The 115,343-nt window shown below is 62.0% G+C and carries 70 protein-coding genes and 1 tRNA gene (1 of these 71 only partly in view); 35 read left to right on the top strand and 36 right to left on the bottom strand.

The window, feature by feature from the left end; all coding sequences use genetic code 11:
* Positions 1 to 78 precede the first annotated feature (78 nt).
* The 11 genes from QCE83_RS33625 to QCE83_RS33675 all read right to left on the bottom strand — a co-directional run bounded on the left by QCE83_RS33625 (position 79) and on the right by QCE83_RS33675 (position 17,995).
* A complete protein-coding gene (locus QCE83_RS33625) occupies positions 79 to 1,785 on the bottom strand; it encodes a hypothetical protein (protein ID WP_309821059.1) in 1,707 nt (568 codons plus the stop codon).
* A 17-nt stretch (positions 1,786 to 1,802) separates the two neighbouring features.
* Positions 1,803 to 2,630, bottom strand: a complete 828-nt coding sequence (locus QCE83_RS33630) for a hypothetical protein (protein WP_309821060.1) — start codon at positions 2,628 to 2,630, stop codon at positions 1,803 to 1,805.
* A gap of 488 nt (positions 2,631 to 3,118) precedes the next feature.
* On the bottom strand, positions 3,119 to 4,348 hold the full coding sequence (locus tag QCE83_RS33635; protein WP_309821061.1) for a Wadjet anti-phage system protein JetD domain-containing protein: 1,230 nt from the start codon (positions 4,346 to 4,348) through the stop codon (positions 3,119 to 3,121).
* Positions 4,323 to 7,679: an SbcC/MukB-like Walker B domain-containing protein gene (locus tag QCE83_RS33640; protein ID WP_309821062.1), complete on the bottom strand. Its 3,357-nt coding sequence runs from the start codon at positions 7,677 to 7,679 to the stop codon at positions 4,323 to 4,325. The genes QCE83_RS33635 and QCE83_RS33640 overlap by 26 nt, the downstream gene beginning before the upstream one ends.
* Complete coding sequence (locus QCE83_RS33645; protein WP_309821063.1) at positions 7,676 to 8,422, bottom strand: DUF4194 domain-containing protein; 747 nt, start codon at positions 8,420 to 8,422, stop codon at positions 7,676 to 7,678. The genes QCE83_RS33640 and QCE83_RS33645 overlap by 4 nt, the downstream gene beginning before the upstream one ends.
* Positions 8,406 to 9,869, bottom strand: a complete 1,464-nt coding sequence (locus QCE83_RS33650) for a DUF3375 domain-containing protein (RefSeq protein ID WP_309821064.1) — start codon at positions 9,867 to 9,869, stop codon at positions 8,406 to 8,408. Before QCE83_RS33650 ends, QCE83_RS33645 begins: the two co-directional genes overlap by 17 nt.
* A 1,469-nt stretch (positions 9,870 to 11,338) precedes the next feature.
* Positions 11,339 to 11,415, bottom strand: a tRNA-Ile gene (locus QCE83_RS33655).
* 146 nt (positions 11,416 to 11,561) lie between these two features.
* Positions 11,562 to 13,628, bottom strand: a complete 2,067-nt coding sequence (gene rpoD, locus QCE83_RS33660; RefSeq protein ID WP_309821065.1) for an RNA polymerase sigma factor RpoD — start codon at positions 13,626 to 13,628, stop codon at positions 11,562 to 11,564.
* Positions 13,629 to 14,096: 468 nt separating this feature from the next.
* On the bottom strand, positions 14,097 to 15,974 hold the full coding sequence (gene dnaG, locus QCE83_RS33665; protein ID WP_309821066.1) for a DNA primase: 1,878 nt from the start codon (positions 15,972 to 15,974) through the stop codon (positions 14,097 to 14,099).
* Positions 15,975 to 15,992: 18 nt separating this feature from the next.
* Positions 15,993 to 16,439: a GatB/YqeY domain-containing protein gene (locus tag QCE83_RS33670; RefSeq protein ID WP_309821067.1), complete on the bottom strand. Its 447-nt coding sequence runs from the start codon at positions 16,437 to 16,439 to the stop codon at positions 15,993 to 15,995.
* 329 nt (positions 16,440 to 16,768) lie between these two features.
* On the bottom strand, positions 16,769 to 17,995 hold the full coding sequence (locus QCE83_RS33675) for an NAD(P)/FAD-dependent oxidoreductase (protein ID WP_309821068.1): 1,227 nt from the start codon (positions 17,993 to 17,995) through the stop codon (positions 16,769 to 16,771).
* A gap of 100 nt (positions 17,996 to 18,095) precedes the next feature.
* Here QCE83_RS33675 and tsaD point away from each other — a divergent pair, with 100 nt between their 5' ends.
* Entirely contained in the window at positions 18,096 to 19,124 is a 1,029-nt protein-coding gene (gene tsaD / locus QCE83_RS33680) for a tRNA (adenosine(37)-N6)-threonylcarbamoyltransferase complex transferase subunit TsaD (RefSeq protein WP_309821069.1), read from the top strand.
* Positions 19,125 to 19,130: 6 nt separating this feature from the next.
* On the opposite strand, the gene QCE83_RS33685 is transcribed toward tsaD, so the two are convergent.
* Both QCE83_RS33685 and QCE83_RS33690 read right to left on the bottom strand, forming a co-directional pair.
* Positions 19,131 to 19,757: a glutathione S-transferase N-terminal domain-containing protein gene (locus tag QCE83_RS33685; RefSeq protein WP_309821070.1), complete on the bottom strand. Its 627-nt coding sequence runs from the start codon at positions 19,755 to 19,757 to the stop codon at positions 19,131 to 19,133.
* Between the two features lie 36 nt (positions 19,758 to 19,793).
* Entirely contained in the window at positions 19,794 to 21,035 is a 1,242-nt protein-coding gene (locus tag QCE83_RS33690; protein ID WP_309821071.1) for an MFS transporter, read from the bottom strand.
* 103 nt (positions 21,036 to 21,138) lie between these two features.
* Here QCE83_RS33690 and QCE83_RS33695 point away from each other — a divergent pair, with 103 nt between their 5' ends.
* A complete protein-coding gene (locus QCE83_RS33695) occupies positions 21,139 to 22,056 on the top strand; it encodes a LysR substrate-binding domain-containing protein (RefSeq protein WP_309821072.1) in 918 nt (305 codons plus the stop codon).
* Positions 22,057 to 22,106: 50 nt separating this feature from the next.
* Here QCE83_RS33695 and folE2 read toward each other — a convergent pair whose 3' ends face one another.
* The 4 genes from folE2 to QCE83_RS33715 form a co-directional block, all read right to left on the bottom strand.
* Positions 22,107 to 22,913, bottom strand: coding sequence for a GTP cyclohydrolase FolE2 (folE2, locus tag QCE83_RS33700; RefSeq protein ID WP_309821073.1), 807 nt, complete (start codon positions 22,911 to 22,913; stop codon positions 22,107 to 22,109).
* 148 nt (positions 22,914 to 23,061) lie between these two features.
* Entirely contained in the window at positions 23,062 to 24,978 is a 1,917-nt protein-coding gene (dxs, locus tag QCE83_RS33705) for a 1-deoxy-D-xylulose-5-phosphate synthase (protein WP_309821074.1), read from the bottom strand.
* A 95-nt stretch (positions 24,979 to 25,073) separates the two neighbouring features.
* Positions 25,074 to 25,961, bottom strand: coding sequence for a farnesyl diphosphate synthase (locus QCE83_RS33710; protein ID WP_309821075.1), 888 nt, complete (start codon positions 25,959 to 25,961; stop codon positions 25,074 to 25,076).
* Positions 25,958 to 26,296 carry an exodeoxyribonuclease VII small subunit gene (locus QCE83_RS33715; RefSeq protein ID WP_309821076.1) on the bottom strand — a complete coding sequence of 113 codons (339 nt, stop codon included), beginning with the start codon at positions 26,294 to 26,296 and terminating at the stop codon, positions 25,958 to 25,960. Before QCE83_RS33715 ends, QCE83_RS33710 begins: the two co-directional genes overlap by 4 nt.
* Positions 26,297 to 26,608: 312 nt before the next feature.
* Here QCE83_RS33715 and QCE83_RS33720 point away from each other — a divergent pair, with 312 nt between their 5' ends.
* Positions 26,609 to 27,715 carry an aromatic ring-hydroxylating dioxygenase subunit alpha gene (locus tag QCE83_RS33720; protein WP_309821077.1) on the top strand — a complete coding sequence of 369 codons (1,107 nt, stop codon included), beginning with the start codon at positions 26,609 to 26,611 and terminating at the stop codon, positions 27,713 to 27,715.
* 102 nt (positions 27,716 to 27,817) lie between these two features.
* On the opposite strand, the gene QCE83_RS33725 is transcribed toward QCE83_RS33720, so the two are convergent.
* Positions 27,818 to 28,078, bottom strand: coding sequence for a PepSY domain-containing protein (locus QCE83_RS33725; protein ID WP_309821078.1), 261 nt, complete (start codon positions 28,076 to 28,078; stop codon positions 27,818 to 27,820).
* 137 nt (positions 28,079 to 28,215) lie between these two features.
* Here QCE83_RS33725 and QCE83_RS33730 point away from each other — a divergent pair, with 137 nt between their 5' ends.
* Positions 28,216 to 29,085, top strand: coding sequence for a sulfurtransferase (locus tag QCE83_RS33730; protein ID WP_309821079.1), 870 nt, complete (start codon positions 28,216 to 28,218; stop codon positions 29,083 to 29,085).
* A gap of 6 nt (positions 29,086 to 29,091) precedes the next feature.
* Here QCE83_RS33730 and QCE83_RS33735 read toward each other — a convergent pair whose 3' ends face one another.
* From QCE83_RS33735 to polA, 3 genes are all read right to left on the bottom strand, one after another.
* Positions 29,092 to 29,967, bottom strand: coding sequence for a dienelactone hydrolase family protein (locus tag QCE83_RS33735; protein ID WP_309821080.1), 876 nt, complete (start codon positions 29,965 to 29,967; stop codon positions 29,092 to 29,094).
* Between the two features lie 208 nt (positions 29,968 to 30,175).
* On the bottom strand, positions 30,176 to 31,546 hold the full coding sequence (locus tag QCE83_RS33740; RefSeq protein ID WP_309821081.1) for an NAD(P)/FAD-dependent oxidoreductase: 1,371 nt from the start codon (positions 31,544 to 31,546) through the stop codon (positions 30,176 to 30,178).
* A 200-nt stretch (positions 31,547 to 31,746) separates the two neighbouring features.
* The gene (polA, locus tag QCE83_RS33745) at positions 31,747 to 34,485 is read right to left on the bottom strand and encodes a DNA polymerase I (RefSeq protein WP_309821082.1); all 2,739 of its coding nucleotides are present in this window, start codon (positions 34,483 to 34,485) and stop codon (positions 31,747 to 31,749) included.
* Position 34,486: 1 nt separating this feature from the next.
* On the opposite strand from polA, the gene QCE83_RS33750 reads away from it, so the two are divergent.
* Both QCE83_RS33750 and QCE83_RS33755 read left to right on the top strand, forming a co-directional pair.
* The gene (locus tag QCE83_RS33750) at positions 34,487 to 35,236 is read left to right on the top strand and encodes a TIGR00730 family Rossman fold protein (protein ID WP_309821083.1); all 750 of its coding nucleotides are present in this window, start codon (positions 34,487 to 34,489) and stop codon (positions 35,234 to 35,236) included.
* Positions 35,237 to 35,559: 323 nt separating this feature from the next.
* Positions 35,560 to 37,002, top strand: a complete 1,443-nt coding sequence (locus tag QCE83_RS33755; RefSeq protein WP_309821084.1) for a hypothetical protein — start codon at positions 35,560 to 35,562, stop codon at positions 37,000 to 37,002.
* Between the two features lie 48 nt (positions 37,003 to 37,050).
* Here QCE83_RS33755 and QCE83_RS33760 read toward each other — a convergent pair whose 3' ends face one another.
* Entirely contained in the window at positions 37,051 to 38,577 is a 1,527-nt protein-coding gene (locus QCE83_RS33760; RefSeq protein ID WP_309821085.1) for an AMP nucleosidase, read from the bottom strand.
* 217 nt (positions 38,578 to 38,794) lie between these two features.
* Between QCE83_RS33760 and QCE83_RS33765 the strand changes: the two genes are divergently transcribed.
* The 3 genes from QCE83_RS33765 to QCE83_RS33775 all read left to right on the top strand — a co-directional run bounded on the left by QCE83_RS33765 (position 38,795) and on the right by QCE83_RS33775 (position 41,134).
* Complete coding sequence (locus QCE83_RS33765; protein WP_309821086.1) at positions 38,795 to 39,205, top strand: hypothetical protein; 411 nt, start codon at positions 38,795 to 38,797, stop codon at positions 39,203 to 39,205.
* 127 nt (positions 39,206 to 39,332) lie between these two features.
* On the top strand, positions 39,333 to 40,304 hold the full coding sequence (locus QCE83_RS33770) for a homoserine kinase (protein WP_309821087.1): 972 nt from the start codon (positions 39,333 to 39,335) through the stop codon (positions 40,302 to 40,304).
* An 8-nt stretch (positions 40,305 to 40,312) separates the two neighbouring features.
* Positions 40,313 to 41,134, top strand: coding sequence for a BPSS1780 family membrane protein (locus tag QCE83_RS33775; RefSeq protein WP_309821088.1), 822 nt, complete (start codon positions 40,313 to 40,315; stop codon positions 41,132 to 41,134).
* A 111-nt stretch (positions 41,135 to 41,245) separates the two neighbouring features.
* Here QCE83_RS33775 and QCE83_RS33780 read toward each other — a convergent pair whose 3' ends face one another.
* Together QCE83_RS33780 and QCE83_RS33785 are read right to left on the bottom strand one after the other, a co-directional pair.
* Positions 41,246 to 41,419 (bottom strand): DUF3563 family protein, encoded by a 174-nt coding sequence (locus QCE83_RS33780; RefSeq protein WP_309821089.1) that lies wholly within the window; start codon positions 41,417 to 41,419, stop codon positions 41,246 to 41,248.
* Positions 41,420 to 41,548: 129 nt separating this feature from the next.
* The gene (locus tag QCE83_RS33785; protein ID WP_309821090.1) at positions 41,549 to 42,721 is read right to left on the bottom strand and encodes a PHB depolymerase family esterase; all 1,173 of its coding nucleotides are present in this window, start codon (positions 42,719 to 42,721) and stop codon (positions 41,549 to 41,551) included.
* A 321-nt stretch (positions 42,722 to 43,042) separates the two neighbouring features.
* On the opposite strand from QCE83_RS33785, the gene QCE83_RS33790 reads away from it, so the two are divergent.
* Complete coding sequence (locus QCE83_RS33790) at positions 43,043 to 43,729, top strand: phosphatase PAP2 family protein (RefSeq protein WP_309821091.1); 687 nt, start codon at positions 43,043 to 43,045, stop codon at positions 43,727 to 43,729.
* Between the two features lie 21 nt (positions 43,730 to 43,750).
* Here the strand turns inward: QCE83_RS33790 and QCE83_RS33795 are convergent, their stop codons facing one another.
* Positions 43,751 to 44,575: a TOBE domain-containing protein gene (locus QCE83_RS33795; RefSeq protein WP_309821092.1), complete on the bottom strand. Its 825-nt coding sequence runs from the start codon at positions 44,573 to 44,575 to the stop codon at positions 43,751 to 43,753.
* A gap of 56 nt (positions 44,576 to 44,631) precedes the next feature.
* A complete protein-coding gene (locus QCE83_RS33800) occupies positions 44,632 to 46,116 on the bottom strand; it encodes a CHAD domain-containing protein (RefSeq protein ID WP_309821093.1) in 1,485 nt (494 codons plus the stop codon).
* A gap of 197 nt (positions 46,117 to 46,313) precedes the next feature.
* On the opposite strand from QCE83_RS33800, the gene QCE83_RS33805 reads away from it, so the two are divergent.
* Together QCE83_RS33805 and QCE83_RS33810 are read left to right on the top strand one after the other, a co-directional pair.
* Positions 46,314 to 47,900, top strand: a complete 1,587-nt coding sequence (locus QCE83_RS33805) for an inorganic phosphate transporter (protein WP_309821094.1) — start codon at positions 46,314 to 46,316, stop codon at positions 47,898 to 47,900.
* Between the two features lie 321 nt (positions 47,901 to 48,221).
* Positions 48,222 to 48,380: a DUF3309 family protein gene (locus tag QCE83_RS33810; RefSeq protein WP_086971801.1), complete on the top strand. Its 159-nt coding sequence runs from the start codon at positions 48,222 to 48,224 to the stop codon at positions 48,378 to 48,380.
* Positions 48,381 to 48,484: 104 nt separating this feature from the next.
* On the opposite strand, the gene QCE83_RS33815 is transcribed toward QCE83_RS33810, so the two are convergent.
* Positions 48,485 to 48,793, bottom strand: coding sequence for a hypothetical protein (locus QCE83_RS33815; RefSeq protein ID WP_309821095.1), 309 nt, complete (start codon positions 48,791 to 48,793; stop codon positions 48,485 to 48,487).
* Complete coding sequence (locus QCE83_RS33820) at positions 48,790 to 49,035, bottom strand: hypothetical protein (RefSeq protein ID WP_309821096.1); 246 nt, start codon at positions 49,033 to 49,035, stop codon at positions 48,790 to 48,792. The genes QCE83_RS33815 and QCE83_RS33820 overlap by 4 nt, the downstream gene beginning before the upstream one ends.
* 275 nt (positions 49,036 to 49,310) lie before the next feature.
* Here QCE83_RS33820 and QCE83_RS33825 point away from each other — a divergent pair, with 275 nt between their 5' ends.
* The 3 genes from QCE83_RS33825 (at position 49,311) to QCE83_RS33835 (ending at position 50,845) form a co-directional block, all read left to right on the top strand.
* Entirely contained in the window at positions 49,311 to 49,583 is a 273-nt protein-coding gene (locus QCE83_RS33825; protein ID WP_309821097.1) for a DUF2866 domain-containing protein, read from the top strand.
* A gap of 93 nt (positions 49,584 to 49,676) precedes the next feature.
* Complete coding sequence (locus QCE83_RS33830; protein WP_309821098.1) at positions 49,677 to 50,114, top strand: MbcA/ParS/Xre antitoxin family protein; 438 nt, start codon at positions 49,677 to 49,679, stop codon at positions 50,112 to 50,114.
* A complete protein-coding gene (locus QCE83_RS33835) occupies positions 50,114 to 50,845 on the top strand; it encodes an RES family NAD+ phosphorylase (RefSeq protein WP_309821099.1) in 732 nt (243 codons plus the stop codon). Before QCE83_RS33830 ends, QCE83_RS33835 begins: the two co-directional genes overlap by 1 nt.
* Positions 50,846 to 50,867: 22 nt before the next feature.
* Here the strand turns inward: QCE83_RS33835 and QCE83_RS33840 are convergent, their stop codons facing one another.
* Entirely contained in the window at positions 50,868 to 52,229 is a 1,362-nt protein-coding gene (locus QCE83_RS33840; protein ID WP_309821100.1) for a DNA topoisomerase IB, read from the bottom strand.
* A gap of 41 nt (positions 52,230 to 52,270) precedes the next feature.
* On the bottom strand, positions 52,271 to 53,008 hold the full coding sequence (locus QCE83_RS33845; protein WP_309821101.1) for a metallophosphoesterase: 738 nt from the start codon (positions 53,006 to 53,008) through the stop codon (positions 52,271 to 52,273).
* A gap of 158 nt (positions 53,009 to 53,166) precedes the next feature.
* Here QCE83_RS33845 and QCE83_RS33850 point away from each other — a divergent pair, with 158 nt between their 5' ends.
* The 5 genes from QCE83_RS33850 to glgB all read left to right on the top strand — a co-directional run bounded on the left by QCE83_RS33850 (position 53,167) and on the right by glgB (position 65,338).
* On the top strand, positions 53,167 to 53,838 hold the full coding sequence (locus QCE83_RS33850) for a DUF1345 domain-containing protein (protein WP_309821102.1): 672 nt from the start codon (positions 53,167 to 53,169) through the stop codon (positions 53,836 to 53,838).
* A 326-nt stretch (positions 53,839 to 54,164) separates the two neighbouring features.
* A complete protein-coding gene (glgA, locus tag QCE83_RS33855; protein WP_309821103.1) occupies positions 54,165 to 55,841 on the top strand; it encodes a glycogen synthase GlgA in 1,677 nt (558 codons plus the stop codon).
* Between the two features lie 386 nt (positions 55,842 to 56,227).
* A complete protein-coding gene (locus tag QCE83_RS33860; protein ID WP_309821104.1) occupies positions 56,228 to 59,632 on the top strand; it encodes a maltotransferase domain-containing protein in 3,405 nt (1,134 codons plus the stop codon).
* A 95-nt stretch (positions 59,633 to 59,727) separates the two neighbouring features.
* Complete coding sequence (treS, locus tag QCE83_RS33865) at positions 59,728 to 63,126, top strand: maltose alpha-D-glucosyltransferase (RefSeq protein WP_404986121.1); 3,399 nt, start codon at positions 59,728 to 59,730, stop codon at positions 63,124 to 63,126.
* Entirely contained in the window at positions 63,113 to 65,338 is a 2,226-nt protein-coding gene (gene glgB / locus QCE83_RS33870) for a 1,4-alpha-glucan branching protein GlgB (RefSeq protein ID WP_309821105.1), read from the top strand. Before treS ends, glgB begins: the two co-directional genes overlap by 14 nt.
* Before the next feature lie 71 nt (positions 65,339 to 65,409).
* Here glgB and QCE83_RS33875 read toward each other — a convergent pair whose 3' ends face one another.
* Positions 65,410 to 66,801, bottom strand: coding sequence for a hypothetical protein (locus QCE83_RS33875; protein WP_309821106.1), 1,392 nt, complete (start codon positions 66,799 to 66,801; stop codon positions 65,410 to 65,412).
* A 286-nt stretch (positions 66,802 to 67,087) separates the two neighbouring features.
* Entirely contained in the window at positions 67,088 to 68,221 is a 1,134-nt protein-coding gene (locus QCE83_RS33880) for a hypothetical protein (RefSeq protein WP_309821107.1), read from the bottom strand.
* Between the two features lie 524 nt (positions 68,222 to 68,745).
* Between QCE83_RS33880 and glgX the strand changes: the two genes are divergently transcribed.
* The 4 genes from glgX to treY all read left to right on the top strand — a co-directional run bounded on the left by glgX (position 68,746) and on the right by treY (position 78,115).
* Complete coding sequence (gene glgX, locus QCE83_RS33885; RefSeq protein ID WP_309821108.1) at positions 68,746 to 70,971, top strand: glycogen debranching protein GlgX; 2,226 nt, start codon at positions 68,746 to 68,748, stop codon at positions 70,969 to 70,971.
* A 76-nt stretch (positions 70,972 to 71,047) separates the two neighbouring features.
* A complete protein-coding gene (gene treZ / locus QCE83_RS33890) occupies positions 71,048 to 72,967 on the top strand; it encodes a malto-oligosyltrehalose trehalohydrolase (RefSeq protein WP_309821109.1) in 1,920 nt (639 codons plus the stop codon).
* Complete coding sequence (gene malQ, locus QCE83_RS33895; RefSeq protein WP_309821110.1) at positions 72,964 to 75,120, top strand: 4-alpha-glucanotransferase; 2,157 nt, start codon at positions 72,964 to 72,966, stop codon at positions 75,118 to 75,120. Before treZ ends, malQ begins: the two co-directional genes overlap by 4 nt.
* A gap of 52 nt (positions 75,121 to 75,172) precedes the next feature.
* On the top strand, positions 75,173 to 78,115 hold the full coding sequence (gene treY, locus QCE83_RS33900; RefSeq protein ID WP_309821111.1) for a malto-oligosyltrehalose synthase: 2,943 nt from the start codon (positions 75,173 to 75,175) through the stop codon (positions 78,113 to 78,115).
* 46 nt (positions 78,116 to 78,161) lie between these two features.
* On the opposite strand, the gene QCE83_RS33905 is transcribed toward treY, so the two are convergent.
* The 4 genes from QCE83_RS33905 to QCE83_RS33920 form a co-directional block, all read right to left on the bottom strand.
* Positions 78,162 to 87,440 carry a hypothetical protein gene (locus tag QCE83_RS33905; protein ID WP_309821112.1) on the bottom strand — a complete coding sequence of 3,093 codons (9,279 nt, stop codon included), beginning with the start codon at positions 87,438 to 87,440 and terminating at the stop codon, positions 78,162 to 78,164.
* A 436-nt stretch (positions 87,441 to 87,876) separates the two neighbouring features.
* Entirely contained in the window at positions 87,877 to 97,143 is a 9,267-nt protein-coding gene (locus QCE83_RS33910) for a hypothetical protein (RefSeq protein WP_309821113.1), read from the bottom strand.
* Between the two features lie 399 nt (positions 97,144 to 97,542).
* Positions 97,543 to 98,904: a hemolysin family protein gene (locus QCE83_RS33915; protein WP_309821114.1), complete on the bottom strand. Its 1,362-nt coding sequence runs from the start codon at positions 98,902 to 98,904 to the stop codon at positions 97,543 to 97,545.
* A gap of 61 nt (positions 98,905 to 98,965) precedes the next feature.
* The gene (locus tag QCE83_RS33920; protein WP_309821115.1) at positions 98,966 to 100,084 is read right to left on the bottom strand and encodes a HAMP domain-containing sensor histidine kinase; all 1,119 of its coding nucleotides are present in this window, start codon (positions 100,082 to 100,084) and stop codon (positions 98,966 to 98,968) included.
* Positions 100,085 to 100,792: 708 nt separating this feature from the next.
* Here QCE83_RS33920 and QCE83_RS33925 point away from each other — a divergent pair.
* From QCE83_RS33925 to QCE83_RS33975, 11 genes are all read left to right on the top strand, one after another.
* A complete protein-coding gene (locus QCE83_RS33925; RefSeq protein WP_309821116.1) occupies positions 100,793 to 101,878 on the top strand; it encodes a glycosyltransferase family 2 protein in 1,086 nt (361 codons plus the stop codon).
* Between the two features lie 26 nt (positions 101,879 to 101,904).
* Positions 101,905 to 103,395, top strand: a complete 1,491-nt coding sequence (locus QCE83_RS33930) for a N,N-dimethylformamidase beta subunit family domain-containing protein (protein ID WP_309821117.1) — start codon at positions 101,905 to 101,907, stop codon at positions 103,393 to 103,395.
* 423 nt (positions 103,396 to 103,818) lie between these two features.
* Positions 103,819 to 105,090 (top strand): flippase, encoded by a 1,272-nt coding sequence (locus QCE83_RS33935; protein WP_309821221.1) that lies wholly within the window; start codon positions 103,819 to 103,821, stop codon positions 105,088 to 105,090.
* Between the two features lie 307 nt (positions 105,091 to 105,397).
* A complete protein-coding gene (locus tag QCE83_RS33940; RefSeq protein WP_309821118.1) occupies positions 105,398 to 105,559 on the top strand; it encodes a hypothetical protein in 162 nt (53 codons plus the stop codon).
* A gap of 581 nt (positions 105,560 to 106,140) precedes the next feature.
* Positions 106,141 to 107,295: a glycosyltransferase gene (locus QCE83_RS33945; RefSeq protein WP_309821119.1), complete on the top strand. Its 1,155-nt coding sequence runs from the start codon at positions 106,141 to 106,143 to the stop codon at positions 107,293 to 107,295.
* A 10-nt stretch (positions 107,296 to 107,305) separates the two neighbouring features.
* On the top strand, positions 107,306 to 108,388 hold the full coding sequence (locus QCE83_RS33950) for a glycosyltransferase family 1 protein (protein ID WP_309821120.1): 1,083 nt from the start codon (positions 107,306 to 107,308) through the stop codon (positions 108,386 to 108,388).
* A gap of 32 nt (positions 108,389 to 108,420) precedes the next feature.
* Positions 108,421 to 109,614: a glycosyltransferase gene (locus tag QCE83_RS33955; RefSeq protein WP_309821121.1), complete on the top strand. Its 1,194-nt coding sequence runs from the start codon at positions 108,421 to 108,423 to the stop codon at positions 109,612 to 109,614.
* Positions 109,615 to 109,704: 90 nt separating this feature from the next.
* On the top strand, positions 109,705 to 110,742 hold the full coding sequence (locus tag QCE83_RS33960; RefSeq protein ID WP_309821122.1) for a glycosyl hydrolase: 1,038 nt from the start codon (positions 109,705 to 109,707) through the stop codon (positions 110,740 to 110,742).
* A 498-nt stretch (positions 110,743 to 111,240) separates the two neighbouring features.
* Positions 111,241 to 113,592 carry a polysaccharide biosynthesis tyrosine autokinase gene (locus QCE83_RS33965; protein WP_309821123.1) on the top strand — a complete coding sequence of 784 codons (2,352 nt, stop codon included), beginning with the start codon at positions 111,241 to 111,243 and terminating at the stop codon, positions 113,590 to 113,592.
* A gap of 101 nt (positions 113,593 to 113,693) precedes the next feature.
* Positions 113,694 to 114,167 carry a hypothetical protein gene (locus QCE83_RS33970; RefSeq protein ID WP_309821124.1) on the top strand — a complete coding sequence of 158 codons (474 nt, stop codon included), beginning with the start codon at positions 113,694 to 113,696 and terminating at the stop codon, positions 114,165 to 114,167.
* A 10-nt stretch (positions 114,168 to 114,177) separates the two neighbouring features.
* A protein-coding gene (locus QCE83_RS33975; protein ID WP_309821125.1) for a hypothetical protein crosses the window boundary here: on the top strand, positions 114,178 to 115,343 show its 5' portion. Its footprint extends 247 nt past the window's final position; the window shows 1,166 of its 1,413 coding nt (coding positions 1–1,166); its start codon is at positions 114,178 to 114,180; its stop codon lies beyond the right edge, outside the window.

Genomic DNA, 115,343 nt, shown 5'->3' on the forward strand with positions numbered 1-115,343 from the left:
AAACTAGCGAGGAAATCTACAATCGAAACCGCGCAACGCCCGACCTTGCCGAATCGGTCACGATCCCGAAATCGGCGGTCACGTTCGCCGAAATACGCACCCGGGAACACGATTGCGCAGCCGCCATTTCCCCGGCTGTGCCGGGAACCGGCGGATCGCCGTCAATGCGTGACTGAGGTGGGTCTCGCTAAATGACTCCAGAATCGGCGCGTAGAGGTTCTTGGTCGCCTCGATGAGTAACCTGATATCGTCCGTGACTTCCGCGTCGCGGGCGATCTCCCTGATTTCGCCGAACGTTTTCCGAAGAGCGACGAGGCCGCTTCTCAGATCGGCGAGATTCGGGCTGTCGCCGAGCGCCTCCGCGCGTTCGCGGAGGCGTCGCCGAAGTTCGCCGACGCGTTCCGCGAGCAGCTTGTCTTCGGGACGCGTAACATCGGTTCTGTCGACATGCGACAGCATGAGCGGCAAGCGCGCAACGATCTCCGTGCCGATGCCGTGTATGTCCTCGATGATCCCTTTGATCGCCTCGACATCCTGGGCCACGTCCGAGAGCAGCGTGTTGACCGTGGCCTGCCATGAGTCTTCTATCTTCATTTGGCCCAGCAAGCCTTGCAGGACCCTCTCCACGCCGAAACATGGCGCGCACCCCAACGCGTGCCAGACGACCGCCGCGCCGGCGCGCGCGATTACCTTGAAATTGGCCAAGGGCATGAGCGCGACTTGAACGCTCGCAAGAGCGGAATCTGCACGAGTCGCTTCGATGAAGCCCTTGAACAGTTCACGAGCCAGCGCCGTATCGACGAAGCCATTCATCCACTCGTCTGGTGACACTCCTCCGAGCGCGAGAAGCTCACGCATTTCGGCGCTCCGTATCAGGCTCAGGAGCCATTGCGCCCGCGCGGGTAACGCGTTGCCTTGCGGACCCGCGCACATCTTTTGCAGCAGCACCGAGCCTGTTCGCACCATGCTCCGCGTTTCCGGCGGCACATGCTTCAGCAAGCCTTCGATCCGTTCCGGGTCCTGCAATGCATGCGCGAGCCAGCCGAGTTGTTCGGGGACGCTTGCGTCCGCCGGATACGCGGGAAGATTCGAGGGTTCGAATTGCTCAGCGACATTCGAGAGCAGTCGCGCCAATTCCAACACAGGCTGAAGGAACTGTGGAAGCCACGCCGCCGGCCCGCCTTCCCTCAACAACGCTTGCAGGAATTCGGCGAAGCTGCCGTGTTCGTGCACGCTGAGCAGAGCGCCGAGTTGTCCCGTCAGCATCTGGCAGGAGCGCAAGGCTTGGCTCACGCCGGCCCGCGCGTTTTCGGGCAGCACGCGAGCCAGGCCGGGATCGCGCACCGCGCGTTCGAATTGCGTGATGGTGCGCTCGATCAACCTGACACGCGCTTCTGCCGATGCACCGTCGCCACCCTTCCACACTGCGAGCAGACCATCCAGCAGGTCCAAGATGACCCTGAGAGGCACGCGCGCGACTTCGGGCAGCAGCCGGCCCGATTGACTTTTGATGAGACTCAACGATGCGCCAAGCTTCGCGGTCAATGTGCCGGCGCTGATGTGAATCTCGTGAAACGCACCATAGAGACGCTCGCCTGTCTGATAGAACTCCATCAACACGTTGGACGTGTCGATGACGATCAATACGGGTTCCGGTATGTGGCTTCTCAACGGCGCGCCTGCCGGGCCGCCGAGGAAGCCGACCAGCCCCGCAAGCCGGTGATGGAGCGCGCCCGCTGCGCTGGGTTGGTCGGCGGAACCCTCGCCGCCGAGGCGATTGCTCACCACCAGGTAGGCCTCGCTCAGAGCCCGGCAATAGGTGGTGAACGTGGTGAGCCGTCGAAGAATGCAAGGCCAGCTCTCTCATCGTCGCCGAGCAGCGTAATCAGCGCTTGAGCCAGACCCGTGAGATTACCCGTCCGCTCAAGGATGGCGCGGGCATCGTCCATACGCCGCATGCATGCTTGCAGTGTTGCCAAGGATCGCAGCGCAGCGCGCATCGATGCATGCAAGGTCTCCGGCAAGCGGCCTGGCTGCAGGTCGACCAGATGACGGGCCTGCGCGAGCCTGTCGTCCACCGAAAGGCTCTCGTTCGTCAGCGTGGGCTCAAGACTTCGAGTGAGGACATCAATGGCCGAGTAGCTGGCAAGTCCTCGCTTGAGCCAGTCGATGGTTGATCGAGCGATGTCGCGCATGTCCTCCGGCAACCCCGCGCTGCATCGATCGAAAAGCGAGAGCCAGGCGATCACGTCTTCGAGCCAGGATGCATGGGGCCGCTCGTCACTTCGCGTCGTTCGATACAGACTGTCCGCCGCGCGCCAGAGTGTCAGGGCATCGGCCAGTTGCGCGGCGGCGCGGGTGGCTTGCGGCCGGTATGCATCAGGAAGGTAGGCGACGTAGGTTGGCAGCAACTCGCCGAGCTGCAAGAGCGTGGTGAGCCAGTCTTCGCGGCGCGTATAGATGGGCTGGAGATCGCGAAAGGCCGTTTCGCCGGCACAGCACTGTTGAACGACATCGTGGCTGAAGCGCAAGGCGATACGCGCGACCAGGTCCTGGACGGTCCGGATGAAGATGTCGCCTGCGGGGGCGGAGGAGGCGGAGCCTCGGGGCGCGTCATCCTGATCCGGCATTGGATCGTGTTCAAGCGTCCAGGGCGACGCCCCACCGCACATGCGGAAGCGGCGGGTAAAACCAATGATTCAGGCTTCGGACGCCACGTCGCATCGCTGAGGACGCGCGCTGGATTGACCTGTCGATTTCCGACTTGGCCGGCATAGTCAATGTCCCCGATGCTACGCGCACGAATCCGCCAGGTTTGAATCAGGACATTAATCCACAAAGCACGAGCATCGCGTTGAAAACACATGAGGTTTTAATGAATCTTCAGGAAAACCGGATGGACGAATTTTCGTCCGGATGCCTTAGCGTTTGCTTGAATTGAAATGGCATGGAGTCTAAGAGGGGATTCTTGTGGCGACGCGAACGAGCAGTGGATCGTTAAACATAGCCAGCCCGATGAATGGATCATAATCTGGTCGCAATCCTGGAGTGTCCACGCTACTGCTCACTACCGCACGGCGCGCAGCGCATAAGCGCGGTAAGGCATTCAATCTTCGAACTACCGCGGCACCGCGGTAGATCCATGTGATTCATCCGTCGGTGCGTGGCCGAAGCCAAGGTCCACGACACGCCCTAACGCTGCCAACGCCTCCTTCCAGTTCAAGCGTTCTTGCTCAAGTCGCACGCGCTGCCCCCAAGTATTGCTCCTGAGATGGCCATACACCCGCCGTTCGTCTGTGGTCAGCGTCAATAGAGGCACGTCCGGGCATTGCGATAGCTCCTGGCCCCAGAGAGATTCATGCGAAAGCAGTGTCGCCTCGTCCATCAGTACAGAACGCAAATGCGGCACTACTCTGCGAGCCCGGTCCAGGATCGCGAACCCATGAGTGTCAATGTCACCCCAGTAAGCGACCACCGCAGCTTGTATCCACGGCAAGGCGCCCAATACGCCAACTGCATTTCCAAGACGCATGACAACGACCGCATCAGGGATGTCCGGAAATGCCAAACCTGTCTCAAGGTTCTCAACGATGAACACTGTTCTGGGCGATATGGGCAATCCGGCAAGCTCGACGGCAGGCGCTTCGATATCGCAAAGTCCCGCTACCTGCGCTCGAAGCGACGGGCATAATAATCGGATGCGAACCCGATGAGCGGGTTTGCGCAGGCCGCACAATGTGTGGAAATCAATGTCCTCGCTGCTGACTCCTCTGATCGCCCGAAGTAGACCGGCAATCAGACCCATTCGCTTCTCCAGCCATTTCGTGTCCAGCCCTTCTACCGGAATCTGGCGCAGATACAGGTTCGATTGCGGATTCGACTCGACCCATGCCAGAAATGACATCAACCGGTCGAAGTCCTCGTCCGTGTAGTCCGCCAGAATATCGAACCTTGATGCCAGCGCGTTCCCATACGCCAGCGACGACCAGCGATCCAACATGAGCCGGATGCGTCCTGCAGCGGTCGTCCAACGCCTGGATTGCCCCACAGCAGCAGCCACCTGTTGCGCATCAGCAAGACTCAAGGTAACCGGCAACATATGCTTTCCAAGCCGGACGAACTGGCGCGCTTCGAAGGCAACTTCCCCTGGCCCTGTCCTGCCCTGCCACGCGCTTGCCCAGCTTCGAACCGCGGTCGGATCCTCGGCAATGTCCTTTTCCGTCGGCGTGCCCAGCGAGACAATCAGAGGCCAGCTCCCACCACCGGAAAGCCAGGTCTGATGCTGATTGTTGAAGCGGCGCACGAGGAAGTCTTGCGCCGCCTCAGGAGATAGAAGCTTCTTCGGCATGACGCACATCCGGGGAAAGTTTCAAACGCTGTGTCTCGTCGTCATACTCGATTGGAATAACGGCGGACGTCTTCCGATCCTTGATATGGACGAAGCACGCCCCGCCAATGAATGGCTCCAGCGTCATCACCGACTTCAACGGCGTGGCCACGATCATCTGAAACCCGAAGGTCTTGAAGATATTCATCGCCATCGCGGTAAACTCGGCATCCGCCTTGTCGAACGCTTCGTCGAGCACCACCGTGGAGTAGCCAGGGAGTGCCCGGTCCTGGCCGCCAAGCTGGTAACGAAGAGCGGCAGCGAGGCAAGTCGCGGCCAGCTTCTGACGCTGACCGCCCGACTTGCCAGCGCCGCTGCGATAGACCTCCACCTCGATTTCATCCTCGTCCAGCTCGCGTGCGACGAACTCGACGTGCTGCCTGACGTCGAGCACCAGGCTGCGCCAGTTCTTGTCTACGGTTTCCTGACTTGCGAGACGTTTGACCAGGGCCGCCAGCTCCTTGAAGCGCTCCTCGGCCAAGTCGCGGTCGTTCGAAAACGAATGGCTGAGCGACTCTCTCAGGCTCGCTCGGAAGAGCCGGATGTCCTCCAACGATTTATCCGTCGTGTCGATGACAAGATGGGTCCCCGGGTTGAATGGCGCCGTCCGCAAGCTCTCGTTGACCAACTCCATGCGCGCCCGAATGGCCGATCGCTCTTCGTCAAGCTTGGTCACCAACAGCGTGAGGTTCTGGTCACTTTGCTCGCGCAACAAGCTGAAGAATCGGTCCTCATACGCTGGAAGGTTGTCGTCTTCCAAACGTTTGAGCTTCGCCAGGTAATCGTCCGCGCTGGCAAGCGTGGCATCGAGACCGGCAGCCACCGCCGGCCAGAGCCGGTTGAATTCTGCAAAACGCTGCACGATGGAGTTCTTTAATTCGGTGAGACGGGTATCCAGCGCGCGCAGTTCGCCGCTGAGACCCCGATCCACCAGACCGGTCACCTGGTCCACGTTCTCAAGGGTCAATGCCTTGCCCGTGGCAGCGTACCGCACGGAGATTTCGTCGGCGAACGCCGGGGGTTTATCTATGGTGGGCCACAAGCGCGTGAGGTCGGCAAGCTTGCTGTTCAGCTGATCGATATCCCTGGCAATGCCCTTGCCCTTTGCATCCTCTTCGTTCCTCTTGCTGACAGCTGTCGCGTGGACGCCCTCCTGAGCCTTGATCCGGTCGTCCAGAATCGCGAGGTCGGGGCGTGCGTCCCGCTCCAACTTTAGCCGCTCCGTCAGATCGTCGATACGAGTCAGGAGGGAACCAACATCGACATCACTCCAGGTCAGATTCGACAGGTTCTGGCAGTGCAGCAGTTGTTTCTGCTGGAACTCTTCTTCCTCTCCAATCTTGTCCAGTGCCGCTTGCAGTTCAGAGATGCGTCGACCCAGTTCGGACGCCTTTTCCTTGTACAGATTCAGCTTGTCCTTGTTATCGAAACCCAGTACCCACTGACTGCGATCATTGAACGAGTGACGGTCGTTTTTCTCGTGCCGCATGGCGTTATGCTTCACCTGCCCCTCGCGGGTAACGGCTCGATGCGCATGGCGCAATGCCTGCAAGGTGTCGGCGCACTCGAGGTCGAAGGAGTGCTTCAACTCTTCCCTGACCCAGTCGCCAAAGATCCCCGATGCCAGATTCAGCTTGCGCACCATCGAGTTGGCGCTCAGCGGGCGACCTGGAGGCTGCGGGATGATCCGAAAATACACCAGTCGCTCGCCGATGTTGCGCTCGTTCAGATAGGCCGAGACCACTGAATAGTGCTTCTCGTCGACGAGGATGGAACGAGCGAACCCACCTAGCACACGCTCAATGGCGCCGCGCCATTCAGCAGCGTCCGGCCGCACCTCGACCAATTCGCCAACGAAGGGGAGTTTTTCTTCCGGTATGGAGAGGTCACAGGTCATGCGCTCCCGCAGGTCCACGAGCCGAGCCGGCAGATTCGATTTTTGCCGTTCGAGTGCCTGGATTTCAGCCACGGCCTTGCTGAACTCCTCGCTAGCCATTCGATGCTGCGTCTTCAACTGGTCTTTCCGGTCATCAACTTCCTTCTTCAGGTCACGAGCCTTCAGCACCCGCTGCCTGGCTGAATCTACACGCTGAACGAACCCCACGACACCGTCAGGCATCGCCCATCCCATGACCTTGCAGGCTGCCGCCGCCTGGTCTCGCTTGGCGATCCGCACGGGTTTTTCCACCTCGGCCGCCTTGATCTCGTCTTCAAGCCGAACGAGGACACCCGCATCCATGTTGATCTTCTGACGCTGGAGGTCTGTCAGCTTGATGAATTCGTCGTCCACACGCCGCGCGAGAAGGAGGCCTTCCTGCCGAGTGCCCTCCTTTTCAACCTCCAACTCTGCAATGCGCTCCTCCATAAGCAGCCTGCGGCGATGCTCGCGGTACGGGTCGATCACAGCCTGGATGGCCTGCAATCCGTTGCGTTCGTTGTTGTCACGATCAAGTGCCATGTGCTCGTCGCGCGCTGGCTTGAGCGTCTGGATCTGCTTGCGGGCAGCCACCACCTCCTGATGTGCTTCATTGAGTTCGCCGAACTCGGTAACGAGACTGGCTGCAATGCTGAAGGTTTCAGGTTCATCCAGCATGAAGTCGCGCAGGAACGCATTGAGGTCGCCCAGATTCTTTGCGGACTGCGTCTTGTGTAAAAGCCGGAGCGCGCGCTCATTGTCGATACCGAGCAGACGACGAAAACGCTCCTGATAAGCACTGAATTCCGGGTGAACCTTTGCATCCACCAGGTCATGCTTGAAACGTCGAACATCAAACTCGTGCTTCGCAAAAAACTCCAGCTCCTGAATATGGAACTCTCGTTCGAGTGTCAGGAATACGCGCTTCGCGTCTCCCGGCGCCGTGGAATTCCCCTTGACCCACAGAACCTGTGCAAGCACGACGACACGTCCCTGTTCGTTGCGATAGGTCTCCGCAATGGCAGACCAGGTGGTGCCGTTACGCAGATACTGCGAGACGTACTCTCCACTGTCCCCGGTCTGCTGCGCCCAAGCGCCGCGGAGATAGGTCATGACGTTGCGGTCACGGCCGTGTCGTTCGGCTTCGCGCGCGGCAACATTGAAGTCGATCCACTTCGGCGGAGTCATCAGGGCCGCATGCGCGTCGAGCACGGTCGACTTGCCGGAGCCGGATGGGCCTACGAAGAGGTAGCCTTGCGCTGGAATAGAAAAATCGAAGACGTTGCAGAATGTGCCCCAGTTGAAGATCTGGATGCGCGTCAGGCGAAATTGCTCATTCCCGCCATCCAGCAACAGCGCTTGTCCGGCAGTGTTCACAGTCCGTCCTCCTCATCAGTGTCATCCTCGATAGCCGCTTCATCGCTTGCAGCATTGTCTGGCTCACCGGTGGTCGGCATTGACAGAGCCAGTTGCCCATAGGTTCGCGTGAGCTGCAGAATGTCTTCGGCCGAGAACAGCAGCTTCAACGTGGGCGAAACCTCGTAGCGTTCGTCGGAATTGCGAATGCGCTGGAGCAAGCTCAGCTTTTTCGCCTTGTCCACGGCGTTCATGATCTGCCGGCCAAACTTCGCATGGTCCGGGTTATGGTCGCGCTCGAAAACGCCAAGGTGCTCCTGCATGTCCGCCAGCGAAACCGCAGTGCGCTCGCCTTGAGCATCGGCCTGCGTGAGACGCTGACGCAGGAACAGGAGCAATGCGGTCTCGAGAAAGGTGAGCGAGGCCTTTCGCAAAAGGATGGGAACTTCGAGTTCCTCTGATGTCACCTGTCGGGTGAATGCCACCTGCTGCTCGTGGTCGATGACGACTTCAAGAAATAACTCGTGAAGCCGGGACCGAACAATCGCTTCGTCTCGCAGCAAGATCGGCCAGAGCCTCGACTGCCGCCGTGCATCGATCGAAGGGCCGAGCAGCAACTGCACCATGACGTGACGAGTGTCGATCGGTAGCGAACCGGTATCGCAGAGGAAGGTAGCGTCATCCATGCCTTCCGCCGCTCCAGCTTCGTCGTCGTTGAGGGCCGGGTTTGCCGCCGCGTTGCTTTCTTCAGTCGACAAGTTCAAGATAACGCTCCTTGATAAAGTAAATAGCGGGTATCCGTGCGCGGCGATGTGCGGCAAGCTCAACCTGCCACTCGACGATTTCAGAACCCTCGGTGACCTCGCCATGCCTGGCGCCAAGTGCGACGTAGCCGACGACGCTCCCCAATCCCTGTTCGGCTGGGAACTCCATCAGCACCTGGCCGATGGTGGCTTGGGACTGATGATCGAGGACCGAACGCACATGCTGCTTCAATGTGCGGAAGTCGATTTCTGACTGTCGGACAAGCTCATTGACCGTCTCCAGGTCGAGTTCGGAGGCTTCTGCATCCAGCATCGAGGAGTCGGTGACTCTGTGTGCGGGGTCGTATGGCAACCACTGGGACACGGAGCGAATGCGGCTGCTCGACTGCATCAGTTCGAAGCCGATCTGCTCGTTGGGGCGAACCATGTTTTTGGCTGCAAGCGCCGCCTGCGTCGCTTCCTTGAGCAATCCATGCAAACGCCGATGCTCCAGGAACTCCCGACTCTGGACGAAGCTCTTGAGACTACGGGCAAAGTTCTGAAGTACGTCATGCACGCTGCGACCTTCGTTCAGGAGCGTGCCAGTCAGGCCGAGCAGGAACTTGCGTTCATGCGACTCGAGGTCGCGTGCGAAGGAGCGGCTTGTCACGTCATCGAGAGACTCGCGCAAGGTCGCGGCCTGCTCGATGTCCGTGAGCAACCCCCAAAAGGCGTTGAACGTGCGCCCGGCATCACTCTCTCCGATGAGGTCGACGCCTGCGAATAGCTGCTCGAGAACGTCCCCGCGGCTGCCTTCGTTTTCCATGAGACTTTGTCGTAGTCCTCGGTTGAGCCGCTCGAACTCGTCGCGTACATGCCTGAAGTCCGACGCGAGTTCCTGAGCCAAAGCGAGAACCTCGCGAGCTCGCTCGAGGGCGCGGTCGTTCGGCAGTGTCGTGACTCCACTTCGCTGGACTTCTGTGATCGCCCGGTCGATCCGGTCGCGCTCCGCATGCAATGCGGCCAATCGAGCAGAAGGGCTGCTATTTGTCTCGTCGGCAAGTCGCGATAGCTGATGGATTACCACCGACAGCCGACTCTCGGTGGCGGTAGTTCGCGGTTGGAGCAGCCCGGTGACAAAGCGCAGCGCCGTCAGTGTGCCGGCAGAGAGCTCGTACTCTTCCTCAGGTGCACCGGCGGGAAACCTCCGGGTGAGCCAACCTTGGTTGAGCCACTCGGCGACGTAGGCTTGTGGAGTCTGCGGAAGGTCTTCTCCTGCCGAGCGCAGCGAGTCGATATCCCGGCCCAAGCGCTCATGCAGAACAGAACTCGGGAGCGTCTTCTCGGTCTCTGCAAACAGGGATTGCAGCATGGCAATGACAGCCGGCGCCTTCGTGGCAGCCAGCAAGCGCCACAACGGCTGTTCGCGTAAATTGCGGAGCGCGGCGGCAGCACGCAACGCCCTCATGGCATCCTCGCTACTGCCGGTTCACGACTGCCACGCATGCAGACGTTCCCGTAAGCTTGCGACCTGTCACGAACTGCCTCACGGCGCGCGTGATCGAAAATGGGTGAATCCTTCGCCATTGCTCAATGCTCCAATCCGGTTAAACATCCGTGTGGCGTCCAGCGCGAGACTCCAATGCCGGACCTTTCGCGGGCCGCGTTGCTATCCGGCCTCAGATACCGCTTCGGGAAGCTCTTGTCCAGTCGTAGAGTCAATGCGGCGTCCGATCACCCTTGCGTATCCATCAGCTCCATTCATTACGAAGCTTCCTTGCCCAGGACAGCGCCTTGCGATGTCGTCGAAAAACGGACCGATCGCGCTGGAGGGACGCGTCGCCCTTTCGCGACTGGCCCACGAAACTCGGGTTGTGAAACGCCCGCCATGGCGCTTCCGGACTTGCGGTGCAAATAAATTGCCGCGCTGATGATGGCGATCACTGCGTTCCGATCCACCTCTCCCGCGGAATGGCCGCAATTAGCGCGAGCAGTCCAATGACTGCTGCGCTCATGACTCGACTGGACCCGGCTTTCCTCGGTCTAGCCATGTTGCTTTCCACTCGTGACGACTCAAATAAAGTTATTGCACTTCGCCCGATTGAAGGTCATGCCCAAGTTCATTTTCTGGCACGCACCATTCGCGCAAATTTACCGCAACGCAGGTCAAATTCACGGCCAATAAGAACTGACGTTCAATGACTCGTTTTAGATTTTAACGGTTGATTATCAAAAACGTTCACGTCAGGAGCATTGGAGTCCAGGTTGTCACATTTTCTATAAAAATTTGTTTTTGTTTTAGGCGGTGTTTTCATGGTCAATACCGCCCGGACACAAACTTCGTAGAGTGCAGGCTCCCGCCTCCGTTACCGTCCGGTTTATCTTGAGGATACGCAGAGGACCCACTACCCACGCCGGGTTATCGACATCTTTATTTGAAGCGGTTCGATCTTACTTCGTCGGTCACCCTCCTTCACGCCGCCGACCCAATCCGCGGTCCAAGAAGAGTCTTATTACCCGATAGGAAATATCCGTAACGAAAATACAACCGATACCACCCTTGATATTGACAAAGCAGGGCAAGAAGAGATTTGCCGCTGAATACCGACAAGACCAGATAACTGTCTTTTGTCAGGACTTTAGTTGTCTTCTCGCGTTTCCAGGTTCGTCGACCGTGTAGCGACGGCCCGAAAATGACCGACAACCGAAAAGCCTTGATAAGTCGATCAGGCGGATTTGCATTACTGGAGAAATCGCAGCGCCCTTGAGACTTATCTTGGGCATGCGCGGCGAGAAATAATAGTGGATGGCGCCGCAAACCGCGCGATGTCCTGTTCAGCGAATCTCGCATTCACGTGATCGACTAAACCACGCCAATCGAGGTGGCCATGTCATGCTTGACCGCGCAGCCGCCTGTGGGACGCGCGTCAGAAAGACTGGTGGGCCGGGTGGGATTCGAACCCACTATCGGTCGATTATGAGTCGACAGCTTATACCAATTAAGCTTCCGGCCCCTGGCGCTACTGGCCTTCAAACGCGACGGGCAAAAAGAAAGCGCCGCGATCGGCGCTTTCCTGACTTCTGAACCGTGCGCTGGGCGTTTCCGAAGGCTAGCGAGTTTGCCTCACTACGCCTCTCAATACAAGCCCGCCGTGCCCGTTCAATTGCCTTCGAGGAACGACTTCAGCTTGTCCGAGCGGCTCGGATGACGCAGCTTGCGCAGCGCCTTCGCCTCGATCTGACGGATGCGCTCGCGCGTCACGTCGAACTGCTTGCCGACCTCTTCCAGCGTGTGATCCGTGCTCATTTCGATACCGAAACGCATGCGCAGCACTTTCGCCTCACGCGGCGTCAGCGAATCGAGCACGTCCTTCACGACATCGCGCATCGAGGCATGCAGCGCGGCGTCCGACGGCGCCACCGTGTTCGTATCCTCGATGAAGTCGCCGAGATGGGAATCATCGTCGTCGCCGATCGGCGTTTCCATGGAGATCGGTTCCTTCGCGATCTTCATGATCTTGCGGATCTTGTCCTCCGGCATTTCCATCTTCTCGGCGAGCGTTGCCGGATCCGGCTCGAGACCGGTTTCCTGCAGGATCTGCCGCGAGATGCGGTTCATCTTGTTGATCGTTTCGATCATGTGAACCGGAATGCGGATGGTGCGCGCCTGGTCCGCGATGGACCGCGTAATGGCCTGCCGGATCCACCACGTGGCATAAGTCGAAAACTTGTAGCCGCGACGGTATTCGAACTTGTCCACCGCCTTCATCAGGCCGATGTTGCCTTCCTGGATGAGATCGAGGAACTGCAAACCACGGTTCGTGTACTTCTTCGCGATGGAAATCACGAGGCGCAGATTGGCCTCGGTCATCTCGCGCTTCGCCTGACGCGCCTTCAATTCGCCCGCCGCCATCTGGCGGTTGGTTTCCTTAAGATCCTTCAGCGGCAACACGACACGCGCCTGCAAGTCCAGCAGACGCTGCTGCTGCTCGCGGATGGCGGGAATGTTCCGCTCCAGCACGGCGCTGTAGTCATGCCCTTCGGCAACTACTTTCTCGGACCAGTCGAGATCCGTCTCGCTGCCCGGGAAGCGCGTGATGAACTCGGCGCGCGGCATGCCGCACTTGTCCACGACCGTATGGAGGATCTGCCGTTCGACTTGGCGGACTTCATCGACCTGCGCGCGCAGCGTGTCGCACAGGCGCTCGACGGTGCGCGCCGTGAAGCGGATATTCATCAACTCGGTCTGGATGGCTTCCTGCGCCTTCAAATACGCCTTGGACTTGTAGCCTTCCTTCTCGTAGGCGCGGCGCATCTTGTCGAACCATTCGCTGATGAGGGCGAACTTCTCGAGCGACTGGAGCTTCAGGGCTTCGAGCTGGGCAGCGTTGGCGCTGGCCTGCGCGGCGCCGTCGTCCTCTTCTTCCTCTTCCTCGTCGCCGTCCTTCTCTTCCTCGGCTTCCTCGTCTTCCGATTCGATCGCCTCGGCTTCCTGTTCGGAAAAGCCGTCCGTGTCCTGGGCATTCGGATCGATCAGGCCGTCGACGAGTTCATCGACGCGAATCTCTTCGTTCTGCACGCGCTCGGCCATGGCCAGGATGTCGGCGATGGTCGTCGGGCAGGCGGAGATCGCCATGACCATGTGCTTGAGGCCGTCCTCGATGCGCTTCGCAATCTCGATTTCGCCTTCGCGCGTCAGCAGTTCGACGGTGCCCATTTCGCGCATGTACATGCGGACCGGGTCGGTCGTGCGGCCGAATTCGGAATCGACGGTGGAAAGCGCGACTTCGGCTTCTTCCTCGACTTCGTCGTCGGAAGAGGCATTCGGCGCGTTGTCGTTCAGGAGCAGCGTTTCGGCGTCGGGCGCTTGTTCGTACACCGCCACGCCCATGTCATTGAACGTGCTGATGATGCCTTCGATCGCCTCGGTTTCCGTGAAGTTGTCCGGAAGGTGATCGTTGATCTCGCCATAGGTGAGGAAGCCGCGCTCCTTGCCGAGCTTGATGAGCGCGCGCAGCTTGCCGCGCCGCTCCTCGAGTTCCTCGACCGTGCCCGGCGCGCTCGACGAGAACGCATCCTTCAGAAGTGCCTTCTCCTTCGCGCGGCGATCGCGAGCCCTGGCCTTTTCGACCTTCGCCGCGGGAGCGGCGGCGCCAGACTCTGCGTTTTGCATTGCGTCGTCTTCGACGGATACATCGTTCAGCTTTTTCGTCATGGAGTTCGCCATACCGGCTTTAGTCTCGACTCGCGGCTGCTGGACAACAGCCGATGGAACCGTGAATACCCAATATGCGCACGCTGCTTCGTCCTGCGTGCCCTGCCCGGGGCGCTACCGCCGATCCGACAAGAATGAACCGCCTGTCTCGCCTACCCGCAATAGCAACCGCTTCCCTTCCACCCGTCTGTACGCCGGCGTGCGTTTCAGTCTGTTTCGTATGATTTATGCGGCCCGCGCCACGCAAATCGCCGAACTTCACAACAGATGCCGCCGTGAAACCGCCCGGTCAGCTAGCGCCGGCGTGTGCTCCGCATGCCCTGTGCTGCTTTCGTGGCCCGCAAAAAGCCGCTCAGATGCCCCTTCAAATGCCCTTTTTCAACCACTCCGCCGATGTTGCGCCGTGGACGTAAAACAACAGTCCGACGACACAAGCAGTTGACAAAAAGCACTTCCATTTGAACTTTTAATTATAGCATTTCACTTTCCGCCATCAGGGCTGGCAACACGCCCGGCCTTGATCTGCGCGACCCGTGCCGACAGGTCCGAAAACTCCGCCACTTCTTCCGCCGAAAGGTTGGCCTGCCGCGCCAGTTGATCCAGCCGCGCGCGATAGCTGTCATGCCTCAGCTTCACGACCGTGGCCTGCAGCTCTTCGGCAAGCAGACGCTTCTGTTCCTCGACCCGCTGCGCCGCATCCTCGTCGGATGGATCGCGCAACAGCAAATCGCGAACGTTTTCATCATAGGCGAGAATTTCCTGAAAGATATCTTCGTACGTGGGCGCATTTGCTGCATTTCTCAAGACGTCCGAGAGCATCTGGAACTCGGCTTCACCACCCAGTTCACGTGCATGCCCGATCACCTCGCTGAACAACTCGCCGTGTTCGGTCATGGTGACCAGCGTGCGCTCGGCTTCCTGATCGAGCGCCACGCCGATTCCCGGATACATCACCAGGTTCCGTAACGCCCGCTGTTCCTGGCCGGTCACCCGGCGGCGCTCGCTCTTCGGCACGTTCGCGCGGGCCACGGCGGCCGCGCGCGAATCGATGTCGCACAGCGCGGCGATCTCCGTGAACGGCGTGCTCAGCCGGTCCGCCAGCATGTGCAGGATCTGCACGCGCAACGCGTTCGCGGGCAAGGCCTGAAGCAGCGGCTTGGCGTCGAACAGCGCTTTCGCGCGGCCTTCCGGCTGCTCCAGTTCCTTGTCGTTCAGCACCTCGTTCAGCAGGAACTGCGACAGCGGCATCGCGCGATCGACCTGTTCGCCGAAACCATCCGTGCCGAACTCGCGAACATAACTATCCGGGTCGTGCTCCTTCGGCAGGAACAGGAACTTGATCGTGCGGTTGTCCGCCGCGTGCGGCAGCGCCGCTTCCAGCGCGCGACGCGCGGCGCGGCGCCCTGCCGAATCGCCGTCGAAACTGAACACCACCGTGTCCGTCTGGCGAAACAGTTTTTGTACGTGAACCGGCGTGCACGCGGTGCCGAGCGTCGCGACCGCGTTGGCAAAGCCAAGCTGCGCCAGCGCGACGACATCCATATACCCTTCGACGACCAGCACGTAGCCCAGTTCACGCACCGCGAGCCGCGCCTCGAACAATCCGTACAGCTCGCTGCCCTTGCTGAAGAGCGGCGTCTCGGGCGAGTTCAGGTACTTGGGCTCGCCGCCGTCGAGCACGCGCCCGCCGAAGCCGATCACGTTGCCCTTCACATTGCGGATCGGGAACATCACGCGTTCGCGGAAGCGGTCGTAGCGGCGCGCCTGCCCTTGCGCATCGGTCTTCTCGCTGACGATCACGAGGCCCGCTTCCACCAGGTTCTCATCCCGATAATCGGTAAACGCGGTTTCGAGGTTCTGCCATCCATCCGGCGCATAACCGAGCCCGAAGCGCGCGGCCACTTCACCCGTCAGCCCGCGTTTTTTGAGATAGGCAATGGCATTCGGCGCGCCCCGCAACTGCTTGCGATAGAAATCGCAGGCGGTCTGCATGACGTCGGTGAGCGCGACGCTGACCGCCCGGCTCGGCGCACTCTCGCCGCCTGACCCGCCGCCGCGAAACGACGGCTCTTGCGGCACGGTCAGTCCGGCGCCTTGTGCAAGATCCTTGACGGCTTCCGGGAAAGTCAGGCCGGTGTGTTCCATCAGGAAGCCGATTGCCGTGCCGTGCGCGCCGCAGCCGAAGCAGTGATAGAACTGCTTGGTCGGGCTGACCGTGAACGACGGGCTCTTCTCGTTATGGAACGGACAGAGGCCCATGAAGTTCGCGCCGCCCTTCTTCAACTGGACGTAGCGGCCCACCACGTCGACGATATCGACGCGGTTGAGCAGGTCTTGCAGGAAAGCGTGAGGAATCACCGGGCAGTCGGCAGCTGATTACTTGGCGAGTGCCGCCTTCACCTGTGCCGAAACGGCCGTCATGTCGGCCTTGCCGGCGAGCTTCGGCTTCAGCACGCCCATCACCTTGCCCATGTCCTGCGGACCGGCCGCGCCGCTCGCCGCGATGGCGGCCTGCACTTCGGCGGCGATGGCGTCGGCGGAAAGCTGCTCCGGCATGTACGCGGACAGGATGGCGAGTTCCGCCTTTTCCTTGTCGGCGAGATCGGTGCGGCCCGCGCCTTCGAACTGGCTGATGGAATCCTTGCGCTGCTTGATCATCTTGTCGATGACGGCCGTGATGGCGGCGTCGTCGAGTGTGACGCGATCGTCGACTTCACGCTGCTTGATTGCCGCCAGCAGCAGCCGAATCGTGCCGAGGCGCTCGGTTTCGCGCGCGCGCATGGCAGTCTTCATGTCGTCGTTGATCTGGTCCTTGAGGCTCATCGTTCACCCGGTGCAATTGCGATAAATGGCGATAACTGGATTCCGGCTGGCCCGGCGGTGGCGTGATCGTGAAAGCAAAAACCCGCTTGGGAACGCATCCTCAAGCGGGACTTTTCTGCGGGCCATTCCGGGCCGCGGCAAGGCGTGCCACAACGACGCTCCCGCGTGCCAGCCAGAGCGGAGGGCTTCCTCCGATGACCGGTTGAGTATAGCAAACGGGTTCGCGTTTCGAGACTCGCCAAAACCCCCGTTCCGGAAGGATTGACCGATTTTCGGAGTGCTCTGCTGGCCGGGCTTCGGGTGCTTGCCGGTTGCTTGCCGGTTGCTCTTCAGCCGCCCGTCGCCACGCCGCGCGCGTGCTCCGCCGCCGCCTTGCCCGCCGCGACGCCCGAGGCCCACGCCCACTGGAAGTTATAGCCGCCGAGCCAGCCGGTCACATCGACCACTTCGCCGATGAAGTACAACCCGGCAACCCGCGCGCTCATCATCGTCGCCGACGACAGCTCGCGCGTATTCACGCCGCCGCGCGTCACTTCCGCCTTGCGATAGCCCTCGGTGCCGCTCGGCGTCAGCGTCCAGTTCGACAGTGATGCGCCGAGCGCGCGCAGCGTGCGGTCGGGGAGATCGGCGAGACGGGCATCGAGGGCGACCTTGTGCGCCGCGAGCCACGCCTGCGCGAGGCGCGCGGGCACATGCGCGGCCAGCAGCGTGCCGATCTGCTTCTTCGAGCTCGCCTTGGCCTCGAGCAGCATCGCGGTGGCGTCGATGCCGGGCAGCAGGTCGATCTCGACCGGCTCGGACGTATTCCAGTAACTCGACACCTGCAGCACGCCCGGCCCGGACACGCCGCGATGCGTGAGCAGCAGGTCTTCGTCGAACTCGCCGCGCGTCTTGCCCTTGCCCGCGCCGATGCGCACCGGCAGCGACAGCCCCGATAGCGCCGCGAACGGCTCCCAGTCGGTCGATGTGAAGGTGAGCGGCACGAGCGCCGGCCGGGTGTCGACGAGCGTGTGGCCGAACTGTTTCGCCACCCGGTAGCCGAAGTCCGTCGCGCCGATCTTCGGTATCGAGAGCCCGCCCGTCGCGATCACGAGCGCCGCCGCGCCGAGCGCGCCCGCGTTCGTGTCCAGCGTGAAGCGCGCGCCGTCGTGGCGAATCTCGTGGACCGTCACGGGCCGCCGCCAGGTCACGCCGCCCGCGTCGCACTCGCGCTTGAGCATGTCGATGATCGTTTCGCTGGAGTCGTCGCAGAACAGCTGGCCCTTGTGCTTCTCGTGCCATTTCACGCGGTGCTGCTTGAGCAAGGCGAGAAAGTCGCGCGGCGTGTAGCGGGCCAGCGCGGAGCGGCAGAAGTGCGGATTCTCCGAGAGAAAGTTGGCCGGCTGCGCGTGGCTGTTGGTGAAGTTGCAGCGCCCGCCGCCGGAGATGCGGATTTTTTCGGCGAGACGCGCGGCGTGATCGATCAGCACGACGCGGCGCCCGGACTGGGCGGCCACGGCCGCGCACATCATGCCGGCCGCGCCCGCGCCGATGACGGCGATATCGAAGGATTCCATGGCGCGCATTTTAACCGCTGCACCGGGACGGCTCGGGGCCACGGAACGCGCACGGGCCGCCGCTGCTATACTTTTTTGTTCCCTCCGAAGTCTCACTCCCATGCTCGTTCTCGGCATCGAAAGCTCCTGCGACGAAACCGGCCTCGCCCTCTACGACACCGAACGCGGCCTGCTATCGCACGCCCTTCATTCGCAGATCGCGATGCATCGCGATTACGGCGGCGTCGTGCCGGAACTGGCGTCGCGCGATCACATCCGGCGGGCGCTCCCGCTGCTTGAGGAGGTGCTGGAGCAATCGGGCGCGGCGCGCGGCGACATCGACGCCATCGCGTTCACGCAAGGCCCGGGGCTCGCGGGCGCGCTGCTGGTGGGCGCGAGCGTCGCCAATGCGCTCGCGATGGCGTGGGACAAGCCGACTGTCGGCATTCACCATCTGGAAGGGCATCTGCTGTCGCCGCTGCTGGTGGCGGAGCCGCCGCCGTTTCCGTTCGTCGCGCTGCTGGTCTCGGGCGGACACACGCAGTTGATGCGCGTGACCGATGTCGGCGTCTACGAAACCCTCGGTGAAACGCTCGACGATGCCGCCGGCGAAGCCTTCGACAAGACCGCCAAGCTGCTCGGCCTCGGTTATCCCGGCGGCCCGGAAGTCTCGCGGCTGGCCGAATTCGGCACGCCGGGCGCGGTGGTGCTGCCGCGTCCGATGCTCCATTCGGGCGACCTCGACTTCAGCTTCAGCGGGCTCAAGACAGCCGTGCTGACGCAGAGCCGCAAGCTCGGCGCCAATGTGTGCGAACAGGGCAAGGCGGATCTGGCGCGCGGTTTCGTCGATGCCGCCGTCGACGTGCTGGTCGCCAAGTCGCTCGCGGCGCTGAAGCAGACCGGCCTCAAGCGGCTGGTAGTGGCGGGCGGCGTCGGCGCGAACCGGCAACTGCGCGAAGCGTTGTCGGCGGCGGCGAAGAAGCGCCGCTTCGACGTCCATTACCCCGACCTCTCGCTCTGCACCGACAACGGCGCGATGATCGCGCTCGCGGGCGCTTTGCGCCTGTCGCGCTGGCCGGAGCAGGCCGTGCGCGACTACGCGTTCACGGTGAAGCCGCGCTGGGACTTGTCCTCGCTGGCGCGCGCCTGATCCGGCTTATCTCGGCGGGTTGAACGGCTGCACGATCGACGCAAAGGCCGGCAGCATCTCGCACCGGTCGCTGTGAGCGATCAGCGCAGGCCATCGGGTCGACGCGAAAATCTCCGGATGCGCCTCGCGCGCGAAGCGCAGCGCGCAGGCCACGGTAATATCCGCGTGGCCGATGGCATCGCCGAACCAGAACGCCGCCGGACGCGCGGCGCGATCCGTTTCCAGCGCATTCAGCACGCGCTCGACCTGACCCATGCAGCGGTCGAGCCAGGTCTGCGACCGCTCCTTGTGCAGCACGCGCTCATAGACCAGCGCGACGGCCTTGTCGGCCAGACCGGTGGCCAGCGCGCAGATCTTGAGCGCGTGACGCCGTTCCGGCCCCTCCGCCGCGATCAGCGCGTGCGCCGCGCCGGCCTGCTCGTCGAGGTAGTCGAGGATCATCGCGCTTTCGATCAGCACGTCGCCGGAATCGAGCACCAAGGTCGGCACGCGGATCAGCGGATTGAACGGCGCGATCTTGTCGGCATCGCCGAAGACGGACCACGGACGATGCTCGTACGGCATGCCATAGAGACTCGCCGCGATGGCGACGCGCCGCACGAACGGGGAATCGTATTGGCCGATCAGGATCAAGATGCGCTCCGCTAGTGTCTTTGTCGGACGGCCAGTTTAAGCGCGTGCGGGCTTCGGAAACAACGGCCACGCGAGCGACGCGCACACGCCCGCCGCCAGCCAGACCAGCGGCCAGGAGCCCAGCGCGAGCACGTGCGGAATGGCAAGCGGCGTCAGGAAGAAGCCGACGAACACCGCCGTGTTCGCCATGCCGAGCGCGGTCCCGGCGCGCGCGGTGCCTGCGAGCGTCGCGAGTTCGGTATAGGCCACGCCGTGCCATGCGGACACGCATACGCCCGCCAGGATCAGCATCGCGGCCAGCAAAACGGGCACATGGACCGCGCCAAGCGCCGTCGCGAGACCCAGCACGGCAAACGACGCACAAGCGACAACCGTGGACATCTTCAGGTAAGCGCGGCGATTGCCGTGGCGGTCCGTATGCCGACCGCTCCAGACGCGCATCCCGATGGCGCCGAGTTGCAGCGCGCCCATCGTCACGCTGATTGCGGTCACGCCGAAACGCGCGGCGTCGTGCAGGAAAATCGTCGCGAAACTCAGCACCGCGAATTGCGCCACGCACAGCACGCCGATGCCGAGCACCACGCGCCACACCTGCACATCGCGCAAGGGCGTGCCTTGCGCCGGCCGGACCTTGCCCGGCGCCGGCTTGTGCTGCGCGAGCGGCGATTCATGAAGCCAGCGCCACGCGAACACGCCCGACAAGAGGCACATCGCGGCGAGCACGCCGAAGACGGCCGAGAACCCGTGCGTCGACGCCAGCCACGGCAGCAACGCCGCCCCGATGCCGCCGCCGAGCGGCACAGCGGTCTGGCGAATGCTCATGGCCAGGCCGCGTTCGCCTTCGCCGAACCACGCCATCACCGCGCGCCCGCTCGAACCGTTCACGCTGCCCCCGAGCAGCCCGAGGCCGCACATCGCCGCGACGAGCCACGCAAAACTCGCCGTGGCGGGCGTGGCGAAGATGGCCATCGCGATGAGCGCCGCGGCGGTCGTCAGCAGGCCGATCAGCAGCACCGGCCGATCGCCCCAGCGGTCCGTCAGCACGCCCCACGGCAGTTCGGACAACGCGACGCCCAGTCCCAGCGCGCCCAGCACCACGCCCAACTGGCCATTGCTGAGGTGATACGCCGAGCGGACCCAGACGGCGGTCGTCGGAAAGCCGGTCGCCGCCGCCGACACGCTCGCGTTCGCCGCGACGCCCACGCCCAGCACCTTCCAGCGATGCCGGCTGTCGAGCGCGGGCGACCTGATCGAGTTCGAAACCCAGGAAATATCCATGACGCAGTCCGGATGAAGTTTGACTGCGACCAGTCTGAAGGCTTAGGATCATCCTGAAAATCGCAAAGTTTTTCACCATCCATTCAGATAAACAGGATGATCCATGGGCCAGACGACTTTCGACCTCGCCGTGCTGCGCAGTTTCGTCGCCGGCATGGATCTGGGGAGTTTTGCGAGGGCGGCGGATCGTGTCGGCCGCTCGACGTCGGCGGTGAGCGCGCAGATCCGCAAGCTCGAAGAACAGGCCGGCACGCCATTGTTTCGCAAGGCGGGCCGCGGGCTGGCGCTCACGGACGCCGGCGAAGTGATGCTCAACTACGCGCGGCGTCTCGTCGAACTGAACGATGAAGCGGCTGTCGCGGTGCGCGGCGTCGATCTGGAAGGCTGGATCCGGCTCGGGCTGCAGGAAGATTTCGGCGAAGTGGTGTTGCCCGACGTACTCGGACGTTTCGCGCGCGCGCATCCGAAAGTGCGCATCGAGGCGCGTGTCGCACGAAATACCGAACTGCTGGAGCGCATCGACGGCGCGCAGCTCGATCTTGCGCTCGTCTGGGGCGCGGCAGGCGTCAGCGACGAGAGCCAGGCGGCCAATCTGCCGCAAGCGATCGCCGCCCCGCCGATGCGCTGGATCGCGTCATCGAGCGTGCCATGGCATTTCGACCTCGACGAACCGCTGCCGCTGATCGCCTTCGACCGGCCGTGCCTGTTCCACAGCGCGGCCGCCGCGGCGCTCGACCGCGCCGGCATCCGCTGGCGCGTGGCGTTCACGAGCCCGAGCCTGTCGGGATTGTGGGCGGCTGCCGCAGCCGGACTGGGCGTGACGGTGCGCACAAGCTACGGCCTGCCCGCGACCGTCCGTCCCCTCGACGCCGACGAAGGCGGCTTGCCCGCGCTGCCGTCCATTCCGCTGGCGCTGCATCGCGCGTCGGGCGTCGGCTCGCCGCTGGTCGAGCGGCTGGCCTCGCTGGTGGTGGAATCGGTGCGGGAAGCGCATGTTTCGTCGGAAACCGCGTTCGCATAAGCAAAGAGCCGGTACGAAGACCGGCTCTCTTGGCGAAGATGCGCGAACAATCAGGCGTCGCGGCGCTTGTCCCGCTCGATCACCGCATACGCGCTGTGGTTGTGGATCGACTCGAAGTTCTCGGCTTCGAGCGTGTACGCGACGATGCGTTCATCCGCGTTCAGCCGCGTGGCGACATCGCGCACGAGGTCTTCGACGAACTTCGGATTCTCGTACGCCCGCTCGGTGACGAACTTCTCGTCGGGCCGCTTGAGCAGTCCCCACAGTTCGCACGATGCCTCTTCCTCAGCGATGCGGATCAGTTCTTCCACCTCCACTTCGCCCGCCAGTTCGGCCGTAATGGTCACGTGCGAACGCTGGTTGTGCGCGCCGTATTGCGAGATCTTCTTCGAGCACGGGCACAGGCTCGTCACGGGCACGAGCACTTTCATCGACAGGCGGGTTTCGCCGTCGCGCCGTTCGGCGATGTACGTCACCTCGTAGTCGAGCAGGCTCTGCACGCCGGACACGGGCGCGGTCTTCATCACGAAGACCGGCAGGCTTACTTCGATACGTCCCGAATGCGCTTCGAGCCGGGTCAGCATGTCGGCGAGCAGTGCGCGCAGCGCGGCCTGGTCGAGCGGCTCGCGATTGTCTTCGAGCAGCGCGACGAAGCGCGACATGTGCGTGCCCTTCTGGTCGGCGGGCAGGTGCACGTCGAGATTCCACACGCCGACGCTCGGCTGCACGCCGTTCGCCGTACGCACCGACAACGGATGCCGCACGCCCGTCCCGCCGCCGCGCTGCAGGCCGCTCTGACGCGTGTCCGGCGTGCCCGGGACGTCCGGCATCACGAAGGCGGGATTCATCTGGTTCATTTCTTATGTCCTTATGCGCCGCGCGTCATGACGACGCGGGCGGTTCAATGCTTGAAGCGCACACGGCGCGGATTGGAGCCCGCGCCGTGTGTGAGGCGAATCATCTTGAGTCATTCCCTACGGCGCGCCCCGAGCGCGCCGTACCGTATCAGGCCACGCGCTTGGTCAGCTTGCCTGCCTGCTCGCTCTCGACGGCGTCGAGAAAGCGTTCGCGAATCGAGCGCGCGATGCCGGCCGCGTCGAGGCCCACGCTCGCGAGCAGCTTCGCGGGATCGCCGTGATCGATGAACACGTCCGGCAGACCGAGCTGCAGCACCGGCTTCAGCACGCCGCCTGCAAGCAGCGCTTCCACGCAGGCCGAGCCCGCGCCGCCCATGATCGTGCCTTCCTCAATGGTGACGATGGCATCGTGCGTGGCGGCGAGTTCGCGCAGCAGGTCGGCGTCGACCGGCTTCACGAAGCGCATGTTCGCGACGGTGAGATCGAGTTCCCCGGCCGCGGCCAGCGACGGCGCGACCATCGTGCCGAACGCGCAGATGGCAATGCGCTTGCCTGAGCCGAGCTTCTGCGACGACTCGCGGCGAATCTCGCCCTTGCCCACCGGCAGCGCGGTCATCTGCTTGACGGTCGCGACACCGGCGCCCGCGCCGCGCGGATAACGCACGGCCGTCGGGTTGGATTGCTGCAACGCCGTGTAGAGCATCTGGCGGCATTCGTTCTCGTCCGATGCCGCCATCACCGTCATGTTCGGGATGCAGCGCAGGAACGCGAGGTCATAGTTGCCCGCGTGCGTGGCGCCGTCCGCCCCGACGAGGCCCGCGCGGTCGATGGCGAACACGACCGGCAGGTTCTGCAGCGCGACGTCGTGGATCAGCTGGTCGTACGCGCGTTGCAGGAAGGTCGAGTAGATCGCGACGACCGGCTTCATGCCGTCCGCCGCGAGACCGCCCGCGAACGTCACCGCATGCTGCTCGGCAATGCCGACGTCAAAGTAACGCTCCGGGAAACGCTGTTCGAACTCGACCATGCCCGAGCCTTCGCGCATCGCCGGCGTGATGCCGACCACGCGCGAGTCCTGCGCAGCGGCGTCGCACAGCCATTCGCCGAACACCTGCGTGTAGGTTTTCTTCGAAGGCGCCGTCGACGGCTTGATGCCTTCAGCCGGATTGAACTTGCCCGGGCCGTGATAGAGCACCGGATCGGCTTCGGCGAGCTTGTAGCCCTGGCCTTTCTTCGTCACCACGTGCAGGAATTGCGGACCACGCAGCTCCTTGATGTTCTGCAGTGTGGGGACCAGCGAATCGAGGTCGTGACCGTCGATCGGGCCGATGTAGTTGAAGCCGAATTCCTCGAACAGCGTGGCCGGCACGATCATGCCCTTCGCGTGTTCTTCGAGCTTGCGCGCGAGGTCCAGCATGGGCGGCGCGGCGCGCAGCACGCGCTCGACGCCCGCGCGCGCGGCAGCATAGAAACGCCCCGACATCAGACGCGCGAGATGGCGATTCAGCGCGCCGACCGGCGGCGAGATCGACATGTCGTTGTCGTTGAGGATGACGAGCAGCGGCAGGTCGTCGGCGACGCCCGCGTTGTTCATCGCCTCGAAGGCCATGCCGGCGGTCATCGCGCCGTCGCCGATCACGGCAATGGAATAGCGGTTGTCGCCCTGCAGCTTGTTCGCGACCGCCATGCCGAGCGCCGCCGAAATCGACGTACTCGAATGCGCGGTGCCGAAGGTGTCGTACTCGGACTCGGAGCGGCGCGGAAAGCCGGAGATGCCGCCCAGCTGGCGGAGCCCGGACATCCGGTCGCGGCGGCCGGTGAGGATCTTGTGCGGATAGGTCTGATGGCCGACATCCCAGACGATGCGGTCAGCAGGGGTATCGAACACATAGTGCAGCGCGATCGTCAGCTCGACAGTGCCCAGATTGGACGACAGATGCCCGCCCGTCTGCGAGACGCTGTCGAGCACATAGGCTCGCAGCTCGTCGGCTAGCGGTTGCAGTTGGCGTCGATCGAGGGCACGCAAATCGGCCGGATCGTCGATGGATTTCAGCAGGTCGTACATCGTCGTCCCATTTTAGGAAAACTGGCGTGATTCGTTCAGCGCAATGCGTCCGGACTGGACCGCTCGCGCCGTGGGGTTCGTCACGCGTTCAACAATCAATTCACCCGGTTCACGACCAGGTCTGCAAGCTCGGCCAGCCGCTGGCCGCGCGGGCCGAACGGCTGGATGGCGCCGTGCGCGTCGCGGCCCAGTTGCGCCGCGAGTTCGCGCGACGCGTCGAGACCGATGATCGACACGTAAGTGGGTTTGTCATGCTGCGCGTCCTTGCCCGCCGTCTTGCCGAGCGTGGCGGAGTCGGCGGTGACATCGAGGATGTCGTCGATCACCTGGAACGCCAGGCCGACCGCGGCGGCGTATTGATCCAGCGCCGCGAGCGCCTCCGCGTCGGGCGTTGCGCCCGCCAGCGCGCCCATGCGCACCGACGCGCGCAACAACGCGCCTGTCTTCTTGCGATGCATGGTCTCGAGCTCGGGCCGCGAGAGCTTGCGCCCGACGCTTTCGAGGTCGATGGCCTGCCCGCCCGCCATGCCGAGCGAACCGCTCGCGACCGCCAGCTCGCGCACGAGCGCGGCCTGCTGGGTATCGTTCAGACCGTTGCCGGCTGCGGTCAGCGCAACGAAGGCCTGCGATTGCAGCGCGTCGCCGACGAGCAATGCCGTCGCTTCGTCATATTGGATATGTACCGTGGGCTTGCCGCGACGCAACGCGTCGTCATCCATGGCGGGCATGTCGTCATGCACCAGCGAATACACGTGAATCATTTCGAGCGCCGCGCTGGCCGCTTCCACCGCCGGCGCGCTCGCGCCCGTCAGCTCGCCGGCCGCATGGACCAGCAGCGGGCGCACGCGCTTGCCGCCGCCGAGCACGGCATAGCGCATGGCTTCGTGCAGACGCGCAGGCGCGACATCGGTACCCGGCAGAGTGTGCTCCAGCGCTGTCTCGACGCGGTCGAGCGTGGCACGCATCCATTGTTCGAAGGTCATAGGTCGTCGTCCCCGTTGTCTTTCGTTGCACCCTGGGTGGCGCGCTGTACCTCGGCGGGCAGCGGCTTGAGCGTCTCGCCATCGAGGACGCGTACCTGCTGCTCGACTTTTTCGAGCTGTTGTTGGCAAAACCCTACAAGCGCGGCGCCGCGACGGTACGCCGCAAGCGACTCCTCGAGACTCAGCGCGCCCTCTTCCATGCGCGCCACAAGCAATTCGAGTTCGCCCAGCGCCGCTTCGTAATTCTCCGGAAGCCGCGCGGCGTCCGCGCCGGGCGCTTCGGCGCCGCTCGCGCCGGTGACCTCACCTGTGTCCTGAACAGCGGTTTTCGCCATGAATCGTGGATGTGCAGTTTAATTTTTGGAGCCAAGTCGCACATTCTACGGCAAAAGACAAAATTTCGACCCGCATCCGGGCTCTCCGGAACTGCTAACAGTGCATTGCCGCATCGTTCGTGAATTTGCCGGCGGAATGCGAAACGCATCTGCCCGCCACGCGATTGCGCGGAACTCCCGACACAATTTATACCCAAATCAAGACCTTAAGCTCCCCAAGGAGGGGGATTTCGGTATAATCGCGGGCTCCCTAAATCGAATCTATCGATGGTTGGGTTGTTCACTGCTTTCACGTTTTCATCGGGAGTGGGAATGTCCAATCTGAGCAATGCATTGCAGCTCAAGGCTGTTCATAGCCAGCTGCCAGTCACGGCTTACTTTGACGAAGCGCTTCTTACGCGCGAACTCGACATACTTTTCAAGCAGGGTCCACGCTATATCGGGCACGAACTCATGGTGCCGGAAGCGGGAAACTATTTCGCGCTTCCGGGTGAAGGCGAAGGGCGCGTGCTCGTTCGTAATCAGCAGAACAATATCGAATTGCTGTCGAATGTGTGCCGCCATCGCCAGGCCATCATGCTGAATGGCCGCGGCAGCGCGGACAACATCGTCTGCCCGCTGCACCGCTGGACCTATGACCTCGACGGTCAGCTGCTCGGCGCGCCGCATTTCGCGGACAAGCCCTGCCTCAACCTCGGCAAGACCCCGCTGCAAAACTGGCAGGGGCTGCTGTTCGAATCGGAGGGCCGCAACGTCGCCGCGGATCTCGCGAGGCTTGGGACCGCCCGGCATTTCAACTTCTCGAATTTCATGTTCGATCACGTTGAAGTGCATGAGTGCAACTACAACTGGAAGAGCTTCATCGAGGTCTATCTCGAGGACTATCACGTCGCGCCGTTCCATCCGGGACTCGGCAGCTTCGTGTCGTGCGACAACCTCGAATGGGAATTCGGCGACTGGTACAGCGTCCAGACGGTCGGCGTCCACAAGAATCTCGAGAAGCCGGGCAGCCCGACGTATCGCAAGTGGCACGACGAAGTCCTGCGCTTCCGCAACGGCACGCCGCCCGAATTCGGCGCGATCTGGATGGTGTATTACCCCGGTCTGATGATCGAGTGGTATCCGCACGTGCTGGTCGTGTCGTGGCTGATCCCGGAGGGCACGCAGAAGACGCGGAACATCGTCGAGTTCTATTACCCCGAGGAAATCGCGTTGTTCGAACGCGAGTTCATCGAGGCCGAGCGCGCCGCCTACATGGAAACCGCGCGCGAGGACGACGAGATCGCCGAACGCATGGACGCCGGCCGCCGCGCGCTGATGTCGCGCGGAGAGAACCAGGTCGGTCCGTACCAGAGCCCGATGGAATCCGGCATGCAGCACTTCCACGAGTTCCTGCGGCATCAGCTCGGGACGATCTGAACGTCGCGACGCAAGCTTCAGAATGACGAATGGCCCGATCGGCGCAAGCTGGTCGGGCCATTTGCTTTCTGCGCGGGCTAAGGGCAGCCGCGCGGTCTGGCTTCAGTGCTTCGGTTCGCTCTTCGTGATAACACCCGAATGGGGATCGACGTGCAGTTCGTAGATCCGTCCGCCCTTGGTGGCCTCGCCTTCCCAATGACCGTCATCGGCCTTCAGATAGGCGTTGGCATAGCCCTGTTGGCTCAGCTTCTGAATGGCCTTGCCCTTCGGCATCCAGTCCGCGCCGGGGGTATCGGCAAACGCGGTGTGAGCGGCCAGTACGGTCGCCGTCGCCAGCAGGACCCGCAGTTTGGTTGTTTTCATTGAAGCCTCCGTCGTATGAATACCGGACGCAGCCGCAAGATTCGCGCCGCTTTGTCCCTGGACCGGTGACGATCCACCCCTCATGTGTTTAGACTGACATCTCCCCTCGCCCAACGAGCGTCGCTCCAGGAGCCGTCATGCAGCACACCCACTACACCACGCTCATCTCCGCCGCGAATCTCGCCGACCGGCTCGCGGCCGCGCCCGGCAGCGTGCTGGTCTTCGACTGCCGCTTCGACCTCGCCGCGCCCGAAGCAGGCGCGGCCGCCTACGCCGCCGGCCACATTCCCGGCGCGCATTACCTGCATCTCGATAGCGATCTGTCCGGCGCGAAAACCGGCTCGAACGGACGGCACCCGTTGCCCGAGCGCGCCGCGCTCGTCGAAAAACTGGCGAGCTTCGGACTCGACGAAGGACGCCAGGTCGTCGCCTATGACGCGCAGGGCGGCATGTACGCGGCGCGTCTCTGGTGGCTGCTGCGCTGGCTGGGACATGATTCCGTCGCGCTGCTCGACGGCGGGCTGAACGCCTGGGAGGCCGCCGGCCAGCCGCTGGAGACCGCCGTGCCGGCGCGCACGCAGGGTACGTTCAAGGCGGCAGCGCCGCTGCAGGTGACCATCGACGCCGCCGCGATCGAGCGCAGCATCGGCACGCGCGATCACCTGCTGATCGATGCCCGCGCCGCCGACCGCTATCGCGGCGAAAACGAAACGCTCGATCCCGTCGGGGGCCACATTCCGGGCGCGCTGAATCACTTCTTCAAGGACAACCTGAACGCGGACGGCCGCTTCAAGACCGCGCACGACCTGCGCGAGGCCTTCGGCACGCTGATCGGCGCGACCTCGCCCGACCGCATCGTGCTGCAATGCGGTTCGGGCGTGACGGCGTGCCACAACGCCATTGCGATGGAGATCGCCGGGCTGCACGGCGCCGCGCTCTATCCCGGCTCGTGGAGCGAGTGGAGCGCCGATCCGGGCAGGCCCGTCGCGACCGGCGCGAAGCCCTGAGACGCCTTAGCGGACGCCGTGCTCGCGGAACCACGCGAGCGCGCGCTTCCAGGCGTCTTCCGCGTCCGCCTTGCGATAGCTCGGCCGGTAATCGGCAAAGAACGCGTGCGGGGCGTCGTCGTACACGACGAATTGCGAATTGCGGGCGGGCGGCGGATCGTTGGCGAGCGCCTGCTTCATCTGCTCGATGGTGTCCTGCGGAATGCTCTGGTCCTGCCGGCCATACAGCCCGAGCACCGGCACCTTGAGCCCGCTGGCGAGATCGAGCGGATTGCTCGGCGTGTTCTCCGTCTTGTTGCCGACGAGCCGTCCGTAGAACGCGACCGCCGCCTTGAGCGACGGATTGTGCTCGGCGTAGAGCCACGAGATGCGCCCGCCCCAGCAAAAACCGACGATGCCCACGCGCTTCGGATCGCCGCCATGCTCGCCCGCCCATTTGACGGTCTGGTCGATGTCCGAGATCACCTGAGCGTCCGGCACCTTCGACACGAGTTGTTCGTTGAGCTGCTGCATCGACTTGTAGGCCGAGGCGTCGCCCTGGCGCGTGTAGAGGTCCGGCGCGATCGCCAGATAACCCTGCTTGGCGAAGCGCCGGCACACGTCGGCGATGTGCTCGTGCACGCCGAAGATCTCGTGAATCACGATGATGACGGGCAGATGCGTCTTGCCCTTGGGCTGGGCGCGATACGCCGGCACGAGCGTGCCGTCCGCGCCGCGCACGCCGATTGCGCCGGCTTCGAGGCCGTCGCTGTCGGTGTGGATGGTCTGCGCCGAGACCGGCAGCACGGCGGCCGCGAAGCCGGTGCCGATGCTTGCCTTGATGAAATTGCGGCGATTGAACGGGACGTGCGGAATGAGGCTGTCGACTTCTGGGTCTAGCATGCGTGGCTCCCGCGGCGAGGCCGTCGCATTGCACGTTCGATGGCGGTGGCAATGCGCGGCACGGATCCTTGAAACCGCGCGGCGTGCTCAAGGCTGCACGTGGCGCGGCGCTGCACGACGACGAACGTGCGCTTCCGAAAAAGCGCGCCGCTCATTCTAAACAGCTTTGAACGAACGACGCAGCGCTTCTATTCCAAACCGGTGAGCGTCAATGCAGCTTCACGCGCGGCGCGGTGGAGCGGCGCAGCCAGTGCGCGACGGTATCGAGCACCATGCGCGCATAGCCGTGCAGCGCGGCGACATGCAGCCGGTACAGCGACATGTACATGAAGCGCGCGAACAGCCCTTCGATCAGCATATTGCCGCCGATCAGCCCGCCCATCAGGTTGCCGACCGCGCTGTAATGCCCCAGCGACACCAGCGAGCCGAAGTCGCGATAGGTGTACTCCGGCAGCGGCTTGCCCTGCAACAGCCGTTCGAACGACTTGAACAGGAAGCTCGCCTGCTGATGCGCGGCCTGCGCGCGCGGCGGCACATTGCGCTCGTTGCCCGGCCACGGACACGCGGCGCAGTCGCCGAGGGCGAAGATGTTGTCGTCGATTTCGGTTTGCAGCGTGCGGCGCACGTTCAGCTGGCCGAGGCGGTTGGTCGGCAGGCCGTCCAGGTTGGCAAGCACGGCCGGCGCCTTGATGCCCGCCGCCCACACCGTGAGGTCCGCGCGAATCATCTTGCCGCTCGCCGTGTGGATCGAGTCGCGGCCCACCTGCGCGACGGTTTCGCCGGTCAGAAGCTTCACGCCGAGCTTGGTGAGCAGTTCGGCGGTCGCGGTGGAGACGCGCTCCTGCAACGCAGGAAGGATGCGCGGTCCCGCCTCGATCAGCACGATGCCGATGTCATGTTTCGGGTCGAGCTTGTGCAGCCCGTAGGCGGACAGCACCTGCGCCGTGTTGCGCAGTTCCGCCGACAATTCCACGCCGGTCGCACCGGCGCCGACGATCGCCACCTGAATGCGCGGCACCGGATCGACGCCGGGCGAGTCTTCGACCTCGGCTTCGTCGATGCCGGCGGCCACCGGCTCGGGTGCGACGTGCTCGGCGCGGATGCAGGCCGCAATCAGCCGCTTGCGAAACAGCTCGGCCTGGCCGACGGTATCGAGCGCGATGGAGTTGGCCTGCGCCCCTTCGACGCCGAAGAAATGCGTCGTGCTGCCGATGGCGATGACCAGCGTGTCGTATTCCAGGTCGCGTTCCGGCAGCAGTTCACCGGCTTCCTCGTCGCGCAGCGCGCTGATCCTGATGCGCCGGTTCGCGCGGTCCAGTCCGATCAGATCGCCCTGCTGGAACTCGAAGCCATGCCACAGGGCTTGCGCCGCGTATTCGAGTTCCTGCGTGAATGGATCCATGCTGCCCGCGGCGACTTCATGCAGCAGCGGCTTCCAGATGTGCGTCGGATTGCGGTCGACCAGCGTGATCTGCGCTTTTGGCGGCGTCTTACTGTCCGTGCTGCCGAAGCGGTCGCCGAGACGCGTCGCGAGTTCGAGGCCGCCGGCCCCTCCGCCGACGATGATGAAGCGATGCATGGAACTCTCCCTGTGTTTTTATGACCGGTCGGCTGTCGTGCTCGTTCGTGCTTATTCGTGCTTGTTTCCTCGATGAACGGATTGTGCGCGCGGCCCGATGACAGTCACAAGCGCGTCGATGACATGCCGGGCATATGCGTCCGAAGCAGCATAGGCTTTCGCGCGGCTCGTGTCAGCAGGCCTCGATGAAACTCAGGGCGTCAGTGCGCCTCCTCCCAGTTGTTGCCGACGCCCACTTCCGCGACAAGCGGCACCTTCAGCTGCGCGACGCCGCACATGAGTTCCGGCAAGCGCTTCCTGACTTCCGGAAGCGCTTCCTCGGGGACTTCGAGCACGAGTTCATCGTGTACCTGCATGATCATCTTCGCACCGGTGCCCGAGGTTTCGAGCCAGTCCTGCACGGCGATCATCGAGAGCTTGATGAGGTCGGCGGCGGTGCCCTGCATCGGCGCATTGATGGCCGCGCGTTCCGCCGCCTGCCGGCGCGGACCGCTGCCGCCGTTGATCTCGGGCAGCCACAGACGCCGGCCGAAGACCGTCTCGACGAAGCCATGCGCTTTCGCGGCGAGACGCGTGTTCTCCATGTAGGCGGCGACGCCCGGATAGCGTGCGAAATACCGGTCGATATACAGCTTCGCCGCATCGCGCGTGATGCCGAGATTCGACGCGAGACCGAACGAGCTCATGCCGTAGATCAAGCCGAAGTTGATGACCTTGGCGATGCGGCGCTGATCGTTGTCGACTTCGAGCGGCGTCACGCTGAACACTTCCGAGGCGGTGGCGCGGTGCACGTCCTCGCCTTCCTTGAACGCGCGCATCAACGATGCGTCGCCGGAAATGTGCGCCATGATGCGCAGTTCGATTTGCGAATAATCGGCGGACACGATCTTGCGGCCCGGCGGCGCGATGAACGCTTCGCGAATGCGGCGTCCTTCGCCGGTGCGCACGGGGATGTTTTGCAGGTTCGGCTCGTTCGACGACAGCCGCCCCGTCACCGCAACCGCCTGCGCATAGTTCGTATGCACGCGGCCGGTGTTGGTGTTGACCATGCGCGGCAGTTTGTCCGTATAGGTGGACTTGAGCTTCGACAGACCGCGATGTTCGAGCAGCACCTTCGGCAGTGGAAAGTCTTCGGCGAGCTTCTGCAGCACTTCTTCGTCGGTGGAAGGTGCGCCGCTCGGCGTCTTCTTCACGATCGGCAGTTGCAGCTTCTCGAAGAAGATCTGGCCGATCTGCTTCGGCGAACCGAGATTGAACTCGCCGCCCGCCAGCTCATACGCCTGCGCCTGCAAATCGATGAGACGCTTCGCGATTTCGTTGCTCTGCGTATCGAGCCGCTCGCGGTCGATCAGCACGCCGTTGCGTTCCATCTTGCGCAGCACGCGCGACGTGGGCAATTCGATGTCGCGATACACGCGCAGCAGCCCTTCTTCCTGCGCCACTTGCGGATACAGCGCGCGATGCAGGCGCAGCGTGATGTCGGCGTCTTCGGCGGCGTAGGCCGCGGCCTGTTCGAGCGGGACTTCGTCGAAGCCGATCTGCGCCGCACCCTTGCCCGCGACGTCCTCGTACTTGATGGTCTTCACGCCGAGATGACGCAGCGCGAGGTTGTCCATGTCGTGCGGACGGTGCGACTCCAGCACGTACGATTGCAGCAGCGTGTCGTGCTCGACGCCGCGCATCTCGATGCCGTAGTTCGCGAGCACCTGCTCGTCGTACTTCAGATGCTGGCCGACCTTCTTCTTCGATGCATCTTCGAGCCACGGCCTGAGCTTCGCGAGCACTTCGTCGCGCGGCAACTGCTCGGGCGCATCCGGCCCGCGATGCGCAACCGGAACATAAGCCGCATGACCCGGCTCGACCGAGAACGACATGCCGACGATCTGCGCCGTCAGCGGATCGAGCGAGGTGGTCTCGCTGTCGAACGACGTGAGCTCGGCTTCGTTGATGCGCTTGAGCCAGGCATCGAACTGTTCCCACGTCTGCACGGTCTCGTAGTGATGCTCGATCTCCGTGACTTCGGCGGGCGGCGTGTCGCTCGGACCTTCGACGGCATCCGCGATTTCGATCTCGCGCAGCCAGGTCTTGAAGCCATGACGCAGGAACACGTCGCGCAGTTCGTCGCGTGATTCGGGACGGCTGGCGAGCGTGGCGTCGATCGATTCGATCTGCGAGGCAAGGTCGCATTCCGTGTGCACGGTGACGAGTTTGCGGGCCATGGGCAGGAAGTCCAGAGCCTTGCGCAGATTGTCTCCTACCGCACCTTTGATCTCGCCCGCATGTTCTACGATGCCATCAAGGGTGTCGTATTGCGTGAGCCATTTGAGCGCGGTCTTGGGTCCGCATTTCTCGACGCCTGGCACGTTGTCGACCGTATCGCCGATGAGAGAAAGATAGTCGACGATGCGCTCGGGCGGCACGCCGAACTTGGCCTGCACGCCGGCGCGGTCGAGCGTTTCGTTGGTCATCGTATTGATGAGGGTGACATGATCCGTCACGAGCTGAGCCAGATCCTTGTCGCCCGTCGAGACGATCACCTTCATGCCGCGCTTCTCGGCCTGCACGGCGAGCGTACCGATGACGTCGTCGGCCTCGACGCCCTCGATCATGACGAGCGGCCAGCCGAGCGCGCGCACGGCAACGTGAATGGGTTCGATCTGCCTGGAGAGGTCTTCCGGCATCGAGGGCCGGTTGGCCTTGTACTCGGCGTACCAGTCGTCGCGGAAGGTCTTGCCCTTGGCGTCGAAAACGCACGCGCTATACTCTGCATTGATTTCGCGCCGCAAGCGCCGCAGCATGTTGATCATTCCATACAGTGCGCCAGTGGGACCGCCGTCGGGGCCTCGCAGGTCAGGCATCGCATGGTAGGCCCGGTACAAGTAACTAGAACCGTCGACCAATAGCAGGGTCTTACCTTCAAGACTGAGTTCTTCAGGCATTATGAACAAGAGAAAAGTGATTCCGAGTCTGCGATCGCTCGCAGATCAAGAGCGCGCGACAGCCAAGAAGGCTCGCGCATCGTGGCAGATGTTCACGATTATGGCAGAGTTTATCGAGGCGACCGAGTACCTCTCGGAGATCCGCCCTGCCATCAGCATCTATGGTTCGGCCCGTCTCAAACCCGAGTCGCCGTACTATCAGCGCACCATCGAGATCGCGCAGAAGTTCTCCGACGCGGGCTTCGCCGTGATCTCGGGCGGCGGCCCGGGCATCATGGAAGCAGCCAACAAGGGCGCGCACGCGGGCAAGTCGCCTTCGGTCGGCCTCAACATCGAATTGCCGCATGAACAGTCCGGCAATCAATGGCAGGACATCTCGCTGCGCTTCCGTCACTTCTTCACGCGCAAGGTCACGTTCGTGAAGAACTCGGACGCTGTGGTGGTGATGCCGGGCGGCTTCGGCACGCTCGACGAACTCGCCGAAGTCCTCACGCTCATCCAGACGAAGAAGTCGCGCCACGTGCCCATCGTGCTGGTCGGCGCGGAGTTCTGGGCCGGCCTGCTCGACTGGTTCAAGAAGACGCTGCTGACCAATGGCGTGATCGGCGAGAAGGATCTCGATCTGATGCAGGTCATCGACGATCCCGATCAGGTGCTCGACGCCGTGCTGCGCTTCTATGAAGACCGCGAGGACGCGCCCGAGCAGCCCGCCGAAGGCAAGTCGGACGAAGACCGGATGTTCTATCTGTGAGGCTTGTTTCGGGGCGGGCGCCGCTCGCCCCGATGGCACGCTTCTGATTTGCTCGACGCCAGCGCCGTGTTTCTCAGCTCATTTGCGCTGAAAAACACGGCGCTTTGACGTTTGATTCATGCGAACATCAGTTTCGCTGCTGACTGGTGTCCGTCAAGTTATACTCTCGCGCTCATAAAGCCTCTGCGCAATTGCACGCTGCATAAATCAAAACCAACACCCCATCAGCAATGCAAGTTGAAACAAAGAGATTCCAGGGCGCGAATTCGAGCCCTGGAATAAGGCCATCGATTGTTTCGCAATTACTAAGTTTTGTGCTCGCCATGAGCATGCTTTCTTTGGCGGCACTTTTTCTTTTCAAAAGAACCGCGTGGTTCGACGATAGTTTCATTTACTTGCATATTGCGACTAACATTGTGGAAGCGGGGACCGCCCGCTATTTTCCTATTGCGCATTCTTCAATGCTGCTCGCAAGTTCACCGCTGCACCTTCTTACGCTCGTTCCGGGTCTTGCCTTTCTCGACCTCTTTCACATTCCGTTGAGAAGCATTGCCGCTGCCCGGTTTTCGTTTCTATCCGGAGCGTTTGTCTCATTCTTTTTGTTTCTGCCTTTCTGGCTGGACAGGATCCGTTCGTACCTGCTTCTGTCCATCGCATTTTTTCTCCTGAGCGGATCGCTGGATTCCACACTGTTGATGGAAGGCGGCGTTCTGTTTTTGTCGTTGTTCACCCTCATCAAGCTGCTGGCCGACCGGTCCGAAAATATCTATCTGACCGGCATTGTCGTGTGTCTGGTGGGATTGTCGCGTCCGGAAATCGGCCTTATCGCGACGTGCGTGACCGCCTGTGTTTATGGCACCCGAAAGGGCGCGTTGCTCAAGTTCAGCTGCGGCCTTCTGATGGCGCTGGCCGTGTATGCAGTCATCATGCTTGCGCTCAAGGTCTATCCCGTGCCCAGCACCATCTGGTCGAAGGAAGTCACCTCGAAGCTGAAACTGTTCAACGATCAGAATGCGCTCGATGTCCTGCCGGAGCACATCGCCCAATTGATGGGCTTCTCGAAGGCATGGATCGGCTGGGTCTTCATTGCGATGCCGCTTCTTTTCTCGCTGAAGAGCAAGAAACTCTTCTTCGTCATGGCGCCCTGCGCGGCAGCATTGCTGCTGATCGCGCACTCGATGTCGGGGAGCTTCGACTGGTACAGCGAGAATTTCCTGATTGTTTTCTTCGCCTTGTGGGTCGCCACGACCATCGAGCTGCGCCGCTCGGGATCGATCAGGACGAGCACGCTTTCCGGTGCGCTCATTTCCCTTTCGTTCGCGCTGCTCGTCGTGTCGAATTACTCGCAGAACAAGTACCACGCATGGAACGAAGATCAGCCGATCTATTCCGAGTACCGTGAAGTGGCCAGCGATTTCATTGGTCAAGGCGCGTATCGGATTGCTCAGTACTCACCGAATCCGGTCCATATTCGTACGTGTGAGATCGGCCTCATCTCATATTTTTCCGGAAACGGCGCCTGGATTTTCGATGTATGCGGACTGGCGCAGGTCGGAAACCTGAAAGGCGCATCGAACAGCTGGTTGCGGCATCTTTACCCGAAGAAGTTCGGCGAGACCGGAGAAGATCAATTGCTCACGCTCAATCGCGACCGGGGCCGTGAGGTGATCGACGTCTGGGCGTTGAGCGGCAAGGAGAAGTCGGCCGCGACCAAGGTCCAGTGCGGATACACGGACGACCGGTTCTGCATCAATCGTCACGAGTGACGTCGAGGGCGGCGCCTCCGCCGCCCGGCCCGGCAACTGACACCCCGCTTATTGGAACGCGACTTCGGCGAAGCTGCGCAGCTTGCGGCTGTGCAATTGCGACAGCCCGTTCATGCGCAACAACTCCATCGCCTTCACGCCGATCTGCAGATGCTGATCCACCTGCGCGCGATAGAACTGGTCGGCCATGCCGGGCAGTTTCAGTTCGCCATGCAGCGGCTTGTCCGACACGCATAGCAAGGTCCCGTACGGCACGCGGAAACGGAAGCCGTTGGCGGCGATCGTCGCGCTTTCCATGTCGAGCGCAACGGCCCGGCTCTGCGACAGCCGCCGTACCGGCTCGCGATGATCGCGCAGTTCCCAGTTGCGGTTATCCACGCTCGCCACCGTGCCCGTGCGCATCACGCGCTTCAGGTCGGTGCCTTCGAGCTGCGTCACCTGGGCGACCGCCTTCTCCAGCGCCACCTGCACTTCCGCCAGCGCCGGCACCGGCACCCACAGCGGCAGGTCGTCATCGAGCACGTGATCTTCACGCACGTAACCGTGGGCGAGCACGTAGTCGCCGAGCCGCTGCGTATTGCGCAACCCCGCGCAATGTCCAAGCATGATCCACGCATGCGGGCGCAGCACCGCGATATGGTCCGTGATCGTCTTCGCGTTCGACGGTCCCACGCCGATATTCACCATCGTGATGCCGCTGCCGTCCGCGCGCTTCAGGTGATACGCGGGCATCTGCGGCAGGCGTGCGGGGGCCGCGCCCTCCTCGGGCTGTTCGCCGAGGTTCGCGTTATACGTGACGACGTCGCCGGGTTCGACGAACGATGAATACTCGCTGCGATAGGCGCGCGTGGCTTCGTCGTCGGCACGCGACATCATCGTGCGGCCGAGCTTCACGAATTCGTCGATATAGAACTGGTAGTTCGTGTACAGCACGTAGTTCTGGAAATGCGTCGGCGAGGTCGCGGTGTAGTGGCGCAGCCGGTGCAGCGAGAAGTCCACGCGCGCCGCTGTGAACAACGCGAGCGGATGCGGCTCGCCAGGCCCGGGCTCGAAGGTACCGTTGACGATGCGGTCGTCGAGCAGCGCGAGGTCCGGCGTATCGAAGATGTTGCGCATCGCGAGCAGACGGTCGCGATCCAGGTCGCCTTCGAGATGAATGCCTTCGGCGAATGCGAAGTGAATCGGGATCGGCTGCGCCGACACGCCCACTTCGATCCCCACATGATGATTCTTCGCGAGCAGGCGCAACTGCTCGCGATAGTAGTCGCCGAACAGGTCGGGACGCGTGAGCGTCGTTTCATAGATGCCCGGGCCGGCGACGAAACCATACGAACGGCGTGAATCGATCTGCGTGTTCAACTCGGTCCGCACGCGCACGAAGGGATAGCACGCTCGCACGCGGTGCGTGAACTGCTCGTTGCGCCGATAGCGCGCGAATGCGTCGCGCAGGAATGCGGTGTTGGCTTCATAGATCGCGGAAAGCCGCGTGACGGCCGCGACAGGATCTTCGAAGGATTCGGTCGGGAAGTCGTTGGCAGGCGTGCCCTGGGTGCTTTGAGTCCGGTCGTTTGTCATGATCTTGTGTCTTTTTTGATGCCCTCGATGAATCGACCTTAACACGGAAGAATGCCCGATCCATGAAGCCCCTGATCGCGTGAGTGCGTGCAATCACACCGTGCAACAGTGTTTTTTCGGCGCCACGTCGAAATGCTGAAAACCAGCGCACAATAAGGCGTTCCACTGATTCGGCAAGGCTTTTTGCTAGAATCCGGCCATCGCCTGGAGAACCATCATGAAGCTGCACCTTTGCGCCGCCGTCGCGGCAGTCCTCGCCGCCGCAAGCCTCGGCGCAGTTGCGCAGCCAGCGCCGCAAGCCGCTCAAATCGAGCCGCAACCCGCCACGCAGAAAATGTCGCCGGAAGAAGCAGCGGGCCTTCCGGATCTGAAAGCCATCAACCGGCCGCCGGCCAATGTCAGTTCGAAAGTCGAAATCTCGCCGCCGCGCACGCCGAGCTTTCACGAACTGAGCACGAACGGCACTGAAATCACCGAATTCCGCGACAAGGGCAAGCCCGTCGAGATCGACGTGCATTCCAACTTCGGCACGCGTTATCAGATGAGCGCGCCCGCCGATACCTCGCCGCAAGTGCGCGACAACGGCAAGGCCAGCACCCGCCTGCCGTCGATCAACCTGCGTTACTGATCTTTCCTGATCGCGCCGGACCCGCCCGATGAAAGCGGGTCGCGGCCTCGCGGCGCGGCGTGTGATAGGCCGCGCCGATCTTCACAGGCCCGCTCCGGGCCGTCCAACCTGACCGACGCTTCCCTGCATGGCCGTCTTTACCCCCGTCACCCACGCCGAGCTCGGCGACTGGCTGCAAGACTACGATCTCGGCGATGTCGTCGAATTGCGCGGCATCCAGTCCGGTATCGAAAACAGCAATTTCTTTCTCACGACCACGCGCGGCGAATACGTGCTGACGATCTTCGAGAATCTGAGCGCCACGCAGTTGCCGTTCTATCTCGATCTGATGCGCCATCTGGCCTCGCATCGCGTGCCCGTGCCCGATCCGATGCCGCGCCGTGACGGCACGCTGTTCGGCATGCTGCATGGCAAGCCCGCCTCGGTGGTTACCAAGCTGGAAGGCGCGCCCGAACTCGCGCCGACGCCCGCGCATTGCATCGAGGTCGGGCAGATGCTCGCGCGCCTGCATCTGGCCGGACGCGATTTTCCGCAGCATCAGCCGAATCTGCGCAGCCTGTCATGGTGGCAGGAAAAGGCGCCGTCGATCGTCGAATTCCTGAGCCATGAGCAGCGCGAGTTGTTCGAAGGCGAGTTGGCGTGGCAGGCGGCGTTCTTTGGCTCGGCGGATTACGCGGCGCTGCCCGGCGGCCCGTGTCATTGCGACCTGTTCCGCGACAATGTGCTGTTTGCGCCCGGGCTCGAACATGCGCGCCTCGGCGGTTTCTTCGATTTCTATTTCGCGGGTGTCGACAAATGGCTGTTCGATGTCGCCGTGACCGTCAACGACTGGTGCACGGATCTCGCGACGGGCGCGCTGGATGCCGCGCGTGTCGATGCGTTGCTGCGCGCGTATCAGACCGTTCGGCCGTTCACGCCTGCCGAGGAGCGTCACTGGAACGACATGCTGCGCGCAGGCGCGATGCGCTTCTGGGTGTCGCGCCTGCATGATTTTCATCGGCCGCGTGAAGCGCAGATGCTGAACGCGCACGATCCGGGTCATTTCGAACGCATCCTGCGCGCGCGCGTCCAGGCTGCTGCTCCATTCGCACAAGGCTGATCCTCTCTATGCGACTGATCGAAGTTCCCGCCAAGACCGGCTACGTGTGGTTCCGCCAGGGAATCTGGCTGTTTCGCCGCAATCCCTTTGCGTTTCTCACGGTGTTCTTCGCCTATTTGTTCGTGATGACGCTGATTTCGCGCGTGCCGCTGATCGGGCCGGTGCTGCCGCTCCTGTTCATCCCGGGCGTGGCGGTCGGCTTCATGGCGGCATGCCGCAACACGATTGCCGGCAAACCCGTCTGGCCGACCGTGCTCGTCGACGGCTTCCGCTCGTACGGGAGCATCGTTGCGCGCCGGTTGCTCGCGCTCGGCGCGTTGTATGTCGTGGCGATGGCCGTGATTTTCGCGGTGTCGGCGCTGGTGGACGGCGGTACGCTGCTGAACCTCATGATGGGCGACGCGCCCGCGGGCGACCCCGAAACCGTCGCGGCCAGCTTCAGTCCGCTCGCGGTGCTCGTTGCGCTGGCGTGCTACATCCCGTTCGCGATGTTGTTCTGGTTCGCGCCGATCCTCGTCGCGTGGCACGACGTGCCGCCCGCCAAGGCGTTGTTCTTCAGCCTGGTGTCGTGCTGGCGCAACCGTGGGGCGTTCGTCTACTACGGCGTGTTGTGGATTTGCATTGCGCTTGCGGTGTCGTTCGGCCTCACCGCATTGATGCAGGCGCTCGGCGCCGGGCAGGAGATGGCGTTGGCGGTGCTGATGCCGGCGTCGATTCTCGTCACCACCGCGCTGTATTGCTCGTTCTACGCCACGTATCGCGGCTGCTTCGGCGTGCAGTCGCCGGACACGCCGGATATCCCGGACACCTCCGACGCTCCGAAGGTCTAGAACGGCAAGCGCAAAAATTCGGGACGAGAAAAAGCCGGCTCAAGCAATTGAGCCGGCTTTCTATGCGTTGCTGCCGGAAGCTGAATCCGGCGAACTATTCAAGTCAGAGACTTAGTTCGACATCCACTGCGGATGACGCGTCTTGACTCGCTGATCCAGCTTCTTCATACGATATTCAAGATCGTACACGTCCGTGGCTTCGGCGAGATAGGCGTCGTCGCGCTCGCGGTCGCGCTGGTCGGCAGACTTGGTCAGGAACAGGAAAATGCGGCTGAGCAGGAACATGGTGGGCCTCGCTGGGATACTAGGGTTACTACCTATTAAGCGATTATAGGGTAATCCCTGATCCAGCGCCAGCCCCAAAAACAATAAATCTCTGATCTCAAACACAATTTTGCGACACGTCGACGCCCGTCACGCCACGCGGGCCTTGCTGGCGGCCTCGCCGGAGCGTCGCTGGTGCTTGAAAAATTCCCACATCACGGCCGATGAATCCGGCCCTTTCGACGAATGGAAGGCCACGGTGTCGTCGCCGCCCGCCCATGCATGACCCAATCCGCGCACGATCGACGTTTTCACGACCCGGCGGCCGTTCTTGATGTAATCGCTGACCACGCCGTCCGAGAGTTTCTCCTCGCGGAATTCGCCCGCGCGGCGGTTGCCTTCCGCATCGATGAAACCGTTCAGCCGCAGGAACTGCCGCGTCAGTTGCTCGGCATTCGCGGCTGTGACGACCGAATCCAGCTCGCCATGAACGATGATCGCCGGCATGCCGGGGTAATCGCGAACGTCGACGGCGGCATCGATCAGGGCGACCGGATCCGTGCGGCTGCCGCGGCGCATGACATCCATTGCGCCGATCGCCGAATGCGCCTCGCCGAATACCACGCCGGAATGCAGCCCGACCGCCGCGAACGTCTGCGGATGGCGGATCGCGAGCAGCGCGGCGAGCCCCGCCCCGGCCGACATCCCGGCAACGTAGACGCGCTCTTCGTCGAGATCGTGATCCGCGACGATCGCCTTCACGAGCGAGATCACGGAAGCCGCCTCGCCGCCACCGCCGCCGCCCGAGTCGTCGTACCAGTGCCAGCAGCGATGCGCATGCTCGTGCTTGGACTGCTCCGGATATAGCACCGCGAAGCCGTATTTATCGGCGAGAAGATTGATGCGCGTGCCTTGAGCGAACTCGTCCGCATTCTGTTTGCAGCCGTGCAGCATGACGACAAGCGGCATCCGCTCGGCGCTTTCGTTCGGCGGCAGATAAAGCGCATACGACAGATGATTCACCAGACGGCCGGCCGAAGTCGGCGGCGCCGAATGGTACGAACGCGCCCACTTTCCGCGCGCCCAGGCCGACGCGCGCGGTCGAACCCGCGATTCGCGCGCGGCCGGACGCGCGCCGGTGCGCGGCGACGACGCCTTGGCCGCCGCGCCCGACTGGAGTTTCGACTTGACGGTTTTAGCCCGCGTGGGCGTGGGCTTGGCCTTGGGTTTGGTCCGTGGCTTGGGAGCGTGAACCGCTTCAACGTGGCTGGCGACCAGGCGTCTCAAGCCGCGCAGCCAGAGCTTGGTAAGGCTTTTCGACATTCGGCTGAGTCCTCCGCAAACGGCAATCGAACGGCGCGAGCAGGATTTCCGCGCCGGGTTGTGCAATGCACAATAACACCTTTTGCCCGGACGAACGCTCGTCCGCGCATGACATATCGGGACGAATTAACAGCAATTCAACAAAATAGCGAAAATTAAATGAAAGTTACGCGATGTAACGAGCGAACTCGGCCCGCGCTGCCACATAATTGCGTACAGCGGCGGGCAGTTATACTGCTGAGGATTAGCCTGCCAAAACGAGACTTGGCAGTGCCAGCCGTCCGTTACTGCGTTGCAGCAACCCTTATTCCCAAGCCATCAATGTCCATGGAGCTTCCCGTTTCCGTCTGGTACTGGATCACCGCGCTCGGCAGCGTCGGCGTGATGGGCCCGGTCGCGCTCATCATTGCCGCGTGGCTCGCGCTCGGCTATCGCTGGAAATACGCGGGCGCATGGCTCGCGCTGCTCGGCACCGCAAGCGGCCTGGTCGCGTTGAGCAAGATTGCGTTCATCGGCTGGGGAATCGGCTTGCGCGATTTCGATTTCACCGGCATCAGCGGACACGCGCTCATGTCCACGTCGGTGCTGCCGGTGGCCGTCTTCGTCGCGTTGCTGCCCGCACGGGGACCGTTGCGGGCGCTCGGCGTCGTCGCCGGATTGCTGTTGGGGCTGGCCGTGGGCGTGTCGCGCGTGGTGCTCGATGCCCATTCGGTGTCGGAGGTCGTCGCGGGATGTGCGCTCGGCGCCGTGGTTGCGCTGATTTTCGTGCGCTTTGCGTGGCGCGCCGAGCCCGGGAAGCTGGCGCCGATGCCCGTGGCCGCGAGTTTCGCGGCGGTCGTCATCGCGTTGCACGGCGTGCCGGTGCCGACGCAGCACTGGATCACCGAGATCGCCCTCGGTTTGTCGGGCCATGCACGGCCCTATGTGCGAGCCAGCTGGAAGGTGAAACGCCCGCGTGCGCCGGAGCATCGCACGGAGGTCCAGGCGACGGATCCAGACGCCGCCTGAGATTCAGTCGAAATCAGAGGCTCAGTCGTTCACGCCGATGATCACGCTCGACGCCTTGATCACCGCCACCGCCTTTTGACCTTGCGCGAGTCCGAGCGTGTCGGCGCTCTGGTTGGTGATGATCGCCGTGACGGTAGTGCCGCCGTCGAGCGTCAGTGACACTTCCGCGTTCACCGCGCCTTTCGTCACGTTGCTGACCGTGCCGCGCAGCTGATTGCGCGCCGAGAGCTTGGCGTTCGTGTCTTCCATCAGCATCACCCACGATGCCTTGATCAGCGCGAAGGCGTCGCTGCCTTCCTTCAGGCCGAGCGCCTGCGTGCTCTCGTGCGTCACGACCGCGACGATGGTCTGGCCGCCCGGCAGGCCGAGTTCGATTTCATCGTTGACGGCACCGCGCGTGACCTTGGTCACCTTGCCTGCCAGTTGATTGCGTGCGCTTGTTTTCATCCCCAGTCTCCCGATCAGTTGCCAGTCATGGGCAAAGCCGGCGATCGCCGCGCCCGCCTGTTGCAGAAATTTGCGATGCTCGCGCTCCACCACGCGATATGTCTCGATGAGCCGCAGCGCCGCCGGCGTGAGCGTCGTGCCGCCGCCGCCGCGACCGCCGCTCGACGTAGTCACAAGCGGCTCGCCGGCGAGGTTGTTCATCGTATCGACGGCGTCCCACGCTGCCTTGTAACTCATGCCGATCCGCTTGGCGGCGGCCGTGATCGACCCGGCGTCGCGGATCGCGGCGAGCAACGCAATGCGCGACGCGCCGCCGAGTGTTTCCGTCCCGTTCGTGAGCCACACGGAACCGCCGAGTTCCAGCGACTCGTGCCGCGCGAGCGGTTCGTCACCGTTCATGCATCGTCTCCAGAGGTCGCGCCGTTACTGAAATCGAAACAATCCGGCGTGCCGCATTATAGCGACGCCTTCAGCCGCGGACGACGCAGCGCGCGCAACACGCGCTCGCCTTCCTGCGCGTCGGTTCGCGCCGCGGCCGCGCTCCACGCGCGCGCGAAACCGCGCTGATAGTCGGTGGCTTCGGGCAGCGAGGCGAGGCGGTCGGCGGCGACGACGGCATCGTTGGCTTCGCCCAGCGCGGACTGAAGTTGCCCGAGCAGCTCGCCGGCGTGCTTGCGGGTGCGGGACGACAGGATCGAGCGGAAGAATTCCAGCGCGTAGCGCAGCCTTTTGACCTGAATGCGCACGCGGTGCCGCTCCTGCGCCGGCAGCCGGACGAGATCGGGCACGCCGGCGATCCGGCGATAGTCCTTGCGGATCCGCCTCGCCGCGAACGCGACGAAACTCGTCGGAACGGCATCCTCCTGCACCGCGAAACGCGCGAGCCATTCGATGAAGGCCAGCGCAAGCCGCGCATGCCGTTGCGACGCGAGTGCATCGCGCAGCCTTTCGCGTGCGTCCTGGCGCCTCGCTTCTGCCGCCACGGCGAGTGCTTGCCAGCGGGTGGCGTCATCGTCGGAAGCGGCGTAGGCCGGCAGCGTCTTGCCGGCGAAAACATCCCAGTCGCGCGCCTCGGCGAGCAGCCCGCCGAACCAGGCAAGTTCCGGGGCGATGTGCGTATGCCAGGTCTCGTCGATATCGTCGCGAAACAGCTTCAGCAACGTCTTCAGACGCCGCTGCGCGACCCGCAGTTGATGCACGTGTTCGTCGCCGAGACCGTGGCGCGCGGCGGCTTCGTTGCCGAACCACTGTCCGGCCACCGACGCCGCCATCGCGACGAAGCCCGCTCGCCGCGTCGCTGAAGGCGGCACGTCGAGGCCGATCGCATACACGGGATCGACACTGGATGCGGATGCCGCGCCGGACGCAACGACGAACGGCGTTGCATCGATGACCGCGCCGGCGAGACTGAACAGCGCGTCCAGCGAACCGTCCACGGCCGGCGCAGAGAGACGCAGTTCCGGATGGCCATCGGCAGCGGTTTCGAACAACGCGCGCAGGTACACGCCGTCCATGTCGATGCGCCATTCGATGCGCTCGATTTCACGACCGTCGCCGGCAGCCGGCACTGTCTGGGCCGCAAACCCGATCACTCGATGCGCCTTCGCCAGCGGCACACGCAATCCAGCTTCGGCTTCGGCAAATTCGCGCAGCGATGCGCCGAGATCGTCGCCGGCCGGTCGCGCAAAGCTCCGGTAGCGCGTGAAGCCGGGCATCGGCGGCTGTTCCGTCTGGATGGCGCGCAGCGTGCGCGCGCCGTCCAGCGTCTCGACCGTCAGCCGCCAGTCCGGCGCTTTCAGCGGAATCTCGCGCACATGCAGCAGCGCGCGCGTGGACGGATGCCCGGCAAACGCGGCGATCCGCCCGAGCGCCGCGATCAACGTCGCCCGCCCGTCCTCTTGCTGGCCCGCCCGCAACGCGATTTCAAACCACATCGTCATGGTGACTCCCGAGCGCGCCTGCGCCGCCGTTCAGATCATATGAATTCACGATTGATTCGCGATTGACGCGTGTTTCACGAAATCGACACACGGCGGGTGAAACATCAGCGATTGTGCTTTGCAACGCACCTATCCGCCGTTTCCCTATTTGCCGCCCACTCGCGCAACTCGCGCAAGCCCAGCCTCAAGGACGCGACATGAATCAAGTTGTCTTTCCCCAGACCGAGAGCGGCCGCTCTCCCGGCCAGCGCTACGCCCTGCTGATCTTTCTGCTGGTGATCGCGGCCGGCGTCGTCTATTGCGTGATGCATCTGCTCGAGGATCTCGCGCCGGTGCGGGAATCGTCGGTACTGCCGTATGTCCTGCTGGGCGTCGCGCTGTTGATCGCGCTCGGCTTCGAATTCGTCAATGGCTTCCATGACACGGCCAACGCCGTCGCCACCGTCATCTACACCCATTCGCTGACGCCCAATCTGGCAGTGGTCTGGTCCGGCATGTGGAACTTCATCGGCGTGCTGATTTCCAGCGGCGCGGTGGCGTTCGGCATCCTGCAACTGCTGCCGGTGGAACTCATCATCGGCGTCGGCAGTTCGCAGGGCTTCGCCATGGTGTTCGCGCTGCTGATCGCCGCGATCATCTGGAACCTCGGCACCTGGGCGCTCGGCCTGCCCTCGTCCAGCTCGCATACGCTGATCGGTTCCGTGATCGGCGTCGGCCTGATGAACCAGATGCTGCATGGTTCGAACGGCACGTCGGGCGTCGACTGGAGCCAGGCGGTGTCGGTCGGCAAGTCGCTGCTGTTTTCGCCGATCGTCGGCTTCATTCTCGCGGGCTTCCTGCTGTATGTGCTGAAGCTCGTCGTGCACGTGCCGGCGCTTTACAAGGAGCCGGAAAAGAACGCGCCGCCGCCATTCTGGATCCGCTGCCTGCTGATCCTGACCTGCACGGGCGTCTCGTTCGCGCACGGCTCCAACGACGGCCAGAAGGGCATGGGCCTCATCATGCTGATCCTGATCGGCACCGTGCCGACTGCCTATGCGCTCAACAAGGCCGTGACGGCCAACGAAACGCAGACCTTCCTCGCCGTGAGCCACAGCGCGGCCGAGACGTTGCAGCGCTACAGCAACGGCGTCGCGCCCGCCGCCGATGCACGCGCCCAAGTCGAGAAGTTCGTCCAGACGAAAACCTTAGCACCGGACTCGGTGGCCTCGCTGAAAAGCCTCGTCGACTCGATCGAATCGCAGGTTCGCCCGAGTCAGACCATGGCTGAACTGCCGCAAGGCAACGTCCGCAACGTGCGCAACGAGATGTATGTTGCGTCCGAGGCGCTGCGCATCATGGAGAAGCAGAAGACGCCCGCGTTCTCGCAACCCGACCTCGCGACTCTCGACAACTACAAGAAGCAGCTCGATCACGCGACCAAGTTCATCCCGACGTGGGTGAAGGTGGCCGTGGCAGTGGCGCTGGGACTTGGCACGATGGTCGGCTGGAAGCGCATCGTCGTGACGGTGGGCGAGCGCATCGGCAAGACGCATCTGACGTATGGACAAGGCGCATCGGCGGAACTCGTCGCGATGCTGACCATCGGCGCCGCCGATGCCTACGGCCTTCCGGTCAGCACGACGCACGTGCTTTCGTCGGGCATTGCCGGCACGATGGCCGCGAACGGTTCCGGCCTGCAATGGCGCACGGTGCGCAGCCTGGCGCTCGCGTGGATCCTGACGCTGCCGGTTTCGATCGCGCTCGCGGGCTTCCTGTTCTGGGCGTTCCGCGGCATCTTCTGAAGGCCCGCCTGAGCGCCTGCATGGCAGGAGCGCGGCGATCCGCGCTCCCGTCGGTTGCAAATTTTGCGCTTCCCCTATCGTTCGCTCGTCATTTTTGACAATCCGCCTGTTCCCGCGTCTGTCCGGGATACGCCTGAAGCCTTGTGCCGCCTGGGTTACAGGCTGACTGGCACAGCCATTGCTCTATTCTCCTCGTCGATCGCACCTCGGACCGGACGACAGCAAGCTCCGCCGCCCCGGCGCACTGTGCTGTACGGCAGTTGGGAGGCCGCGCCGGGTGTCGATTCGTCAATCGCGATCAATTAACAAGGAGACGTCAAAATGACGATCGGAACCATCCTGCTGATCATCCTGATCCTGATCCTGATCGGCGCCATTCCGTCCTGGCCGCATAGCCGCAGTTGGGGTTATGGGCCGAGCGGTATTGTCGGCGTCGTGTTGATCGTGGTGATCGTGCTTTTGCTGATGGGACGGCTGTGACGTCCCGCGCGCCCGCGCTGCTTTGAGCGGGTCGCGACTTGTGCAAATGAAAAGGGGCGCCCGACCGGGCGCCCCTTTTCATTTTGTGAACCCGTCCGGCGATATCAGACGCGCATCACCTGACCGTTCGGTTCGATCTTGCGCGGAATCATCGGTTCGGATTGCTTCGGCGACGATGCCTTCGGCCGTGCCGTGACGACGGGCGCTTCGATCGCGGCCTTGTCGGCCACCTGCTTCACCGCCGTCGCGCTCTTGCGCTTTTTCTTCGCGGCGATCTGGCTGCCCGTGTGTCCCTTCTGCTTGCCCTTCACGGCTTGCGCCTCGGGCGGATTCCAGACTTCCGTGTAACGCTCGGCTGCGAACAACGACGACGAGCCGAAGACCAGCAGAAGAATGAGCAATGCGCGCTTCAAAGGTTTCGCTCCAACGGTGAGTGGCCCGCTCTGCGCGAGAGGATGGCGTCGAGCGAGCGCTCGGAGGTGTCGAGTTCGTGTAAGGCGGCGTCGAGTCGGCCGATTGAAGACGCGGCGGACTGGCCGTTTGCTTCGAGTCCGGGCTCGCTTCGCGTGGCGTCGAACGCTGCGTGGACGGCTCGCGTCGCGCGCATGAAACGTTCGAGCGCGGCGGCTTCGAGCGAATCGCTACGTGGATTCATCGGCAAGCTCCTGTTACGAACAAGCTGTACGAATATACAGTAATCGATCGTCCCGGCAAACCTGCCGATTCCAGCGTGGTGAAAATACCGCAGCCCTCTTGACCGGTACGCCAACGCCATTTTCGCGCGATCCGGTGACATTTCGACGCGCCTTCTCGTTCGCTATCTCGAAATTAAGTCGCGCTTAATTCTGGGCCGACACACTCCAGACGCGATCCGGCTCCGCTGGCGCCGTCAGCATGACGGCCCGAGCCGCCCACGATGAGGAATGTGCCATGCCCGCCAACACCACTGCGCGCCCGTCTTTCGCCAATCTCGCTCCGACGCTGCGCAAGAAGCACGCGCTCGCGTTGCGCCGCTGCCGCCTGTCGGCGCCGGTCGAGCCGCTGTTCGGTCCGGCCTACCGGATGGTCGAATGGGAGAACAAGAACGATCCGCGCGTCCAGTGCCGCATCTTTCCCGCCAACTGCACGTCCAAGGAGATCGCCGAAGCGTTGAGAGCGCATGTGCCGGGCCGCCGTTACGGGCCCGTTGATGAAGACGCGTGATCCGTCGCGCCGAGCACGAAAGTTCATGCATTGCTTGAATTAATCCATATATGGACTAATATGATCATCAAGTTCTTCTAGAGACTTGATGACATGTCCCATGCCGCACGCGCCCATTCAGCGGCGACAGGCCACACGCCGCCGCCCCCGGCACTGCATTCAGGCGACCTTTCCGCCGCCGGCTTGCGTGCCTTCATCAACATCGCCCGGGACTGGTCGCTATCAGCCGAAGAGCAGATCATCCTGCTGGGTTCGCCCGGGCGTTCCACATACTTCAAATGGAAGAACGCGCCTGAATCGGCGCGGCTCGAACGCGACAAGCTCGAACGCCTGTCGCTCATTCTCGGCATCTACAAGGCGCTGCAAATCCTGCTGCCGGACCCCGGCGCCGCCGACACCTGGATCCGCCGTCCCAACACCGCGCCGCCCTTCGGCGGCAAGCCGGCGCTTGACCGCATGCTGGCCGGCAACATCAGCGACCTGCTCGCCGTTCGGCAATACCTCGATGCCATGCGAGGCGGATGGGCGTGATGGGCATCGAATTCGGCAAGAACCCGTCCGACTGGCGGGAACGCTGGCCGCATGGCCTGCTCGACTGGTCGCCTGCGTATCGCGTGATTCCTACCCGCTTTCCCGCTGTGAATTTGTTCGACCGCGTGGCGTCGCCGCACGATTTCGAAGCGTTGTACGCACTGGAAGCCATGACCAACGACCGCCTGCGGACCGAACTTGGCGAACTGGATCTCGTGCCGCAGGACGAGCGCTGCTTCGGGCCGGGCTGCGGGCCGATCATGGCCGCGTTCACGCATCTGAACCCCAATGGCAGCCGTTTCTCCGACGGACACTACGGCGTGTTCTATTGCGCCCGCGACCGGCAGACGGCCATCGAGGAAACGCGTTACCACTCGAGTCTGTTCCTGCGCGCCACGAACGAAGCGCCGCTGCGCCAGCAAATGCGCCTCTATTCGGTGACCGCGTACGGGGAAGTGGTGGATTTGCGCGGGGACGCCATCGCGCGGAATGGTCTGGATGTGCGTCTCCTCGATCCCGTCGACTATGGCGCGGGCCGCGCGCTCGGCCGTGCGGCGCGTGAGGCCGGCGCGGCGGGGATTGCGTATCCGTCGGTGCGCGACCCGCAGGGTGAATGCCTCGCGGCCCTGCGCACGACGATGCTGCGCGACTGCCACCACGCGGCCTATCTCGAGTACAACTGGAACGGCCACGCGATCGATTACGTGTTCGAGCTGAACCAGGTCGGCTGAACTTCCTGTACGTCAATGCACATCAGCGGATGGCCAACGCCGTGGACGAACGTGTCCGCGCGATCTTCTTAGACGCCGGCCGCGCCGCCTTCGGCGCCGGCTTCTTCGCGACGCGCTCCAGCGCCTGCGCCGCCGCGCGCTTGCCGCTCGTCTTCAATGCGCCCGCGCGAGCCTTGCGGCTGGACGCGTCGAGCAGGTTCGTGAGACGCGCGTCGCTCGGTTCGGCGCCCTTGCGATGCTTGCGCGCCGCTTCGCGGGCGCGGCGCTTCGCGTCCAATTCCAGAAAGATCGCGAGCGCGGCTTCGTCGGTCTTGAGTCCGTGACGGCGGCTCGCCGGCATCGATTCAGCGAGTTCGCCGGCCTCGAAGGCCTCGATCACGGCCGGATGCACATAGCACTTGCGGCACACCGCCGGCGTATTGCGCAGCAGCTGGGACACTTCCTTGATCGTCCCGACGATATGCTTGCGCGCCTCCGTCACCGTGTCCCACCTCAGCCTGCGCAGCGCCGCGAGCGCGAACACGCTGCCGGCCCAGGTGCGATAGTCCTTCGCGGTGAAGTCGGCGCCGGTGATTTCGTGCAGATAGTCGTTGATGTCGGATGAGCTGACCGAATGACGCTCGCCGTCGGCGTCGAGATATTGGAACAGGTCCTGCCCCGGCAGATCCATGCAGCGCTTGACGATGCGCGCCACCCGCGCGTCGCTCACCGAGACATCGTGCTCGATGCCGCTCTTGCCGCGAAACTGGAAGCGCAGCGTGCCCGCCGAGACCTTCAGATGCCGCTTGCGCAGCGTCGTCAGCCCGTACGAGCGGTTCTCGCGCGCATATTCCTCGCTGCCGACGCGGATCAGCGTCGTATCCAGCAAGCGCACCACCGTCGCGAGCACCTTGTTGCGCGGCATGCCGTCCAGCGACAGATCGCGCGTCACGCGCGCCCGCAGCTTCGGCAGCACCGCGCTGAAAGCCAGCATGCGCTCGTATTTGGTGGCGTCGCGAGTCTCGCGCCATTGCGGGTGATAGCGGTATTGCTTGCGTCCGCGCGCATCGCGGCCGGTGGCCTGCAAATGACCGCGCGCATCGGGGCAGATCCAGACATCGGTATAGGCAGGCGGAATCGCAAGCGCCTTGATGCGGCGCACCTCGGCTTCGTCGTCGATACGCTTGCCCAGCGTGTTGAAGAACACGAATGCGCCGTCGATCCATTCGCGCGTATAGCCGCGTCGGGAGTCGTCCATGTAGCGCAGACCCGGCGGCAGTTCTTCCGGGCAACCCTGCACGCCGCCGGCCGGCACGTCGCTCGCGCCGCCGCCCGCTTCACTGTTTCGTCCGATTCTCGCCACCGTATGCCTCGCCTGGTTCTTGTTCGACTGATGGCAAGACATCGAGCAACCGCCGTGCCGGGCGCATCGGCCGCCGCGCGGAGTCAGGGCAGCGCGAGCGTGCGGGCGCCTTCGGAGGCGGCCCAGCGTTCCTTCACCGACCAGCGTTCGTCCGTGCCGGCCTGCACGATGGTCAGCCGCCCTTCCGACGCGAACGCGCCCGTGTCGATGAAAATCTGCGAGCCGATCTGCTTGATGGCGCGCATCGGCGTGTGGCCGCAATAAGTGGGCGACAGCCCGCGCTGCTGCCCCGGGTCCTCCTGACCAAGCGCGAGACCGCGTCCCCACAGCATCTGGTTGCGGACGTCGTCTGAATAATCGGCGGTGTCGAGATCGGCGTCGCTGCCGAAGAATTCCGCATGCAGCACGTTGAAGCGCCGCGCGCCCTCGCCGACGATGCGCACCAGCGGCAGCTTTGCGAGCCGCACCGCGAGTTCACCGAGCTGATCGTCGGCGAGCGTCTCGGCCCAGGCGCCGCCGATCGCATACCACGCCTGTCTGCGCATCGCGCCGGTGGCCACGGCGATCAGCGAATCCTCGTGATTGCCGAGCACCGGATAGAACCACGGCTTGTCGATCAGGTCGACCGCCGCGAGCGAGTCCGTGCCGCGATCGACCAGATCGCCGACGGAGAACAGCCGGTCCCGCGCGCCATCGAAGTGGATCTCGTGCAGCAGGTAGCGCAGCGCATCGACGCAGCCGTGCAGGTCGCCGACCACGAAATCGCGGCCCGCGTCGTTGGCGGGATGTCGGCAGACGACAGGATAGGTAGGACCATTCATGCGTCGATCTTAGCGCCGGTGGATGACAGCGTGTGCGGGCTGGCTCGCTTTCGGAGCCGAATGGTGCACGCACGGGTGACGCCATGCACGCGCTGCGCTGTTTGAAAGGCGCATAGGCAATAATCCCGGCATCGCGCGCATCCGTCTGGACTTAGTGCATGCCGAATAACAAGCAAAAAAACTTCCTCCCGTCCGTGCTGCGCAACCGTCCGCGGATGTTGATCGGGCTGATGGTCGGCTGCGTGGTCGCCGCGCTGGTGCCCGCGCATTTCCGTCCGACCGCGCGCGCCCTGATCGGCTGGGACACGGCCGTGTGGTTGTATCTCGTGCTGATCTGGCTGCAGATGGCCACCGCTGGCCAGAGCGACGTCCAGGCGCTGGCCGAGCGCGAGGACGAGAACGCGGCGATGGTGCTGATGATCGTCAGCGTGGCGGCGCTGGCGAGCATCGTGGCGATCGTCGTCGAGCTGGCGTCCGCGAAGAGTCTCGGCGTCAAGGCGGTGCCGAACTACCTGCTGACCGGCGCGACCATGCTCGGCGCCTGGTTCCTGATCCCGACGATGTTCACCCTGCATTACGCGCGGCACTATTATCAGTCGCCCGACAACGAACCCGCGCTGCGCTTCCCCGACAAGCATCTGAAGCCCGGCTACTGGGACTTCCTGTACTTCTCCTTCACCATTGCGGTCGCCTCGCAGACCGCCGATATCGCGCTTGGCTCGACCGCCGCGCGCCGCAGCGCGCTCGCCCAGTCGGTGCTGTCGTTCTTCTTCAATCTCGCGGTGCTGGGGCTCTCGATCAACATCGCGGCGAGCCTGGTCGGCGGCTGAAGGCAGCTGAAGGCAGAACGCAGCGCCTCATCACGCCGCTGTCACGCGGCATCTCCACACTCATTGAACACGCGTGTAAAAACGCGGCGCGCGCCGCTGTCAGTTTTACACGCGCCGCCGACGCCGTTGCGCGCCGCACCGGATAAGCGCGGTCGCACGCTCTTGTCGAACGAAAGGCGGACGACGCCGTGCTGCACCGCACATAGCTCAGGCGACGGTGGCACAGCGATTGCTGCATTGCGCCAGCCATTCCCCTACGCATGTCCCGATCAGCACTCGCCGACGCGGCGCCTCGACCGTGCGTGCCTCTCGCTCTGGAGCCCATTTTGCCTTTGAACGTTCTGCTGGTCGCCTCTGAAGCCGTCCCGCTCGCCAAGACCGGCGGACTCGGCGACATGGTCAGCGCCTATGCCGCCGCGCTGCGCCAGGCCGGCGTTGATGCCACGATCCTGCTGCCCGCTTATCCGAACGCGGTGGCGCAGGCCGAAGGGCTCACCAAGGTCGGCACGCTTGCCGGCCTGCCCGGCGGCGACGCCGACTTGCTGCGAGGCCGCATGCCCGGCACCGGCGTGCCCGTGCTTCTGCTGCGCTGCGACAAACTGTACGCGCGCACCGGCCTCTACCAGGACGCTCAGGGTCGCGACTACACGGACAACGCCGTGCGCTTCGCGACGCTCTCGGCGGCAGCCGTGCGGATTGCACAAGGCGTGCGGAATGTAAAGCGTCCGGACATCGTGCATGCGCATGACTGGCACACCGGCCTCACGCCGCTGCTGATGAAGGCGGCGGGCGTGCACGCAAAGAGCGTTTTCACGATCCACAACCTCGCATTCCAGGGCAACTATGCGCTCTCGCTTGGTGCGTCGCTCGGCGTGCCGGAGAAGTGGCTCGTACACGCACTGAGCGATCCGCAGAGCATCGAGTTCTATGGCGCGTTGAGTCTGATGAAAGCGGGCATCGTCCACGCCGATCGCGTGACGACCGTCTCCGAAACCTATGCGCGCGAAATCCTGACGCCGCGCTTTGGTCATCTGATGGAAGGCGTGCTGCAAAGCTGCGCGGACAAGCTGTCGGGCGTGGTGAACGGCATCGACGAAGACGTGTGGAATCCCGCCACGGATCCGACCATCGAGCGCAACTATTCCTTCGACGACATGCGCGGCAAGCATGCCTGCAAGCGCGCGCTGCAACGCAAGTTCGGCCTGCCCGTCGATCCGTTCGCGCCGGTGATGGCCATCGGCAGCCGCATGACCAGCCAGAAGCTCGCCGATGTCGTGCTCGAAGCGCTGCCGCGTCTGCTGGCGCAGCATCCGCGTCTGCAACTGGCCGTGATCGGCAAGGGCGAAGCGCATATCGAAGCAGGCTTTCGCAAGCTGGCGCAGGAATGGCCGGATCGCGTCGGCGTGACGATCGGTTATGACGAACGGCGCGCGCACTTGCTGCATGCCGGCGCCGACATCCTGCTGCATGGCAGCCGTTTCGAGCCGTGCGGACTGACGCAGATGTATGCGATGCGCTACGGCACGCTGCCGATCGCATCGCGCGTGGGCGGTCTCGCCGACACGATCGTCGATGCAGCGCAGAACGCCGATGTCATCGCCTCCAACGTGCTGCGTCCGTCCGTGTATCTGCGCGACGGCACGCACGACCAGCCCGTCGCGCACGCCCCCGTGCAGCGGGCCGCTGCTGCGTCCACGGGCTTCCTCTTCGACGGCGAACATGCCGACGACATTCTCCACGCCGCCGCCCGCGCGCTCGACGCCTACATGCGTCCGCAGGTGTGGCGCGCGCTGCAGCGCAACGCGATGTCATGCGATTTCGGATGGAACGAAGCCGTCACGAAGATGGTCGCACTGTACGCCGGCGTGAGCGATGCCCGGCCGAGCCGAACGGCCCTGCGGCCGCGTCGTGCCGCCGAGGCCGTGAACGTGCCGGTGTCCGTACCGGTGCAGGACGCGCATGCACTCAAAACCGACAAAACGCTGGTCGCGCGCAGTGCGTGAGCGCGACGCCTTTACTTGCTCCATAGTAGTGCCCTGATGCAGAGCTGACCCGGCCGGCGTGCCGGGCGCGGCACGCAACGTGCTCCCTCCCCGTGCGATGTTCCTGGGGCATCCGTCGGGATCGACTGCCGGGAACGCGTGGCGCGCCGCGAGCGCGAATTGCGCCCGGCGCACCGTGTACCGCGTGACGCAAGCAGGGCGAACAGGCCGACGTCGACACCCGACCGGTTGCGCGCCTGTCGCCCGCACGCGAGCAGCAGTGCGCCATGCGCCGGAACGTGCGGACCGGCTCTTCAGCCGTTTGGCCCTTGAGCTGGCCCGTGAGCGCGATCGCGATCGAAGTCCGCATCCCCGCCACCGCAGGACGACTCTGGAAAATACGAACGATGGAAAACCATCAAGCTCATCATGCGTACGCGCCGCGTATCTACTTCATCGATCCCCTGCTCGTCGGACCTCTTGCGAACTGGGCAGCCCAGTTCGAGCACGCGGCCTCGCTGGGCTTCGATCACGTCCTGATCGGCTCGCCGTTCGTGCCCGGCAGCAACGGGCATCGCGAGGCCGTCGCCGATCATCACCGCCTGCATCCCGTATTCGAGTTCGACGGCAGCGCCGCCGAAGGCCTGGGCCAGCTCGCCGCCGCCGCGAAGAAGCACGAACTCACGCTTCTGGTCGATATCGTGATCGACCGCGTCAGCGCCGAAGGCGGCCTGTATCAGGACAACAAGCACTGGTTCCAGCCGTTCGAAAGCGCCGATGCGCGCCTCGACCCGCGCATGCCGCCGCGCAAGCGCGATGTCGCCTGGGCCGACTTCACGAACGGTGAAGCCGCGGACCGCCTGACCGAATGGTGGGCGCGCGAGCTGAACCAGATGTCCGATGCGGGCGTCGGCGGCTTTCGTTTCGATTCGCCGCACGCGGTGCCCGCACACGTGTGGCGGCGCCTCGGCGCGGCGGTGCGCGAGAAGCATCCGGAGTCGCGCTGGCTCGCGTGGACGGTCGGCGTCACGCGTCACGACCTGCACGGCCTCTCCGACGCCGCCTTCGACGCCGTCTTCACCTCCACCCGCTGGTGGGACTTCAAGAGCGCCTGGCTGTGCGACGAGCACGCGGCGCTGGCGCGCATTGCGTCGCCGGTGGCGTTTCCGGAAGATCCGTTCGGCACGCGCTTCATCGGCGACCTGACCGATACCAGCGACACTGCGCTGCTCGAACGTGCCTATACGCGCGTGCTCGACACCGCCGCCGCGCTCGGCACCGGCTGGATGGTGCCGATGGGCTTCGAATACGGCATTGGCCTGCCGCTGTCGCCGCAATACGGCGTCGCGGCCGAATACGCGCGCGCGACGAGCGAGAAGCGCATCGACCTGACGGCGCGCATCCGCCGCGCCAATGATCTGCAACGCAATGTGGCGACGCTGTCGAGCGTCGGCGAACTGCGCTCGCTGACCGGCGCGGGCACGCCCTACGCCGCGCTGATCCGCGCCGACGGCGGCGATCTGCGGCGCAGCGAAGGCGCCGTGCTGGCGGTGTTCAATCCGGATCTCGTCGCGCCGGTGCATGTGGATACGCTGCATCTGCTCGAATCTGTTCCGGGCAACTACACGCGTTTCGCCCCCATCGACGACACCCTCGGCCAGGCCCAACGGCTCGCGCCGTTCACGCTGCATGCGGGCGAAGTGCGCCTGTTCCGCGCGGAAGCCGAGCCGTTCATCCTGCTCGCGCAGCCGCAGGTCAAGCGCGGCGCGAAGGCCGCCGACAAGAAATCGGTCGCCGAGGCGATCGCGGCGCCGCGCGTGTCGATCGAAAGCGTCACGCCTTCGGTGGATCACGGACGCTTCCCGGCGAAACGCATCGTCGGCGAGGCGCTGGAAGTGCAGGCCGCGATCTTCGCCGAAGGTCACGACAAGATCGCCGCCGCGGTGCAATGGCGCGCCGCCGATGAAACCGACTGGCACGAAGCGCCGATGACCGCCGTGCAGCCTGCCGGCCTCGACCTGTGGAGCGCGCGCATTCCGCTGGAACGCGTGGGCCGTCATGAGTTCGTCGTCCTGGCGTGGCGCGACGACTATGCGTCGCTGGTCGATCACATGCAGAAGAAGCTTAAGGCCGGGCAGACGGTAGAACTGGAAGTGGAGGAAGCGAAGCATCTGTTCGCGCTGATCCTCGCTGAAGTCAAGACCGCCGGCGACACCGATTCCGACAGCGCCTCGCTCGACGCCATCGTCAAGGAATTCACCAAGGCCAACGCCGAGCGCAAGCTGGAACTGGTGCTGGCGCCCGCGACCGCGAAAGCGGTGGCGGCGGCGCGGCACCGGCCGTTCCTGTCGCGCGATCCGGTGGTGTACCGCGTGGACGCCGAACGCGCCGCCGCGCGCTTCGCGAGCTGGTACGAGATCTTCCCGCGTTCGATGAGCGACGACGTGAACCGTCACGGCACGTTCATCGACGTGATCGGCAAGTTGCCGCGCATCCGCGAGATGGGCTTCGACGTGCTGTACTTTCCGCCGATCCATCCAATCGGCGTGGCGAACCGCAAGGGCAAGAACAACACGCTGACCGCCCAGCCGGGCGACGTGGGCAGTCCGTATGCCATCGGCGGCAAGGAAGGCGGCCATACGGCGGTGCATCCCGAACTCGGCAATCTCGATGACTTCAAGCGCATGCTCGAAGCCGCGCATGAACATGGTCTGGAGATCGCGCTCGACTTCGCGGTGCAATGCTCGCCGGATCACCCGTGGCTCAAGGACCATCCGACGTGGTTCGCATGGCGTCCGGACGGCACGCTGCGTTACGCGGAAAACCCGCCGAAGAAGTATCAGGACATCGTCAACCCGGACTTCTATGCGCAGGACGCAAAGCCTGAACTGTGGACGTCGCTGCGCGACGTGTTCCTGCACTGGATCGATGCGGGCGTGCGCATTTTCCGCATCGACAACCCGCACACCAAGCCCTTCCCGTTCTGGGAATGGGTCATCAGCGACGTGCGCGCGCGCCATCCCGACGTGATCTTCCTCGCCGAAGCGTTCACGCGGCCGCGCGTGATGAACCGGCTGGCAAAGCTCGGCTTCTCGCAGTCGTACACGTACTTCACGTGGCGCGAGAGCAAGCGCGATTTCATCGAGTACATGCACGATCTCACGCAGACCGACGCGAAGGAATTCTTCCGTCCGAACTTCTTCGTGAATACGCCGGACATCAATCCGCGCTTCCTGCAGAGCTCGGGACGGCCGGGCTTCGTGATCCGCGCGGCGCTCGCCGCGACGCTTTCCGGCCTGTGGGGCGTGTACAGCGGCTTCGAACTGTGCGAGTCCGCCGCGCTGCCGAACAGCGAGGAGTATCTGAACTCCGAGAAGTACGAACTGCGCGCATGGGACTGGAACCGGCCCGGCAACATCGTCACCGAGATCACGGCGCTGAACCGCATCCGCCGCGCGAACCCGGCATTGCAGTCGCATCTCGGCATCAACTTCCTGCCCGCGCATAACGACCACATCCTGTTCTTCGAGAAGGCGAACGCCGCGCGCGACAACGTCGTGCTGGTCGCGATCAATCTCGATCCGTTCAACGAACAGGGTGCGGATATCGAACTGCCGTGGCAGACCCTCGAAGCCTGGGGCGTGCACGAATGGGATGCGGTGAGCGTCGAAGACCAGGTGACGGGCGACCGATTCGAATGGCGCGGACGGCGTCAGCACGTGCGGCTCAATCCGCATTCGCTGCCGTTCGCGATCTGGCGCATCGCGCCGCCCTGGGGCTTGCCGAAGCCTCAGCCGGACACGGCGGCATGAACCCATAAAGCATAAAAAAGCAGCGGCGAACGAGAGCACACCAGAACAGGGGCGAACCGCCATCGGCGAGCCCGACAGGACATTGGAGCGAAACCGTGGATACAAGGGTGAAGCGCAACAAGAAGGCGTCGATTCTCAGCGACGATCCGCTCTGGTACAAGGACGCGATCATCTACCAGGTTCACATCAAGTCATTCTTCGATGCGAACAACGACGGCATCGGCGATTTTCCCGGCCTGCTCGCGAAGCTCGACTACATCGCGGAGCTGGGCGTCGATGCGATCTGGCTGCTGCCGTTCTATCCGTCGCCGCGTCGCGACGATGGCTACGACATCGCCGACTACCGCAACGTGCATCCCGACTACGGCACGATTGCGGACGTCAAGCGCTTCATCCAGGAAGCGCACGCGCGCGGCATTCGCGTGATTACCGAACTGGTCATCAACCACACGTCGGACCAGCATCCGTGGTTCCAGCGCGCCCGCCATGCGAAGCCCGGCTCGGCGCACCGCAACTACTACGTATGGTCCGACACGGACAAGAAATACGAAGAGACGCGCATCATCTTCATCGATTCGGAGCCGTCCAACTGGACGCATGATCCGGTCGCGGGCCAGTACTACTGGCACCGCTTCTATGCGCACCAGCCGGACCTGAACTTCGACAATCCCGCGGTCCTGAAGGAAGTGCTGTCGGTGATGCGCTTCTGGCTGGACATGGGCATCGACGGTCTGCGGCTGGACGCGGTACCGTATCTGGTCGAACGCGAAGGCACGAACAACGAAAATCTGCCGGAAACGCATGACATCCTGAAGAAGATCCGCGCGACCATCGACGCCGAGTATCCGAACCGCATGCTGCTCGCGGAGGCGAACCAGTGGCCGGAGGACGTGAAGGAATATTTCGGCGACGAAGACGAATGCCACATGGCGTTCCACTTCCCGCTGATGCCGCGCATTTACATGTCGATTGCGAGCGAAGACCGCTTCCCGATCACCGACATCATGCGGCAGACGCCGGATCTCGCCGAAACGAATCAATGGGCGATCTTCCTGCGCAATCACGATGAACTCACGCTCGAAATGGTCACGGACTCCGAGCGCGATTATCTGTGGAACACCTACGCGAGTGACCGCCGCGCGCGCCTGAACCTCGGCATTCGCCGGCGGCTCGCGCCGCTGATGGAACGCGACCGCCGGCGCATCGAACTGATCAACTCGCTGCTGCTTTCGATGCCGGGCACGCCGGTCATCTATTACGGCGACGAGCTCGGCATGGGCGATAACATCCACCTCGGCGACCGCGACGGCGTGCGCACGCCGATGCAATGGTCGTCGGACCGCAATGGCGGTTTCTCGCGTGCCGATCCCGAGCAACTGGTGCTGCCGCCCGTGATGGGCTCGCTGTATGGCTATGACGCGGTCAATGTGGAATCGCAGAGCCGCGATCCGCATTCGCTGCTGAACTGGACGCGCAAGATGCTCGCGGTGCGGCGCTCGAAGCATGCGTTCGGGCGCGGCACGATCCGCTTCCTGCGGCCCGCGAACCGCAAGATTCTCGCTTACGTGCGCGAACTCGAAGGCGAGCCGCCCATCCTGTGCGTGGCGAACCTGTCGCGCGCGCCGCAGGCGGTGGAATTGGACCTGTCGGAGTTCGCCGGCTCGGTGCCGCTGGAAATGACCGCCGACTCGCCGTTCCCGCCGATCGGCCAGCTGACCTATCTGCTGACGTTCCCGCCGTATGGCTTCCTGTGGTTCCAGCTGTGCCCGGGCAACATGCGCCCCGCGTGGGCGCAGGCGCCGTCCGAGCAGTTGCCGGAATTCGTCACGATGGTGATCCGCGCCGGCCAGACCGGACCGACGCCCGAGAACGTGCGCCTGCTCGAATCCGAAGTGCTGCCGAACTACTTGAGCAAGCGCCGCTGGTTTGCATCGAAGGATCAGAAGCTGCATGCGGTGCGCCTCGCCGCGCTGACGACGATCGAGAACGCGGGCTTCGCGTTCACCGAGATCGAAGCCGATGTCGGCGACCATTGCGAGCGTTACGTGCTGCCGCTGTCGATTGCATGGGGCACGGAGACCACCTCGCCGCTGTACATGCAGCTGGCGCTGGCGCGTGTGCGCCGCAACCGCAACATCGGGCATCTGACCGACGCGTTTGCGGTGCCGCAATTCGCCTACGGCGTGCTGCGCAAGCTCAAGGAGCGCGCGGCTGTGCCGACCGTGCAGAAGAGCGAAATCCGCTTCCTGCCGACGGAACGTCTCGACCAGCTCGACTTCAATCCGGCCCAGCCGCCGGAAATCCGCTGGCTCGCGGCCGAGCAGAGCAACAGCTCGCTCGTGATCGCTGATACCGTCGTGCTCAAGCTCGTGCGGCGCGTGGTAGGCGGCATTCATCCGGAAGCGGAGATGAGCCGCTACCTGACGAGCCTCGGCTATGCGAATACCGGTCCGCTGTATGGCGAAGTGGTGCGCGTCGATCCGGAAGGCGTGCCGCATACGCTCGTGATCCTGCAGGGCTACATCGACAACCAGGGCGATGCGTGGAACTACGCGCTCGACTATCTGCGCCGCACGGTCGATGAACTGGCGGTGGTCGTCGAAGCCGAGGAGAACACGCAGGAACGCGATGCACAGGCCGAGGGCTTCACGGGCTACGCGAACATTGCGGGCGTGATCGGCAAGCGTCTGGGCGAATTGCACGTCGCGCTCGCGAGCCCCACGGATGACGCCGCGTTCGCGCCGCAGCGCGCCAGCAAGGAAGACGTGAAGAACTGGATGGACAGCACGCTGAAGCTGCTCGAATCGGCGCTGGATATCGTGGCGCAGAAGATCGGCGAGTTCAACGAACACGACAAGTTCCTTGCACAGAGCCTGCTGGACCGGCGCGACATGCTGGTCGAAGCCGTGAAGAAGCTGGTTGCGCCTTCCGCCGATGCCTTGTGCATTCGGATCCACGGCGACTTCCATCTGGGTCAGGTGCTGATGGCGCAGGGCGATGCGTATCTGATCGACTTCGAAGGCGAACCGGCGCGCGCGCTGGACGAGCGCCGCAGGAAGACGAGCCCGCTGCGCGATGTCGCAGGCCTGCTGCGTTCGTTGTCGTATGCGAGCGCCGCGGCGCAGTCGACCACTGAAGTGGCGCCCGCGCTGACCGCCGACCGCAAGCGCGCGCTGTTCGAACGGCTGCGGACGATTGCCGAGGAAAGCTTCTTGCGCGAGTACACGGCAGCCATCGCCGCGTCGCCTGAACAGATTGCGGCTGAAGATGTGTTCGAGCCCTTGCTCGATCTTTTCCTGATCGAGAAGGCCGCTTACGAAATCCGCTACGAAGCAGCGAACCGGCCGACCTGGATCGGCCTTCCGTTGCGGGGTCTCGCGTCGCTCGCGAGCCGCCTGCTGGGCGACACGGGCGAGCCGCCCGCCCCCGGCACGCGACCTGTGTACGGAGCAACCAAGGACAATCCGGATGGAACCCACCATGAACAATCGTAGCGATCCGGCGGAAACCAGGAATCCGGCGCACGGCCTCAATCCGCTCGATATCGATGCGCTCGTCGACGCGCGCCATCCCGACCCGTTCTCGATGCTCGGCATGCATCAGACGGATGTCGGCCACGTTGTGCGCGCCTACTTGCCGGGCGCATCCGGCGCAAGCGTCATCGATGCGGCGAGCGGCGAGCATCTCGGCGCGCTGACACGCATTCACGACGCGGGGCTGTATGCGGGCTTCGTCGAGAGGCCTGCAACTTATCGGTTGAAGATCGACTGGCACGGCACGCCACAGGAAACGCACGACACGTATTCGTTCGGTCCCGTGCTCTCCGATGAGTCGCTGACGCGTCTCTCGCATGCCGATCCCTATGCGGTGCTCGAATGCCTGGGCTCACGGCCGGTCACGCATGGCAACGTGGCGGGCGCGCGCTTCGCCGTATGGGCGCCGAATGCGCGGCGTGTGTCGGTGGTCGGCGACTTCAACACGTGGGACGGCCGTCGTCATCCGATGCGCCTGCGTCACGGCTCGGGCGTGTGGGAGTTGTTCATTCCGGGCATCGGTGCGGGCACGCGCTACAAGTACGAGATCGTCACGCGCGATGGCCATACGCTGCCGCTCAAGGCCGACCCGTGCGCGATGCAGAGCGAGAAGCCGCCTTCGACGGCTTCAGTGGTCGCGGATGCTGACGCTATCGATCATTACGCGTGGACCGATTCCGACTGGATGGCCTCACGCGGCGGCAAGCAGACGGCGCAATCGCCGATCGCCATTTACGAGGCGCATGCCGAATCGTGGCTGCGCGTGCCGGAGGAAGCCAATCGCGGCATGAACTGGCATGAACTGGCAGAGCGCCTGATTCCTTATGCGAAGGGCATGGGCTTCACGCACCTCGAATTCATGCCGATCGCCGAGCATCCTTTTGGCGGTTCATGGGGTTATCAGCCGCTCGGGCAGTTCGCGCCGTCCGCGCGCTTCGGCACGCCGGAGCAGTTTGCCGAGTTCGTGAACCGGGCGCACGAGGCGGGACTGGGCGTCATCATCGACTGGGTGCCTGCACACTTCCCGAACGATGCGCATGGACTGGTGCAATTCGACGGCACGCCGCTTTATGAGCATGCGGATCCGCGCGAGGGCTATCACCAGGACTGGAACACGATGATCTACAACCTCGGACGCAACGAGGTGAGCGCGTTCCTGATTGCATCGGGTCTGGCGTGGCTGAAGCGTTATCACGTCGATGGGCTGCGTGTGGACGCGGTGGCGTCGATGCTGTATCGCGACTATTCGCGCAAGGCGGGTGAATGGGTGCCTAACATTTATGGCGGGCGCGAGAATCTCGAATCCATTGCGTTTCTCAAGCGCCTCAATCATGAAGTGCGGCAGATTCCGGGCGCGATCACGGTGGCGGAGGAATCGACGGCCTGGCCTGGCGTGACGGCGAGCGTGGAAAGCGGCGGACTGGGTTTCGACTTCAAGTGGAACATGGGGTGGATGCACGACACGCTGCATTACATGGAGGAAGACCCGGTTTATCGCCAGTATCACCATCATCTCTATACGTTCGGGATGGTGTATGCGTATTCCGAGCGCTTTGTGCTGCCCTTGTCGCACGATGAGGTGGTGCATGGGAAGGGCTCGCTGATCGGCAAGATGCCGGGGGACCGGTGGCAGAAGTTCGCCAATTTGCGGGCTTACTTCGGCTTCATGTGGACGCATCCGGGGAAGAAGCTTCTGTTCATGGGCGGCGAGTTCGGGCAGGTTGCGGAGTTCAATCACGATGAATCACCGCATTGGCATCTGCTGGACGATGCGCTGCATGGCGGGTTGCAGAAGTGCGTGCGTGATTTGAATCTGCTTTATACCGGCGAACCGGCGTTGCACAAGCTGGATAGCGATCCGCGCGGGTTTGAATGGATCGTCGGGGATGACAACGGGAATAGTGTGTATGCGTATCGGCGGACGGATGCCGAAGGGCGTGATCTGGTTGTGGTTTGCAACATGACGCCGGTGCCGAGGCTGGCTTATCGGATCGGCATGCCGCGGGCCGGGCGCTGGAGTGAAGTTTTCAATTCTGACGCCTCCGTGTACGGCGGATCGAACATGGGCAATGGCGGAGTCATTCATACGGATGACTATCCGAGTCATGGGAAGGGGCAGTCAGCGGCGTTGACGTTGCCGCCGTTGGCGACGGTGGTGTTGAGAGCGGATTGAGAGTCTTACGGTGCAGCCATACTTCCGCGTGCCGGCCGCTTCATGGCTGGCACGCGGCTCTTTGCCAGGCGCTAGCCTCGCTTCCAGTCGAGAACCAGCCGATCGTCCTGCAGGAACGCTTCGTAATCTGCGAAGAAGTCATCGAGCGCGGCCGGGTTCCTGTGCAGCATCGCCAACCCGTCCACCACGCGCATGAAGGAGTCGGGGTTATCGAACATATAGGGAGCAAAGTTGTCCAGTATGTCGGCCAGCAGGGCCCCGCGCTCCGATTCATTCGACCACACCTGTTCAAGCCGCGCTTCATCCAGTCCATCGTCTTCGGCCAGAAAGGTCGGCACAGGTTCGTGGATAGAGTTCTTCGTCCGATGCATGAGCAAGGTCTTCTTCAAAAGCAACTCGTGCACATTTTCCGCACCTTTCGTCAGGACTTCATGCGCGGCGTGCGTGATCAGTTGCGCGACGTCCGGCTTTCCATCCACCCTGTCTTCGTAAATATCGAACTCGATGGGATTGGTGACATGGAAGCTCTCGTGCAGCAGCGTCTCGCGCATCGCATCAGCGTAATTCGCCCCTTCCTGTTGTTGCAAATCCTGCATGCCGGCGTCGTACGCATACATCAGGTACGGCCCCCTCCCGGCGTCACCCTCACTGCGATGCAAATGCAGGCTGCTTCCTGAGCCCGACGTGAAACGCGGAGGACGGCCGCCATAGACCGTGGACATGAATGCCCTCCCTTCGGCGGCACGATAGCGGATCTCCAACGACGGACGAATGCTCTCGAGGACGCGCTGCGACACACGTATCCGCCGTCCGAGTTCACGAACGAGCGCTTCAGAACTGCCGCCGAAGAACAGGTTCAGCAAGCGCTTGCTTGCCCCGCTCAGCGCCGGAGCGTCGAGCGCCTCCAGTGCCTGGCTTGTCGACCGCGCTGCGGCATCCCGCGCCTTGCGCAGATCCGAGCGCATCTCGCGAGCGCGTGCTTCCGGAACATCCGGGTCCCGAAAGCCAAAAGGCTTCGAGTCGTATTGCCAACCCTTGATACGCCAGCCGGGACTCAACGCCCAGCCCGATCCGCGCCAGAACACCGTGGCGCGGTTCCTCGCCTGAGCGGCGGGATCGGACAGCCTGAACCATCCGGTTTCGCTCACATACTCCACCTCGCGGAGTTTCCCGCTCATCGTGATGAAATAGCGCGTGTCGTCGTCCTCGATCAACTCCTGAACGCCAAAGAAGGTCGCGGAGGGTTTAAGTTCGAACGTTCCGGAAGCGGACGGCGGCAGGCGCCCTTGTCCGTCGTCGCGCTGATATTCCGCCGGACGACGCCAGGACACGGCATCTTCATCCTCGTCGATCTGATGCAGCGCTTGAGCATGCTGCGACCACCGCTTGAGTTCACTGGAAGCTTTTTGTCGTGGCCTGGAAACGGTCTTTTGGATCGCAAGCGCTTTCACATGATTGGGCATGGCTTGAAGCGGGCTGTGTCGGTCAGTACGGCGCAGGGAGCGAGTCGGCCCCTTTCGGGACTGGTATCGGCGTCGGCATTCCTACGTGGTTCGGGATTGCCAATGTAGCCCTGTCGCATTCATTCGGCACGCGCTTCTCACGGAAGAGCGGTAATTTTTGTTTGCAGGCGGAGCGTCATTTCTTCGAGCGCGCTAGTTCCACCAAAGATTCTTCAGATGCGCGATGCAAATTCGGTCAGTATGCACGCGATCACGCTCGATCTCGTCAATGCACAACTCGATGCGATCATGCACGCATGCCCTCACCATCTTCGTTCTGGAAATGCTGCCAGAACAGATTTCCAAAGGGATCGGACAGATACCTGTTGTAGTCGGCGAAGAAGCGGTCGAGGGCTCCGGGATCGCGACTCAACATCGACAGGCCCTCTACCACGCACATGAAAGATTCCGCGTTTTCAACCATGTACGGCGAATGTTGAGTCAGCATATCGCTGAGCAGCGCACGTCGTCGGACGGGATTTGCCCAGATAGCCTCGAATCTTTTCAGAAGGGTGTCCCCCTGTTTCTTCGGCGCGCCTTTAAATCCGTGAGCCTCGCTTTCCAGCGTTGCCATATACACGAACAAGGTCTGCCTGAGCAAATCCGCGCTGACTCTTCTGGAACCCTTGCTTCTTATCTCGTGCGCCGCTAACAGGACCAGCCCAAGTACCGTGCGTCCCTCACGATTCATTGCTTGATATACCTCGAAACGGCACTCATCCGTTGCGTGTACGCTCTCATGAATCAATGTGGCACCCGAGCCATCAGCGAAATGCGCTGCGGAATCAGCATTCACTGCTCCCATTCCGTGTTGATAGGCTTTCATCAGATAAGCAGCGCCGAAAAGCCCGACCGGACGACGATGAAGCGTCAGGTCATCGCCTTCTCCCGTCGTGAAACAAGATGGGCGGCCACCCAATGCGACCGTCGACATGATGGAGTCTTCAAACTGCTGTTCATAGCGAATATCCTTCGATGGCCTGAGACTTTCCAGCACAAGCTTCGATGTACGGATCCGCGTTCTGAGTTGAGCAACAGCGGAGTCGCTGTGATCTCCAAAGAAGATATCCAGGAGGCGATTTCGCAACGTGCATGCGGCGGGATCGTCCAGCGCTTCCAGCGCCTGAGTGGTCATCGTGATGGCGTTGACTCGTGATATCCGGATGGCCGCCCGCATCTCACGAGCCGTGGCTTCACTGAGGTTCCAGGCCCGGTGGACGATTGGCTTGGAATCCATGTCGAAGTGGCCTGTCTCTTCGATTTTCGATGCCGGCCAGCCGATCAGCCAACGAACGATGCCCGGATAGTCGAACACGGGAAGGCCGGGGTCCTCGTCTTCACTCTGGTTGTCCAGAGCAAGGCCCGTATCGAGGTATTGCATGCGCGGCTCCGAAGCGCGTGACTTGCTCGAGGACGTCTTTGCGGGGATGCGAAGCAGATCTTGAAACCTTGGCATGACCTGGCCACTCCTGTAAGCAGGCTTTCACGGCAAGAGGTGAGGCGCACTCGCCGCGACGAAAGGGATCAGTCTCGATTTCAACGATGTTTGTAGAAAGCAAACGGCCGCTTCAGCCCCGGGGGAAAGGATCAGCATCGGGTTGGCTCCGCAGGGCTCTGCATCCGACGAGCCATGATAGAGGTCATCTACGCGCAGCATTCAACCGCGTCAGATCGGGATGACATTTTTAGCGTCGTTGCGCGCGCTGTTTCATGAAACGCACGACTCGGCATGAGCCTTTCCAGAAAGGTCCAATGACGTCGCGAGCCGGCACAAAAACGGCAGACCTCAATGTGTCCCGTCCAACGGACAAATTCTCCCGCTCAGGCGAAAATCGCTATGGCGCGTTTTTTGCCTTTCGTTACGCCAAGTTGTAAAGCCGCACGACAACCAAAAGGACAAGCCCCATGGCAAATGCACTCCCCGACAAGTTGCTCCCCGGCGCGCCCTATCCGCTGGGAGCCAACTGGGACGGACTGGGCGTGAACTTCGCAGTGTTTTCCTCCAACGCACATCGCATCGAACTGTGCCTCTTCGACAGCACAGGCCGCAAGGAACTCATGCGCTTCGACCTGCCCGAATGCACCGACGAGGTCTGGCACGGCTACCTCCCCGGCGCACACCCGGGCACCGTCTACGGCTTCCGCGCCCACGGTCCCTATCAGCCGCAGCAGGGCCATCGCTTCAATCCCCACAAGCTGTTGCTCGATCCCTACGCGAAGAAACTCGTCGGCCCCTGGCGCTGGTCGGACGCGCTGTTCGGTTATCGCGTCCATTCCAACCGGCTCGACATGTCGATGGACCGCCGCGATTCCGCGCCCGCCATGCCCAAATGCATCGTCACCGACGACGCCTTCGACTGGTCACGCGACGTCCGCCCCGACACGCCCTGGGGCGAAACCATCGTCTATGAAACGCATGTGCGCGGCACCTCCATGCTCCGCGACGACATCCGCCAGCACGAACGCGGTTCGTTCGCAGCGCTCTCGTCGCCATGGTTCATCGAACATCTGCAGAAGCTCGGCATCACGGCCGTCGAATTCCTGCCTGTGCACGCGTTCCTCAACGACCGCTTTCTCGTCGAACGCGGTCTCAAAAACTACTGGGGCTATAACACCGCGGCGTTCTTCGCGCCCGAGCCGTCGTATCTGTCGACACACCGGCTCAACGAGATGCGCATCGCCGTGCGCCAGTTGCACGCGGCAGGCATCGAAGTGATCCTCGACGTGGTCTACAACCACACCTGCGAAGGCAACGAACTCGGCCCGACCGTCTCATGGCGCGGCCTCGACAATGCCAGCTATTACCGCCTGATTCCTGGCGACGAACGCCATTACATCAACGAGACCGGCTGCGGCAACACCGTGAACCTGTCGCATCCGCGCGTGCTGCAGATGGTCATGGACTCGCTGCGCTACTGGAGCACGGCGTTCAACATTGACGGCTTTCGTTTCGATCTCGGCGTCACCCTCGGCCGCGAAGGCCATGGCTTCGATCCCGGCTCGGGTTTCTTCGACGCCATCCGCCAGGACCCGATCCTCTCCACCCGCAAGCTGATCTCCGAGCCATGGGACATCGGACCGGACGGTTATCAGGTCGGCAATCATCCGCCCGGTTTCGCGGAGTGGAACGACAAGTATCGCGACGGCGTGCGCCGCTTCTGGCGCGGCGACGCCGGCATGCGCCCGGATCTCGCCGCGCGGCTCACGGGATCGGCGGAACTGTTCAACCGGCGCTTTCGCAAGCCGTGGGCATCGGTCAACTTCGTGGCGTCGCACGACGGCTTCACGCTCGCCGATGTCACCGCCTACTCGCACAAGCACAACGAGGCCAACCAGGAAGGCAACAACGACGGCCACAACGAGAACTGCAGCGCGAACTGGGGCGTGGAAGGCGCGAGCGACGACCCCGCCCTGCTCGATGTCCGCGCCCGTCTCGCGCGCTCGATGATCGCGACGACCCTACTCTCGCTCGGCACGCCGATGATGCTCGGCGGCGACGAATTCGGCCGCACCCAGCGCGGCAACAACAACGCCTACTGCCAGGACAACGAGATCTCCTGGATCGACTGGGAAGCGGCGGCTCGACCGGAAGGCGTCGTGATGACGGAGTTCGTCGCGCGCGTTATTGCACTGCGAAAAAACTACCCGGTCCTGCGCGAAACGCGCTTTCTCTACGGCGATCGCGAGGTGCTCCCGGGTCTGTACGACGTCAGCTGGTTCGACGAACGCGGCAACGCGCTTGCCATCGAGGCGTGGCAGGATCCCGAGGGACGCGCGCTCACGCTGCGGCGCGCCGGGCCGGGCATCGACGGCGAGATCGACGTGCTGCTGCTGATGTTCAATGCATCGGCCCAACCGCTCACTTTCACTCCGCCCGCGCCGCACTTGGAATGGAATGTGCTCCTTGATAGCGCGGAACCTGACGCGATCACGCGGCCGCTCGTCGGCAGCGAAATGGAGGTGGCCGCACACAGCATCGTCGTGCTGTTGGCCGAGCCCACCGGCGAGGCGGACTGGCAGGCGGTATGGATGGCAGGCGCCCACCAGGGGCCGCGTCTCCTGACCGCGCTGCCGCCCGATCCCGGCACGATGTCCCCGCAACGCGCGCCAGAGTCCGATCCATCCCAGTGATACGCGGACCGTGCTGGAGCGCGAAACTTCGTCGTAACACCACTGCATTGCAGTCACGAGAACCAGGCAGGCAATCATGTCCGAAAGTCCGATCGATCCGCACAAGCATCAACATGCGTATTGCCTTCCTTTCGGCGCTCATTTGACGGGCGCCGCGCGCGAACATCCGCGCACGCGCTTTCGTTTTTGGGCGCCGTCCCGCGAGTCCGTACAAGTCGAGATCGAGCGCGCCGGCGGCGCGCCCGAGCAGATCGCCATGCAGCCCACCGGCGACGGCTGGTTCGAAGCAGAAGCCGATGGCGGCGCGGGCACGCTGTATAGGTACCGGCTAGACGAGAATCTGGCCGTGCCCGATCCCGCGTCGCGCTTTCAGCCTCAGGACGTACACGGGCCGAGCGAAGTGATCGACCCGCGCGCGTATCGCTGGACCCATACGAACTGGCATGGCCGGCCGTGGGAAGAGACAGTGCTGTACGAACTGCACGTCGGTGCGATGGGCGGCTATGCAGGCGTCACCGCGCGCTTGCCCGAACTCGCGCAACTGGGCGTGACGGCCATCGAACTGATGCCGCTCAACGACTTCTCCGGCAGCCGCAACTGGGGCTATGACGGCGTGCTGCCGTACGCGCCCGACTCGTCGTATGGCCGTCCGGACGAACTGAAGCAACTGGTCGATACCGCGCACGGCCTGGGACTGATGGTGTTCCTCGATGTGGTCTACAACCACTTCGGCCCGGACGGCAATTACCTGGATGCCTACGCGAAGACTTTCTTCCGCGAAGGCGTGCATACGCCGTGGGGGCCGGCGATCGACTTCGAACGGCCGCAGGTGCGCGACCTGTTCTTCGACAATGCCCTGTACTGGCTCAACGAATATCGCTTCGACGGCCTGCGCCTCGATGCGGTGCATGCGATCAACGACGACGAGTGGCTGCGCGAGTTGTCGCAACGCATCCGCAGTACGGTGGAGCACGGCCGGCATGTCCATCTCGTGCTGGAGAACGAACACAACACCGCGAACCTGCTGGAAACGCACTTCGAAGCGCAATGGAACGATGACGCGCATAACACGCTGCACGTGCTGTTGACGGGCGAGAGCGAAAGCTATTACGGCGCCTATACCGACCGTCCCATCGAGAAGCTTGCTCGGATTCTCACCGAAGGCTTTGCATATCAGGGCGATCCCTCGCCGATTCACGACGGCAAGCCGCGCGGCGAGAAGAGCGCGCATCTGCCGCCGACCCGCTTCGTGATGTTTTTGCAGAACCACGACCAAGTGGGCAACCGTGCGATGGGCGACCGCCTGCGCGCGTTGACTGACGACGAAGCGCTCTATGCGGCGACGGGCCTGTTGCTGCTTTCGCCGCAGATTCCGCTGCTGTTCATGGAGGAGCAATACGGCTCGACGCAGCCGTTCCTGTTCTTCACCGACTATCACGACCAGCTCGCCGACGCGGTGCGCGAAGGGCGTCGCAAGGAGTTCGCGAAGTTCTCCGCGTTCACCGATGAAAAGCGCCGCGCGCAGATTCCCGATCCGAACGATGTCAAGACCTTCGAGATGTCGTCGCCTCATGCGGTCAGCAACATCGCTATTTCCGCTCACAAACAGGATGAGGAAGACCGGCTCGCCTGGCTGCATTTCTATCGGTCGGCACTGACGGTGCGCGCGAAGCTCATCACGCCGCGTCTGAAGGGCGCCAAGGCGCTGGGCGCAACGGTGCTCGGCGAGAAAGCGCTGATCGCGCGCTGGAAACTCGGCGACGGCGAAACGCTCACGGTCGCACTGAACCTCGATGAAGCGCCCGTCGCGCTCGGCGAGATGCCGCAGGGCAAGGTGATCTTCGAGACGCCCGCGCGCGCGCAGGATCGCAGCCGCGACGGCGAACTCGGCGGCCGCACCTTCCTCGCGTGGCTGACCGGCGATGTGAACGAATACGCGATCGCGCATGATGCGCGCCATTTCGAACCGGCGTTGGCCGAAGGAAAAAAACTGTGAGCGCCGTCGACAAATCCGCTGCCGGTGCATCGAGCAGCATCGAGATCCTTGCGGCACGCGCCGGCTTCGAAGTCGAATGGCAGGACGCGCACAAGCAAATGCGGCGCGTGCCCGAAACCACGCTACGCATCCTGCTGGAAAAGCTCGGCCTGCCCTGCGGCAATGCCACGCAGATCAAGCAGAGCATGGCCGCCATCGATGCGGAAACGAGCGGCCGCAAGCTGCCGCCGCTCATCACGGCCGAAGTGGACCGTGCCATCGCGCTGCCGGTGTCGGCGGCGAAGTCGGGGGCGCGTTATCGGATCGAGCTTGAAAGCGGCGAAGTGATCGACGGGCGCTTCACGTCGCCGAAGGGCGAGACCGCGCTGCTCTCGCCGATCGCCGAGCCGGGATATCACACGCTCGTCATCAACGACCATCGCACGAAACTGGCCGTCGCGCCCGCGCGTTGCTATACGATCGACGACGCCTGGCGCGCGCTCGACGATGACGCTGACAGCGCGCCGCCGCTATGGGGCGTCGCGGCCCAGGTCTACGGACTGCGCCGCAATGGCGACGGCGGCATCGGCGATTTCACCGCCCTCGCCTCGCTCGCCACGCAGACGGCCCGGCGCGGCGGCCATGCGGTCGCCATCAGCCCGATGCACGCGATGTTCAGCGCCGAGCCGAACAAGTTCAGCCCCTATTCGCCGTCGTCGCGGCTGTTCCTCAACATCGCGCATGTCGATCCCGCTGCCGTGCTCGGCGCGCCCGCCGTGCGTGCCGCCATTGAACAACTCGGCCTCGCCGATGAACTCCGCGCGCTGGAAGGACTGACGCTGATCGACTGGCCGCGCGCCAGCCAGGCGCGCCTTTCCATTCTTCGTGCGTTGTTCGACACCTTCTCGCAGGACCACGATTCCGCCTTCGCGAAGGACTTCGCCGCATTCGTCGAGGAAGGCGGACGCCCGCTCGAAGATCACGCGCGTTTCGAGGCCTTGCAGGCCGCGCAACTCGCCGAGAACGGCGAAGGCCACTGGCGCAACTGGCCCGACGCGTTGCGCGATCCGCGCAGCGAAACGGTCGCCGAGTTCGCCAGCGCCAATCGCCGGGAAGTGGACTTCCATCTCTTCACCCAATGGCTTGCGGCGAAGGGCCTGCTGCATGCCCAGCACGCCGCGCGCGATGCAGGCATGGCCGTGGGACTGGTCGCCGATCTCGCCGTGGGCTGCGACAGCGCCGGCAGTCATGCATGGTCGTATCGCGATGAAATGTTGACCGGCGTCTCCGTGGGCGCGCCGCCCGACCTGTTCAACCAGGCGGGTCAGTCGTGGGGGCTCACCACGTTCTCGCCGCGCGCGATGCGCACGCAAGGCTTTTCCGCGTTCATCGACATGCTGCGCTGCGCGTTCAAAAGCGCAGGCGGCATCCGTATCGATCACATTCTCGGCCTGCGCCGCCTGTGGCTCGTGCCGGAAGGCGAAAGCGCGAAGGACGGCGCGTATCTGCGCTATCCGCTGGAAGACCTGTTGCGGCTGATCGCGCTGGAATCGTGGCGGCATCGCGCGATCGTGGTCGGCGAGGATCTCGGTACAGTGCCGCCCGGGTTCACCGAACGTCTCCAGGAACACGGCCTGCTGGGCATTCGCGTGCTGTGGTTCGAACGCGAAGTGGACGGCCCCGGTTTCAAGCCGCCGCGCGAATGGGACAGCGGCGTCACGGCGACGACCACGACGCACGATCTGCCGACGGTCGCCGGATGGTGGCGCGGCGAGGACATCGTGTGGCGCTCGAAGATCGGCCAGACGATGGCGCGAGCCGATGGCCGCGACGCAGTGGAAGTGGCGCTGGAAGAGCGTGGCGATGATCGCGAACATCTGTGGCGAGCGTTCCAGGACGCAGGCATTGCGCCCGCGGACGTCGATGCGCCCGACCTCGACAACGCGCCCGTTGACGAGGCGCTGGCCTTCGTTGCCGCGACGCCCGCGCCGCTCGTCACCTATCCGCTCGAAGACTTGCTGGCACTGGTGGAACAGCCCAACCTGCCCGGCTCCATCGACGAGCATCCGAACTGGCGCCGGCGGCTGACCCTGCCTGTGGATGAACTGTTTCTGGACGACACCTTCGCCGACCGGCTGCTTGCCGTCGATACCGCGCGCAAGCGTTCTGCCTAACCGAACGAACCCACTTCGCGAACGAACCCACTTCGAATCCGATCGACTCACCATGACCGTTCCGCGCTCCACGCTCAGGCTCCAGCTGCACAAGGACTTCACTCTCGACGACGCCGCCGCGCTCGTGGACTACTTCGCGTCGCTCGGCGTGAGCCATGCGTACGTCTCGCCGATCACGACCGCCACCGCCGGCTCCACGCATGGCTATGACGTCGTCGATTACACGCGGATCAATCCCGAACTCGGCGGCGAAGACGCGCTGCGCCGTTTTGTCGAGAAGCTTCGGGCGCATGACATGGGGCTCATCGTCGATATCGTGCCGAATCACATGGGCGTGGGCGGCTCGGAGAACGCATGGTGGCAGGACATCCTCGAATGGGGCCGGCACGCGGCGCACGCGCGCTTCTTCGACGTGGACTGGCATTCGCCGGACCCGGCGCTGCGCGGCAAGGTGCTCGCACCGTTCCTCGGCGCCTCGTATGGCGACGAGTTGCAGGGCGGCAAGATCAAGCTCGAATATCGCGCGGACGAAGGGCGCTTCGTGATCGCGTATTACTCGCACGCGTTTCCGGTGTGTCCGGTCGACTATCCTGTCGTGTTCCAGGAAGCGCCCGAACTGGCGCAGCGTTTCGCCGGCCTCACGACGCAACCCGCCGACCAGCCGCGCGCCGCCGATGCGCGCACGGCGCTCATCACCATTGCAGGGACCGAAGGCGGTCAGGCCGCGATCGAGGCGGTCCTCGCCGCCCATTCGCCCGACAAGCCGGCAGGCCGCGACCGTCTGCATCGCCTGCTGGAGCGCCAGCATTATCGGCTCGCGTGGTGGCGCACCGCCGCCGACGAAGTGAACTGGCGGCGCTTCTTCGACGTGAGCACGCTGGGCGGCGTGCGCGTCGAGCGTCCCGAAGTATTTGAGGCTTCGCATGCGCTGATCTTCCGGCTCTTCACCGAAGGGTTGATCGACGGCGTTCGCGTCGATCATGTGGACGGCCTCGCCGAGCCGCGAGAATATTGCCAACGTCTGCGCGCGCGGCTCGAAGAGTTGTCGGCGGCGCGGCCCGAGGCGTTGAGACACGGAAACGGACATACGTACTTCGTGGTCGAGAAGATTCTCGGACGCGGCGAACCGTTGCGGCGTGACTGGCAGGTGGACGGCACGACCGGCTATGACTTCATGAACGACGTTGGCGCGCTGCTGCACGATCCGGCCGGCGCCGAACCGCTTGCGGCACTGTGGGCCGAGCTCACGGGCAAGAGCGCGAACTTCGCGGATGAAGCGCTCAGTGCGCGCCGCAAGATTCTCGCCGAGAACCTTGCAGCCGAACTGGATCGCGTGACGCGCGCGTTGCACCGTATCGCGCGCGACGCGCAGAACACGCGCGATTTCACCTTTACGTCGATTCGCCGCGTGGTCGCGGAACTGGTCGTGTACTTTCCGGTGTATCGCATTTATCCGCTGGGCAGCGTGCGCACTGCCGAGGACGAGCGCTTCTTCTCGCAAGCGCTGGACGCTGCGCGCGCGACGCTCCCGCGCGCGGATCATGTCGTGCTCGATCAGGTCGCGCAATGGCTCGGCGGCAAGCTGCCCGACGAAGCGCCGCAGGAGGCGCGCGTCGAGCGTGGACGAGACCGCGCGGCTGAACGCAATCGTGATCGCGACCGGAATCATGCTCAAGCGCAAGGCCAGGCGCAGGCCGGGCAGAATGCGCAGCAGCCGTCGAGCGGCTCACAACGCCGCGCCGCCCAGACCTTGTTCTCGCAACTGACGTCGCCCGTGGCGGCGAAGGCGGTCGAGGATACGGCGTGTTATCGCTATGGCCGGCTCATTTCGCGCAACGAGGTAGGCGCGGATCCGGGCGAGTTTGCGTTGTCGGTCGCGGATTTTCATGCGGGCAACCAGGAACGATTCGCCGCGTTCCCCCACGCGATGCTGTGCACGGCCACGCACGATCACAAGCGCGGTGAGGACGTGCGCGCCCGCATCGCGGCGCTGAGCGAGATTCCGGCTGAATGGGCCGCGACGTTGCGGCAATGGTCCACGCTGAATACGCCGCTGCGACGCGGCGCGAATGGCGGGCTGGCCGAAACCGGCGACATCAATGACTGGGCCCCTGGTCCCGCTGCGGAAGCGATGCTGTATCAGACGCTCGTCGGTTGCTGGCCGCTTACGCTTGCGCCGGACGATGAAGCAGGCGTTCACGAGCTGGCTGAGCGTGTTGCACAGTGGCAGTTGAAGGCATTGCGCGAAGCCAAGCTGCGCACCAGCTGGTTCGCGCCAGACGAAGCCTACGAACAGGCGTGCAAGGACTTCCTGTTCGACATCGTGTCGCCGCAACGGCGCAATGGTTTCCTGCAGGAATTGTCGGCGTTCGTCGCCCGGCTTGGGCCGCTGGGCGCGGTGAACAGCTTCCAGCAAACGCTCCTGCGGCTGACGGCGCCCGGCGTGCCGGACCTGTATCAGGGCACGGAGCTATGGGACTTCAGCCTCGTGGATCCCGATAATCGCCGGCCCGTCGATTTCGATCTGCGGCGCAAGTGGCTGGCGGAGATCGAGGAGAAAGGCGCGCCTTCGGAGCAGATCAGCAACTGGCGCGATGGGCGCGTCAAGCTGGCTGTCGTGCGGCGCGCGCTCGCATTGCGCAAGCATTGCGAGTCGCTATTCGCACAGGGCGAGTACATCCCGCTCGAAGTTACGGGCGCACAGGCCGGTCATGTGATCGCGTATGCGCGGCATGCGGGAAGCGCGTTTGCGGTTGTCATCGCGACGCGGCTCGCGGCGCCTTTGCTCGATGCGGATGCAGACGTGCCGCTGGTCGCAGCAGAGCGCTGGGGCGATACGGCTATCGTGCTGCCGGAAGCGCTGCACTCGCGAGCGTTGTTCGACTGGCTGAGCCCGAATGCGCCGAAGGCCGAAGGCGCGCAACTTCTGGTGCGCGATGCATTGGGCGCGTTGCCGGTGGCGTTGCTGGTGGAGGAAGGCGTGCCCCGGCCTTGAGCATGTCATGGCGCGCGCGATGCCGGCCGAGGCATCGTGCGGCAGTTCATGCCGAGGGATCTTTCTTGTACCACTTCCACAGCAGTTGCTCACCGGGCTTCGACTGCGCGACGCGGGTCGTGAAGTCCTCGAATCGCGGCGGATCCGCGTTGATGTCGTTCAGCACGATAACAAGGAACGAGAACAGATCGGGGTCCGCTGCCCTTGCCGCGGTGGCGCTCTCTCCCCTAGCAGGCGTTCGTTGCGCTTGCAAGAGGCTGGAGATGTCGACGCCTACTTCGTCTCCGGTAATGTCCCATCCTCGCGCACCCGCGTTGACAAAGGCTGCCAAAGGTCGTGCTTCCAGCGGTTGACCTTCGAACACGAACAGGTTGTATGTCAGCGACAGCTGATCGAAGAACAGTTGTCTCTCTTCGGTAAAGAGCTTCGGCAAACTGTCCTTGGCGGCCGTCATCAACTCACCCCACTTCTGGACAACCCGCATGTTCCTGGTGGTTGCGATAAATCCTTCGCGGATAACGCTTCGGCAGAATTCATTCATTCGAACCAGACGGGCCGTAACGTCGAATGTATAGTTCGATGAGAAGAAGTTATCGGGCCGCATGGCCAGCGGTATGACGTCATTTCGTGTGGCGTACTGGAACGTTCCGGAATCTTCTGGCTCTTTGATGAATCCCGGGCCTGTTATGGCATCCGCCCGTTGGTTGTGTTCCGCATTCACATCCCGCCGATTTATTCCGGCGGCGGAATCATACGTCTGTGCGATGTCAAAGGCCGAACCCGGCATGGCGGAGAGCCTGCTTCCTTTGCTGTCGCCCAGGAAGGCCACATCGACTGAAACGCTTATCTCACTCAAGAATTCGATGATATTCGAGAGGTTGTTTGCGAAGCTACGGATCGTCGTCTGACTGGCGTCGCCCCAGAATATCTCGAAGACCCGTTTCACCTTCGCCTGGATGTCTTCACTCTCGCTCGTTGCAACCCTGCGCGCCCCACGCAAAACGTCGAGTGCATCGCGCTTTGCAACGCGCAGGTCAGTCACCATGATCCTTGCCTCCGGCGACGTCCGGTTGAGGCCGGCGCCTGTCCAAGTCGGCGAAACGGCCCCTACTCCGGTTCCCGGTGAAGTGCTTTGGACCCAGTCAGCAAACCTGCGGCGGAAATACGAAGCGAGCGGCGCGGAAGAATTGTCTTGCGTGGCCAGATCGAGATTCGTGTCCCAGTTGATTGCATAATAGAACTCTCCGACCTTGATGTAGTAAACCGCGCGCGCTTGCTCGTTGCCTCCATACGTCAGCTCGGACCGGTAGAGGAAGGGCCCGACTCGCTGGAGCCCTTCGCGGGGCTTAACAGGCATTTTTTCGAGAGTCACAATACTCGGTGGCAGAACGGCATTTTGCAGAAACCCTTTGAGAGAACGCGTATCTGAAAACCACTCGAGAACGGGGCGACGTGCGATGGGCCATTTGTGCTTGAAGATCAACCCTCTGAAGTCGAGCGTAAAGGGGTTCAGCGGAAACGTGAAAGGGAAGAACAGTTCATATATCAGAGTCAGGAATTCCAGGCCAAGTTTCCCAATCGATTTGAGTGGAATCTGACTAGCTGTATGGGCGATCAACTTTCGCCCACGCAGACCCGTGTGTACACCCAGTTTCCATTTTTTGACCAGATGAAGGTCCTTCACGATTTTAGCGGACGAACGCAACCATGGAACGCCAGCAAACATAACGGTTGTTGCATCGACGAGGATCGAAAATGGATCGATCTTGTAGTTCTGATCGAGGTCAGATTTTCTGATCTCGCTGTAAAACACGACGAAGAAGCCAATCCATTTATCCCTCGGCGAAAGCTCGAGCATGGAAGAATATAGCTGGTCGACCACGGCGTTCAGATCCTTCTCGTTCTCCTTGAGGAGATAAGGCACAAGTTCGCTGCTGATGAAAGCGTCAGCGGGAGGGCTGATTTTCGCCGTCGTCGTGAATAGTCTGAGGTCCATGCGCACCTTGGGCGCCACGTTCACGACGATAGTCCTGACTGTCCCAAAATAAATGTTTGGGCCTCCAGGCACGATGGTCAGATCGGAAAGCGCGTCGAGAATGTAGGGCAGAAATGCCGTCAGAGCAGCGCTGTAGTCCTTGACCACGTCAGAGGAACCGGGCGTTTCCGGCAGCCACTCCATCCCGGTATACCAGTTCTTTACTTCCTTGACGGCCTTGTCTTTCGCTTTTGACGACAGTTCTGTTACCGTCGGATCCTTCACGAACATGTAGAACAGACACGAATCGTCACTTAGCTGAATGAAATGCACTCGCGCAGTCGCTCCAACATGATAGATGTCGAGATTAACGATCGCCGTGATGTCATACATTCTTTCGAATCGAAGCTGAACGTTCTCCAAGCCCGTCTTGACCATCACTCCCGCGTCGTACGAGAGTGACGTTGCTCTGTACTCGTCAAACTGCTTGAGATAGCCTTCGTATCGTTCGTCTCCCGAGCCAAACTGCGATGACGGCCTGATTTCCGCCATCGAAAGGTATGGAGCAGGTTTGTCGGGAAGAAAGGCGAAGGGGTGCAAGGACCGGCTTCTCTCAAGGAAGGTAGCGCGCAAGTCCTCGTAGCCGTTCCCCCGCATTGTTCTAACGCTTTGAGAGGTCGTACTGATTGCATAGATGCTCATTGCCAGGAAAGCGAGATCCGTAGTAACGAGTTCGATTCGATTCGGATCTTCCTCGTAGACGATCTCCGCCGCGGCATGGATACAGTCCGTCAGGTCGGTATAGCGGCCTTTGGGTATGATCCTTTTGCTTTCAATTCGTGAGCCGACCGCGCTGATCAATTCCTGGAATCTCGAAGCTTCAGAGAATCGCAGCCATAGGTAATATCTCGCGGATTCTGTCTCCGCACTGGCCGTGTCCTTGGGGACGCCAGCTTTTCCGCCCCGCTGAGCGTCAAGCGCGAGTTCCGCGAGCGCGCCCGAATACTGAGCCCAAAGCATCCGTTGATTGATTGCATAATCATCTGTGGCCCAGTCGATCGGAAACGCGTATTTCTCCTCAAAATTCTTTCCTTTTACGATGCCGGCCTGATAGGCATCAAAGATTCGCTTGTAAAGCGTAGGAGATCCCAATTTATCGCGCCGATCCCGCAATAGCTTCTTCTTGTCGTCCAGGCGCGCTTGTTGTTCTTTTAACCAGGCGAGGTACTCTTCCGCCCAATACCAGTCATGTGTCAGATCGTTCCATTTGAGCAACCAGTCGAGCACGAGCTTGAAAAACGCCGGGATTTTGCGCACTGACGGCTTGCCGCCAAGCACATACAGGGTATCTGTATAAAAAACCTTGTCCGCGTTATTCTTGATCGCAGTTGTCCCCTCGATTGCCGTCAAGATCATTGACTTTTGATCATTGATTCGCTCCAGCTCCGCGTCGATGTCTTCGATCGCATTGATCGAGTTCGTGGATTCGGACGCGTCGTCCATGATCGAGTCTTCAATGCTTTCCGCGAAGTCATCTTGCATGACCATTCTGCTCAACTGCCCGAGAACTTCGGGCGAGAACTCCAGCAGCAACTCTCCGGATCTGACTTCACGTGCAAAGAAGGCAAACAGCTGTGCGATCAGTATCATGACGGACCGCCATTTTTCGCTCTTGCCCGAAGATCGGTATTCCGCTTCCAGGCGGCTCAGGCACGCTGAGAAGAGTTCCATCGTTTCAGTCGGGTCCCTCAACACCGGATCGACCCACCTCTCTTCAGCCTCCCGGATCACCCTGACTCCCACATCGCCGTGCGCCATCACGATTCTCAGGCACTCAGCGAACCAGGAAGGCGCCGACTCCCCCTCCCATTTCAGCGCCCAGTGTTCGTCGTCGAGACGCAAGATCACGTCGTAATGGCTTCCATCGCGGAACGACGCACCCAGCACTCCCTCGGAATGGGTCCTCCATTGGAATGGCCAATATCTCCCCCCGAGGAACATCAGCAGGTCGGACCGGCCGTCCAGAAGATCGTAGTACAAGCTCCCGTCCTGCCCTTGCTGCTGGCCTTCAGCGCCGTAAGACCTGCCACTGCTGAATGTATGCGCCAGTTCCGACAATACGACCGAAGCCGATGTGTTGCTTGCCGCGGAAGGGTTGCGCATGCCGTCCAGCGCCTTTTCATTGTTCAGCACAGACGGAAGCAGCCCTTCTGTCTTGCTGAAAACCACATACAAAAGGCGCTTCTGGCCTTCGTAGTTGTATTCGAAGTGTCCGTGATGCGTCAGATCCCGGCTGGCAAAAGCACCGCCGTCATGATTCGCTTCTTCCAGGTCGAGCGGCCAATATTTTTCATTCTTGAAATAGTAGTATTTCTTAGTGACATCGAAATACCCTCTGCTTTCGGTCACCCAGTAAACTTGATGCCCCAGAATTTTCGGGCTTGGGCCAACGATATGCCATGCAACTGCATCCGTTTTCGAGAATCTGCGCTCGATAACCTGGTCAACGAGGCTCTTTCTGGAAGGCACCAACAGCGGTTCGATCTTCGAGCTATAACACGCGTTGAACTTGAGGAAAGTATCAAGAGAATCGAATATGATCACTTCCCCATTCGCGAAAACCGCGGGCATCCAACCCCGTCTCTTATCGTAGACAAACAGCGCTCTGGAATCGGGCTCTGTTCTGTAAGTCACGTATCCAGCGGCGGTGTAGTTCCCTTTCAAATCCGCGCCGACATCAGGGATCTTCCACCATTTCAGACGCCAATACTTTTCGTCTACTTTCACCATATAGCCAGCACGCGGCGTGTAGAACACGCGTTTTGGATCTTCAACGTTCCTTCTGAAGAGTTTGTTGTCATCCGGATAGGTTGCCGCGGGATCCATTTTTTGCAGAAATGCGGTCAACCACCAACTCGGCGCCCTTCTTTGGTCTTGAGAATTGAAACGTTCGACGTAGCGCAGAGGCGCTTGCGGTGTCGTCTCCGGGTAGGTGCCACCGTGCTCCCACTCCTCAGCTAAACGCCATCCCAATGATTCCGAATAGACCACCTCTTTGACATCGTCCGCAGTCGGCAGAAGACTTGCTGAGTACCTAATCGAAGGTTCCATCCCGGAAAGAATCCGATCAAAGCCAACGCGCTGCAGTTCGACGATCGCCCATAACTTTTCTTCGACGTTGATGTAATACTCGCCGTCAGCATAGACGCAAAGTACGTCGTCAATGGTGCACGGCATGTTGACGCGCCTGTCACCGACGTTCGACTCACGACGAGTATCCAGATACTTCGCGAGCGCAGAGCGACCTTGCTCCGAATTCGTTCCTCCCACCGCGCGTTTTGCCACCTGATGCGCTGTTGACGAACCGGCTGGCGACTCGGCAACGGGTTGCTTCGGCAGATTCACCGCGTCCTGTTCCCGTCGAAGCCACGTGCGCGCCCACGATTCGAGGACTACCACTCCTCCTGATACCAGAAGCACCATGCCGGCGATCTGCGGGAAACGGTCGTACTTCCCGCCCCTTGGTACAGCTTCAGGCTCAGCGGCGACTGGAAGCTCGACAACGTGATGACCGTCAGCGCTCATTGGCACTAGAGCGATGGCTTCGCCGGATTCCGTCCGGGCGTCATTCGAGTCCGCAGGCACGTTTCGTCGAAGCTGGAATGGCGATCGTGACGTGTACCAGTAATAGATCAACGCGAGAAGGCCCAGCACGGCAAGGCCCGATCCAATAGACGTTCCGGTCCACGGCCCGGCCGGCTGCTCCAGTGCTCCAACCGCCGCTTTGAGTTGTTCACACGTCAGCTGGAAGTTGGAGAGCTGATATTTGAGTGATTCAATCTCCGCAAACGGATAGGTGCCTGCCTCGATGATGTCCAGTAGCGCCTTGACTTCTCGCGCCAGATACTCGGCCTCGAAGGCTGCCATTTCGCTTTCCAGTGCATCGGTATCAGCTGTGCCGCCGTGCATCTTGTGCATGCCGGTGATGAACCACTGCCCCTCGCGGAACGCGATGGCAGGCCCGGTCATACGTCCAGTCTCCTCCAATGCCCCTGGCTTTATTAAACGCAATATCTCGGACCCGCCATCGAATACGATGCCAAAGGTTCTTTCATCCACCCTGATGTAACGCCTGGCGTCTTGATGGTAAATGCCGCGGGCATCCGTAATCGCCCTGTCGGCCTCCGACAACTGGACCTCATGATTCTCGTATTCGACCGCCAAGGGCGAATCGATCAGGCGAACCTCGGTGAACTGCGCACCACGTAGCCGCGCAAGCACGTTTCTGATCACCGGTATTGCCGCGAAGCTCTGCGCCATTTGCTGGAATAGGGGTCCGGCAGCCGCGCCGGCCTTCGGGGCCAATGCAAGCCAGGCTGCATGCAGCGAGTCCGCCTGGGCCTGAGCAACGTCCAGGCGAGCGTCGACGTCGCTCCTGACGTCGTGCCCGGTTCGCTCGGAGAACCCGAACTCGACAAGACGGTGGAACCCGCCCCTGAGCGAAGTCGCGATCTGGCCTGCCAGCGCCCGTCTCAAGCGAAGGACAGAAGGCGCATTGCTTTGCGCCAGCATCGGGCTCAGCGCGACGCTCCACTCTAGCCACGAATCCGCCTGAGGAAGTTCGTGCTTCAATAGCTTGCGCGCCTCATCGAGGTCAGGAAGCAGTGGAGCAAGCGTAGCCAGCGGTCCGGCCCAGTCATATCCCAGTCCGCGCAGTGTTGCGAGCGTGGCCGTAAGCGCCTGGCTGCGTTCAGTGCGTTTAGAAGCGTCTGCGCGTATCAGAAGATAAACGTCCAGAGCGAGATGGATCTCCCAGACACGACTGCCAATCTGCTGCACGATGCCCGCGCCCGTGCGTATCAAGCCTGATAGCGCTGGAGAATCGACGGCGAAACGCCTGGCGTTCTCCACGAATTCCGCCGCGCTCGGACTGGCGCTGAGGAGGGTTCGTGCAAGCGCCCTCGCGATGTTTTTGCACGACTGTCGATTGGCGGTCGTCAGATGTTCCGTGAAGGCGCCCGGCAATTTCTTCATCATCGGTGCGAGAAGAACCGAATACAGCGCGTCCGCAAGCACCGCCACGGCTGGATTGGCTCCCCCAAGGTATCTCGCGGCCGCACTTCGAGAGACGTTGTCCAATGCCTTGACCACTGCCTCCATGGTGCAGCGGCGCGTTGCTTCGTCTTCGTCGGTCAAGGCGAGACCAAGGCCGATGCCCTGCTCAACCACTGTTCCGATACCGTAAGCAACCGTGCTCTCCATGTGGAACAGACTGGCGGACAAAGCCTGTTGCGCAGCCCCAAGCCCCTCACGCGAGCACAGCACGGAACGAATGTTGGAGAATGCCAGGTTATCGCCGTTGATCAGCGGCAAGAAGCGCTTCAATAGCGTGATCACCGCATCGTTCTGGGACACGAGGCTTCGCCAGCGCGTCACCATCTCCTCGTTCGCGCCGATCAGCTTGTGCAGCGTGTCGGCATCGACCAGATGCTCGCGCAGCCATGTGCGCTGGCTGTCCCAGGATCCTGTCGCCGGAAAGGCGCTGATCTGCTGATACAGCCTCACGGCATTTTGCGTCGTGTCCTTGTACTGAACAGGCACGCCCGACAGGATCAACTTCTCCGCTTCAGGATGAGCAAGCCATCTGAACAGTGCGTTCAGCTTTCCTGCCGTCGATCCGACGGGCTCCAGCGATTGCAGTATCGAGTCCGCCAAGCCCGAAAGCCGTTCAAGCGTCTCTGACAAGGCGGTCCCTTCGCTTCGCATGTTCATGAGTTCACTCACGAACGTTTCGAACGTAGCGTCGCGATGAACCAGCTTTTCGAGCAGCCCTACGATGTCCAGCGCCTGTGCCATCGTTCCGATCACGCGTGCGCTATGCCTGCTTGCATCAGCACCCAACGACCGCTGCACGAATGGATTCCCTGTCAGCCTCTTCAACGCATGCAGCGCCTCCGTGATTTGCTTCAGCATGCGCCGCTTCGAGTCCATTGAACCGAATGAGAGCGCAACCGATAGTTTGTCCAACATGTCGGTCACGTCCGCGAGCGACGCGCGGAATTCCTCCGGAATCTGCGGGGTCTTCGATATCAGACGAGAAATCTCTCTGAGCTTCTGCCGCAGCGGCTCGTCGCTTTGCACGATCGACATCAGGCGTCCATAAACCCCCTGTCCCGTGCCGAAGCTTTCGTTCAGCCCTGCGAGCATCTCCGTCGCCGTCTTGAGCGATTCCACGAGCGTTTCGCCCAGCAGTGGTTTCAGTGAGCGCAGATTCAGCACCTTGCTGACTTGTGCCAGTGCGTCGTTTGCATTTCTGGCTTCGAGCGTTGCCCCCAGAATCATGCGGAGCTCCATCAGATCGCCATACCATTGGCCCACCTGGGATGCGGTATCGAGGAGCGAATCCAGCGGGGCGGAAAGGCCTCGCATGTCGATCAATCCCGCGGACACCAGCTTCTGAATCCTCGATAACCCCTCCGTGACGCTGCGAACCTGACTCAGCTCGTCAAAGCGCAGCAGCAAGGAGTCGACCTTGGCTTGATAGGCTCGCAACTCTTCACTCGAGCGAGGCAAGGCGTGAAGGAAGTTCCGCAAGGGTTGCGGGAGTCGGAATGCGTTGTTATCCAGGATGAACTGGATGGCGGCGATCATCTCGAGACCGCTGCTTTCGGCTGATGACAGCTCGCGCTTGAAGTGCCGGATAGCCTGATGAGATGCCGTGAACTGCTCTTGAGCCGCGCTTGCGTAGTCAAGCCACTTCCGGAAACTGTCTGGCAGGTAAGCGACCGCGCTTTTGCACTTCCGCAACTCCGTCACGATGAGTCCGGGCTTGTCATACCACGCCAGATCTGAATCGTTGATTCGTTTGCAGATCGCGTCGCACAGAGTCCAGATCTGGTCAACGTGTTCGAGTGCGCCGCATGTCGCTTTGACTTTCGATTGCACCGTTTCAGGAAGCAAACGCTCGCACTTGCGCAAGAATGCAATCAGGTCACTGAGTATTTCATGCCATTCCTTCTTGTCCGATGTACGAATGCGCGCAAGCATTCGTTTCAGATCAGCGTAAGCGGCTTCCATCTCGCGATAGTTCGCAAACAGCGCCGACACCACCTCGAAGGCCATCTGCCCGGCCAGGGGCGTCAGGACCTCGATGAAGCCGCCCGGCCCGGACGCCAGCGCTTCATCGCTGCCTTCTTCAAGCTCTTCCACGGCTTCGCCATAGGTATTCGACAGCTTGCCGAGCTCATCACGCGCTTCACGTTGAGAACCGTTCCGATGCCTGCCGCCGCGAGATCTGAAAGCGCTTGAATCGTTTGGGGTTGTTGCTTCATCGACCTGGGCACGCAGCATAAAATGATTTCCTACGCAGAAGATAAGACGGCACAATCCGCGCGGGCATTACGCAGACGCGGCAAACATGTAATCAGGGAGAGACCAGCGTCAGATCGCTGTGAGCGATTCGTGAAGAACCGCGAAAATCTGTGCAATGCCGGTCGGATTATTCTTCATTGTTATCGTACCCGGACCCTGTCGCGTAGCTTAACGCGCAACACTAATAGACAATGCACAAGCAAGCATATGACCGAGAAGTTCTGCTTTGAAGCGGTCATCAACCGGTTGATCGACTTATCAACCGGTATAAATTTTTTATTGGTTTGGGATTTTAGTCAGCGGTCGACTTGCTGTTGCGCCAATCGAATCCGATCAGCGGACACTCAATCCGCTTCTTCTCTCGGAGTGATCCGACAGATTGGGCGCGTTGCCAGTTGAGGCATCCCGCAGCAATTCATGCCGAGGGATCTTTCTTGAACCACCTCCACAGCAGTGGCTCACCTGGTTTCGACTTCGCAACGCGGGCCGTGAAGTCCTCGAATCTCGGCGGATCCGCCTTGATGTCGCTCAGCACGATGACAAGGAACGAGAACAGGTCGGGATCGCCTACCCGCGCAGCAGTGGCGCTCTCTCCCTCCGCCCGCGTACGCGCTGTGTTCAAGAGGCTCGAGATGTCGATACCCACCTCTTCTCCCGTCCTGTCCCAACCTCGCGAACCCGCGTTGACAAACGCCGCTGAAGGCCGCGCTTCCAGCGGTTGACCCTCGAACACGAACATCCCGTACGTCTGCGACAGTTGATCGAAAAATACTTGTTTGTCCGCAGCCGACATCTTCGCGAGGTTAGGCTCGGCTGTCGTCGTCAGGTAGGTCCACTTACGGGCAATCCGCTTGTTCTTGGTTGTCGCGACAAATCCTTCACGAATGACGCTTCGGCAAAACTCGTTCGCGCGGACAAGATGAGCCGTGACGTCGAACGTGTACTGTCCTACATCGAACTGATCGTCCTGCATCGACAACGGTATGATGTGATCTCGCGTAGGGTACTGGAGGAATCCAGCATTGTCCGTGTCATTGATGATGCCCGGGCCTGTAATGGCATCCATCTTTTGAATGTGCTTCGCTTCAACATCCTCCCGGTAAATTGCGGCGGCCGGATCATAAGTCACGGCAATATCGAAGGCAGAACCTGGCATGGCAGACAGCCGGTTCCCGGTCTTATCGTTCAAAAAGGCCACGTCGCTTGCAGCGCTGATCTCTTTCAAAAAGTCGATGATGGCCGAGAGGTTGTTTGCAAAGCTGCGGATTGTCGACCGACTGGCGTCATTCAGGAATATTTCGAAGGCCTGTTTCACCTTCTCCTGAATTTCCGAAGCATCGCTCGTCGCTGTTTCGCGCGCCTGTTGCAGCATGTCGAGTGCATCGCTCTTTGCAACACGCAACTCCATCACCATCGCTCTTGCCCGTTCCGACGTCGGATCGAAACCGGCGCCTGCCCAGGTCGGCGAAGCGGCCCCGCCTCCACGTCGGGGCGAAGTGTTTTCGACCCAGTCGGCAAACCGTCGGCGGAGATATGACGGGAACGGACTGTGAGAATCGGCAAGTACGGCCAGATCGAAATTTGTATCCCAACCTATTGCGTAATAAAGATCTCCGACCTTGATGTAGTAAATCGCGTGCGGCTGCTCGTCCACTTCCGAAACCAATTGACTGCGGAAAAGATCGGGGCCAACGCGCACAACCGTCCCCTGAGGTTTCACCGGCGCCTTCGCAAGGGTGGCGATACTCGGAGGCAGAAAGACATTTTCCAGGAATCCTTTGATGAGACGTGTATCCGAGAGCAACTCGTCAGGGGATCGCAGCTTGACGAGGGACCTGTTCTTCAAGATCAAGCCTCTGAAATTGAGCTTGCCTGGATTGAACGGATAGGTGAAGGGGAAGAAGAGTTCGAACAGCATGGCACCGAGTTCCCGGAACAGTTTCCAAACCGATTTGAAGGGAATCTGAGCGATCACGTGGGAAATCAATTTTCTGCCATGCAAACCTAAGTGTGTCCCCACCTTCCACATCGCACCCAAACCAACCTTCCTCACGATCTGTACCGAAGCACGCGCCCATGGACCGACAGTCAGCAAGAGGGTTGCAGCATCAACCATGATCGCGACTGAATCTACCTTATAGTTCTTGTCAAGATCGGCTTTTTTAAGCTGGCTGTAAAACACTACGAAGAAGCCGATCCACTTGTCGGTGGGCGAGAGCTCAAGCATCGACGAGTACAGCAGATCGGTCATTCTGTCCAAATCCTTCTCCGTCTCTTTCAGGAGATAGGGAACAAGCTGCGTGCTGATGACCGAGTCCGCTGGAGGACTGATTTTATCTTTCGTGTCCACCAGAGCCATGCGTGGTTTTTCACGGTTCCGCACATTCTTGAAGTCCCGGTGGACTGTCCCGAAGTAGATGCCTGGGCGCCCAGCCTCGACGGTCAGATCGGAAAGTGCATCGACCAGGAATGGTCGCATCGCCCTCAATGCCGAGCTATATTCCTTGACCGCTTCGGGAGAACGAGGTACTTGCGGCAGCCATTCCATCCCGGTATGCCAATTTTTCACACGCTCGACGACGTATTCTCTTAACGGTTCAGAGCTATCTGTTACCGCCGGCTGTTTCAGGAAAAAGTAGAATAGACAGGAATCGTCATTGAGCTGGATCAAGTGCGCCCGCGCAAGCACTCCGACCCATTGGATGTCAAGATTGACGATGGCCTTGACGTCGTACATTTTTGCGAATGCCAGTTCTACGTTTTGCAGACCCGTTTTGATCATCACTCCAGCGTCATACTGCAGTCCTGTTTCCCTGTAACGCGTAAACTGCGATCCATAGCCTTCATATCGCTTAGCGTCACCAAACAGCGAAGACGGCTTGATATCCGCCATGGAGAAATAGGATTCAGGCTTGTCGGGAAGCGCGATGAAGGGATGCAGCGATTTTCCTTTTTCCAGGAACGTGGCGCGCAAGCCGTTATAGTCCATCCCACGCAAAGTTCCAATGCTTTGCGAGGTTGTGCTGATCGCGTAAATGATCACCGCCAGAAAAGCGAGATCCGTGGTGAAAAATTCAATCTCGTCAGAGTTTTCGTCGTAGATGATTTCTGCCGCGGCAACGACACAGTCCGTCAGATCCGTGTAGCGACCTTTCGGTATCATCTTCTTGCCTTCCATCTTTGAGCCGACCGCCTTGATCAACTCCTGGAATCTCGAAGCTTCAAAGAATTGCATCCATAAATAATGTCTTGCCGATTCTGTCTTCGCATCGGACGCATCGTTGGCGCCCCCGGGTTTCCTGCTCCGCTGAGCGTCAAGCGCGAGTTCCGCCAGAGCACCAGAGTACTGAGACCAGAGCGTTCGTTGATTGACGTCGAAATCTCCCGCTCTCCAGTCGATCGCAAACGCGTATCGTTCTTCAAGCTTCTTCCCTTCTCCAATGCCGGCCTGATAGGCGTCAAAGATTTGCTTGTAGCGTTCTGGTGATCCCAATTTTGCACGCCGATCCTGCAGGACCTTTCTTTTTTCGTCGAGTTGCGTACCCATATCGTCCAGCCAGGCGAGGTATTCCTCCGCCCAGAGCACGTTATGCGTCAGATCATTCCAGTTGAATATCCATTGAAGCACCAAATCAAAGAGCTGCGGGACTTTGTCCAGTTTCGGTTTAGTGCCAAACACCCACAGGGGGAACGCGTACACGACCTCACCCGCCTTGAGCAGAATGTTACGCGTTTCCTTGTATGCCTTCGAAAGCGTTTGCGTTTGCTCATCGATTGCAGTCAACTCCGCGTCGATTTCCTCGATGGCATTGATCGAGTCAAAGGATTCGACTGCGTCGTCCATGATCGAGGCGTCAATGCGTTCGGACAGGTCGTCCTGCATGACCATTCTTCCCAGTTGCCCGATAACCTGCCGCGAGAACTGGAGTTGAAAATCCTGGGATCTGACTTCCCGTGCAAAGAAGGCGAACAGTTGCGCAGTCAGTATCATGACGGACCGCCATTTTTCACTCTTTCCGGCAGATCGGTATTCCGCTTCGAAGCGGCTCAAGCACGCGGAGAAGATCTGCATCGTTTCGTTCGCGTTCATCAATGGACGATCAGCCCATTCCTTTTCGGCCTCACGGATCAGCCTGACGCCCACTTCTCCTCGCGCCATCATGATTCTCAGGCACTCGGTGAACCAGGAAGGAGCCGACCTTCCCTCCCAGTCCAGAGCCCAGAGGTTGTCGGCCAGACGCAGAATCACGTCGCACTGGCTTTCATCGCTGAACGACGCAACCAGCCCTCCCTCCGAATCGTTCCTCCATTGGAACGGCCAATATTTCCCTCCGAGGAACATCAGCACGTCGGACCGTCCGCTCAGAAGATCGTAGTACAGACTCCCGTCTTGCCCTCGCTGCTGACCCTGAACGTCGTATGCTCCGCTATTGCCAAATGTACGCCCCAGTTCCAGCAATGAGGGCGAGGCCGTCGTGTTGCTTGCGCTGGAAGGGTTGCTCATCCCATCCAGCTTTCCTTGATCGTTCATCACGGAAGGAAGCAGGCCTTTCGTCTTGCTGAGAACCACATACAGCAAGCGCTTCTGGCCTTCCAAGTCGTATTCGAAATGTCCGTGATGCGTCAGATCAGGACCAGCAAAAGCGCCACCTTTTTGATCCGCTTCCTCCAGGTTAAACGACCAATATTTCTCATCTTTTCGGTAGTAGTATTTCGTGACAACGTCAGAATATCGGGCTGTCTCAATGCGCCAGTAGACCTGATGCCCCAGCGACTTCGGGCTGGGTCCAACGATATGACCTGGAACCGCGTCCACTTCCGAGAATCTGCGCTCGATAACCTGATCGACAAGGCTCTTCGTGGAAGGCACCAGCAGCGGCTCGATCCCGGTGCGATAACGCGCTCCAAATCTATGGAAGGTGTCGAGGGAGTTGAATATGTTCACATTCCCGTCCGCGAAAACGGCGGGCATCCAGCCTCGGTTTTCATCATAGACAAAAAGCGTCTTGTCACCGTTACCTGTTCCGTGAGTCACGTACCCGGCAGCGGTGAACGTGAATGTCGGATCCAGGTCGGGCTTCCAGAGCCGCCACCAGGTCAAAGGCCAGTACGCATAATTTGACTCGATCAGATTGCCGGATTGCGGCGTGTCGAACACGCGCTTCGGATCTGCATTCTCTCTTCTTTCGGGCTCCGCTTTGCCTGAATAGGCAACCGCCTCATCCCTATCCAGCAGGAATGCATCCAGCCAATAGCTCGGGGCGAGTTGCGGGCTCTTCGACTCGAAATGCTCAAGGTAGTGGAGAGGTGCATCCGGCGTTATTTCAGGGTAAGTACCGCCGCCCCACTTCGCGGCAAAGCGCCATCCCAATGATTCGGTATAAACCACTTCTGCAAAGTAGTCCTTCCGCGGAGCGAGGTTTGCGAAATACCTGATCGAAGGCTCTATCTGAAACGGACTACCATTGAAGCGGGAACGCTGCGGCTGGGTGATCTTCCAGAACTTCTCATCGACCTTGATGTAATACGTTCCGCGGTCGTAGACACAAAGCACGTCGTCAATGTTGTCCGGCATGTTGATGCTCTTATCATCGAGCTTCCAGTCTTTGTAGTCATCCAGATACTTCGCCAGTGCAGAACGATCTTGCTCCGAACTCGTTCCTTGCACCGCGCGTTTTACGATCTGATGCGCTGTTGACGGACCGGCTTCCGGCTCGGCAACGGGTTGCTCCGGCAGGCTCGCTGCGTCTTGTTCACGTCGCAGCCACGTGCGGGCCCATGATTCGAGAACGACCACGCCTCCTGAAACCAGAAGCACGACGCCTGCGATCTGCGGGAAACGATCGTACTTCCCGCGCCTTGGCACAGCTTCAGGCTCAGCGGCGACTGGAAGCTCGACAACGTGATGACCGTCCGCGCTCATTGGCATCAGCGCAATGGCTTCGCCCGACTCTGTATGGGCATCATTCGAGTCCGCGGGAACGTTTCGCCGAGGCTGGAATGGTGATCGGGACGTGTACCAGTAATAGATCAGCGCCAGAAGACCCAGCATGGCAAGGCCCGAGCCAATAGATGTTCCGGTCCACGGCCCGGCTGGTTGCTCCAGTGCTTCCACGGCCGCTTTGAGTTGTTCGCACGTCAGCTGGAAGTCGGAGAGCTGATACTTGAGTGTTTCTATCTCCGCAAAGGGATAAGTGCCTGCCTCGATGATGTCGAGTAGCGCCTTGACTTCTCGAGCCACGTACGCGGCCTCGAAGCGCGCCATTTCGATTTGCAACGCTTCCTCATCGTCCGCGCCTCCGTGCATCTTGTGAACGCTGGTGATGAACCAGCGCCCCTCGCGGAACGCGATGGCAGGCCCGGTCATACGTCCAGTTCCTTCCGATGCCCCTGGCTTCGATAAGCGCAATATGTCGGAGCCCCTATCGAACAGGATGCAGAATGTTCTGCCCTCTACCCGGATGTAACGTCTGGCGCCTTGATGATAAATGCCGCGGGCATCCGGCAAGTTATCGTCCGACAGCTGAACCTCATGATCCTCGTATTCGTTCGCCAAAGGCGAATCGGTCAAGATGATGTAAGTGGGCTGTGCGCCACGTAGCCGCGCAAGTACGTTTCTGATCAACGGTATGGACGCGAAGCTCCTGGCCGCGCGCTGGAATAGCGGCGCGGCAGCCGCACCGGCCTTCGGAGCCAATGCAAGCCAGGCCGCATGCAACGAGTCCGCCTGGGCTTGAGCAACGTCCAAACGAGCGTCCGCGTCGCTTCTTACGTCATGCCCTGTTCGCTCGGAGAACCCGAACTGGACGAGACGGTGAAACCCGCCCCTGAGCGCAGTCGCGATCTGGCCTGCCAGCGCCCGTCTCAATCGAACGACAGAAGGCGCATTACTCTGCGCCAGCATCGGACTCAGCGCGATACCCCACTCGAACCACGATTCCGCCTGCGGAAGTTCGCGCTTCAACAGCTTCCGTGCTTCATCGAGGTCCGGAAGAAGCGGAGCCAGCGAAGCCAGCGGCCCGGCCCATTCGTAGCCATGTTCGCGCAGCGTGGCCAGCGTGGCCGTCAGCGCCTGGATGCGTTCTGCACGCCTGGAGGGCTCGGCGCGTATCAGCAGATAAACGTCCAGCGCGAGATGGATCTCCCAGACATGACTGCCGATCTGCTGCACGATGCCGGCGCCTGTGCGTATTACGCCTGCTAGTGCCGGAGACTCCACGGCGAACCGCTTGACGTTCTCCTTGAATTCCTCCACGCTCGGACTGGCGCTAAGGAGTGTTCGTGCAAGCGCTTTTGCGATCTTCTTGCACGATTCTCGATCTGCTGTCGTCACATGTTCCGCGAAGGCACCGGGCACCTTCTTCATCATCGGTGCAAGAAGAATCGAATACAGCGCGTCCGTCAGCACCGCCACGCCTGGATTGGCTGCACCTAGATATCTCGCGACTGTGCTTCTGAATATGTTGTCCAGTGCGGTGACAACCGATTCCATGGTGCTGCGGCGAGTGGCTTCGTCTTCATCGGTCAAGGCCAGGCCGAGGCCGATGCCCTGATCCACCACCGTTCCGATGCCGTAAGCAACCGTGCTCTCCATGTGAAACAGGCTGGCGGACAAAGCATGTTGCGCGGCTCCGAGTCCTTCTCGCGAACACAGCACGGAACGTATGTTGGTTAATGTCAGCTTATCGCCGTTGATCAGCGGCAAGAAGCGCTTCAATAGCGCGATCACCGCATCGTTCTGGGCGAAAAGGTTTCGCCAGCGCGTCACCATCTCCTCGTTCGCGCCGATCAGCTTGTGCAGCGTGTCGGCATTGACCAGGTGCTCCCGCAGCCAGGCGCGCTGGCTGTCCCAGGATCCTGTCGCCGGAAAGGCGCTGATCTGCCGATACAGCCTCATCGCGTTTTGCGTCGTGTCCTTGTACTGAATGGGCACGCCCGACAGGATCAGCTTCTCCGCTTCAGGATGCGCGAGCCATCTGAGCAGTGCGCCCAGCTTTCCCGCCTTCGATCCAGCGGGCTCCAGCGATTGCAGTACCGAGTCAGCGAAGCCTGAGAGCCGCTCGAGCGCCTCCGATAAGGCATTACCTTCGCCTCGCATGTTCATCAGCTCAGTCACGAACACCTCGAACGTGGCGTCGTGATGGATCAGCTTCTCAAGCAAGCCCACGATGTCCAGCGCCTGCGCCATGGTTCCGATCACGCGTGCGCTATGCCTGCTTGCATCAGCACCTAATGACCGCTGCACGAATGGATTCCCTGTCAGCCTCTTGAACGCATGCAGCGCTTCTGCGATCTGCTCGAGCATGCGCGCTTTGGATTTCATCGAAGCAAACGAGAGCGCGGCCGACAGTTTGTCCAACGTGTCGGTCACGTCCGAGAGCGACGCGCGGAAGTCCTCCGGAATCTGCGGGGTCTTCGATATCAGACGAGAGGCCTCCGTGAGCTTCTGCCGCAGCGGTTCGTCGCCGTGCACGATCGATGTCAAGCGCCCGTTGATTCCCTGTCCGATACCGAAGCTCTCGCTGAGCCCTGCGAGCACCTCCGTCGCCGTCCTGAGCGATTCCAGCAGTCGTTCACCCAGCAGCGCCTTCAACGAGTGCAGATTCAGCACCTTGCTGACTTGGGCCAGTGCCTCGTTTGCATTTCTGGCTTCGAGCGTTGCCCCGAGAATGGCGCGAAGTTCAGTCAGATCGCCATACCATTGGCCCACCTGGGATGCGGTATCGAGGAGCGAATCCAGCGGGGCTGAAAGGCCTCGCATGTCGATCAATCCCGCGGACACCAGCTTCTGAATCCTCGATAGCCCCTCCGTGATACTGCCAACCTGACTCAGTTCGTTGAAGCGCGAGAGCAATGAGTCGACCTTGCCGCGATAAGCTTGCAACTCGTCCGCCGTACGAGGCAGGGCGTGAAGGAAGTTCCGCAAAGGCGGCGCGAGTTTGAATGCCTTGCTATCCAGGATGGACTGGATCGCGGCGATCATCGCAAGACCGCCGCTTTCCGCGGAGGACAACTCGCGCTTGAAGTACCGGATAGCTTGGTGAGATGCCGTGAACTGCTCTTGAGCCTCGCATGCGTAGTCAAGCCACTTCCTAAAGCTGTCCGGCAGGTACGCGGCCGCGCTCTTGCATTTGCGCAACTCCGTCGCGATAAGTCCGGGCTTGTCGTACCAGGCCAGCTCCGGATCGTTCATTCGTTTCCGGATCGAATCGCACAGACTCCAGAGCTGCTCCACCTGTTCGAGTGCGCCGCATGTCGTTGTGACTTTCGATCGCGCCATGTCGGGAAGCATAGGCGCGCACTTTTGCATGAACGCAATCAGGTCGGTGAATATTCCATGCCATTCCTTCTTCTCCGATGTACGAATGCGCGCATGCATTCGTTTCAGATCGGCGTAAGCGCTTTCCATCTCGCGATAGTTCGCGAACAGTGCTGTGACGATCTCGAAGGCCATCTGTCCGGCCAGGGGCGTCAGGATCTCGATGAACCCGCTTGGGCTGGCCGCGAGCGCTTCATCGCTGCCTTCTTCCGAATCTTGTTCGGACTCACTCGCGGCATCCGACCGCATACTGAAACCATCGCGCGTTGCACCTCCCGCAAAATTCCGATGCCTGCCGCCGCGCGATCTGAGCGCGCTTGTATCGTTCGGGGTTGTCTCTTGATCGACTTGGGCACGCAACATGGAATGAGTTCCTACGCAAAGAGGTAAGACGACACAATCCGCGCGAGCAATACGCAGGCGTGGTTAACGCAGAAGCTGGGAGAGGCGTCGAACGCGCAGGCTGGCCGAGGCCGGCGTCAGATCGTTATGAGCAATTCGTGATGAACCGCGAAAGACTGTGCAAGATGGGCCGGGATATTCTTCATTGTTATCGTAACCGGGCCCTGTCGCGTGGCTTAACGCGCGACACTAATCGACAATGCGCAAGCAAGCATCTGATAGAAAGGTTCTGCCTGCCAGCAGACGTCAACCGGTTGATCGACTTATCAACCGGTATAACTTTTTCATTGCAGGGTGATTTGCTTCAGCAGCGGACGCGCTGTTGCTCCGATCGAAACCGATCAGCGGATCAGCGCAGACTCACTCCGCTTCTTCGAGCGCTTCTTCTCGCGGATAGACCCGCACCAGCACGATACGCGGTCCCTTCATCTTCTTCACCACGATATCGAACTGGTCGAACGCCACGCGCTGCCCTTCGCCAGGCAGATCGCCCAGCGCATTGATGACGAGGCCGCCGACCGACTCCGCGCGCCCTTCATCGATATCAATGCCCAGCGCCCGTTCCAGCGACACCACAGGCAAGCTGCCCTTGCCCATCAGCGTGCCGTCGTCCATGCGCGACCAGTCCGCATCGCCTTGACGGAACTCGTCGTGGATCTGACCGACGAGCGCGCCGAGCAGGTTGTCGAGCGTGATGAAGCCGATCGGCTTCGCGCCCTTGCGCCCCACGATGGCCAGATGCGGCGCGCCCTTGCGGAAGCGGCGGAACAGCTCGAGCGCCGAGAGGTTCGGCGCCACATACTGCACCGGCCGCACATGACGGGCGAGTTGATCGAGCTTATCGGCGTGCTTCGTGAGATGGAAGTTGAAGCCGCGCCCCTGGCCGTCGCCGGCGAGAAGCAAATCCTTCAAATGAATCATGCCGATCACGCGTTCCCCCGACGCATCCGCGAACAGCGGATAGCGCGAGAAGCGATGCCGCGAAATCACGGCGAGGTTATCGCGCATCGGCAGGTCGTTGCGCAGGCCGACCAGTTCGTGCCCGGGGCGCATCAGATCGGACACGGTCATGCGGCTGAAATCCAGCGAGTGCGCGATGGTGTTCCACTCGTCTTCGTTATACGAGGATGCGCCGCCGTGACGCCGGCCGCGCAGGATCAGCTTGAGTTCATCGGTCGAGTAATGCGTGTCGTGACCGTGTTCCTCCGACATGCCGAAGAGACGCAACACGAAGTTGGCACTCGAGTTCAGCACCCAGATGAACGGATACATCATCCAGTAGAAACCGTACAGCGGCATGGCGAGCCACAGCCCCACCTGTTCCGAGCGGCGGATGGCCCACGACTTCGGCGCGAGTTCGCCCACCACGATGTGCAGGAACGAAATGACCGTGAAGGCGAAGAACAGCGAGATGGAGTCGATGAGCTTTTCCGACTCCACGCCAATCAGCGCGAAGAGCGGATGCAGCAAGGTCGCGAAGGCCGGTTCGCCGATCCATCCGAGACCGAGGGAAGCCAGCGTGATGCCGAGCTGGCAGGCGGACAGATAGGCGTCGAGCTGCCCGTGAACCTTCGCGAGCAGACGGCCCGGCAGGCCGTTGGTCCGCGCGATTGCCTTGACGCGCGTGGGCCGCAGTTTGACGAGCCCGAACTCCGCCGCGACGAAAAAACCATTCAACGCGACGAGCAACAATGCGCCAATCAGCGCAACGACCTGAGCCAAGGCAATTCTCTTCGAAAGTGGAAAGCGTCAGTATAGAGGCGACAGCAAATCGAAAGTAAATTCACATCCCTGCGACAGGAATGCGCACCGACAACGTAACCTCTGCGTTATCAGCGATGTCGCTCTGCTCGAAGCCGCCGCCGTGCGCCTCGGATACGCGCTTGCACAACGCGAGCCCCCACGCAATGCGCCCGCCTTCACGCGGTTCCAGCGCCTGGCGGCGCGCAAACGCTTCGAGCACATGCGGGGAAGCCGTGTCGTTGAGCGCCTGCGCCGACGCAGTGAAGCGCACATCAGTGCGCCACATGCTGCCTTCGATGTTGCTCGCCACGCGCACGGCCGCGCTATCCGGGCTCGCCTCGGCGGCAAACGCCAGCATCAGCCAGAGCGTTTGCAGAAGGCGCTCTGCGTCGCCTTCCACTTGTTCTTCGGCGAGCGGCGTATCCAGTTCGATGGTCACGCCGCGCGCATTTGCCACACTCGCCCGCGCCAGCGCCGCGCTTTGCTCCAGCAACGGACGCAACGCGACCGGCGCGAGCGACACCTGCAAGGCCTTGGTTTCGGCGCGCGTCGTATCCACGGATTGCTCGATCAGCTTCACCTGCTGCTCGACACCCGAGCGAATGCCGGCCAGCGCGCGTTGCGCGGCGGGGTCGTTGGCGTCGACCTTGCGCTCAAGTACGTAACCCCAGCTGTGGATGGCATTCAGCGGACCCCGCAGGTCATGCGACACGATGGACAGCACATGATCGCGCATGAAGAGCGCGGCCTCGGCGCGCAGATGCGCCACACGGTCAACGTGTTCTTCACCGCGTTCCGACGCCGACGGCGACACGATCAGCGTGACCCAGTCCTGACCCGGCAGCGCGATGATCGCGAAGGAACGCGTCCCGGCGTCCGCGCCGATGCTCACCTGCGCGCGACGCGTGCCGTTGCCGGCCAGCGCGGCGTCGGCGGCTTCGCCGAGCACGGCGGCAAGCGGGCCGGGCAACGGCGTTTCGGCCAGCGTACGGCCGTTCAATGAAGCGGAATCCAGATCGAAGAGATGAGCAAAGACGGCGTCGGCCGACAGGCACCGCTGAGCGGCGTCGAGCACCAGCACGCCGTCGTTTCCTGCAACGGCCGTGTCGAAGGTCCGGGCGCCGCCCGGTTCGACCGTACTGGAAAAAGACGTTGTCACGGTTAGGGTCCTTGCTATTGGGCTAATGCGGTTGATGTCAAGGGAAGGCAACGCTTCGCAACGACGCTGAAGACATGCTGGTCATGACGGCAGACGGCCCTCATGAATGGATTCTGCAAGTCATTATATGTGAGTGCCTCCGGTGCACGCTGCCGCCCTCCGCGCTCGTTTCCCGTCTGAAGCCGACGCGCAAACGTTACACGCCAACACGTTGTGCACTGCACCGGTTTCAGCGGACAAGCTTCCAGTCCGTAAGAACCGGACGCTTCGGGCTAGCAGCACGTTTCGCTCCTGACATAAAGCGGCGTTACCCGCCTTGCGATTTCTTAAACACGCGTTACAAATTCGTTGGTTATCTGTTTTGATATAACAACAGCACACAATTAATCGAAGCGCGCACGCGAATCTTGAGCGGCGCCCGCAAACGCAATGGCGACGGGGCACTGCGCGTATCGATGAGTGAATGGCGCTGTTTCGAACGGGATAAGCGATTGAACCGGCTTAGCGTCCGCTTTCAAATATGCGCCGTCGCGCAAATAAAAAAATAAATCGGCAGCCGCGAATTTCCATGCGTGCGTACGCGAACATTCCCGGCTTACAACTCCCTATAGCATTCCACCTGACCAATGACGCATTGGACAGCCGGCGCGCATGAACCGGCCTCTGCCACGGTGGCCTCAATACCAACACTAACCGGTGACACGAGCTATGACACGCGTCCACAACGGTACTCGCAAGACCCTGCTGTCGGTGATCATCCCCGCGTATAACGTGGAGCATTTCATCGCCGCCTCGCTGGCGTCCGCGCTCTCACAACCGCGCTCGGAGGAGATCGAGCTCATCGTCATCGACGACGGTTCCACCGATCACACGCTCGAACGCATTCTCGACGTGCAGCGCACTGAGCTGGGCCGCAACATTCGCGTGATCCATCAGGAGAACCGCGGCGTGTCCGCCGCGCGCAATCGCGCGATTGCCGAAGCAACGTCGCCCTACATCGGCTTCCTCGATTCGGACGATGTCTGGTCCGAGGACTTCACGCAGAAGATCATGCCGCTGCTGGACCAGAACGTCGCCGACATCATCGAGTTCAATGTCGGGATCATCAATTCGGCAGGCAAGGTGATCGACAAGGTGCAGCTGATCGATCCCGCGACGGTCGGCACGCGCCCATGCAATCTCGACGCGCTGCTCGACTTCGCCCGCGTGTACCAGGTCTTCCCGGCGGCACGCGTGTACCGGCGTGCGCTGTGGGACGGCATCGAGTTTCCGGCGGGCCGCGTGTATGAAGATGCCGCGGCCATCCCGCTCGTGTATGCACGCGCCAGCACGCTGTTCCGTCTCGCCGACAATCTCTATTTCTATCGGCGCCGCGCCGGCAGCATCACGACGAGAGCGACGCCCTATACGGTCACGTCGCTCACGATCTGCGCGGAAGAGACCATGGAACGCTGCAATGGCGGCCCGCTCGATGCCTTCTGGCTCGCGATGTTCCACAAGGTCTTCTCGTACGCGTGCCATCAGGCGGCGCGTGTCGATGCAAGCGCGTTCGCCGAAGCCATCCGGACCGTCGAGGCTACTGCCGCGCACTATCGCGCGTTCGCGGCAAATCGGCGGGATACGCCCAGTGAGTTGTTGTTCCACAAGAAGATCGTCGCGGACCGCCGCTGGTTCCAGGCCAAGCGCGTGGTCAAGCGGGTACTCGGACTCGAACTGCGTCCGCCTGCCGCGCCGGCGCGCGCCGTGCCGTCCGCCAATCTGCGCGGGCGTCCGTCCGCGGGCAGTCAACAATGATAAAAATGTCATAAGGGGCCTTCAGCATGCAGATCTACCCGAAGAGGCCCGGCTTCACCGCGGGCGAGTCGTTCGAACTCGCGGTGCAGCCGGGTTCGCGTTTTTCTGTCGCGATCTATCATCAGGGCAATGACGAAACGCTGACCAGCATGGGCGGCATCGTCGTGCAGCCGGGCGGCGCCGTGCAGGCGCAGTTGCAGAACGGCAGATACGTGTTCCAGTCGCCGGGCCGCACGGGACGCCCGCGTCACGATGAAGACTGGAACTGGCCGACCATCTGGATCAGGCCGAATGCCGACGACATCGAAAGCGGCGCGTACGTGGCAATCGCCTATGAAGTGGGCGCGAACGGCGAGCCGCTCGACGAACTCGGCCGTCGCGCGGCCGCGCACAAGCCGATCTTCGCGGGACCGCCCGCTTCGGACAGCATGGCGCTCGTCATTGCGCGGCCACGCAAGCCGTCGGCGGAGATTGCGTACATCGTGCCGATCAACACGTACCACGCCTATAACTCGATGGGCGGCGGCTGTTATTACGGCGATCCGATCCACCGCACGCATCCGCAAACCACGGTGAGCGTGCAGCGCCCCGGCGGCGGACTCGGCGCGCAACTCGGCGAGCCGACCGATCCTTATGATCCGCGCTCGCCGCGCCAGCAGTTCACACACTGGGATGCGAAGTTCATTCGCTGGCTGCGCGCGGAAGGCATCGCGTGCGACTTCTATACCGATCACGATCTGCATCGCGGCACGGATCTCAAGCTCGAGAACTATCGCTGCATGTTGAGCGTCGGGCATCACGAATACTGGTCGACGCAGATGCGCGAGCGCGTGGCGCAGTTCATCGCGCAAGGCGGCAATCTCGCGATCTTCAGCGGCAATACCTGCTTCCGTCCCATCGACTTCGGCGACGCGCCGATCGACGGCGACTATACGGTGATGAACCGGCTCGGCGAGAAATGGCCGGGTTATGACGAGTCCAACCTGATCGGCCTGAGCTACGCCTATGGCGGCGGCAAGTATGGCGTGTGGAAGCGTTTGCGTGGCGGCTGGATCAAGCGCGAACGCGAGGCGATCGGATACACCGTGCGGCAGGCGGACCACTGGATCTTCGCGGGCACGGGCCTCGTCAATGGCCAGACCTTCGGCGCACAAGACCGCCTGGTGGGCTATGAGGTGGATGGCGTGCCGCCCGAGCCGAATGGCTTCGTGACGCTCGCGGACACGGTGCAGCTGACCGGATGGGACATGGGCGGCGTCGGCGCGATGGGCGTGTTCCAGCCCGATCGCAACGGCGGCCCGCGCCAGGGCCTCGTCTTCAACGGCGGCACGACCGACTGGCCGCGCGTGCTGATGGACCCGGAAGCGGAGAGCCGTGTCATCGTCGATCAGATCACGCGCAACGTCGTGCGCCGCTTCATCGGTTTGCAGCCACGCGTGATTGCGCGCATGGACGTGGCAGCCGATGAACCGTCGAAAGCTGTTGCAGCGTTGGCAAGAGACGGTGCCCTCGCCTGAGCGGAAGCCCGCAGACTTCGTTGGTTTGCCGCCCGCGCCCTGACAGTCCTAACAGGGTTATGCCGGATTATCAATCGCTCAAAAACGTTGCGACTCCGGCATTGCGTGGGCCAACCCACTGATGATTGCGGCCGCGGCCTGTCAAATGCATACGGTAGTACAAGTCGTGTCGTCACCGGGCAAGCGAGTGCTCGGAACCGGTGCGTTTTGTGCTGTACCCGTCCATTCGACCTGAACAGCTTGCGGCCATGCAGACATGCTTTCGCTGCATGCCGCATTGACGGCGCGGCGTACAAGCGAAACTATTCGCCTGTGGCGCTGTCATGTTTAGGCCCACCGCTCAGGCGCAAACGCATGACGTTTGCAGCCTTTGCCCCTCAGTCATCAAGATCACGCACAGCTCCAAGCCGGGAAAACCGTTCAATGGCTTCATTCAAGAAGAACTTTACGATTTTGATGACGCTGCAGGTATCGACCTACCTTGCACCGCTCTTGACGTTGCCGTGGCTCGCGCGCGTGCTGGGGCCGAGCGAATATGGACGCCTTTCGTTCGGCCTGGCATTCACCGCGTATTTCATTTCACTCACGAATTACAGCTTCTCTCTTACCGCTACCCCCAAGGTCTCCATCAATCGCGGCGACCGCGCGTTGCGTTCGCAGGTGTTCTGGGAAACGATCCTCACGCAGGCTGCATTGGCCGTCGCCGGACTGGTCGTCCTGATCGTGCTGACTTCCGTCATTCCTTATCTCGAAGAGAATCGCGAGTTGCTGTTGCTCGGCTACGGCCAGGCCATCGGCGCCATGCTGATCCCCACTTGGTACTTCCAGGGCATCGAAGACCTGGGGATGCTGAGCGGCTTCGTGTTCATAGGCCGCGCGCTCAGCATTCCCGCGATGTATCTGTTCGTGCGCCAGCACGATGATGTCTACATTGCGATGGCCGTGAATGCGCTCGTCCCACTTTTGTCGGGCGTCGCAATTTGCATTTATTTGTATTTTCGACACGAGCTCGATTTCGTCAGCGTGTCGTTCAAGACCATCGTCGAACGTCTGAAGGAAGGCTGGAGCGTGTTCATTGCGACGTCGCTGGTGGACATCTACGCCTCGAGCAACATCGTGCTGCTGACCTTCATCTCGGGTAACGTGGCTGCCGGCTACTTCGCTGCCGGCGACAAATTGATCCGCGCGGCATTGAATATGCTACAGCCGCTCAAGACCGCAGCTTATCCCCGTGTCAGCTTCCTCATGCACCACGCAAAGGATGATGCGTTTGCGTTCTTGCGCAAGATGTTCGTATTGCAAGGCTCGATCGTCTCGCTCATATCGCTCTGCATCTTCTTCGCGGCTCCACTAGCAGTAAAGCTCTTGTATGGCCCGCAGTTCTTGCCTACGGTAGAAGTGCTGCGCTGGATGGCGTTCGTGCCGCTCATGGCCGGACTGTCGGATCTCTTCGGCGTTCAGACCATGCTTCCGCTCGGCATGAAGAGCCACTTCAGCCGTGTGCTGATCGGTTCGGCCGTGCTGAATTTCGCGTTGCTTGCCGTGCTGGCCAAGCTCTTCGGCGAGCAGGGCGCCGCAGCCACGGTGCTGATTGTCGAGACCTGCGTGGCAGGCGCGATGGCCCTGACGCTGCATCTGCAGAAGGTGCCGTTCCTGCGCCGGCCCATCACCGAAGGCGCGGGGTCGGGCACGTGATCGCGTTATGTGACCTGCCTCTCCTAAGCCGCCGAGTTACACGGTCGAGCGCACGTAATGGCTAAAACAGTGCGTGCTATAAAAGCATCAAGTGTGTCGTGCAGGTTATGGAAGGCTTCTGGACAGCAGTGTGAACGGCTGCCCCTCGATGAAGAATCTGTGCGCGGCGTTGGTGCGGCGCCGCGCTTTCGATAGCGACCTACTCCAAAAGTTGCATTCCTGTATGTGGAGCAGCGCACGGACCAGAGCGAGTCGAGTCGATATCGTATTGGTACGAACAGTTAATTAATTAAGTGAGCGGTCCGACATGGAATCAGAGGATACGTCGATCGAGCTTGTGCAGAAGCTGGTGGAGCAGGCGCAGAGCCTGCGCATGCAATCGGTCGCGGTCCCGCTCAAGGATCTGCGCATGCTTTTGCAGGTCTGTGAAGCGGTGATCGCTCAGCAGAATTCTTCCACCGCCAAATAATCGGCGACGAAGAAAGTAATGAAACGGCCATACCAGCAGAGTAAAGCTTGGTGTTGATGGGCCCTGAGCACGGGCTCAAGGAAAGTGCTCAAGCCATTCCGAAAGGCACGGCTTGGAGAAGTCAAAAATATGATTGATCAATCGGGCTTTACGTCTCGCGGCAGGCGGTCGTAATCAGACGGCCGACCTGCGCCTTATCGGCGCGACGCGAAACAATATTCACAAAGACCGGTATCAAGGCGTCTTCCGGGCCTGCCCAGGCTGGCCCGAGGCTCCTGGCATCCAGGCTTGGGAAGCAAGCTCGACGGGGTTCTCGCGGAGGTCGTCGCGAGGAACGAGTAATGCTTGGGTCGGAGCGCGTGGCACGAGTGGATCGGTTCGTTTTACGGTCCATTAGTACTCCAACGCGCACATTACCGGATTCTTTAATGTGCTCTTTTGCAGGTGGGCTAGCGCCCGCCCACCTCGCATGCATTCGGCGTGCTTGAAAGTGTGATGTCCTTACCTGATAACGATTAGGCCGCTTCCTTCTCATGCGGTCGCCGCGGGCGCTCGGCGACACGCCAAACGATGAGTTAAATATGAAAGAGATCGTCCATATAACCGAGGCTTTCGGAGGCGGAGTTCTGTCAATGCTGACGCAGCTTTCCAATCGCGCAGCGGCCGCTGGAGTCGGCGTAACGATCCTTCATTCGATCCGGCAAGAAACACCTGTCAACTTTTCCAAGCTCTTTCATCCGGCCGTCAAGCTTACCTACGTCAGCATGTTCCGCGAAGTCAGCGTCAAGAACGACTGGACCAGCTTGTGGAACCTCGTGCGCAAGCTCAAGGAACTCGATCCTTCGGTCGTGCATCTGCATTCGTCGAAGGCCGGCGTGCTGGGCCGCGCCGCCGCCCGCATCGCCGCGCCGCGTGCCCGCGTCTTCTACTCGCCGCACGGCCTGGCGTTCTTGCGGCGCGACGTCTCGCCCGTCAAGCAGTTTGCCTATCTGAGCTTCGAGCGCATTGCCGCACGCATGGGCGGCACCATCGTTGCGTGTTCGAAGAGCGAGCTGAGCGAGATCGAAACCCGGATGGGTGCGCGCGAGGCGCGCATGATCGAGAACGGCGTGAACGTTCCTGAGATTCCGCCGCGCATCGAGCGCAATCCTGGCGATGTCGTCGTCGGCATGAGCGGTCGCGCTTCTTATCAAAAGAACCATCAGGCATTCGTGAAGCTGGCCAGTGACCTGAGCGGTCCGTCCGTCAAGTTCCTGTGGATCGGGGGCAACCTCGAGGAGCTGCCGGGCCAGATGCCGAGTGGAGCCGTCACGTGCAGCGGCTGGGTCACGCGCGAACGCGCGCTCGAACTGACCTCCGAACTCGACATCTACGTGCAGACCTCACGCTGGGAAGGCATGCCCATCGCGCTGATCGAAGCGCAGGTTGCGGGCATTCCCGCAGTCGTGACCGATGTCGTCGGCAACCGCGATGTCGTGCAACACGGCGTAACCGGCTTCGTTGCATCGAGCGTGGAGGACATGGCCAAGTACGTTGCCATGCTGCGCGACGACCCCGCATTGCGCGCCCGCATGGGCGCTGCATCAAGGGAATCCGCCAGCAAGCGCTTCTCGATGGACGCGATCTTCCGTCAGTGGCTCTCGGTCTACCAGCTCGGCTCCGACCGGCCCACGCGCGAGCCGCTCGTCTCCAAAGAGGCGGCCTCGTATGAAACCAGCTCCGACTCCCAGTTCTGACGCCTCCTCCATGGACACTTCCATCGCTACGAACAAGCTTGTCTATAACGGGCGCTTCACGAGCCAGAAAACCACCGGCGTCCAGCGCGTCGCGCGCGAACTCGTCGCGGCGCTCGGACAACTGCCGCAGGGTTCGCATGTGACGCTCGCCGTGCCGCCGCAAACCGGTCTCGATCCCGTCGATGGCGTCGAGACGGTCAAGCTCGGCTTCGGCAAGGGCGTCTTCTGGGAGCAGATCGTGTTGCCGCTGTTCGCAGGACGCTCGCGTATCGTGAACCTGTCGAATTCCGGTTCGATCTTTCGCGCGAACCAGATCATCTACATGCACGATGCCGCGGTGTTCGATACCCCGTCGCATTTCTCGTGGAAGTTTCGCACCTGGTATCACGTGATGTTCTGGATCCTTGCGCGTACCTCGAGCTGCGTGCTGACCAATTCGAAGTTCTCGCGCGACCGCCTGGCGCATCATGTGGGCGTGCCGGCGGAGCGCATCGGCGTCGTGCCGCTCGCGGCGGATCACCTCGATCACATCACGCCGGATACATCGGTGCTCGACGAGCTCAAGCTCACGAAGAACCGCTACGTGCTCGCCGTGAGCAGCATGAATCCGACCAAGAATTTCAAGCGGCTCGTCGAGGCGTTCATGCGCCTGAACGATCCGTCGATCGATCTCGTGATCGTCGGCATGAAGAACGCCACGATCTTCGGCAAGGCCCAGGACCTGTCGAGCGCGCCCAACATCAAGCAGGCGGGCTATGTGAGCGACGAACAACTTCGGGCGCTTTATCAACATGCCGCATGCTTCCTCTATCCTTCCATCTATGAAGGCTTCGGCATTCCGCCGCTGGAAGCCATGCGCAACGGCTGCCCGACGCTCGTCGGCCGCGCCGCAGCCCTGCCGGAAACCTGCGGCGACGCCTCGGTGTACTGCGATCCCTATTCGGTCGATGACATCGCGGCCAAGCTGCGCGAACTGCTCGACTCGCCGACGCTGAGCGAAGAGTTGCGCCAGCGCGGTCTCGCGCACGCCGAACGTTTCCGCTGGACGGAGAGCGCGCGTCTGCTCAAGCAGTTCATCGACAAGCCGCAATGACGGGCGCACGCGCGCTGCAAGGGAGAAAGCCGGTGAAGTTGGGAATCTATTGCGACTCGGGCGTCAACGGCGGCCATGAGGAAATGCTGAAGCGTTTCATGCTGGCGCTGGTCGCGAGCGCGCACGTCGAGACCTTGCACGTTCTCGTGCCGGCGGCGAACGAAGCGCTGTCGCGTCATGTGCGCGAACTCGCGGCCCAGCATCCGAAGGTCAAGGTCATCGCCCTGTCCTACACGGCCGAGTCCATCCGCGGCAACGTGTTCGCGTTGCTGCGCATGATTCGCTCGACCGCGGCCACGCTGCGCACGCTGCATCTCGACAAGCTCATGATCGCGCAAGGCACGATCGCCTCGGGGCTCGCGGGACTGATCGCCGCACGCCGCGCGCGCACGACGGCGGTGAGCTATCTGCCGCTGGTGGATGACGCGCCCGTGAAGGCTGGCCGCGCGGAACAGGTCAAATGGCTCGTGAAGCGCGTGCTGTACCGCATGCCGGACGAATACGTGACGCTCAACGATCATCTGCGCGACAAGCTGCGCAAGCTCGCGCCCAAGGCGCGCACGATGATCCTGGAGAACTACGTCGACGACCGTTTCAGCCGATCGACGCTCTCGAAGGAAGCCGCGCGCGAGTCGCTCGGACTGCCCGATGACGGCACGACGATCGTTGCGCAGATCGGCCGGCTGAATTTCCAGCAGAAGCGCCAGGACTTCTTCATGGAGGCCATCGAGCGCAATGCGAAGGCTTTCAGTCATACGCTCGTGCTGATCGTGGGAGAAGGTCCGGATGACACGCGCCTGCGCGAACGCATCGCGGCCAGTCCCGCGCTGTCCGCGTGCGTGCGCATGGTCGGGCCGCAGAAGGACGTGCTGCCTTATATCGTCGCAAGCGATGCCCTGGTGCTGCCATCGGCCTATGAAGGCGTGCCGCTCGTGATGATCGAGGCCGTGCTCGCTGAGCGGCCGATTGTCGTATCGCGCGTCTCGGGACTCGATTCCTACTTGCCCGATGCACTGCTGTTCCCTGCCGATGACCGCGAAGCCTTCGTCGAGCGTATTTTCACCGCACGCGATTTCTCCATGGCCTCGTTGCGTGGCGAATTCAGGCGTCGCTTCTCGCGTGAAGCCTTCGACGCGCAAGCGCAACAGGTGCTGCTGCAACCCAGCGCCCCGCGCGATGCAGGTGCTCATTCCGCGCCCAACCATACCGACGTGCTGGCCAAGTAACGGCGCGCACCTTTTCAGAGGTCAACGCCGATGCGTACCTTCCTGGTCGCCGTATCCGTATTGGGCGCGTTGTCTTGCGCGGCCCTCCTGATGTCCTCGCGCAGCGGCTCGCCCGATGCGCATCACAGCAACCGCTCGATCATCGCCGATGCCGAAGCCGCCGAGCCGCCCCCGCCGAAGCTCGCATGCGGCAAGGGCACGACCGGCGTGTTCTACGGCATCGCGGGTCATCTCGAACATCGCGGCGCCTATCGCATGAGCGATTACGACCTGCAGATCTCGCAGTTGCGCGACCTGGGCATCACCATGTACGCGCAGGATGTCTCCAGCGAAGGCAGCGCGCACATGGTCGCCGATTTCGCGCGCGCAGCCGCGAAGCAATGCATCGGCGTACTCGCGCTTGTCACGCCCTTCGAACAGGAGAAGCGCGCGAACGAGCAGGAGACATACGAACGCGCCTATGCGCTCGGCAAGACCGCGGGCCGCGTGCTCAAGGGGGTGGTTACGTACTACCAGGTGGGCAACGAGTACGACAACTGGACCATCAAGGGCGCCGACCGCAGCGGCGAGCATCCGTCAGACTACGACAACGCGATGTTCATGAAAGCACGCGGCTCGATTCTCGGGCTGATCAAGGGCATTCGTGAGAGCAATCCGGACGCGAAGATCCTGCTGACGTCGTTCAGCTGGCTTCACTACGGCTTCACGGACATGCTCTTCGCGGGCACGCAGCCGGACGGTTCGAGCGGCCACCCTATTCCTCAATGGGACATCACCGCGTGGCACTGGTATTCGAACATGGGTTCGATCACGGCGGCTGGCCAGAACAAGGTCAACGTGCTGGAACGTCTGCGCGACAGCTATGGCAAGCCCATCTGGATCACCGAGTACGGCGTGCGTCCGAATCATCAGGATCCGGGCGGCTATCTCGTGGGCAAGGATGCATTGAAGGGTTTCGTGTCGCTTGCGAAGACCTACAATGTTCAGAACGTGACGCTCTACGAGCTCTATGACGATCAGCGCTATGGCGGCGACGGCAACTACGGCGTGATCGGCGACGATGGAAAAACGCGCAAGCCCCGCTTCGATACCGTGCGCGATTTCATCAAGGCTAACCCGATGCCTTAAAGTTTTAACGCTTTGATGCTACCAATACGGTAGCAGCGGAACCGCCGATTATCGCGCGAAACAGGCCGTGCGCAAGTGGCGTTCCCGACCTTGCAGGGCATCGAACGTTCGCTACTTAACAGACGCGCTCACCTCGTGACCGGAAGATGGCCTTGATGCTCATTGCTTCAAGGCCTTTCGTGTCGTTGCGCAAGTGAATCGTCGCAATGAAGGTGCGGTGACGCGCACGAGTCGGCAGACACGGTGCCGAGGCACGAAGTGTGCTTCCAGTCACCAGCGATCGTACTCCGACGGGCCCACGTGTTCCGTCAATGCGAACCAGAAGCGCCAGGCGCTTCGCTCGTTCTACCTGCCTCTCGCGTCTCTGGTCTTGAAGTTCCAACGGCCATGCGCCGGATCAACAACAACGTAAGTCGCAACGCGGACATGCCGCGCGGATCTTCGCTTTTTCAATGGTCCGGAATAACTGCTCAACTTATCGAACTGAGGACGGCGCCTTTGAACACCCTCTATGTCAACTCAGCATCTTCGCGGCACGGCAAGGAAGACGGTGAATTCACCGCGGGCGACATGCTCCGGCTGCTGCGCGATCACCTCGGCATGCTGCTCCTGTTCGTCGGGGTCGCGGCTGCGCTCGCGTCCGCCTACGCGTTTCTCGCCAAGCCCATCTATTCATCGGATGTAGTCGTGCGGGTCGATCCGCCCGATCCGAATGCGCTCGGCATCGCGCCGCAAAACCAGCAGCAGATGCAGCAGCAAGGACAGACCGTCAACCAGATCGCGCCCGCCGAGATCTCGGTGATGCAGAGCCGTTCGGTGCTCGAGCCGGTCGTCAAGCAGTTTCACTTCGACATCCGGGTCAAGCCCAACACGTTCCCGATCCTCGGCCAGCTGGCGAACCTGTTCGCCAAGAAGGGGCACCTTGCACCGGCATGGTTCGGTCTCGACTCGTACGCATGGGGTGGTGAAGACCTGCAGATCGGCCGCCTTGATGTCCCGCCCGCGCTCGAAGACCAGAAGCTCGAATTCGTTCTGCTCGACAACAATCAGTACGAGCTGCGCGATCCGGACGGCGAAATGATCCTGCACGGCACGGTGGGTCGTCCCGCAGCGGCGAACGGCGTCTCGATGCTCGTCAATCATGTCGTGGGCCACCCCGGCGTGCATTTCGACGTGACCCGTCTCAACACGCTCGACGCCATCGCGCTGATGAAGAAGACGACGAAGGTCGCGGAATCGTCGAAGGATACGGGCGTCGTCCAGATCACCTTCAACGCCGACGATCCGCAACTCACCGCCGACGTTGCCAACGCGCTGGCCCAGGCCTATCTCGGCGCCGCCGTGCAGGCACGCCAGGCCAACGATACGAAGACGCTCGAATTCATCCGCGGAGAACTGCCGCGTCTCGAATCCGATCTGAAGAAAGCCGAAGGCAACCTGAGCGCTTACCGCGCGAAGTCGCAGTCGGTCCAGCCGATCAACGAAGCGCAAGCCTATTTGCAAGGCAGTATCGTGTCGATGCAGCAACTCGCCACGCTCAAGCTGCAACGTACGCAAATGCTGCAACGTTTCCAGCCAAGCAGCCCGCAGGTCCAGAATCTGGACCAGCAGATCGCGCAGCTCGAGTCGTCGAACCAGCAGATCCAGTCGCGCTTCGACAGCATGCCCGCCTCCGAGCGCCAGAACGCGGAACTCACGCGTGATGCACGCGTGGCCGAGACCATCTACATGGGCATGGTCAACAAGGCCGAGGAACTCTCGGTGCGCCGTGCGAGCACGAGCGGCGGCGCGCATATCGTCGATAACGCATTGCGTCCGTATCGTCCGGTGAAGCCGAACAAGCCGCTCGTGATTCTTGCGGGCACGGGCCTGGGCTTCTTCGTCGGCACGTTCTTCATCTTCCTGCGTCGTCACGCGATGATCGGCGTCACGGATCCGATGTTCGTCGAACGCCGCCTGTCCGTGCCGGTGCTGGGCGAAGTGCTGTACAGCCGCCAGCAAGCGATGTTGGACCACGAGATCGCGGTGTCGCCGGTCGAGCATGCGCCGCTCACCTATGCGGGCGCGCAAGGGCATGCCGCGCCCAAGGCGCTGGGCTACACCGAGGCGCCGCGGCATGATGCCTTCGCGATGCCGCACGTGCCCGAGTCTCATCGCGACGCCCGCGTGCTTGCCTCGCGCTATCCGCACGATCCGGCGGTGGAAGCCCTGCGCGCAGTGCGTACCGAGCTGTATCGCGACCTGGCCAATGCACCGAACAACATCGTGATGCTGACCGGTCCGATTCCTTCGGCGGGCAAGAGCTTTGTCGCGGCGAACCTGGCTGTGCTGCTCGCGGAAATCGGCCTGCGCGTGTTGCTGATCGACGCCGACATGCGGCGCGGTCACATCGCCTCGTTCTTCAAGCAGTCGAATCCGGGTGGCCTCTCCGAAGTGCTGAAGGGTGAAATGCCGCTCGGCGACGCACTGCGCTATGTGGGCGTGCCGGGGCTGTCGTTCCTGTCGTGCGGCGGCTATCCGGAGAATCCCTCCGAGCTGCTGATGATGCCCGGCTTCCGCGATACGCTTGCGCGCATGAGCGATCAGTTCGATCTCGTGCTGGTGGATACGCCGCCGTTCCTCGTCGTCACCGACGCGGCGATCGTCGCAAGCGATGCCGGCTCCACGGTGCTCGTGCTGCGCTCGGGCATCCAGAGCGAGGAAGAGATCGAAGAGACGGTGAAGAAGGTGCAGCGTGCGGGCGGCAGGCTCGTGGGGTCGGTATTCAACGCGATTCCGCGCCGTCCGAGCAATCGCCGCAGTTACGGTTATGCGGCGGCTTATACCAGCACCTTCAAGGCACAGAACTGACGTCTGCATTCCGATGTCGAACACAACGCCGCGTGATGTCACGCGGCGTTTCAAGTTGTAGGGCGACAAAAGGCTGAAGGGGTTGCGGCGCGGATGCCGACGTGTGGCGCGCAGCCGACCGGATCGGGGAAGAGTACGCACAAGGTGACCCTATGAGCGCGCGTTTTTCCTTCAGGCATCGGCTCAAGCAGTGTCCGCGTTGTCGCAGGCCGGTTGGCGCCGATGTTCCGGTCTGTCCGCATTGCGATTTTCATCGGTTGCCGGAGCGCGCGTTCGTACCGAGGCTGCCCGCGCCGGCGAATTCGACGCCGCAGCCACGCGTCGTGAAGGCCGCTCGCAGGCGAACGCCGTTGCGCGCACTACTGGTTCTCGTGATGGCGCTGCTGGCCATCAGCGGCTACATCTCGCTGCGCGAATCGGGCATCGAAACCCGCCTGAAGTCGCTCAGTTCGCATCACTGGCTCGGCTCCGTCGATGAACAGCCGAACCACGCACCCGAAAACGAAGCTGCACGCAGTGCGCCGGTTCCGATCGGATCACTGAATTTTGAAGAAGCCCGTTCCACGCGGGTATAACCATTCGACGATGAAAGAAAAAGCGGCGCTGACCGACCTCTACTACAGGATCTGGGCCTTCGCGATGCCGGTGACGTCGTTTCTGCTCGTCCCGTCCATCCAGGGCACGACCATCGGCTACATGATGTGCTTCCTCTCGGTGCCGCTCGTGCTGCTGTTCGGCGGCCGGGCGCGCAAGAGCTGGATGCACTTCGTGGGCGCGGCGCTCGTGGTGTGGCTATTGATGCTCTGCACCACGCAGGTGGCGGACGTCATGGCCCCTTACGATCCCGACTTCTCCCGGATCGTGCTGGTCGAGGATACCGATCCCTTCACCTTCATCCTGCGCAAGAGCATGTTCACGCAGTCGGTCTATGTGGCGGCCGTCGTGCTCTATGCAGGGTACGTGTACCACTACTACAAGCCCACCTGGGACCAATGGCTGCTCGCCGCCGTCACGCTCTTCGCGCTCTACGGGATGTTCGAGGTTGCGTACTTCGTCATCACCGGCCAGCCGGGCGACTTCATCTCCAACCGCGCCTTCGGAGACCAGTTCGGCAAGGGCATCGTGCGCTCGGACGGCACGGTGAACGGCAGCTCGTTCCAGCAGATCGACATCGGCGGCTTGCGCTTCCAGCGCCTCAAGGCGCTGACCGGCGAGCCCTCGATGTACGCCCTGTCCATGTTCCCGTTCTGGGTGTACTTCAACGCCACGTCGCGGCTGCGCTGGCCCGTCTGGATCATCGGCATCTCGCTGCTGATGAGCACCTCGTCCACCGTGCTGATCGGTTATGCGGTGTACGCGCTGATCCGCATGCGCAAGCTCGGCATCAACCCGGTCAAGGCGCTCATCGGGCTGTTCGTGCTGTGCGTGATCGCTTACATCGCGCAGGACTACATCGCCGATCTCTTCAAGCAGATGGTGACGAACAAGCTCGAACAGAAGGACGAGTCGGGCTCTGACCGTGCGCTGCTGTTCGTCGAGTCGATGCGCCTCTGGTACCACGGATCGCCGATGAACCAGCTGTTCGGCATCGGCTTCGGCTACGTCCGCTCGACCGACCTGTTCTCCACGTTGATGGTGAACACCGGCATTATCGGCACGATCTTCATCAGCGGGCTGATGCTCTATCCGGCATTCAAGCTCGACTGGGACGCGCGCGGCATGGCGCTGCGCCAGTGCTGCGTGGCGACCTG

The organism is Caballeronia sp. LZ034LL (assembly GCF_031451215.1).
Lineage (GTDB): Bacteria > Pseudomonadota > Gammaproteobacteria > Burkholderiales > Burkholderiaceae > Caballeronia.

Excerpts from the sequence above, each read along its gene's own strand:
- QCE83_RS33630 (WP_309821060.1), bottom strand. The coding sequence starts at position 2,630 with ATGCCGGATCAGGATGACGCGCCCCGAGGCTCCGCCTCCTCCGCCCCC.
- QCE83_RS33635 (WP_309821061.1), bottom strand. The coding sequence starts at position 4,348 with ATGCCGAAGAAGCTTCTATCTCCTGAGGCGGCGCAAGACTTCCTCGTG.
- QCE83_RS33650 (WP_309821064.1), bottom strand. The coding sequence starts at position 9,869 with ATGAGGGCGTTGCGTGCTGCCGCCGCGCTCCGCAATTTACGCGAACAG.
- rpoD (WP_309821065.1), bottom strand. The coding sequence starts at position 13,628 with ATGGCGAACTCCATGACGAAAAAGCTGAACGATGTATCCGTCGAAGAC.
- QCE83_RS33670 (WP_309821067.1), bottom strand. The coding sequence starts at position 16,439 with ATGAGCCTCAAGGACCAGATCAACGACGACATGAAGACTGCCATGCGC.
- QCE83_RS33675 (WP_309821068.1), bottom strand. The coding sequence starts at position 17,995 with ATGGAATCCTTCGATATCGCCGTCATCGGCGCGGGCGCGGCCGGCATG.
- tsaD (WP_309821069.1), top strand. The coding sequence starts at position 18,096 with ATGCTCGTTCTCGGCATCGAAAGCTCCTGCGACGAAACCGGCCTCGCC.
- QCE83_RS33690 (WP_309821071.1), bottom strand. The coding sequence starts at position 21,035 with ATGGATATTTCCTGGGTTTCGAACTCGATCAGGTCGCCCGCGCTCGAC.
- QCE83_RS33695 (WP_309821072.1), top strand. The coding sequence starts at position 21,139 with ATGGGCCAGACGACTTTCGACCTCGCCGTGCTGCGCAGTTTCGTCGCC.
- folE2 (WP_309821073.1), bottom strand. The coding sequence starts at position 22,913 with ATGAACCAGATGAATCCCGCCTTCGTGATGCCGGACGTCCCGGGCACG.
- dxs (WP_309821074.1), bottom strand. The coding sequence starts at position 24,978 with ATGTACGACCTGCTGAAATCCATCGACGATCCGGCCGATTTGCGTGCC.
- QCE83_RS33710 (WP_309821075.1), bottom strand. The coding sequence starts at position 25,961 with ATGACCTTCGAACAATGGATGCGTGCCACGCTCGACCGCGTCGAGACA.
- QCE83_RS33715 (WP_309821076.1), bottom strand. The coding sequence starts at position 26,296 with ATGGCGAAAACCGCTGTTCAGGACACAGGTGAGGTCACCGGCGCGAGC.
- QCE83_RS33720 (WP_309821077.1), top strand. The coding sequence starts at position 26,609 with ATGTCCAATCTGAGCAATGCATTGCAGCTCAAGGCTGTTCATAGCCAG.
- QCE83_RS33725 (WP_309821078.1), bottom strand. The coding sequence starts at position 28,078 with ATGAAAACAACCAAACTGCGGGTCCTGCTGGCGACGGCGACCGTACTG.
- QCE83_RS33730 (WP_309821079.1), top strand. The coding sequence starts at position 28,216 with ATGCAGCACACCCACTACACCACGCTCATCTCCGCCGCGAATCTCGCC.
- QCE83_RS33735 (WP_309821080.1), bottom strand. The coding sequence starts at position 29,967 with ATGCTAGACCCAGAAGTCGACAGCCTCATTCCGCACGTCCCGTTCAAT.
- QCE83_RS33740 (WP_309821081.1), bottom strand. The coding sequence starts at position 31,546 with ATGCATCGCTTCATCATCGTCGGCGGAGGGGCCGGCGGCCTCGAACTC.
- polA (WP_309821082.1), bottom strand. The coding sequence starts at position 34,485 with ATGCCTGAAGAACTCAGTCTTGAAGGTAAGACCCTGCTATTGGTCGAC.
- QCE83_RS33750 (WP_309821083.1), top strand. The coding sequence starts at position 34,487 with ATGAACAAGAGAAAAGTGATTCCGAGTCTGCGATCGCTCGCAGATCAA.
- QCE83_RS33755 (WP_309821084.1), top strand. The coding sequence starts at position 35,560 with ATGAGCATGCTTTCTTTGGCGGCACTTTTTCTTTTCAAAAGAACCGCG.
- QCE83_RS33760 (WP_309821085.1), bottom strand. The coding sequence starts at position 38,577 with ATGACAAACGACCGGACTCAAAGCACCCAGGGCACGCCTGCCAACGAC.
- QCE83_RS33765 (WP_309821086.1), top strand. The coding sequence starts at position 38,795 with ATGAAGCTGCACCTTTGCGCCGCCGTCGCGGCAGTCCTCGCCGCCGCA.
- QCE83_RS33770 (WP_309821087.1), top strand. The coding sequence starts at position 39,333 with ATGGCCGTCTTTACCCCCGTCACCCACGCCGAGCTCGGCGACTGGCTG.
- QCE83_RS33775 (WP_309821088.1), top strand. The coding sequence starts at position 40,313 with ATGCGACTGATCGAAGTTCCCGCCAAGACCGGCTACGTGTGGTTCCGC.
- QCE83_RS33780 (WP_309821089.1), bottom strand. The coding sequence starts at position 41,419 with ATGTTCCTGCTCAGCCGCATTTTCCTGTTCCTGACCAAGTCTGCCGAC.
- QCE83_RS33785 (WP_309821090.1), bottom strand. The coding sequence starts at position 42,721 with ATGTCGAAAAGCCTTACCAAGCTCTGGCTGCGCGGCTTGAGACGCCTG.
- QCE83_RS33790 (WP_309821091.1), top strand. The coding sequence starts at position 43,043 with ATGTCCATGGAGCTTCCCGTTTCCGTCTGGTACTGGATCACCGCGCTC.
- QCE83_RS33795 (WP_309821092.1), bottom strand. The coding sequence starts at position 44,575 with ATGAACGGTGACGAACCGCTCGCGCGGCACGAGTCGCTGGAACTCGGC.
- QCE83_RS33800 (WP_309821093.1), bottom strand. The coding sequence starts at position 46,116 with ATGACGATGTGGTTTGAAATCGCGTTGCGGGCGGGCCAGCAAGAGGAC.
- QCE83_RS33805 (WP_309821094.1), top strand. The coding sequence starts at position 46,314 with ATGAATCAAGTTGTCTTTCCCCAGACCGAGAGCGGCCGCTCTCCCGGC.
- QCE83_RS33810 (WP_086971801.1), top strand. The coding sequence starts at position 48,222 with ATGACGATCGGAACCATCCTGCTGATCATCCTGATCCTGATCCTGATC.
- QCE83_RS33820 (WP_309821096.1), bottom strand. The coding sequence starts at position 49,035 with ATGAATCCACGTAGCGATTCGCTCGAAGCCGCCGCGCTCGAACGTTTC.
- QCE83_RS33825 (WP_309821097.1), top strand. The coding sequence starts at position 49,311 with ATGCCCGCCAACACCACTGCGCGCCCGTCTTTCGCCAATCTCGCTCCG.
- QCE83_RS33830 (WP_309821098.1), top strand. The coding sequence starts at position 49,677 with ATGTCCCATGCCGCACGCGCCCATTCAGCGGCGACAGGCCACACGCCG.
- QCE83_RS33835 (WP_309821099.1), top strand. The coding sequence starts at position 50,114 with ATGGGCATCGAATTCGGCAAGAACCCGTCCGACTGGCGGGAACGCTGG.
- QCE83_RS33840 (WP_309821100.1), bottom strand. The coding sequence starts at position 52,229 with ATGTCTTGCCATCAGTCGAACAAGAACCAGGCGAGGCATACGGTGGCG.
- QCE83_RS33845 (WP_309821101.1), bottom strand. The coding sequence starts at position 53,008 with ATGAATGGTCCTACCTATCCTGTCGTCTGCCGACATCCCGCCAACGAC.
- QCE83_RS33850 (WP_309821102.1), top strand. The coding sequence starts at position 53,167 with ATGCCGAATAACAAGCAAAAAAACTTCCTCCCGTCCGTGCTGCGCAAC.
- QCE83_RS33860 (WP_309821104.1), top strand. The coding sequence starts at position 56,228 with ATGGAAAACCATCAAGCTCATCATGCGTACGCGCCGCGTATCTACTTC.
- glgB (WP_309821105.1), top strand. The coding sequence starts at position 63,113 with ATGAACAATCGTAGCGATCCGGCGGAAACCAGGAATCCGGCGCACGGC.
- QCE83_RS33875 (WP_309821106.1), bottom strand. The coding sequence starts at position 66,801 with ATGCCCAATCATGTGAAAGCGCTTGCGATCCAAAAGACCGTTTCCAGG.
- QCE83_RS33880 (WP_309821107.1), bottom strand. The coding sequence starts at position 68,221 with ATGCAATACCTCGATACGGGCCTTGCTCTGGACAACCAGAGTGAAGAC.
- glgX (WP_309821108.1), top strand. The coding sequence starts at position 68,746 with ATGGCAAATGCACTCCCCGACAAGTTGCTCCCCGGCGCGCCCTATCCG.
- treZ (WP_309821109.1), top strand. The coding sequence starts at position 71,048 with ATGTCCGAAAGTCCGATCGATCCGCACAAGCATCAACATGCGTATTGC.
- treY (WP_309821111.1), top strand. The coding sequence starts at position 75,173 with ATGACCGTTCCGCGCTCCACGCTCAGGCTCCAGCTGCACAAGGACTTC.
- QCE83_RS33905 (WP_309821112.1), bottom strand. The coding sequence starts at position 87,440 with ATGCTGCGTGCCCAGGTCGATGAAGCAACAACCCCAAACGATTCAAGC.
- QCE83_RS33910 (WP_309821113.1), bottom strand. The coding sequence starts at position 97,143 with ATGTTGCGTGCCCAAGTCGATCAAGAGACAACCCCGAACGATACAAGC.
- QCE83_RS33925 (WP_309821116.1), top strand. The coding sequence starts at position 100,793 with ATGACACGCGTCCACAACGGTACTCGCAAGACCCTGCTGTCGGTGATC.
- QCE83_RS33930 (WP_309821117.1), top strand. The coding sequence starts at position 101,905 with ATGCAGATCTACCCGAAGAGGCCCGGCTTCACCGCGGGCGAGTCGTTC.
- QCE83_RS33935 (WP_309821221.1), top strand. The coding sequence starts at position 103,819 with ATGGCTTCATTCAAGAAGAACTTTACGATTTTGATGACGCTGCAGGTA.
- QCE83_RS33940 (WP_309821118.1), top strand. The coding sequence starts at position 105,398 with ATGGAATCAGAGGATACGTCGATCGAGCTTGTGCAGAAGCTGGTGGAG.
- QCE83_RS33945 (WP_309821119.1), top strand. The coding sequence starts at position 106,141 with ATGAAAGAGATCGTCCATATAACCGAGGCTTTCGGAGGCGGAGTTCTG.
- QCE83_RS33950 (WP_309821120.1), top strand. The coding sequence starts at position 107,306 with ATGGACACTTCCATCGCTACGAACAAGCTTGTCTATAACGGGCGCTTC.
- QCE83_RS33960 (WP_309821122.1), top strand. The coding sequence starts at position 109,705 with ATGTCCTCGCGCAGCGGCTCGCCCGATGCGCATCACAGCAACCGCTCG.